This window comes from Rhizobium rhizogenes NBRC 13257, assembly GCF_000696095.1.
GTDB lineage: Bacteria > Pseudomonadota > Alphaproteobacteria > Rhizobiales > Rhizobiaceae > Rhizobium > Rhizobium rhizogenes.
The window spans coordinates 571,131-686,473 of the sequence record NZ_BAYX01000001.1 but is presented as its reverse complement, the minus strand read 5'-3'; the positions used below and the strand labels follow the sequence as shown (position 1 = coordinate 686,473).

Here is a 115,343-nt window from a genome sequence, read left to right as displayed (position 1 = left end):
GGCCTCATCCCAGCGGCAAACTCCGCCAGAAGACGGTTGCCTGTCGCGGGTGAAGATAACGCTGCGCCCACGACTTTCCAAGAGGCACCATCTCAGACGGTGAAGACCTCTTGCCGCAGCAGGTCCCATGACGGCTTGTCCACAGCAACCAACAACCCGCCATCAAGATGATGCGGGAGATAGGGCGAACCGTCGAAGCGCCTGACATAGGCGCCCGCTTCCTCGGAGATCAGCGCGCCAGCGAGGTGATCCCAGGGCATGAGCTTATTGTACATGAGATAGTGGACATGCCCGCCGGCAAAGGTGCGGTATTCATGGGCCGCACAGCGATAGTTGGTGATAAACCGCACCTTGGCGAGGTTGCCCAGGATTTCGGCACGTTTGCCCGGCGGCAGATAACCGGTGGAGGCCATGCCGACCATCTCCTCCAGGGCAACTGGCTTTGCTACGGAGAGGCGCTGCGCCTCGCCATCCGGCCGGCGCAGCCAGGCACCGCTGCCCTTTTCCGCCAGCACCCAATCATCGCCCATCGGGTCGAAGATGATGCCCGCTACGGTCTCGCCTTTCGAAACCACCGACGCCATAACGCCGAATGCTGGAATGCCGGCGGCGAAATTGAATGTGCCGTCGACCGGATCGACGATGATGGCCAGATCCGCAGCCTGCAGCTTGTCCAGCAGCGCCGGATCGGCGGCGACCGATTCCTCGCCGATAAACAGCGCCTCGGGCCACAACCGCTCCACCTCGACCTTAATCATCCGCTCGGCCTGTTCATCCGCTTCCGTCACCAGATCGGTCGCCTCGCTCTTGGCGCGGATATCGTTGCTGCCGAGCCTACGGAAGCGCGGCAGGATTTCCGCCTTTGCCGCCTGGCGCAGCAGATCGGCAAGGGTCGTCACGTCAACATGTGATGTCATGGTGCAGTCCTTTCCTGTCAGGCGCCGACGATCTCGCGGCGGATGATCCGCCAGCTTTCCTCATCCGGAGCCGAAATAATGCCACCCGTCGTCTCGCCGGGCCGGTAGGGCGTGCCGTCAAATTTCGCCGTGAAGCCACCGGCTTCCTGGTGCGCGAGCACGCCGGCCAGATGATCCCAGGGCATCAGTTTCGAATGGCCGATGAAATGGATCCTGCCGGAGGCAACCATCCAATATTCATAGGCCGAGCAGTTCAACGCAAACCCCATGCGTATCTTCGCCATATTGGCGCTGATGCGGGACCGGTCCGGCTCGTCCATATGGCCCCAGGAGATCAGGCCGGTCATATCGCTCAATGGAACGACCGGGGCGACTGCAAGCCGGCTTGCCTGCCCGTTACGCCGCCGCAAATAGGTGCCGGCACCTTTCACAGTGGTAACGGTATCGCCGAGCACAGAATCATGGATGATCCCGGCGATCGTCTCGCCCTTGGCGACGACGGCGAGGATCGTTCCGAAGACCGGCAGGCCGGAGGCGAAATTGAAGGTGCCGTCGACGGGATCGATGACAAAGGCAAGATCCGCATGGGCCAATGCCGGCACGACGGATCTGTCCGCCTCGTAGGCTTCCTCCCCGACCACGAGCGCACCGGGAAAGCGTGCTTTCAGTGCCGCCGTGATGCGCTTCTCCGTCAACAGATCGGCTTCCGTTACCAGATCGACGGCGGAGGTTTTTTCGGAAATATCGCCTGCTCCAAGATTGCGGAAGCGCGGCAGAATTTCAAGCGCCGCAGCCTCGGCCACGGTCGCCATCAGATAGTCGAAGTCTGGATCGGAGAGGGTCATCGATGATCTCTGCAGAAAGAGGATGGCTCCCCTTATGCCCGATTCGATGACAGCCTTGTGGCAAAACCAATTAAATCGAGTGCAGGCGACGACTTAGGGCTTTTGCGCCATCAGCGCCGCAAAATCGAAAAGCTTCGGATCGAGCAGATGCGACGGGTTCACATGCGCCAGAGCCCGCAGCATCGTATCCTTGCGGCCGGGCATGCGACGCTCGATATCACCAAGCATGTCTTTCATCGCATTGCGCTGCAGGCCGTCCTGCGAGCCACAGAGATCGCAGGGAATGACCGGAAACTGCATGGCGGCGGCGAATTTGGCAAGATCGTCCTCGGCGGCGTAGGCGAGCGGGCGCAATACCATCAGGTCGCCCTCATCATTGAGGAGCTTCGCCGGCATCGAGGCCAATCGGCCGCCGTGGAAGAAATTCATGAAGAAAGTCTCGAGAATGTCCTCGCGGTGATGGCCAAGTACCAGCGCGTCACACCCTTCTTCGCGGGCGATGCGATAGAGGTTGCCGCGACGCAAGCGCGAACAGAGCGAGCAATAGGTCGCACCCGCCGGCACCTTTTCCTTCACGATGGAATAGGTGTCGCGATATTCAATGCGGTGTTCGACGCCGATCTTTGTCAGATATTCGGGCAGGACATGCTTCGGGAAATTCGGCTGGCCCTGATCGAGATTGCAGGCGATCAGCTCCACCGGCAGCAAGCCGCGCCATTTGAGATCGAGCAGGATCGACAGCAGCCCATAGGAATCCTTGCCGCCGGACACACCGACCAGCCAGCGCTTCTGGCCCTTCAGCATCTGGAAATCGTCCAGCGCCTGGCGCACCTGACGCAGCAGGCGCTTGCGCAGCTTGTTGAAGGAGACCGAACGCGGTGCATCGGCGAACAGCGGATGGGCAGCATTGCCGCCTTCTTCCGCGTCTATATCAAGCTCGTCCGCCACTGTTGTTGCGATATTCATCTTATCATCCCTCAGGCCTTGCGACGCTGATAGCAGAAAGCGCAGTCAAAGACACGGCATCAATCGCCGAAGACCGACCATCCGGTCCGCGCGGCAAGCATCTCCAGCGCCACCGCGCCGAGTTGCGAATTGCCGACCTTATTCAGCCCCGGCGACCAGACCGCGATGGAGCCGATACCCGGCGCCACCGCCAAGATACCACCGCCAACGCCGCTCTTGCCGGGCAAGCCGACGTGATAGGCGAAATCCCCGGAACCGTCATAGTGGCCGCAGGTCAGCATCAGCGCATTGATACGCCGCGCCCGTTTCGGCGAAACGACGGAATGGCCGGTGATCGGATTGGTGCCGCGCGCCGCGAGATAAAGCCCAGCCTTGGCGAGCTGCTGGCAGCTCATCGACACGGCACATTGATGGAAATAGACGCCGAGCACATGTTCGACGGGATGGTCGATATTCCCGTAGGCGCGCATGAAATTGGCGAGCGCGAAATTACGGAATCCGGTCTGCGTCTCGGAGCGCGCCACCTTATCATCGATGGTGATCGACTCGTCATCGGCGACATAGCGCACAAAGCGCAAAAGCTCGCCGATCGCCTCGCGTGGCGCGTGGCCCGACAATACGACGTCGCTGACAGCGATCGCGCCGGCGTTGACGAAGGGATTGCGCGGAATCCCCTCTTCGCGCTCAAGCTGGACGATGGAGTTGAACGCGGTGCCGGAGGGCTCGCGGCCCACCCTGTTCCACAGGCTCTCACCCACCTTGCCGAGCGCCAGCGTCAGCATGAAAACCTTGGAAATGCTCTGGATGGAGAAAGGCACATCGGCATGGCCGACGCTATGGATATTACCATCCACCGTTGCGATCGCCATGCCGAACTGGTTCGGATCGACCTTGGCAAGCTCGGGAATATAGTCCGCAACTTTGCCCTCGCCGAGACGTGGCGAAAGCTCAGCATGGATGCTGTCGAGAACTGCCTGCAAATCCGCCATGATGATCTCCAGAAAGAAAAAAGCCGCCCGGAAGGAGCGGCTTTTCCATTCGTAAGAAAGATATCCGCTGATTAACGCGAATAGAATTCGACGACCAGCTGCGGTTCCATGACGACTGCGTACGGTACGTCAGCGAGGGTCGGAACGCGAGCGAAGGTCGCAACCATCTTGTTGTGGTCAACCTCGATGTAGTCCGGAACGTCACGCTCTGCGAGCGAAACCGATTCCAGAACGATCACGAGCTGCTTCGACTTTTCGCGAACTTCGATAACGTCGCCAGCCTTGCAGCGGTAGGAACCGATGTTGACGCGAACGCCGTTAACCGTGACGTGGCCATGGTTGACGAACTGACGGGCTGCGAAGACGGTCGGAACGAACTTGGCGCGGTAGACGATCGCGTCGAGGCGCGATTCGAGCAGGCCGATCAGGTTTTCCGAAGTGTCGCCCTTGCGGCGGTTGGCTTCGTCGAAGGTGGCGCGGAACTGCTTCTCGCGCAGATCGCCATAGTAGCCCTTCAGCTTCTGCTTGGCGCGCAGCTGCACACCGAAGTCCGAAAGCTTGCCCTTGCGGCGCTGGCCGTGCTGGCCCGGGCCGTATTCGCGACGGTTAACCGGGGACTTCGGACGACCCCAGATATTTTCGCCCATACGGCGGTCAATTTTATACTTGGACGATTCGCGCTTGCTCATCGCATTTCCTTTCAAAGTGTTTTAGCGGCTTGTTGCCAAACCGCGAAGGAAACACGCCCTCCTCTGAACTCCGTTTTCGAGCTCTGACAGGTTCCTCACGTTAGCGAACGGAGGAGCCACGGGACATGTCAGTGAAACACCGGACATTTCTGCCCGGCGTTGGGGCGGTCTGTAAGGGGTCGTCATGAAATTGTCAACAGCGGGAACGGCAATAACATGCCTATTCAGCGGCCGCCTGATCGCCACCATTGATATCAGGCGCATTGGCATCGCCCGGCGCGGTCTGGCTGCCGATATCCGGGAAGGCGACGATGCGTTTCCCTGAGAAATCCGTGTGAACAACAACACTGCCCTGCTCCTCAAAATAGCTGAGCAGCCGTCGGGCACGGCGGGCGGAATGGGTGCCGTAGGCCCGTGCGATGCGTGCGTCGGAAGGACAGGGCTCGCCGCAGATGGCCGCCTTGGCGAGCATCAGGAACACACCTTGCAGATCGTCTGTAACGCCAGAGGAGAGCGAAATGGCCGTGCCCCAGGCCTCGGTCGCCATGGTGGCCTCGTCGGCACCGGAGCGCACGATCGCCACACGGCGTCGGAATTCCGACAGGGTCATCGGCACGCCCGGCACCCGGCGCATACGCAGCCGTACGAGGAATTCCTGATAGAGCACTGAATCCGTTCGAAAACCCGAGGCTGGATCGTCGAGAATTTCAGAAAGCACGGCACCTACCCGCGCCTCGCGATCTTCCGTCGACAATTCCGGCTGGCTCACCCTCGGTTCGGCAGGCGCCGCGCTGGCGGCAGGCGTGGAACGGGAAAGTTCGGCCAGAATATCCGTCGTCGGACGCGGCGCGGGCGTGGTGCGGCGAACGACCGGCCTCGAAAATTCCTCCGGGTCCGGCGTGAAGATCAGATCCTCGACATCCTGCGGCGCATCCGGCAGCGGCATCAGCTTGGGGCTGGAGGAACGCGCCGAGGTTTCGACGTTACCGATGGTGATCGCCAGCGGCCGGCGCGACAAGGCCGGACCGAGCGCGACGAAATTGCCGCGCTTCAGGTCGCGGAACATTTCCGCTTGCCGGCGATCCATGCCGAGCAGATCGGCGGCACGCGCCATGTCGATATCGAGAAAGGTGCGGCCCATCAGGAAGTTCGAGGCTTCGGCAGCTACGTTCTTGGCAAGCTTCGCCAGGCGCTGCGTGGCAATAACGCCCGCGAGACCACGCTTACGGCCGCGGCACATCAAGTTGGTCATAGCGCCGAGCGACATCTTGCGCGCGTCTTCCGAGACATCGCCACCAACCGACGGCGCGAACATCTGCGCTTCGTCGACAACAACAAGCACCGGATACCAATATTCGCGCTCGGCATCGAACATGCCGTTGAGGAAGGCGGCGGCGGCGCGCATCTGCTGCTCGATATCAAGCCCCTCCAGCGTCAGGACGCAGGAAACACGATGCTGACGGATACGGTTGGCGATACCGGCAAGCTCAGCCTCGGTGCGCTCGCCATCGACCACCACATGGCCGAACTTGTCGGCCAGCGTGACGAAATCGCCCTCGGGATCGATGATGACCTGCTGCACCCACTGCGCGGATTGCTCCAGCAGACGCCGCAGCAGATGCGATTTTCCAGAGCCGGAATTGCCCTGTACGAGCAGACGGGTTGCCAGCAGTTCCTCGATATCGAGTTGGGCGCTGGTCCCGCCGGACGCCGTTCCCATGTCGATGCCGACCTGCAATGCAATACCCCTTTTGACAAGACTCAGATGTGGAAGCGCCCATCTTTCAGAAACGGGGCGCTTCCGTCTATCAAAGATTTCTGCGGCTTTCGCGAACGGATTTCAGAAACCCACAGGGGAATGCAATCCGGTCGCCCCTCTACCGGAAACGCAGGTTGGCGCGTGATAGCTGATCGACCGTCGTGCAGCCCATGAGCTTCATGCCGCGCTCGATCTCGGTGCGCAGCATGCCAAGTGCCCGTTCGACACCCGGCTGGCCTGCAGCCGCCAGCGGATAGAGATAGAACCGTCCGACGCCGACAGCTTTGGCGCCGAGCGACAGTGCCTTCAGCACATGCGTCCCGCGCTGAATGCCGCCATCCATCATCACGTCGATCCGGTCGCCAACCGCATCGACGATTTCGGCCAGTTGATCGAAGGCTGAGCGCGAGCCGTCCAGCTGCCGCCCGCCATGGTTGGAGAGCACGATGCCGGTGCATCCGATTTCAACGGCGCGCTTGGCATCCTCCACGGACATCACGCCCTTGAGGCAGAATTGCCCACCCCAATGCCGTACCATTTCGGCAACATCATCCCAATTCATCGACGGATCGAGCATTTCGGTGAAATATTTGCCGATCGACATCGCCCCGCCGCTCATGTCCACATGCTCGTCGAGCTGCGGCAGACGGAACTTCTCGTGGGTGACATAGTTCAAGCCCCATGCTGGCTTCATGGCGAATTGCGCCAGGCCAGCAAGGTTGAGCTTGAAGGGAATGGAGAAACCGGTGCGCAGGTCGCGCTCGCGGTTCCCCCCGGTGATGCTGTCGACAGTCAACATCATCACATTGACGCCGGCATCCTTCGCCCGCTGCATCATGGCGCGGTTAAGCCCACGATCCTTATGAAAGTAGAATTGGTAGACCTGCGGCCCCTGATGCTTCTTGCGTACCTCTTCAAGGCTGACCGTGCCGAGCGAGGAGACGCCGAACATGGTGCCCATGGAAGACGCCGCGGCCGCAACCGCGTTTTCGCCCTGATGGTGGAAGAGCCGCTGCAAGGCCGTCGGCGAGCAGTAGAACGGCGTTGCCAGTTTCTGCCCCATCACCGTGACGGACATATCCACGCTGCTGACGCCACGCAGGACATTGGGAACCAGATCGCAGTTTTCGAAGCTTGTCGTGTTCCGGCGAAGCGTCACTTCGTCGTCGGCAGCGCCATCGATGTAGTTGAAGATCGGACCTGGAAGACGGCTTTTCGCCAAGGCTCGGAAATCATGGAAATTATAGCAGTCAGTGAGGCGCATGATTTGCCTCGACGGTGAAACCGCAATGCTTTTCAAAAGGCATCAAATATCGTCCTCCCAATACCACCCTCACACTGCTCTATAAGCGATGCAGTCGTGCTTCCCACTTATAGAGCACGTCAGGCTCCTTCTCCTCATTGCCCGCCCCGTCCGACTCGTCAACAACCAAGAAGCCGTGTTTCTCGTAAAAACGGCGTGCTGCGACATTTCGCTGAAAAGTCCAGAGCGAAAGCGACGGATAGGCGGCTTTCGCGACCTCCAGCAATCTGGTGCCGATACCGCGACCCTGCGCCTCGGGCAGGACGTAGAGCTGATCGATCCAATCCTCGAGAAAGGCGATGACGCCGACGAGGCGACCACCCTCTTCCGCGCCCCATATCTGGCAATCCTTGAAGACGACCGCGCTCCAGAAGCCGACATCCTCTTCCGACGTGTGAAGCCCCGACAGCGTTGGAAGCCGGTCGTCGAAGGCGGCTCGATGGACCCCAGCCGCAGCCGGCATGTCAACGAGATCGAGTTTCCGCAATGAAATCGTGCCAGCCATATCGTTATGCCCTCAACCCAAAGCCCTGCATCAGCCGTCGTGTCGGAAAATCCGGCGTGCCGGAGGTGAAGACGGCGAAATCATAAGTGTCGGGATGAACGGCATCGGCCACCTGCGGCACCAGACTGCGGGCGCGGCGCGCGATCGCCTCGGCAGGATCGAGCCAATCGACCGGCCAGGGCGCAAGCCTGCGGAAGATATTGGCCATGAAGGGATAATGCGTGCAGGCAAGCACGACGATATCGGTCTTGCGGCCATCCATCTCGACAAAGCACTGGCCGACTTCGGCGAGCACCGCATCGTCGGAAACTGTGCCGCCGCGAATATAGGCCTCCGCTATGCGTGCCAGATTTTCCGAGCCGACGAGCCGGACATGGCATTGCGTCGCGAAGGACTGGATGAGATCGCGGGTATAGGCGCGCTTGACGGTGCCTGGCGTCGCCAGGACCGAGACCAGACCGGATCGTGTCCGCTCCGCCGCCGGCTTGATGGCCGGCACCGTGCCGACGAAGGTCATTTGCGGGAAAGCGGCGCGCAAATCGGCGCCGACAAGCGTGAAGGCGGTATTGCAGGCGATGATGCAGATTTCCGGATCGTAGTCCGCCAAAAGCTTGGCGAAGAGACCAACGATGCGCTCGCGCAGCGCCTGCTCTTCCCAGTCGCCATAGGGGAAACCGGCATCGTCGGCGACATAGATGAAACCGCGCTCCGGCATCAACACCCTCGCCTCGCGCAGCACCGTCAGGCCACCAATGCCCGAATCGAACATCAGGACCGGTTTCAGCTCATTCGCCGTTGCTGTCATCGCTTGTGGGTTCCTTCGGTGCAGCGGAGGATCTGGGATGTGAGCCGCTGCCGCGCGGAGATTTTCGCGTGAAGCGGTCGAGGGACGAGATCACGCCGCGCAAGACGCTGATTTCCTGTTCGGTAAACGCCCGGCGCGAGAGGACTGCGCGCAGATTGTCGATCATTTTGGGCTTTTTCCCGGCAGGATGGAAATAGTTGCGCGCATCCAACGCCTCTTCTAGCTGATCGAACAGACCGAAGAGCTGCTCCTTGGTCGAGGGCCGCTGCTCCGTCGCCTGGAACGGCACGGCGGCGACATCTTCCATGCCGGTCTTCATCCATTCATAGGACATCAGCAGCACGGCCTGAGCGATGTTCAGCGAGGCAAAAGCGGGATTGACGGGAAAGGTCACGATCTCGTCGGCCAGCGCAACTTCCTCGTTCGTCAGCCCCCAGCGTTCGCGACCGAAAAGGATGCCGGTACCCTCGCCTGCCTTGAATCTCGCCCGAAGCGTCTCGGCAGCAACCACCGGCGACCGCACCGGCTTGAAGCCGTCACGCTCGCGCGCCGTCGTCGCATAGACGAAATTGAGATCGGCGACCGCCTGCTCCAGCGTGTCGTAGACCTTGGTCGCTTCGATGATGTGATCGGCCTTGGAGGCGGTCGCCTGCGCCCGTTCGTTCGGCCAGCCGTCGCGCGGGTTGACGAGGCGAAGCTCGGCGAGGCCGAAATTCGCCATGGCGCGCGCCACCATACCGATATTCTCGCCCATCTGCGGCTCGACCAGAATGACGGCCGGCCCTTCGGCCAGAAGTTGACGCTCGCTATTCGTGCCTGCCATGACGCCTTTCCCTACGCGCGCACCTTATCGCGCAAATCATGGTCGCAATAACGAGACAGGCGGCAATCGGCAAGACTTTTGAGCCTCGGGCCGCTCAGTCCGAAACGGAGACTATTTCTGATCCGGCTGTTTCTGCTGCTGATCCGCCGACTGCTGCTGCTTGACGATATCCTGCATGACGGATTTCAGCGAATTGGACTGACCGCCCTCGTCGACGGTGATGATGTCGTCGATGACCGGCTTGCCTGCCTCCTGAATGACCTCGAAACGTACCGTGGTCACCGCCTGACTGTTGGCGTCAGAGCCCTGGCAAGCCAACGACTTGAAGGTCGCGACCACCTCCGTCGTATCACCCTTGGGGGCCTGCGCGGCGATATTCATATCCTGTAATGGACACGCATCCTGACCGCCGACAATGACATCATAGTCGAAGGGCGAAATACCGTCTTCGTCAACGGCTGGAAACTGCGCCGCCGCCTTGTATTTCGCAATGAGATCCTTGCTGTAGCGCTCATCCAGCTTGCTCTCGTCGAAAATATCCTGCCAGTCGCTGTCGCCGCCCGCCCAGTTGGAAACGGTAGCGTCCATCACTGCCTTGACCGGCGTCGTCACATCAGCCGCAGCAGCCGGGCCTGCACTGAGCGAGAGGGGAAGAAAAACAGCGAGAAGCGCGGCAGCGGCAATTTTCTGCATGATAAGAATCCGTAATGATCAGCGAAGCATGCGCGCGACATTAGCCGCATCCATCGCTTTGGCAATGGTCCGCCCCGGAAAAGCAAACCGCGCGATGAGGAGGATCTGATGAGCAAAAACGCCTCTTTGGCGCCTCTTTGGCTTTGCGTTCGGAACTTGCGATGCTATAGCGCTCGAGACTTCATATCACTCACGGGGACATCCGCTCCCATCAGCTTAAACGAGGCAGAAGCATGAAGAAGATCAAGGTCGCTAACCCCGTTGCCGATCTCGATGGCGACGAGATGACTCGCATCATCTGGCAGTTTATCAAAGACAAACTGATCCATCCCTACCTCGATATCGATATCGACTATTACGACCTCTCGGTCGAAAACCGCGATGCGACCAACGACCAGGTCACCGTCGACGCCGCCAACGCCATCAAGAAGCACGGCGTTGGCATCAAGTGCGCGACGATCACGCCGGATGAAGACCGCGTCAAGGAATTCAACCTCAAGCAGATGTGGAAGAGCCCGAACGGCACGATCCGCAACATTCTCGGCGGCGTCATCTTCCGCGAGCCGATCATCTGCAAGAACGTACCGCGCCTGGTTCCGGGCTGGACCAAGCCGATCGTCGTCGGCCGTCATGCCTTCGGCGACCAATACCGCGCGACCGACTTCAAGTTCCCCGGCAAGGGCAAGCTGACCATCAAGTTCGTCGGCGAAGACGGCGCGGTCATCGAGAAGGAAGTCTTCGACGCTCCGGGCGCCGGCGTGGCCATGGCCATGTACAACCTCGACGAATCGATCCGCGAATTCGCTCGTGCCTCGATGATGTACGGCCTGATGCGCAAGTGGCCGGTCTACCTCTCGACCAAGAACACCATCCTCAAGGCCTATGACGGCCGCTTCAAGGATATCTTCGAAGAGATCTACCAGAGCGAATTCAAGGCGAAGTTCGACGAAGTCGGCATCACCTACGAACACCGCCTGATCGACGACATGGTCGCTTCCGCGCTCAAGTGGTCCGGCGGCTACGTCTGGGCCTGCAAGAACTACGACGGCGACGTCCAGTCCGACACGGTCGCCCAGGGCTTCGGCTCGCTCGGCCTGATGACCTCGGTTCTCTTGACGCCGGATGGCAAGACGGTTGAAGCCGAAGCTGCTCACGGCACGGTTACCCGCCACTACCGTCAACACCAGAAGGGCCAGGAAACCTCGACGAACTCGATCGCCTCGATCTTCGCCTGGACCCGCGGCCTCGCACATCGCGCCAAGCTCGACGACAATGCCGAACTCGCCAAGTTCGCCGCGACCCTCGAAACCGTGTGCGTCGATACCGTCGAATCCGGCTACATGACCAAGGATCTGGCGCTGCTGATCGGTCCCGACCAGCCGTGGCTCTCCACCACTGCCTTCCTCGACAAGATCGACGAGAACCTGCAGAAGGCCATGGCTGCCTAAGCCTCGGCAACAGCAAAGCTTATGAAAACCCGGCCTCAGCGCCGGGTTTTCTTTTGCCGGAAAAACTTGCCGCCGCCCGCTACGGATGACAAGAATGGCAGAATAAAAGGGAGGAACGCATGACCGAGGAACTCGTTTTCTACACCAATCCGATGTCGCGCGGACGCATCGCCCGCTGGATGCTGGAGGAGATCGGTGTGCCCTATCGCACCGAATATCTCGATTTCGGCACGACGATGAAGGCCGCCGAGTATCTTTCAGTGAACCCCATGGGCAAGGTGCCGGCGATCAAGCACGGCGATACCGTCGTTACCGAAGGTGCTGCCATCTGCGCCTATCTGGCCGAAACCTTTCCGCAGGCGGGCCTCGCGCCCACCGCCGCTGAACGTGGCCGCTATTTCCGCTGGATGTTCTTCGCCGCCGGGCCGATGGAGATGGCCGTCACCAATCGTGCCCTCGGCTTCGAAATTCCGACCGAGCGCCTGCGCATGGCTGGCTGCGGCAGCCTGGACAATGTCTTCGACACGCTGGAGCAGGCGGTCACCGCTTCACCCTACATTGCAGGCGACCGTTTCACGGCCGCTGACGTCTATGTCGGCTCCCATGTCGGCTGGGGTCTCAATTTCGGCACGATCGAAAAGCGGCCGGCCTACATCGATTACTGGAACCGCGTGAGCGACCGCGATGCCTATCGCCGCGGCAACGAAATCGACAATGCGGCGATGCCGAAACAGGCGAATGGCTGAAAAGACAAAGCTCTACAGCCATTCTCTCAAGCGAGACTACGTGCCGCTATTGCAGCGGCATGTAGATCTCGGTCAATAATTCCGTCGGCTGCACGTCGCGCGGATTGTTGAGGTATTCCTCGAACATCACCGCGTCGCGCAGCTGACGACCGGAAGCGGGCAGCCATTCGGCGTAGAGCCACTGATAGGCCTTGTACATATCGGCATAGGGGCCTTTGTGCCGCAGCACGGCGTATTCGCCACCATCGACCGTCCGACGCTCCAGCGGAGCGTTGGCGGCGACCTCCTCGCTGGCATTGACGCAAGCATAGGAGCGCAGCTTCTCCGCCGGGACGACATCCGGATCATCGAGATAGACGCCAATCATCCGCATATCGGGCCTGGCAAGGCTACGGGCATAGAGCGTACCGAACAGGATTTCGAAAGCCTGGCCGATCTGCATGTAGGGACCGGTATGGGAAACCCCGATCAGCGAGAGCGAGGGAATGGTGCGAAGCGTGACGTCGAACATGAGCTTGATCCTTCCTTGGGTGCTGGGTTCGAAGATCGTGTGACTTCCCTCATTCCGATATCGCGCCGGCGGCATGCCGTAGACGGATTTGAAGATACGGTTGAACGATTGGAGGTTGGGATAGCCCGACCGCTTTGCAATGTCGTTGACGGCAAGATCGGTGTTGACGAGATCGCCGGCGGCGCGATGCAGCCGCAACCGTTTGACGGTGGCAGCCGCCGTCTCGCCATAGATCGCCCGATAGATCCTGTGCCAATGATAGCTGGACATGCAGGCAATCTCGGCAAGTCTCTCCATATCGAGCTCTTCGTCCAGATGCTCATGGATATAGGCAGAAACCCGCCGCAGACGGGTTTCATAAAGCGCCCATGCCGTTTCGTCGTTCATGTCAGCCCCCTTGCAAATCGATCGGCCCCAAGGAACCATATCTCGATTTGACAAATCCTGCTGAGTTTCGAGCATAGCAAAACGGCAGGAGTTATTCGCCCCCGCCGTTTATCAATAGTGAAATTAAATCCGTATCTTAGCCAGCGAGTGCCACAGCAACCGCTTCAACAGCCTCATCCGCCTTTGCACCATCCGGTCCACCGGCCTGGGCCATGTCGGGACGACCGCCACCACCCTTGCCGCCGAGGGCGGCAGAGGCGATGCGGACGAGATCGACGGCGCTGAAGCGGCCGATCAGATCGTCGGTGACGGCAACAACCGCGCTGGCCTTGCCGTCTTCGGAAACGCCGATCAGCGCGACGACGCCGGAGCCGAGGCTGGTCTTGCCCTCATCGGCAAGACCCTTCAGATCCTTCGGATCAACGCCGGAAATGGCCTTGCCGAGGAACTTGACGCCGTTGATGTCGCGGACTGCATCGGCCGAGCCGCCCTGGCCGCCGCCCATGGCGAGCTTGCGCTTGGCGTCCGCCAGTTCACGCTCCAGCTTGCGGCGCTCATCCATCAGCGCTTCGACACGCGAAACGACATCGGTCGGCTGCACCTTCAGCGCGGTGGCAAGCGCCTTCACGCGGTCATCCTGTTCGGCCAGGTAATCACGAGCGGATTCGCCGGTGACTGCCTCGATGCGGCGCACGCCGGCGCCGACTGCGCTATCGCCCAGGATGCGGATAAGGCCGATCTGACCGGTCGCGGAGGCATGCGTGCCGCCGCAAAGCTCGATGGAATAAGGCTTGCCGGCCTTCGCACCGCGCACGCCCTGCCCCATGGACACGACGCGCACTTCATCACCATACTTCTCGCCGAACAGCGCCATCGCACCTTCGGCAATGGCATCGTCGACGCTCATCAGGCGGGTCGTGACCGGTGAATTCTGCAGCACGATCTCGTTGGCCATATCTTCAACGATCTTCAGCTCCTCAGCCGACATCGGCTTCGGATGCGAAACGTCGAAGCGCAGGCGCTCAGGCGCGACCAGCGAGCCCTTCTGCGCCACATGGGTGCCCAGCACCTCGCGCAGCGCTTCATGCAACAGGTGAGTTGCCGAATGGTTGGCGCGCAGGCGCGAACGCCTATTGTGATCGACCGTCAGAACAACGGCGTCCCCGGTCTTGATCGTGCCGTCCGAAACCGTGGCGATATGCACGAACAGGCCCTCGCCCTTCTTCTGCGTATCGCTGACCGCAAGCTTGCCGGTATCGCTGGAAATCACGCCGGTATCACCCATCTGACCGCCGGATTCGCCATAAAACGGCGTCTGGTTGACGATGATCTGCACTTTGTCGCCGGCGGACGCGCTGTCGACGGCAACGCCGTCCTTGACGATCGCCTGGATGACGCCTTCGGCAACTTCCGTATCATAACCGAGGAACTCGGTGGCGCCGTGCTTTTCCTTGAGCTCGAACCAGATGGTTTCGGTCGCCTTGTCGCCCGAGCCGGTCCAGTGCGAACGTGCCTCGGCCTTCTGCCGCTCCATCGCATCGGTGAAGCTCGAAATATCGACGCCGATGCCGCGGGCGCGCAGCGCATCCTGCGTCAGGTCCAGCGGGAAGCCATAGGTGTCATAGAGCTTGAAAGCGGTTTCGCCATCGAGGCTGTCACCCTTGTGCAGCGTCGAAGTGGCATCGTTCAGCAGCGACAGACCGCGTTCCAGCGTCTTGCGGAAACGAGTCTCTTCGAGCTTCAGCGTTTCGGAGGTCAGCGCCTCAGCGCGCACCAGCTCGGGATAGGCGCGGCCCATTTGCTGCACCAGCGCCGGCAACAGCCTCCACATCAACGGTTCCTTGGCGCCCAGCAACTGCGCATGGCGCATGGCGCGGCGCATGATGCGGCGAAGCACGTAACCGCGACCTTCGTTCGACGGCAGCACGCCGTCGGCGATCAGGAAGGCGGAGGAACGCAGGTGGTCGGCGATGACGCGATGGCTGGCGCGATGCTCGCCCTCGGCCTTGACGCCGGTTGCCTCTTCCGAAGCCTCGATCAGCGCCCGGAACAGGTCGATGTCATAATTGTCATGCTTGCCCTGCAACACGGCGGCAACGCGCTCGAGACCCATGCCGGTGTCGATCGACGGACGCGGCAGGTCGACCCGCTCCTGCTTGGTGATCTGCTCGAACTGCATGAAAACGAGATTCCAGATCTCGATGAAACGGTCGCCATCCTCTTCCGGCGAGCCGGGAGGTCCGCCCCAGATATGATCGCCATGGTCGTAGAAGATTTCAGAGCACGGGCCGCACGGGCCGGTATCGCCCATCGCCCAGAAATTGTCGCTGGTGGGGATACGGATGATCTTGTCGTCCGAGAGACCGGCGATCTTCTTCCAGAGGTTAAAGGCGTCGTCGTCAGTGTGGTAGACCGTCACCAGCAGGCGCTTGGCGTCGAGGCCGAATTCCTTGGTGATCAGGTTCCAGGCGAGCTCGATGGCCCGCTCCTTGAAATAGTCGCCAAAGGAGAAATTGCCGAGCATTTCGAAGAAGGTGTGGTGACGGGCGGTATAGCCGACATTATCGAGGTCGTTATGCTTACCGCCGGCGCGCACGCATTTCTGCGCGGTCGACGCCGTCGTATAGGGACGCTGCTCCAGGCCAGTGAAGACATTCTTGAACTGCACCATGCCGGCATTGGTGAACATCAATGTCGGATCGTTGCGCGGCACGAGCGGGCTCGACGGCACGATCTCGTGACCGTTCTTCTTAAAATAGTCGAGGAAGGTCGACCGGATTTCATTCACACCGCTCATGTTTGGCCCTTCAGTATGCCTTCGGCAAGTCCTATCAAAGTCAGTGGCTTTTATCGTTCGCTCCCGGCCCTGTCCAGCCGCACAAACAAAACCGGCCGCACATCCCTTGGACAATACGGCCGGTTTTGAATTTTAGTCCTATATCAAAGCCTGGAACGGCTCCGGAAACCGCTATTCCGCGGCAGCTTCACCGTCATCGGCATCAGGCCCGCCATTCTGCAGGAAGCGGTCGGCGATCAGGCCGGCATTCTGGCGCAGCGACAGTTCGATCTCGCGGGCGAGATCCGGATTGTCGCGCAGGAAGAGCTTCGCATTTTCGCGGCCCTGGCCGAGGCGCTGGCTGTTATAGGAGAACCAGGCACCGGACTTTTCGACGATGCCGGCCTTGACGCCGAGATCAACCAGTTCGCCGGTCTTGGAAACGCCTTCGCCATACATGATGTCGAATTCCACCTGCTTGAAGGGAGGCGCCATCTTGTTCTTGACGACCTTGACGCGGGTCTGGTTGCCGACCACCTCTTCGCGCTCCTTGACGGCGCCGATGCGGCGGATGTCGAGGCGGACCGAGGCGTAGAATTTCAGCGCATTACCGCCGGTCGTCGTTTCCGGCGAACCGAACATAACGCCGATCTTCATGCGGATCTGGTTGATGAAGATCACCATGGTATTGGACTTCGAGATCGAAGCGGTGAGCTTGCGCAGCGCCTGGCTCATCAGGCGGGCCTGCAGACCCGGCAGGCTGTCGCCCATCTCGCCTTCGATTTCGGCGCGCGGCGTCAGCGCGGCAACGGAGTCGACGACGAGAACGTCGATGGCGCCGGAGCGCACCAGCGTGTCGGTGATTTCAAGCGCCTGTTCGCCGGTGTCAGGCTGCGAAATCAAAAGGTTCTGCAGGTCGACGCCGAGCTTGCGGGCATAGACCGGGTCGAGCGCGTGTTCGGCATCAACAAAGGCGCAGATGCCACCCTTCTTCTGTGCCTCAGCAATCGTCTGCAGTGCCAGTGTCGTCTTACCGGAGCTTTCCGGCCCGTAGATCTCGACAATGCGTCCCTTCGGCAAGCCGCCAATGCCGAGCGCGATATCGAGGCTCAGGGAGCCGGTGGAAACTGTTTCGATTTCGACCACGTTCTCGTTAGAGCCGAGCTTCATGATCGAGCCCTTGCCGAACGACCGCTCAATTTGAGAGAGTGCCGCTTCAAGTGCCTTGCTTTTATCCACCGATTTGTCCTCTACAAGCCGCAAAGAATTCTGAGACATTCGATCCACCTTTAGGTTATTGAAGCCGCTCAAGCAATGTCGCCGCTGATGAGAATTGTGTACTCTATTTGTTCTCATTTCGCAAGGCCACAACAAGCGATTGAAAGAAAAAGGTAAAATGAATTCCGTTCTACATTTGTTTTCTTCTTTCATCCCAAGCACTTACGTGCCCACGCCGACCATTTCCGGCATGTTATCAACCGCTTCGATTCGCCTTTTTGGCCGCTGAGGAGATCGATATGGCGAAGAAGATTCTCGTTTTGGGCGGCGCTCATATTGATCGGCGCGGCCGCATTTTCGGCGATACGGCGCCCGGTGCCAGCAACCCCGGCGCCTGGTTCGAGGAACCGGGCGGCGGCGGCTTCAACGCGGCGCGCAATCTCGCCCGCCTCGGCTTCAATGTACGGCTGATCTCGCCACGCGGCGGCGATCCCTCAGGCGAAATGGTGGCGGAAGCCGCGAACCATGCCGGTGTCGACGACAAGCCCTTCGTCTTCCTTGACCGCAAGACGCCGAGCTACACGGCGATCCTCGAGCGCGACGGCAATCTAGTAATCGCGCTCGCCGACATGGAACTCTACAAGCTGTTCGTGCCGCGCCGGCTGGCGATCCGCGCCATCCGCGACGCTTTCGAAGCCACCGACCTAATCCTCTGCGACGCCAACCTGCCGGCCGACACGCTGAGCTCGATTGCCACCCGCGCAGCCACCCTCGGCAAGCCATTGGCCGCGATCGCGATCTCGCCGGCCAAGGTCGTGCGCCTGAAGCCCTGCCTTGCCGGCATCGACCATCTTTTCCTCAACGAGGCGGAAGCCGCGGCGCTGACGGAAAGCCGCCCGGACGATCCGCGCGATTGGGTTGCCGAACTGCGCGCACTCGGCCTCAAAAGCGGTGTGATTACCCGTGGCAAGCGCGAATTGATCGCCTTCTCCGGCGACACCACCGTCAGCCTGCAACCGCCCGTCGTCGACAATGTCGCCGATGTTACCGGCGCCGGAGATTCGCTTGCCGCCGGCATTCTTTCCGCTTTGCTTGCCGGCCACAATCTTCCCGAGGCCGTGCGCCACGGGACCGCTGCGGCCGCAATCACTGTGCAATCCCCTTTCGCCACGGCGGAAAATTTGTCGCCCGCGCTTCTGAAGGCGATGTTGGCTCTTGTTCCACAAGCCGTAATTCTGTCATGAAGCGCATTGATTTCGCATTTCCTGTTTCAGCCGATTGGACTAGACCATGACCAAGCCCATTTCCCCCCTACTGCCGATCTCATATTCGAAGGAAGTTGCCGCCGCCAAGATGCGTGGCGCGCCGCTCGTGGCTTTGGAATCGACCATCATCACCCATGGCATGCCCTATCCCGGCAATATCGAGATGGCACAGAGCGTCGAGGCTATCATCCGCCAGGAAGGCGCCGTGCCGGCGACTATCGCCGTCATTCATGGCGTCCTGCATATCGGCCTGGAGCCGGAAGAGCTCGAAGCGCTCGCCAAGACCGAGGGCGCGATGAAGGTATCGCGCGCCGACCTCGCCTTCGCCATTGCCGAACGCCGCACGGGCGCAACAACGGTTGCCGCGACAATGATCGCCGCCGCCCGCGCTGGCATCAAGGTTTTCGCCACCGGCGGTATCGGCGGCGTACATCGCGGTGCTGAGGAAAGCTTCGATATCTCAGCCGACCTGGAAGAACTCGCCCGCACCGGCGTCATCGTCGTCTGCGCCGGCGCCAAGGCAATCCTCGACATTCCGAAGACGCTGGAAGTTCTGGAAACCCGTGGCGTCCCGGTCGTCACCTACGACAGCGCCGAATTCCCGGCCTTCTGGTCGCGCGCCTCCGGCCTGCCGAGCCCGCTGACGTTGAACAGCCCAGCGGCGATCGCCAATTTCCAGGCAACCCGCGAACAGCTCGGCATCGACGGCGGCATGCTGATCGCCAATCCGGTGCCGGAAGCAGCCGAGATCCCGCGCGAGGAAATGGAGATCTACATCGAGCGCGCGCTCGACAGCGCCGAACGCGACGAAATCGTCGGCAAGGCGGTCACTCCCTACCTGCTCAGCACCATCTTCGATCTCACCGACGGCCGCAGCCTGAAGACCAATATCGCGCTGGTCGAGAACAATGCACGCCTCGCCGCCGAAATCGCGGTTGCTCTGGCGGAATAAAAAAAACGGCACGAGGAACAGCGCCGCTCATCAGGTCAATATGAACAGACCGAGAGCGGCGCGCAGTTCAGCGACCGTCGCCTCGGTCCGCTCCCTTGCCTTCAGCGTTCCCTGCCGTAGCAAATCCAGGACATAAGCCGGATCGCCGGCATAACGGGCACGCCTCTCGCGGATCGGAGCAAGCAGCGCTTGCAGCACATCCTCAAGATGCCGCTTCACCGTCATGTCACCAAGACCGCCCTTTCGATAGCGCGCCTTCAACCCCTCGACCAAATCGCGATCCTCGGCGAACGCATCGAGATAGGTGAAGACGACGTTGCCTTCGACCTTGCCCGGATCGGCTGCGCGCAGATGATCCGGATCAGTGTACATCCGCAACACCGCCTCGCGAATATCGTCCGGTGAGGCAGAAAGCGGGATAGCGTTACCCTGCGATTTGCTCATCTTCGCCTTGCCATCGACACCCGGTAGACGACCCACCGCCGGGATCATCGCCTCGGCTTCGAAAAGAATCTCACGTCCGACCTGTCGGTTGAGGCGACGCACGATCTCATTGGTCTGCTCGATCAACGGCGCCTGATCTTCGCCGACGGGAACGATCGTCGCCTTGAAGGCTGTAATGTCGGCCGCCTGGGAGACCGGATAGCAAAGGAATCCTGCCGGGATATCACGCTCGAAGCCACGAAGCTGGATTTCCGTCTTGATTGTCGGATTGCGTTCAAGCCGCCCGACAGTCACGAAATTCAGATAGAGAAGCGTCAACTCGGCGAGCGCCGGCAAGGCAGACTGCAAGCAAATCGTGGTCTCGGCCGGATCGATTCCCACGGCGAGATAATCAAAGGCGACTTCCAGGACGTTGCGACGAACCCTGTCCGGATCATCGGCATTATCGGTTAGGGCCTGCGTGTCTGCGAGAAGCAGGTATTGCCGATGGCTGTGTTGAAGGGCCACGCGGTTTCGCAGAGAACCAGCATAGTGGCCGAGATGCAGTGGGCCGGTGGGTCGATCACCAGTCAGGATGACGGGACGACTGTCAATTGGTGGGGACATTTTGATGCTCCGTAAAGGAGCCGCCGCGATCGGGGAGAAACTTGGAAAAACGACCATACCTGCCGGATCACGGCGGCAAGGGTCGATTTCAAGAAATGACGACTGCCGCTCCTACAAGGAGCGCCACCACATCCGCAGATTGGAATTTGCGAGGTCGTTCATGCCCGCTAGATGCCATGGATCGGATAAAATTGGCAATGGGAATATCGAGATATGACGAGATTCCCGCGTCATCATCAGGACGCCGACCGCCTGCATGCTCTTATCTCCAAGAAGAGAAATCCTGCAAAAACAGAATTTTACGGCAACCTCTTTATTAGTGATCCAGCGTCTCTCGGACAACCACCGCAAGCTGCTTCAGCGAGAACGGCTTCGGCAGGAAGCCGAATTTGGCGTCGGCGGGCAGGTTGCGGGCGAAGGCGTCCTCCGCATAGCCGGAGACAAAGATGAACTTCATATCCGGGTATTTCTTGCGCAGCTCTCCAAGCAGCGTCGGCCCATCCATTTCCGGCATGACGACGTCGGACACGACGACATCCACCTGGCCGTCAAGTTCTTCCATGATCTCGAGCGCCTCGACGCCGGAGCCGGCCTCGTAGACCGTGTAGCCGCGTGTCTCGAGCATGCGCTTGCCGCCACGACGGACCGCCTCTTCGTCCTCGACGAGGAGTACGACAGCCGACTTGCCGGTGAGATCCGCCGGTTCTTCTGGCGGGACGACGGCAGCGACGCTCTGGTCCATCGCCGAGATATCGCGGCTCTCGGGCGACTGGCCTTCCGTCAGGGCCGGCATTTCGACGATGTGGCGCGGCAGGAAGATACGGAATGTCGTGCCTTTGCCGACTTCCGATTCCGGATGGATATAGCCGCCGGACTGCTTGATGATGCCATAGACCATGGCAAGGCCGAGACCTGTGCCCTTGCCCACTTCCTTCGTCGTGAAGAAAGGCTCGAAGATCTTGTCCATGATTTCGGGGGCAATACCGGTGCCGGTGTCGTTGACCTCGACCAGCACCATCTCCTCATGCGGCAGATAGGCATAATTGAAAGCAGCGACATCCATGACCGGCAGATTGCGGGTGCGCAGTGTCAGCGTGCCGCCACCCGGCATAGCGTCGCGGGCGTTGACGCAAAGATTAATCAGCACCTGTTCGAACTGCGACAGATCGGTCTTCACAGGCCAGAGATCGCGGCCATAGTCGACATCGAGCTTGACATGCGTGCCCGATAGCAACCGCTCCACCAGCATGCGCAGATCGCCGATCACGTCGGTCAGGTTGAGGATCGTCGGCCGCATCGTCTGCTTGCGCGAGAAGGCGAGCAACTGCCGCACCAGGACGGCGGCGCGATTGGCATTGCGCTTGATTTCCATCAGATCGGCGAAGCTGGCATCGGCCGGACGGGCCTGCAGCAGCAGATGGTCGGACGACAGCAGGATCGCGGTCAACACGTTGTTGAAATCATGCGCGATGCCGCCGGCAAGCGTGCCGACCGCATTCATCTTCTGCGTTTGCGCCATCTGCGTTTCCAGAGCCTTCTGCTCGGTCACTTCGACGGCATAGACGATGGCTGCCTCTTCCGGCGCCTCATCGGTCTGATCGATGACGGCGTTGATATAGAAGCGGAAATGCCGCGTGTCGTCCTTCGGATTGCGGGAATCGATCGGCGGGATATCGCCCTGCCGGTCCTTGGCGGCGGCCAGCGCATCTTCGAGCCGGGGCCGGTCGCTTTCGTTGACGATCGTTTCAAGCGCAGCACCGCGCTCGATATCGTCGCGCGACACGAGATCGGAGAAGAGCTTCAGGAACGGCGCATTCGTACGCAGGATACGCCCAGAACCGTCGACCGAGGCGATCGCCATCGGCGTATTGTTGAAGAAGCGGCTGAAACGCATCGCCGCGACAGAAGCCGACTGGTCGTTGTCGCCGCCATTCTGGCGCGTCAGAACGATGGTCCGGCTTTCGCCCGGCGCACCGTCGCGCATCGAGGTAACGCTGTGGACGATCTGCACCGGCAGACTCTGGCCGTTGGCGCGGCGCAGATCGAGATCGAGCGTCACCGTCTTCTTCAAGCCCGGCTCGGCCTGCACGGACTGGATCAGCGTCAGGCCCTCGCCCGCGACGAGATCGCCGACGCTCATCGAGCCCGGCGTGAATTTGGTGAGATCGAAGCCCAGCCATTCGGCAAGCGTCGCGTTCAAATAGAATATCTCGCCCTTGCGCCCGGCCGAGAAGAAACCCGCCGGCGCATGATCGAGATAATCGATAGCGTTCTGCAGCTCTTTGAAGAAGCGCTCCTGATCATCGCGTTCCGAGGTAATGTCGGTGATCTGCCAGATATGCAGCGCCTTGCCGCGTCCCTGCTCCGGCGGCAGAACGCGCGCCTTCAGGCGATACCAATGCGCGCCGTTGCCATTGCCTTCCGCAAGACCGAGCGGCTTCAGCAGCCGGAACTCCTCGGATCCTTCCTTGCCGTCACGCAGGCTATTGGCCAGGCGATAGAGCGCCTCGTTGGATTCGCGATTGCGCGACAGCAGCGTTTCCAGCGATTGCACTTCGGTGGCCTTGGCAGCACCTGTCAATCGACCGTAGGCGGCATTGGCGTAGACGATGCGGCCCTTTTCGTCCGTGATCAGCGTGCCGTCCGGATGGCTGTTCAGGAAGGAGCGCGCCAGGCTGTCGGACTGGGTCTGCGGCATCACCTCGACGAAGCCGATGATGGACGACACGAGAAAGAAAATGCCGACCATGGCAAGAATACCGAGCCCGCCAAGCACGGCCTCATTGTCGAGCTCGTCCTTGAAGACCACGAAAGCCGCCGCAGCGGCCACCAGCACCAGCGCCAGCAGAATGATGCGCAGCACAGTGCCCGAACGAACCCCGCGGTCCACCAGCGGTACGCTATACTCGTCGGACGGACGCTGCTTCGTCATGGACCCCTCGTCTCCGTCCTCCTCCTTGTCGCGTCGTGCACTTGACGGATCGCCGGAATCGGACCTTTCCGAATCATCTTTAGCAATTTGCCGCCTCAGCAAAAAGCTTTGCGGAGGCAGAAAGGCTTGTATTCACAAGGAAGAGCGCTGAACAGCGAACGATCTTATCTTGCCTCGAAGGTGGACCTGTCCATATGATTGCCTCATATCAGGACAAAGAGGAAGGCGCGCGGCCAGTCGTATACCACGGCAAGGCCGCGACATCGGGGTTAATTACGGAGTATCTCGACATGTGGGACGAAATCGCCGGGGCCTATGGCAGCCGCTTCCTTCTTGCAGCCGGTGGGGTGGGCATTGCCCTTCTCCTGCTGATCGGCATCCTTTGGATCCTGCGCAGCCGAGCGCCGTCGCCCTTCGTGCGGGGCGGAAAGAACCGCCAGCCGCGCCTGCAGGTTCTGGACGCCGCCGCCGTCGATGCCCGCCGTCGCCTCGTGCTGGTCCGGCGTGATGGCATCGAACACCTCATCATGATCGGCGGCCCGACCGATATCGTCATCGAATCCGGCATTTCCGACCCAAGCAAGGCCGCGGCACAGACGCCGATCCCGATCGAACTGCCAACCCTTGCTGAACGACGGCTGGAGCCGGCACCAGAACTCCCGCGCCTTGACCGCCAGCCGCCCGAGCCTGCGGAAGCCAAGATCGAAGCCTATCTGAAGGCCGAACCGGCCGTTGTCGTCGAGCCGGCAATCGAGCGCCCACAGCCTGTTACGGCCCAGCCGCCGCGCGTACAACAATCCACAGCGGCCGTGCTGAGCGAGACGGAGGCAGCCGAGATACTGGACGCGGCGCGTCACGTCGTCCTGCCGCAGGAGCCGCCCCGCCCCGCCCCGGCAGTTGCGGCGCCACAGGCGCGTGAACCCGGCAGCGATTTCCAGCGCGTGCTGGAAGCGGAAATGGCAAACAATCTCACCGCCGAGCGGATCATTCCGAACGTGCAGCCGCAGCAGCAAATACAACAGCAACCGGCAGCCGCCCCCGCTCAACGCCGCGACCCGGAACTCGCGCCGATCACCGGCTCTGACGCAGCACTTCAGAAAGAAGTCGCGCGCATTTTCGGCGAAATGAGCGTCAACCGCGATAAATAGATTCCGGGCATGATACGTCGGATCTATCGGCGGGAACACGACAATCATGAGACTATATCTGTCATCCTACCGGCTGGGCAGCCATAAAGACCGCGTGTTGGAGTTGCTGCAAGGCGGGCGACGGGCAGCGATCATTGAGAATGCGCTTGACTACATTCCCGACGAAGCGCGCAGAAAATACCAGGCCACCGTCTACGATCCGAAAGGAGAGTTTTCGAACTTGGGCATCGCGGCGGAATCTCTCGATCTGAAGCACTATTTCGGAGATCCTGATGGCCTCGAAACGACCTTGGACAAATTCGATCTCGTATGGGTTCTTGGCGGAAATTCTTTCCTACTGAGGCGCGCCATGAAGCAAAGCGGCTTTGATCACGTCATCGCCCGGCTGCTGCGTGACGACGCAATTGTCTATGGCGGGTTCAGCGCCGGAGCCGTCGTGATGGCACCGACGCTAAAGGGGATCGATCTCATGGATGATCCCGAACAGCTTGCCGCCGACTATGATCCCGAGATCGTCTGGGAAGGACTGGGGATTGTGGATTTCTCGATTGTCCCGCACTACCGATCAGATCATTCCGAGCGGGAAACGGCAGAGAACGCCGTCCGCTTTTTCGAGCAAAGCGCAATGCCGTTCCGGGCGATATCGGACGGTGAAGTGATCGTCGTCAAAGATGGAACAATTACTTTGCTTCCCATCTCGGCGCTCTCGTCACAAGTATCCGAGAACTGAGAATTCCAATCAATGCCCAGCTGAACGCAAAAAGGCACGACGGGGATTTCCGTCGTGCCTTTATTTTTTGCAGTCCGATTTTAGCCGGACGGTGACTATTCGTCTTTATAAACTTTTTCGCGGCGCTCGTGGCGTTCCTGTGCTTCGATCGACAGGGTAGCGATCGGACGAGCATCCAGGCGCTTCAGGCCGATCGGCTCACCGGTTTCCTCACAGTAACCGTAGGTGCCTTCATCGATGCGTTGCATAGCTGCATCGATTTTCGAGATCAGCTTGCGCTGACGGTCCCGAGCCCGGAGTTCGATGGCTCTGTCGGTTTCCGAAGAAGCCCTGTCGGCCAGATCTGGGTGGTTTGCGCTTTCTTCGGCCAAATGCTCGAGCGTTTCGCGCGCTTCTCTTAGGATATCATTCTTCCAGGCTACTAACTTTGCTCGAAAGTAGGCCCGCTGACGCGAATTCATGAACTCCTCGTTTTCCGAGGGCACATACTCGCTAAGATCGATCTTCTCACTCAACGCGATTCTCCTGAAGAACATCTCATATGGCGGGGTGTATATCCCAACCGATAGTATCGGTTCAAGCCAAATAGACGCTGTAAACTGATTTTTAATTTTGTCATAAAATTCGGCTAACAGTCTATTTTTTCATCATATTCTTGCAATATCGAAATTGTGCTGTTGCCGTAACCTTCGCGTGAGGGGTCGCTAAGTCCCCGTATCACCAATAGTTACGCAGTTGACGGCGCATGGGATGAAACGATACGTCAAGGGATAAATCCAGCATGGGAATTTCGCCATGACCAGCATCTCACCGCCGCCCTCCAGGATTTACCTGTTGCGTCATGCCCAGGCTCAGCACGCCGCCCCCGGCCAGCGGGATTTCGACCGACCGCTGAGCGATAACGGCTATGCAGCGGCCGAGATCGTTGCCGACAAGGCCGCCGACAAGGACTACAAGCCGGATCTCGTCATTTCCTCGACGGCGCTGCGCTGCCGCCAGACCGCCGACGCGGTCCGCCGCGCCATGACCCCGCCTCCCGAATTGCGTTTCGTCGACGCGCTCTATAATGCGACGCTGGACGTCTATCTGGAAATCATCTCCTCGCAGACGACCGAGGACTCCGTGATGCTGGTCGGCCACAACCCGGTCATCGAGCAGACGCTCGAAGCCCTGATCGGCCATGATGCGCTGGTCACCGCCCTGCCCGGCGGCTTTCCGACCGCCGGTCTCGCCGTAATCGACGCCACATCCTCCGGCTGGATCCTCACGGAATTCATCAGCGAATAGGACCAGTTGGAAAATATCAGGCCAGGCGATGATTTAGCGAGTTTTGATCTATAAAGCCCGCTCATCTTTTCGGCGCTTGCATTGCTTCCTATATTGACGACCACGCTGTCATTCAGGGATCCCGCCTTGCCGCCAAGCCTGACCTCCTTCACGGACGACGCCCGGATCGCCTTCGACAACCTCGTCGACCGCACAACCGGCCTCGTCAATCCGACCATTCGTCTTGGCGTCACCGGCCTGTCGCGCTCGGGCAAGACCGTCTTCATCTCCTCTCTCGTACACAATCTCCTGAACGGCGGACGACTGCCGCTGTTCGAGCCGGTGCAATCCGGCCGCGTCTCTGCCGTTCGCCTGGAACCGCAGCCGGACGACGCCGTGCCGCGCTTCCAGTATGAGGATCACATCCGCGCGCTGGTGAAGGAGCGTATCTGGCCGGATTCGACGCGGGCGATCTCGGAATTGCGCATCACGCTGGATTATCAGAGCGCCAGCGGCTGGAACCGGCTGTTCTCGCCCGGACGCCTTTCCATCGATATCGTCGATTATCCCGGCGAATGGCTGCTCGATCTGCCGCTGCTCGCCAAGGATTACCGCACCTTCAGCGAGGAAACGCTGGCGCTGGCGCAGACTGGCGTGCGCGCCGAACTCTCTCAAAAATGGCTGGCGCTGACGCAAGCGACCGAGATTGCCGCACCAGCGGATGAAATGACGGCGCGCGACCTCGCCACCGCCTTTGCCGACTATCTCAAGGCCTGCAAATCCGACGAGCGCTCGCTATCGACCTTGCCGCCCGGCCGCTTCCTGCTTCCCGGCGATCTCGACGGCTCGCCGGCGCTCACTTTCGCTCCGTTGATACCGGCGAGTGAAACGATCGCGCAGAAGGGCTCGCTCTGGGCAATGATGGAGCGACGCTACGAGGCCTATAAATCCGTCGTGGTCAAACCCTTCTTCCGCGAACATTTCGCCCGGCTGGACCGGCAGATCGTGCTTGTCGACGCGTTGCAGGCGATCAACCGCGGTCCGGAAGCAGTGCAGGATCTGGAGCGCGCATTAACCGATGTGCTTGCCTGTTTCCGTCCCGGCACCAATTCCTTGCTATCGTCCCTGCTCGGCCGCCGCATCGACCGTGTGCTGGTCGCCGCGACCAAGGCAGATCACCTCCATCACGAAAGCCATGACCGGCTGGAAGCCCTCACGCGCCGCCTGGTGGAACGGGCCATCGACCGCATCGGCATGGCCGGCGCCGGCATCGACGTCATGGCGATCGCCTCCGTTCGCGCCACGCGCGAAGCGACGGTGAAACGCGACGGCCATACCCTGCCAGTCATCGTCGGGACGCCCATGGATGGAGAAACGATCGGCGACGAGCGTTTCGACGGCAATCGCAAGACGGCGGTCTTTCCCGGCGACCTGCCGGAAAATCCGCAATGGCTGTTCGATGCGCTTGACCCCGGCGCGACAAATGTCCATCTGCCCGAGGTGAACGTGGTCCGCTTCCGTCCACCAGAACTGGACGAGACCGGCGGCGGCATCAAACTCTCCGTGCCGCATATCCGCCTCGACCGCGCCATGCAGTTCCTGTTCGGAGACCGCCTCGCATGACGAAGCCGACAGAAGACGATCCAAAGGGTATTTCCCGCCGTCCCGCTGCCTTTTCGCTGGAGCAGGAGGCGTCAAGGGAAGGTGCCCACACCAAAACGACAGCAGAGACGCCGCGCCGCAAGCCGCAGAGCTTCGACACTGAGATCGTTCTAACGCCGGATGAGGAAGACCCTTTCCTCAATCCCGCCCTGACAGCATCGGATGCAGAAGCCGCCATTGCCGCACCGCGCCGCCGCAGATTCTCCTTCGGCAAGGTCGCCCTCAGCGCCTTCGGCATTCTCGTGTCGCTCGCCTTTGGCCTGTGGACCGATGAATTGATTCGCAATCTGTTCAGCCGCGCCGACTGGCTGGGCTATACGGCATTGACTGTGCTCGCCATCGGCATCCTTGCGGTCCTTGCCATCGTCGTGCGTGAAACGGCCGGCATGATGCGGCTAGCGGCGGTGCAGACCATCAAGGCGGAAGCAGACGCCGCCGTTGTCGAGACGCGCCCGGCGCGCGCGAAAGCGCTGGTCCAGCGTCTCTGCACTCTCCTCGAAGCCAATCCGGCAACGGCAAAGGGTCGCGCCACGTTGAAAGCCGCCGAAGACGATATCATCGACGCGCCGCACCTCATCGACCTTGCCGAACGCGAACTGCTCGGCCCGCTCGACCGCAGCGCCCGCGTGCTCATTCTCGGCGCGTCAAAACGCGTCTCCGTCGTCACCGCCGTCAGCCCACGCGCGCTAGTGGATATTCTCTACGTCCTCTACGAATCAGCCAAATTGGTCCGCGCCATGGCGGAGCTTTATGGCGGCAGGCCCGGCGGGCTCGGCATGCTCAAGCTGATGCGAGATGTGCTCGCCCACCTCGCCGTAACCGGCTCCATCGCCGTTGGCGACAGCATCGTACAGCAGTTGATCGGCCATGGCCTGGCCTCGAAACTCTCGGCTCGACTGGGCGAAGGCGTCGTCAACGGCATGATGACAGCACGCATCGGCATCGCCGCCATGGATCTCTGCCGACCCCTGTCCTTCAAGGCATTGAAGCGGCCCGGGATCGGTGATTTCGTCGGTGATCTCGCCCCGAATATCACCGGCCGCTGAATGTCGTAGATGCCCGCAAAAGCGGCTTTCTCCTGCATAAGAAACCAAGCATTAACCATTCTAAGGCAAAAGTGGACATCAGTTTCAGGTTCCTCTTCGTTAGGGAATGTCCATGTTTTCGCGCCAGTTTCTTCTTGTTAGCGGCTTTGCCGCCGCGGCCCTTTCCTTAGGTGCCTGGGTACATTCAGCCGATGCTGGATCCCGTGATAAGGCCTTCTTCCAGTCCGTCGCCGGCTCCTGGCGCGGCCCGGGCGAAATCGTCGCCGGCAAATACAAGGGCACGAAGTTCACTTGCAATCTGACAGGTCAGGCGCTCGACAGCGGCACGACCGGCGTCAAGCTCGACGGCACCTGCCGCGTCGGCGTCTTCCAGCAGCCGATGTCGGCCGAAATCACCCAGAATGGCGGCAGCTATAATGGCAAGTTCCTGGACGGGGCGGCAGGCAAGGGCCTCGACATCACATCAGGCACGGTCAGCGACGGTACGGTTGTCCTCGGCCTCAACCGCCAGAAGCTGAACGGTGCCATGATCGCCCGCGTTACCGACAACAAGTCGATGAACGTCACGATCTCGGTCAAGGTCGGCGAACAGATGGTGCCGGTGATCGGCGTCACGCTACAGCGCGCCGATGTTGACCAGATGGCCGTGGGCTCGATCCAGTAAGATACTGGCCTATCGTTATTCATGAAAAAGCCGGCATTGATATGCCGGCTTTTTGTTTCCCAGTTCAGACCGAACGCCACCAGTCGCGGTTTTCATCGGCGATCTCGATCCCCTGCACGTCCACTGCGCCCAGCCAATCCTTCACCGCTCGTCCCTTGACCAAGAGGTCGGCGGCAAAATCCGCAAGCGGCATCAGCACAAAGCCCCGTTCTGTCATGCGCGGATGCGGGATCGTCAGCAGTGGTTCGACCTGCTCGATATCGCCATAGGTCAGAACATCGATGTCGATCGTGCGCGGCCCCCAGCGCTCCAGGCGCACCCGCTTCATCTCGCGCTCGATATTCAGGCAGACATCGAGCAGTGCTTCCGGCGGCAACGTCGTATCGATAGCGGCGCAGGAATTATAGAAGAAGGATTGATCGGTCTTACCCCATGGCGGCGTACGATAGACCCGCGACACCGCGGCAACACGGCAATCATCGCGCGCGTCCAGCGTCCGCAAGGCAAGCGCCATGGCCCGCACGGGATTGTCGAGGTTGCCGCCGAGGCCGAGAGTGGCGCGCGAAAAACCAGCTTCAGGCAAAGTGTTCAACGCTCACCTGCACATAATCAAGAACGCCCGGAACCGGCGCATTCGGCTTGCGCACGGTGATCTTCGCCCGACGGATGTTCGGAAACCGCCGACACAGTTCCTTGGCGACGTCGAGCGCCAGCGCCTCGATCAGATAGCGGCGGCGGCCGGTGACGATTTCCTCGATGACGCTGAAGGCGATGCCGTAATTGACGGTATCGCCGATCGAATCCCGATCCAGCGCATCGCCGCCATCGACATCAAGTTCGGCATCGACGAAGAAGCGCTGGCCGAGGAACTCCTCTTCATCATGCACGCCATGGCGGGCAAAGAAGGCACAGTTCTGAAGGGTGATGGTGTAGATCATATCGCTTATGGCGTCCTGCCGCCTAATTTCGCCCGTGTCCTAAGGATAGCATCCGCGACCGCCAGTGCATCCCTGTTAATTGCGACATTGTGTACCCGAAAAATCGCGGCGCCCTGCAAACGCAATATGGCGCTGGTCGCCGCCGTCCCCACATCACGATCGGACGCATCGCGCCCGGTGACGGCGCCGACAAAACGCTTGCGCGATGTGCCGGCCAGCAGGGGCAATTCGAAGCGCAGCAGCGCGGTGAAGCGCGCCATCAGCTCCAGATTCTCCTCGGTATCCTTGGCAAAACCGAAGCCGGGATCGAGTACGATATTCTGCTTGTCCACACCAGCCGCAGCGGCGATATCGAGTGATCGGCTCAAAAACAGCACCTGGTCGTCGATAACATCAGTAAGTTTCTGTCGGTCGCGGCCGGTGTGCATGATGCAGAGCCCCGCGCCCGTCTGCGCCGCCAATGCGGCGATCTCCGGCTCACGCTGCAGACCGAAGACGTCGTTGACGATATGGGCGCCGGCGCCAATCGCCAGCCGTGCCGTATCGGCGCGATAGGTGTCGATGGAGATCAGCGCATCCGTCTTGCCACGCAGCGCCTCGATGACCGGCAGTACCCGCCCCTGCTCTTCCGTGGCACTGACGGCGTCCGCGTTCGGCTTGGTCGACTCCCCACCGATATCGATGATATCAGCACCCTCCTCGACGCAGGCAAGCGCATGGGCGACCGCCGCATCGACAGCCTCATAGTGGCCGCCGTCGGAAAAGGAATCCGGCGTCACGTTGACGATCGCCATGATAACGCTGTGCTCGCCAAGGTCGAGCCTGCGCCCGTGTGCGACATGCCAACTATGGCTGCGAAGCTCCGTCACGAACCGTCCATCCCATTGAAAATGAAAAAACCTCGCGCCCGATATTGCGCTCGCAGTGGCTATGCCGCAAGCTTGATCGAAGTTCAACTGGTAGCAGCATGAATGCCGTTTGCATCCCGCCACATCCGCGTTCCGATCATCCTGTTGCTTCTGTGCGGCATTTGCGATGTGGCGAAAGCGGAGGTGATCGCCCGCAAATCCGTCTCCTATTTCGACATCAAGGGCAATAGCGCCGATACGCTCGACGCGGCGCTGAATGCGCGCGGGCCGGTTGCCATGGGCTCCAGCAGCCATCATCCAGGGGCCACAAAAATCCGCTTCGGCGGCAATGCGACCTATGAGCAAAGAGACGGGCGTTGCCATATCGCCGGCGTCAAGATCACGGTCGATACCGAAATCATCCTGCCGCGCTGGCGCGACCGCCGAAATGCAAGCCGGCAACTGTCAATGATCTGGGACACGCTCTCGGACGACATTCGACGCCACGAGGACCGGCATGTGGATATCGCACGCCAGCATGCACGCCGGATGGAACAAGGAATCCTCGCTCTACGGCCGGCCAGGGATTGCGATACGCTGCAGGACAGGGCAAACGACGTCACCGCCCGGGAAACCGAGCTTCATGACAAGGACCAGGCTCGATTCGACCGAATCGAAGCAATGAATTTCCAGAATCGCATGCAGCGACTGCTGACCTATCGCAGTCAGCGGCGTGGGGAATAAGAGCCGCCGAGGCGGTTTTCCACCAAAATCACGCTTTAATCACAGCCACCTGTGTGAAAACTGTCACTATTAGCTGTGAATCGTTCACCGGTTTTGCTCTTTGAACTTTACGAGAATCTAAAACAGGTTCTTCCTAGTAGTCACAGCGCTGATCCGATTCTGGCGGATCGAAATGAGAAAAAGAAAAAGCTTTTCGCATAGACCTGTCAGAGTTCTATTCTTGAATGCACATATCCAGGTGTTCTCCTGGCGCGTCCTGAAACCACAGGTGTTTCCTCCCTTGCCTGTTGGTGATGCGCCCGCCTTGCCTCGCTCGCTGCGACAAGCTGAGCGAGGCATCTTTTTGCCAACAGCATGGAAAGATCGCCTGTTTATCAGGCCTGACGTTCGGGAACGTGCACGACGAGACCGTCGAGCGCCTGCGTCATCTTGATCTGACAGGAAAGCCGCGAGCTCGGACGGACGTCGAAAGCGAAGTCCAGCATGTCTTCTTCCATCGGCGCCGGACCGCCGACCTTCTCCACCCAGTTATCATCGACATAGACATGACAGGTGGCACAAGCACAGGCGCCGCCGCATTCGGCATCAACGCCAGGAACGGAGTTGCGAACAGCATTCTCCATCACTGTAGAGCCATCGTCGGCATTGAGGTCAAAACGCGTGCCGTCGAAAGCGACGATGGTCAGTTTGGTCATGTGAATGAATTCCGGTATTCGTGTGTGAAGGATGATCCGGAATTTTTCTTCCACCAATTCCCGGAGGCAGTCAACATTAGCGCCGCCGAAACGGCGGAAACCGTTTGGCGGCGCAATGACGAGAATCCTTGGTTTCCGGCCGTCTCAGGTCAACGCGACAGCTTGAGAATGAAATTCTCAGCCTCGATGACGCTGGCGGTCACCGTCGCCATGCAGGAGGCGTCACCCGCCTTGTTCTCCAGTGCGCTGGCGGCATCGGCTACTTTAAAGGCGCCAACCGCACTGGCAGCTCCCTTAAGCTTGTGCGACGCGGCCCTTACACGCTTGCCGTCGCCGCTGCTGATTTCCTGCAGACAGGAGCGCGCCTGCCGGGCAAACATCTGGAGCACTTCCACTTCCAGTGCCTTGTCGCCCATCGTCTGCTTCGCCAGATGAACCAGGTCGATCGCCCGCTCCCGCGACGGCGCCGCGCCCCGCGAATTATCCGGGGCTTCGAACGCGATATTCAATGCTGCCATGTGCCAACTCTCCCGTCTTATATATCTATGACTTCTTAGGGATCTGCCGCATGCTTGCGGCCTGCTGATGGCCATCGAGTTAAATTTTGGCACATTCAGGGCGCAAATCTCGCGACATGGTTAATGCGCGTTAAACATGGCTGAATTATTAGACTTTCGCCCGGTTCCTCGGGTAAAAAATGTTAACAATAGCTTAATGTCGTGATGAGCCGGCAGTGGAATTAATTGTCACGCCTAGGGGAATGTGTCACTACGATACTGTTAAATTGGGTTTATGGCACACGCCTTTGCCCAAGGAGTGGATAGTGGTAATGTTTTCATACCATCCGTTTGATAAAGCGGGTATCCACCCTGAAATGTAATGGGAAATCCATCTCGACAGCAGTCGAAGACGGGTGACCTCGCGGGAGGCAGGGTTCGTCTTTTCCGGACGTGGCGGATTTTCCGGAAAAGACACGGCAGGCCCGATTGAGTTGTAACGAGGCGTAACCGTATGGCGAACAAAAAGTACATCGAGTCGATCGAGGACAAAGCCTTTCAGGCATTGGACGAAGCTTTACAGATCGATTTCAGTGAGGATAGCTTGGAGTCTCGCGGCGGATCAACGCCAGATGCCCCGGAGGCAATAGTGTCTGAGCCATCGAATCCGCCTGCAACACAGTCCCAGGAAGATACGGCCCGCAAGGCAGCCGCAGCGCGCAGCGCGACCGCAGCAGCGGCCCGCCCGGCCGAAGCGCCGAAAGGCCCGGTTTTTGCTCCGGCCAACGACGCCAACCGCGCCAGCCCGGCGAGCATCCTGAAAGCTCTCGACGGCGGTTCCCAAAGCAATGCCGTTCGCAACGCCACGATCGTTTCGCTGTTCTGGATCATCGGGGGCGCCGGGCTCGCTTTCCTGCTGTACGGCGATCAGATCCGCAACATCCGCACGATTGCCGATCTCGCCGCCCTTCCCGGCGTCATTGCCTGTATCATTGGCATCGTCGTTCCTGTCCTTCTTTTCTACGCCTTCGGCATGATGATTTCGCGCGCCCAGGATATGCGCAACGCCGCCCGCTCCATGGCTGAGGTGGCATTGCGCCTCGTCGAGCCCGAAACCGTCGCCTCCGAACGCATCATGACCGTCGGCCAGGCCGTGCGCCGCGAAGTCTCGGCCATGAACGAAGGCATCGAGCGGACGATTGCCCGCGCCACCGAGCTCGAGACGCTGGTTCACACTGAAGTCAACGCGCTGGAGCGCAGCTACGCCGATAACGAGCTGCGCGTGCGCGGCCTTGTGCATGAACTTGGCTCCGAACGCGACGCGATCGTCAACCACGCCGAACGCATTCGTTCGTCAATCGTTGGCGTGCATGAACAGATCCGCGAAGACCTGTCGCTGGCGACCGAGGAAATCGCCGTGCGCCTGTCGACCTCCGGCGAGGCTTTCGCCTCGATGATCGACACACGCGCCGCCACGCTGATGGAGACATCCGATGCCGCCGTGGAGGCACTTGGCACTCTGCTGTCCGCCAAGACCGACAGCCTGCTGCAGAACCTCAATGCCTCCGGTTTCGCACTGAGCCAGGAATTTGACTCGCGGCTTGAATCTCTGTCTTCGACCCTGGCCGAACGCGGCAAGGAACTCGTGGGACAGTTCGAGACCCGCGCATCGACGCTCGATGCCAATACCGAGAAGCTCAATACTGCGCTCAACGAACGTGCACGCCAGCTCAACGAAACGCTGGTCGCCCGCACCCGCGAAATCAGCGAGAGCCTGACCGGCAGCGAACGCTCGATCACCGGAACGCTGGATGCCGTCCTCTCTAAGCTGAACAGCAGCCTCGACGAAAAGGGCGCGAGCTTCCGCCAGAGCCTTCAGTCGACCGCCGACGATACCATCATGGATATCGATCTTCGCTCCGGCTTCTTCGAGGAGCGCTTCCAGTCGACGGTTGCGCATCTTTCGACCACCTTCGACGAACGCGTCTCCGAATTCACCTCCGCCTTTGACAAGCGCGCCGGCTCGCTGGACAGCAAGCTGTCGGAAAGCCTGGCACGGATCAACGAGACACTGGGCAGCGGCTCGGATGCCATTGACGGCATTCTGACCTCCAGCATCGAGCGCCTTGGCTCGTCGCTGAACGACCAGTCCTTCGCGCTGGCAACGACGTTTGCGACAGGACAGGAAGTTCTGGAAAGCGCGATCGGCGATAGGGCCGGCGCCTTCACGTCCGCAGTGCAGGGCGTGGCACGCGATGTCTCGACGGTCCTCAAGACCGGCACGGATGAGCTCACTTCGGCCTTTGCCGGCCGCTCCGCCGAACTGACCGACACGCTCGCGACCCATTCCAGCGAGTTCACCAAAACCGTGCAGACGGCCACCACCGACATCTCCTCTGCCCTCAACAAGGGCACGAGCGAGCTGACCAATACCTTCCTCGGCCGCGCCAACGAGATCAACAACACCCTGTCTGCCCGCACGAGCGAAATCACCCAGGCACTAGGCTCCGCGCATGAGCATGTCGACGCCGTCATGGCCGAGCGCAGCAGCGCGCTGTTCGGCGCCCTCTCCGACCACCAGACGCGCTTCGAGCAGTCTCTGGCAGACCGCTCGGCAGGCATCATCAACGCCGTCAGCGGCACGCATGAAAACCTGACATCGGCCCTCGATGAGCGCACGTCGAAGCTGACAAGTTCGCTTGCCGAAAGCCAAGTTCGTCTCGAAAACACGCTCGCAAGCCGCGCCGACACCTTTGCGAATACCGTCGCCGACACCCATAGCAAGCTCGCAGACACGCTGGACGACAAGGCCATGGCCCTTGCCATCGCGCTCTCTGATGGTCAGTCACGGATCGAAGACACGCTGAACAACCGTGCCGAGCTCCTGACGAGCACATTGGCCGACACGCACGCCAAGATCGCCGATACGCTTGACGATAAGGCAATGTCGCTGGCTATCGCACTCTCCGATGGCCAATCGCGCATTGAAGACACCTTGAACAGCCGCACCGAGAGCCTGACCAGCACGCTGGCCGACACTCACAGCAAGATTGCCGATACGCTTGACGACAAAGCCATGGCGCTTGCCATTGCGCTCTCTGAGAGCCAGGCACGGCTGGACGACACCGTCGCTGGCCATGCCGAAGCGGTTGCCAATACGCTGGATGGCAAGACCAAGGCGCTCGCCGCCGCATTGACCCACGGCCAGTCGCGCCTTGAGGAAACGCTGGCTCATCGCGCCGAAGCGATCACCAACGCCTTCTCAGGCAACCACAACGCCGTTGCCGACACGCTGGATCAGAAGGCCGTCGCCCTGGCTGCCTCGCTCGCCGATACGCAGGCGCGCCTGGAAAATTCGCTTTCCAGCCGTATGGATGCACTCGCCAATACGGTCGCCGGCACGCATGACAAGATCGTCGGCAGCCTCGACGACAAGACGCTGGCGCTTGCCATCGCACTGTCCGACAACCAGGCCCGGATCGAGGAAACGCTGGCAAACAGCGCGGAAGCAATCACCCAGTCGATCAACCACGGCCATGCCGCGCTGACCGACACGCTCGACGACAAGAGCATGGCATTCGCCATCTCGCTCGCCGAAAACCAAAGCCGCTTCGAAAGCACGCTGGAAGCCCGGGCCAATGCCCTGCTCGACAGCGTTTCCGGCGCGGAATCTCGTGTTGCCGGTGCCTTCGGCGACAAGGCCGACGCCATTCGCGCTGCCTACACCGAAAATCAGGAGCGCCTCGACCGTTCGCTCAGCGCTCATACCGACGCGCTCTCAGGTCTGCTCGGCAGCAGCAGCGACCGTCTCGAAACCGTCGTCGGCGGCTCTGCCGAACGGGTTGAAAAGGCGCTCGGCGCCGGCCTGTCACAGATGGATGAGAACCTTGCTTCCGCCTATGAGCGCATGCGCTCCACTTTGGACGATCGCAGCAACGCCATCAGCGTGACGCTCCGCGACGCCCATGCCCAGATCGACAATACCCTTATGGAACAGGCGACTGCGATCGGAACTTCGATCGCCACAAGCGCCAGCATGCTGGAAATGTCGCTCGAAGATCGCGAAGCTTCGCTGCGCCAGACCATCGATGCCAGCGCAAAGACGCTTGAAGAGCGGCTGCACAGCGGCGCCGGCGATATTGCCGGCCGCATCCAGCAGGCAGCCGGCGATATTGAGCGTTCGGCCGCGAGCTTCTCGACCAACCTCAACCAGTCGGTCGACGGCATGACCAGCCGTTTCGCCGAGACCGGCTCGCGCGTCGAAGCCAGCCTGTCCGCTCTCGAAAATCGTATCCATGAAGGCGTCGGCGGCGTTGCCGCCCAGGTCGATGCCGCCGGCAACCGTCTGTCCGACACGCTGGCAAGCGGCGCTGCGCGCATCGACAGCAGCGGCGGCGATGCAGCGACGCGCCTCACCTCCGCACTCGACGAGCGTCTGGCAACCTTGGCCGAAGCACTCGACAGCCGTACGACCCATCTGAACCAAGCACTCGAAAGCGGCAGTGCCCGCATCGAAGAACGCCTGTCGACCATGGACCGCGCGCTGAACGTCGGCCTCGAAGCCGTCAACCGCACCATCGAAGGCAAGGCCACCAACCTCGCCACGACGCTGCGCACCGCCGTCGCCGACGCTGCCCAGGGCATGGACAGCGAAGCCACACGCACGGCCGATCTGCTTGCCCGCACAGGCCAGCAATTCGCTGACGACCTCGGCAACCACAGCGATGCCTTCACCCGCGTTATGAGCGAGCGTTCGGAAGAAATCGTCGGCCGCGTCTCCGAAACGCATAATCGCCTGGCAAGCCAGGCCGCCGCCGTCGCTCAGACCTTCTCGGAAGCCGGCAACGCGATCGTCAACAAGGTTGCCGAAGCCGAAACCCTGGTCGGCAACCAGGTCAACGCCATCTCGCAGGCCCTGTCTTCCGCCGAACAGTCGCTGGAAGCCCGTGGCTCTGCCATCCGCAACACGCTTGCCGGCGGCAGCGAGCAGATCGCCTCCACCATGGCGCAGGTCGAGCGCGCGCTCGACGAACGCAGCAACGCGATCCGCTCCAACCTGGAAGAGCGCGCCAACGAGATCAATGCGACGCTTGCCGATGTCGACAAGGCTCTGGAAGCCCGCGGCACCTCGATCCGTACCTCGCTCGATGAGCGTACTCGCGAGCTCAACTCCATGCTTGCCGGCCGCTCCACCGAACTGTCGCGTCTGATCGACGAAAAGGCTCGCCCGATCGTAGACCGCTACGCCGCAACCGGCCAGGAAGCAGCAGCGCTGATCTCGCAGGCCGCCCAGGAAAGCACCGACCGCCTGCGTGCGGAAAATGCAGCCCTGATCGATGCCATCGCGTCGCGCACCAACGATACGCTGGCGGCAATCTCCGCCCGCACCGAACATGCCGCCAATACCGTCAGCTCGCTGGAGAACAACCTGCTTGCCAGCGTCAACGGCATCATCGAACGGCTGGCCGACAACAACTCGACCATCGTCGGCATGCTGAACAACGCTACGCAGGAGTTCGCTGCTGTCGACGATCGCCTCAGTGCCACCTCGGCGCAGTTCGCCGACTCCGCATCAAAGGCCGGAGAGATGGTCTCCGCTTCGACCCGTCTCCTCGAAGGCAAGGTCGACAAGCTCGCAGACGTCTCCGGCAAGACACTGTCACAGGTCGGCGGTATCATCGGTCGCTTCGACGAGCATTCCAAGGTGCTGACGCAGGCGTCCCAGCTTCTGGGTGCTGCGCAATCGAACCTGGTCTCGACGCTGGAAGAACGCGAAACCGCGCTGCAGAACCTATCCATCGGACTGGTGCAGCGCTCGGAAGAGATCGAAAACACCATGCGCGCCCTCGGCAGCATGGTGGAGACCGCCTTCGACCGCGCCGAGCAGCGCTCCAACCAGGTCACCGGCAATCTGCGCCAGGGCGTGCAGTCCTCCTTCGCCGATATCGGCCGCGTTCTTTCCGAAGCGGAAAAGCGCGCCGAAGAAGCAGCAGAGACCATGCGCGGCACGCTGCAGAAGGCCGGCGAAGAAGCTAACCAGTCCATCGAAAGCACATTCGCCAACGCCGAGCGCCGCTCGGGCGATCTGACGAACCGTCTTCGTGGTGGCCTCTCGGCTTCGATCGCCGATGTCGAACAGATGCTCTCCGAAGCCGGCAAGTCCTCGGACGGTGCCGCTCAGCAGCTACGCGAAACGCTGCGTGTTGCCGTCGACGACGCCGTCGGCCGCTTCTCCGGCGCGACCGATGAAATCCGCCGCTCGGCGGGCGACATTCGCCGGGAGCTCGACCTCACCCGCAGCGAACTGAAGCGCGGTGCCTTCGACCTGCCGGAAGAAGCCAAGGAAAGTGCGGCCGCCATGCGCCGCGCCGTGGCCGAGCAGATCAAGGCCCTGCAGGACATTTCGCAGATCGTCGGTCGCTCGACGCAGCACCTCGAAATCTCCGAACCGGCCGCCCGCGCGTTGACTGAAGCACCGCCAGCCCAGCGTCCGCGCCCGGCAGCACCGGCGCCCACAGCTGCTGCTCCTGCTCCCCGGCCCCAGCAACCCGCTCCACAGGCACCCGTCGCTCAGCAGCCTGCCCCGCAACAGCCGGCTCCGCAGCCACAACAGCCCTCGATCGAGGCTCTGGGCCTGCGCGGCACCATCTCCGCCGACCGTCCGGTTGCTCCGCAGCCGCGTCCGACGGAAGCCCCAGTTCCCGCCCGCCAGGAAACGGCTGGCGGCGGCTGGATCAGTGATCTCCTGCGCGGCGCATCGCGCGATGAGGCTGCCGATCTGCAGCCGGCGCGTCAGGCGACGCCCCGCACGCAGACGGAATCGGCGCCCGCAGCACGTAATCCGCGCCATGTGGTGGAATCGCTGAACTCGCTCTCGGTCGACATCGCCCGCGCCATTGACCATGACGCCTCGGTCGACCTGTGGCGCCGCTATCAGCGCGGCGAACGGGATGTCTTCACCCGTCGTCTCTACACGCTGAAGGGCCAGCAGACTTTTGACGAGATCAAGCGCAAGTACGACCGCGAACCGGAATTCCGCACCGCCGTCGATCGCTATATCGCCGACTTCGAAAAGCTTTTGGCAGACGTCGCCCGCACCGACCGCGACCGCACCGTCACCCAGTCCTACCTGACCTCCGACACCGGCAAGGTCTACACCATGCTGGCCCATGCGGCAGGTCGCCTGAACTGATTGGTCAAAGTGATAAGTGAAACAGAAAATCCCCGGTCATTGCGCCGGGGATTTTTGATTCAGGTCGGATACCCTTGCCGAAAACATAGACGGAGCAAAGCATGAGGCGTTCGGTAGCTATAGGCTTGATGCTTATCTGCGGGGCATAATTCCTTTGGAAGGCTCAGATGACGCGCGCTGCGTCGATATCGTTGGAGCCAACCCCATACAATTTAACCTATACTATGGTATGGGGCTGGGGGCTGGAGCAGCGGTTCAGCATAACGCCAATCGGAGCGCTGCTGTCCGGGCCATCCAGCGGTTGGATGGATATTTGGAAAGAGCCCTATAATTCCGGGCTCGCTCTCTACCGAACTTTGGACGGAAGAACCTACTATCTCGGTCTTTCGTATCAGCTGTTTTGGTTTCATGCCCCGTCAGAAGCCTTGGTGGCGACCTGCGACAAGCGCAACATTCCCGCCTATACCTCGCTTGGTGAGCAAATTTCAAAATTGACGGACTACAAAGCCATCGAGGCTTTGGATCCCGGAGCGCGACATCTTTTCCAATACGTCGAAACTGATCAGCGCGGGACAATTCCGAAAATGCCGCCCAACTCGAGATATTATGCCAACCTCCAATATCTGGGGAAGTTTGGATTGGTTGGAGCACAGGGTCGCGGTGATGAGGTCGGCTTCGCTCCAGCAGGCAAGGCACCCGAGCCCCGTCTTGGCCTAGACTTCTCCTGCGGATAGGCAAAGCAGCGGATCAACTTGGCAGACTTACACAAGAGAAAGCACCGCCTCCGCAAAAGCGCCCGGCGCCTCCTGCGGTAGATTATGCCCTACGCCAGCTATGATCCGGCGCTCATAAAACGCGGAGAAGTGCGCTGCATCACGGTCAACCGCTTGCGGCGGATCGACGCCGTCGTCGGCGCCCTGCAATACGATTGTCGGCACAGTGATATCGGGCTGTTTCGCCAGGCGCGCCTCAATTTCCGCGAAAGCCGGATCGCCGGCAATGCCGCCAAATCTGTGACGGTAGGAATGGATGACGACATCGACGAAATCGCGATTGTCGAAGGCGACGGCACTACGGTTAAAGGTCTCGTCGTCAAACGCCCATGTCGGAGACCATAGACGCCAGAGGAGGCGACAGAACTCACGGCGATTTGCGGCAAGTCCTGCCCTGCCGCGCTCCGAGTGGAAATAATATTGGTACCAGTAGCGAAACTCCTCCTCTGGAGAAAGCGGCGCTCCTGCCCTGGCGATGTTCTGGATATTATAGCCGGCACCGCAGCTTACCAGACCACGAACACGCTCCGGCCAGAGCGCAGCAACGATGCAAGCTGCCCTGCCGCCCCAATCATAGCCGCCGAGAATGGCGCTCTCAATCGAAAGCGCATCCATCAAGACCAGCAAATCCGCTCCAAGAGCCGCCTGCTCGCCGGAACGGGGCGTTTCCGCCAAAAGGAAGCGTGTCGGGCCGTAGCCTCGAAGAAACGGGATGATGCAACGCAGCCCCTTGCCCGCCAGTTGTCGTGCAACCTCATCATAGGCATGCACGTCGTAGGGAAAGCCATGGAGCAGCAGGACCGCAGAGCCGTCCTCCGGGCCGATCTCCTCATAGGCAACGTCGAGTACACCGGCAGCGATCTTCTTCATTGCCGCTCCTTTCATCGGGAATGGCCCGATCAAGACGACTCTTCACCATCAGACCATTGAAAACAAAGAAACCACCTGCGGCGGTCTGCTGCAAGTGGCTTTCGGCTTCGGCCTAATGCCGGCGCTACATGGAGCAAAATACGGCCCGACGGACCATCCTCCTGCACTTCCGATATCAGTCCGCGCTCAGCGTGCGTTGACCACCTTGGAGATCAAACCACTGGTCATGCCGACGAGCAGGAAGTTATTCTTGATGCGAACCCAGTGATAGCCGCGCGGCGGAGCTGAAAGGTGATGGCGGCGATAATCGACGTTGGCGGCACGATGGCGGTCGGATGCCGACAGGCGACGCCCCGTAACCCAGCCACCCTTGCGAACAACGACCTTCTTCTTGACCACGTCTTTCTTGAGGACAACAACCTGCTTGTTCGCCTGTGCTGCATTAGCCTCGGTGGCCATTGCCAGCGGCGCTGTCAGAACCGAGGCGGCGAGAAGGATGGAAAGGATTTTTCTCATTGGGACGTTTCCTCGATTCACGATCTGCAAAGGAAGCTTCTATCCCGCAAGAGATGAAGCGAAGCTGACGATTCCATTACATTTTTGTAATAAAAATTAGATGCTTGCCGGGATTTACTGATAAAATGAGTGCGACAACTCATCAACAGTTCGCATCCGAAAGAAATACCGACTTCCCTTGCAGATGATAATCGGTCAATGATCGGGAAAATCAAAGCTCGTCGTAATTGAACCAATCGAAATCGGCCGTCTTTGCCCGGCCCGACGTATCGAAGGCGAACATGCCGACGAAGGCGCCGGTGAAGGAGCCATGCTCGCCGCGCCCGCCCTCATCGGAGATGACGCCGGCATCGAGCACAGGGCCGATCGCCTGCCACGCCCCCATGCCTTCGGCCTGCCAGAAGAATTGTAGGTCGTTGTCGTAGACTTCCATGGCAAGCTGGATGCGCCCATCGGGAATGGCAACACCACCACCGATCGGGAAGGTCAGCCGGCCGTTCGGGTAATCGCCAGGGCAGGTCATGATGGTGATGCAGCGGCCGAGCTTTTCATGCAGGGTGACGGCGATCGCGTGCAGCTTGAAGCGATTGTAGTAATGCGTCAGGCCCGCGACCTGCTGATAGGTATCCGGCTGGAATTCGACGACGGTCTCGGCGCGGAAGCTATGGTGCTCCTGCCGGCGGGCGACGAGCGCCTGTTCAAACCACGATCCGATGCTTTCGCGCGCGAACAGGCGCAGATGACCTGATCGATCCGTCAGGCTGAAAATGCGCTCCGGCTGCGGCGTGCGCAGCCATTGGAAATCCGCCGGCAACTTGCCGCCGTCGAAATTATAGCCGCTGCGGCGGGGCTTCTCGATACGCTCGCCGCCGCTCAGGCCGGGCACCTCGACATCGGGAACAGTCGTGCCATTCTCGAGATAGAGCCAGCCGTCGTCCTTCCAGACGCATTTCTGCAGGCTGGTCTCGCGGCCAAGAGTGCAGCGGCGATGCGGCGGCAGCGGGCGGCCGGAGAGATGCGTATGGTAAAACTGCCCATCCGGTGTCTCGACATACTGGCCATGCCCTGCCCGCTGCAAGGCCGCGTCCGGACGATCCTTCGAGGTGATCAGATGCTTGTTCGGATGCAGCTCGTAGGGACCGTCTATATTGCGCGAGCGCGCCATGGTGACAGCGTGGTCATAGCCCGTGCCGCCCTCGGCGGTCGTCAGATAATACCAGCCACTGCGCTTGAAAAGATGCGGGCCTTCGACCAGGCCGAGCTCGGAACCGGCAAAAATATTCTTGATCGGGCCTTTCAGCGATTTCGTCGCCGCATCCCATTCCTGCAGCAGGATGCCGTCGAAAGCCGGCGTCTTCGGCGAGCCGCCATAGCTTTCCGTGCGCTGGTTCCATTGCATGTTGACGAACCATTTGCAGCCGTCGTCGTCATGAAAGAGCGAGGGGTCGAAGCCAGATGAATTGACATAGGAAGGCTCGGACCACTCGCCTTCGATCGTTGGCGACGTCACGATGTAGTTATGGGCATCCTTGAAATTGCCGTCGTAGCGCTTGACGTCGGTATAGACCAGCCAGAACAGGCCATCGGCATAGGAAAGGCATGGCGCCCAGATGCCGCAGCTATCGGGCTCGCCGCGCATATCGAGCTGCGAGGCCCGCTCCAGCGGCCGACGTACCAGCGTCCAGTTCACCAGGTCGCGCGAGTGATGGATCTGCACGCCCGGATACCATTCGAAGGTCGAGGTGGCGATGTAATAATCCTCGCCGACACGGCAGATGGACGGGTCGGGGTTGAAGCCCGGCAGGATCGGGTTGCGGATCATGGGACATCTCCTCCAGAGAACACATCACTATGCGCCGTTCGGACGGCAATAGGAAATCAAGACAAAGAAAAACGCCCGGAACCAGGTCCCGGGCGTTTTTGATTGATCAGTCGCGCTCGGCCGACTTGGCCCAGAGATTGATGTCCGCCTCGCGGGCGTAGACATCGATCTCCTTCAGCTCTTCCGCGGTGAATTCGAGATTGTCGAGCGCCTTGACGCAATCGACGATCTGCGACGAACGGCTGGCGCCGATCAGAGCGGAAGTGATGCGGCCGCCGCGCAGAACCCAGGCAATCGCCATCTGCGCCAGCGTCTGACCGCGCTTTTCGGCGATCTGATTGAGCTTCTGGATATTCTCGATGATCGACGGACGAATGAAGTCGCGCTTCAGGAAGTGGTTCTGGGCGGCGCGGCTGTCGCTGGGGATGCCACCGAGATATTTCGTCGTCAGCATGCCCTGGGCAAGCGGCGAGAAGACGATCGAGCCGATGCCCAGATCTTCCAGCGTATCCACGAGGCCGTCATCCTCGACCCAGCGGTTGAGCATGGAATAGCTCGGCTGGTGGATCAGGCAAGGCGTGCCGAGTTCCTTCAGAATTGCGGCGGCTTCGCGCGTGCGCTGCGAGTTATAGGAGGAGATACCGACATAAAGCGCCCTGCCCGAACGGACGATATGGTCGAGCGCCGCGCAGGTTTCTTCGAGCGGCGTATCCGGGTCGAAGCGATGGGAATAGAAGATATCGACATAGTCGAGGCCCATGCGCTTCAGGCTCTGGTCGCACGACGCGATCAGATACTTGCGGCTGCCCCATTCGCCATAGGGACCCGGCCACATGTCGTATCCGGCCTTGGACGAGATGATCAGCTCATCTCGCAGCCCGGCGAAGTCGGTGCGCAGGATCTCTCCGAAAGCGGTTTCGGCGCTGCCGGGAGGCGGGCCGTAATTGTTGGCGAGGTCGAAATGGGTGATGCCCAGATCGAAAGCGGTGCGGCACATGTCGACCTTGCGGTCATGCGGTGTGTCGCCACCGAAATTGTGCCAAAGCCCCAGCGAAACCGCCGGCAGTTTCAGGCCGGAACGGCCTGTTCTGTTGTATTTCATTTTCGCATAGCGGTCAGATGCCGGTTGCCAAGACATGATGCCAATTCCTTTGAGATGAAAAACGCGCGGGCTATCCACCCGCGCGCAAACTAGTTTTTCCTGCGCCTACTTCAAGAGCGCCTGAGCTTCTTCGATGCCAAGAGCTGCCGGCTGCGTGCAGGTCGTGGTCAGATCGATGAAGCGGTTTTCCGCACCCGATTTCAGGATCGAGGTCATCACGTCGACGCCGTGTAGCGTCCGGTCGAGCGAGCAACGCGCGTCGCGCCCGTCGATCAGCGATGCAGCAAGGTCGGCGAGACCGGCCGTGCGGTAGTTGGCGCGCGCGCCGCTCGGGCTTTCCTGGTTGGCGATGCCGAAAGGATGTGCCCAGTCGGCAAGCGGCTTGATGTCCTTGTCGCGGCCGCTGGCCTCGACCACGCCACCAAAGAAGTTCGGATCCGGCACGTAGAGCGAGCCCTCGGTGCCGTAGAGCTCCATATTGGCATGGCGATGCGACCAGACATCCCAGCTCGCCGTCAGCGTCACCGTGGCGCCGCTGACGAATTCCAGCAGCGCCTGGATCGTCGTCGGTGTCTTCACCGGGATGGTCTCCCCGTTGCGTGGCTGGCTGGTGATGGTACGGGTTTCAGACGCCATCGAGGTCATCGCGCCGACGCGCTTCACCGGACCAATGAGGTTGATGAGGTTGGCGACGTAATAAGGGCCGAGGTCGAGGATCGGACCGCCGCCTGGAAGGAAGAAGAAGTCCGGGTTCGGATGCCACATCTCCATGCCCGGGCTCATGACGTGGCAAGTGCCCGACGTCACGCGGCCGATGCCGCCGTCGTCGATGAACTTGCGGGCAAGCTGATGCGCGCCGCCAAGGAAGGTATCGGGAGCGCAGCCGACGGCAAGCCCCTTTTCCTTGGCGATGCGACGCAGTTCCTCACCCTGCTCCAGGGTCAGCACCAGAGGCTTTTCGGAATAGACGTGCTTTCCGGCCTCCAGGATACGCTTGGAGATCGGGAAATGCGCGTCCGGGATCGTCAGATTGACGATGACGTCGAGCTCGTCATTGGCGAGCAGTTCGTCCACCGTCTGCGCCTTGACCTGATATTCCTCGGCGCGCAGGCGCGCCGCATCCATGTTGATATCAGCGCAGGCGAGCACCTTCAGGCCCTTGAAGAGCGGAGAGAGCTTGAAGTAGGTCGTTGAGATATTGCCGCATCCGAGGATGCCGACGCCAAGTTCCTTAGCCATGGGATAGTGCCTCAGTAGGTCTTGAAGGATGCGATGGAGCGCGTGATCAGACGATCGATATCGCTCGGATTGTCATGCTCGATGACGTAGTGCTTGGCCTTGGTGCCGGCGAGCACCTTCAGCAGCTTCTGCCACGGAACGGTGCCATAGCCGAGGTCGGCCCAGCCGTCTTCGTCCTTGTTTTCACCGGCCGCCGCAATGTCCTTGACGTGCACCGACGTGATGCGGGAGCCGAGCTTCTCGATCCAGGCGAAGGGATCGCCGCCGCCACGGATGACCCAGGCGATATCGGCTTCCCAGGAAATGTCCGGAGCACCTTCGAAGATCTGTTCGATCGGCAGCGAGCCGTCAGCCTGCTTGACGAATTCGAAGTCGTGGTTATGCCAGCCGAATTCGAAACCGGCGTCCTTGTAGGGCTTGCTCATCTCCTGCAGCCGCTTGCCGAAAGCGAGCCAGCCGGCCGCATCGGTCGGACGCTGATCGGCGGCCAGATGCGGTGCATAGATCGAATCCATGCCGAGCGTCTTGGCGATCGTCAGCGACTTCTGCACCTGACCGTCGAGGAAGTCGGGGCTGAAATGACCGCTTGCCATTACCAGGCCGTTCTTGTCCAGCTCGGCGCGCAGGCTCTTGAGGCCGGTCTCGTCGAGATCGGCATAGATGCCGCCAAAGCCTTCGACTTCCGCATAGCCGGCCTTGCCGAGCTTTACGAATATGTCGGAATAGGGCTGAAAATTACGGGCGCTATAAATCTGAAATCCAAGTTTCGTCATCGTCATGCTCTCCATTGGCCTCACGGCCTTCTGTCATGGGCCAGCGGCCCTGAAATACCGCCGGATGGCGGCCGGATATCCTCAATCCACCGATTGGCTGGACTGGAGGTCGTAAATGCGGAAGTCAGGAACAACGCCGGCAAGCGGCTTTGTCGGCGTAAAGACGATACGGCGGCTTTCGCCGGCGGCGAGGTCGAAGGCGTTGTCGGAATAACGCCCCTCTGTCTCGCTCTCGATCATAACGAACAGCGCCAGTCCCCGAGCGGTGATAGTCAGCTCCACCGTGCCATTTTTCTCGATCTCTTTCCTCTGGACCGTCAGGCCCGCCGGCTGAAGCTCCAGCGCCTTGTAGGTGCCGTGGACATAATGCCCCTCGCCGCCCATGCCGTTCGATGCGGTGAAATGCCATGCCAGCAGGCAATCGGCTGGCACCTGCGAGGCATCGATGGACAATGCGGTAACAGCCGCATCCGGCGTGCAGACCGCATGGGCCGTCGTCAGCGGTACACGTTCGCCATCGAGCTTGAGCAGTGACACAGCGATATCGACGGTGACATCGACATTGGTGTCATTGACCAGTGACAAGCGGATAGTCTTGTTATCCTCGGACGGGATGGCTGCGACCGAGACAGGCTGGAAGAAGCGGCGCACCAGATAGTGCATTACCTTCCAGCGCCCGCCATAATCGAGGCTCGACCACGAGGCGACCGGCCAGGTATCGTTGAGCTGCCAATAGATGGTCCCCATGCAGTGCGGCTTCAGCGACCGCCAATATTCCACCGCCGTCTTGATGGCGAGGCCCTGCTGCACCTGGCTCAGATAGACGAAGTTCGGGAAATCCTTGGGGAAGCGGAAATAGCGGAACATCGTGCCGGCGATGCGCTCGTTACCGCCAGCATTCTTCTGGTGCAGCTCCATCACTGGAGACGCGATATTCATGTCCTTGGCGTCGGCATAGGTCTTGATGACCGGCAGCGACGTGTAGGACTGGAAGCCGAATTCCGAGCAGAAGCGCGGACGCACGGAACGATAATTGTCGAAGGACTTGTTCTCGTGCCAGACCGACCAGTAGTGCATGTCGCCGGAGCCGTCTGCATGCCAGGCATCGCCGAAGTTGAGATAGCCGGACGCCGGGCTCGACGGCCACCAGATCGCATCGGGCGCTGCCTTCTTCATCGCCTGCTCGATCGTCCGATTGAGGCGATCGTAGGAGACGAGATAGCGGTCGCGGTCGTTGCGGGATTGCTCGAACCAGGTGAGCGCACCCACCAGCTCATTGTCACCGCACCAGAGCGCGATCGACGGATGCGTCGCCAGCCGCCGGACCTGATAGCTAACTTCGTCCGCGACATTCTCAAGGAAGTCGCCGGTCGAGGGATAGAGATTGCAGGCGAACATGAAGTCCTGCCAGACCATCAGGCCGAGCCGGTCGCAGATGTCATAGAACCAGTCATGCTCGTAGAAACCACCACCCCAGACGCGGATGATGTTCATGTTGGCGGCCGCCGCCGACTGCAACAGGTCCTCGGTCAAGGCAGGGCTGGAGCGTGAAAATAGTGCATCGGCCGGGATCCAGTTGGCGCCGCGCGCAAAGATCTCGCGGCCGTTGACCTTCAGCGCGAAACGACTGCCCGCCTCGTCCTCATCGGTAATGAGCTCGACGGTGCGCAGGCCGATCTGGCGGGTTACGGTTTCCGAATTGGTCTCAACGGACAGTGTATAGAGCGCCTGCTCGCCACTGCCGGCCGGCCACCAGAGCTTCGGCTTGTCGATATGGAAGACATGGGTGATCGAGGTCTCGCCGGCATTGACGCCGATATCGAGCCGCAACCGCTCATCCTCCAGCGCGAAATAGACTTGGGCGACGCCGGTGCCTTTCGCAAACAGCGATGCCGTCACCTTGAGATCGACCGAACCGTCCGTATTGTGGAACTGCTGCGTGACGACATTTTCGATGCGGGCAGTCTCAAGCTTCTTCAAGGCGATGGTGCCATAGAGGCCGAGCGGCGCGACCGCAATGTTCCAGTCCCAGCCGAAATGGCATTGCGGCTTGCGCAGCATGTTGCCGTTCGGGATCGGCGAATTGGCCGTGCTGTAAGGAATATAGAACGGCTGCTTCGCCTGCAGTTCGGCGCCTGCCTTGACGCTGGAATGCAGCACGATGCGGATCGTGTTCTCACCGGCCCTCACGGCCTTGGAAACGTCGGGACGGTAGCGCTGGAAGCTGTTGTTGCCCTCAAGCACGAGCACGTCGTTGACATGGACGCTCGCCACCGTGTCGAGATAGTCGATATCCAGATACCAGTCGCCGTTGGCATCATCGAGATTGAAGCTGCGCGTGATCTGCCAGTCCTGATTGGCAACCCACTGCACCACCTCTTCATTCCGGCCGAAATAGGGATCGGGAATGAGGCTCGCCGCATGAAGCGCGGTATGGACGTCACCGGGGATCGGCATGGAGAGGGAATGATCACTGTCGGGGGACGTCAGACGCCACGAACCAGCCAGATCGAGATTGAAACCATCATTGAATGCGGACGACATCGGACTTCCTCGGACTGCTATGGACGGAGGCGGCCAAGCCGCCCCCGTTTTATGACTAGATTCTGAGTTCTGTTTGCGCGTCGAAAAGCGAGGCGACCGTCATGTCGAAGCCGAGCTTGACACGCGATCCCGGGCTGAAGCGACGCGCGCCGTTGATGCGTACCGACATGGTGTGGCCGGCATGATTGAGCCAGAGCAGGTTGTCGGCGCCCATCGGCTCTTCGATATCAACGGTCGCATCGTGCGTTTCCGCTCCGGACCCCAGATCCTCATTGACCTTGATATGCTCCGGTCGAGCCCCGAGAATGACCTTGCGGCCGGCCACCAGCGGCTCGGCGGCCTTGTAGCCGTCAAGCGAGAAAATCACGTCATTGGTGGCGAAGGCGATCTTGCCGTCGCGATTGACCAATTCACCGTGCAGAAAATTCATCGACGGAGAACCGATGAAGCCGGCGACGAACAGGTTGCGCGGCTCATTGTAGATCGTCGTGGGATCGTCGAGCTGCATGATGATGCCGTTCTTCATGATGGCAATGCGGTCGGCGAGCGTCAGGGCTTCGATCTGGTCGTGCGTGACGTAGATCATGGTGTTCTTCAGCGACTGATGCAGCCGCTTGATCTCGACGCGGAGCTCCGAGCGCAGCTTGGCGTCGAGGTTGGACAGCGGCTCGTCGAACAGGAACACGTCAACGTCGCGCACCAGAGCACGACCGATTGCGACACGCTGGCGCTGGCCGCCGGAAAGCTCGGCCGGCTTGCGCTTGAGCAAAGGCTGGATCTGCAGGATTTCGGCGGCGCGTGCGATGCGCTTGTCGATCTCCGCCTGCGGCACCTTGGCGACGTGCAATCCGAACGACAGGTTCTTTTCGACCGTCATCTGCGGATAGAGCGCGTAGGACTGGAACACCATGCCGATACCGCGGTCTTTCGGCTCCTCCCAGGTGACATTCTTGCCCTTGATGAAGATCTGCCCTTCGGTGATATCGAGCAGGCCGGCGATGCAATTGAGCAAGGTCGACTTGCCGCAGCCGGACGAGCCGAGCAACACGAGGAATTCGCCGTCCTGGATCTCAAGATTGAGATTCTTCAGGACGCTGACCGCGCCGAAATCGAGCGACAGTTCCTTGATTGAAACGCTACTAGTCATAAATCAACCCTTCACTGCGCCGGCGGCGATGCCACGGACGAAAAGCCGCCCGGAGACGAAATAGACGACCAGCGGAACAAGACCCGTCAGGATCGTTGCCGCCATGTTGACGTTGTATTCCTTCACGCCCTGGACGGAATTGACGATATTGTTGAGCTGCACGGTCATCGGATAATATTCCGGCCGGGTGAAGACGACGCCGAACAGGAAGTCGTTCCAGATACCGGTGATCTGCAGGATCATGGCGACGACGAAGATCGGCAGCGACATGGGCAGCATGATACGCAGGAAAATCTGCCAGAAGCCGGCGCCGTCGATACGCGCAGCCTTGAAAAGCTCCACGGGCAGCGATGCGAAGTAATTGCGGAACAGCAGCGTCAGGATCGGCATGCCGAAGATGCTGTGCACCAGGATAAGTCCGCTAAGCGTGCCGTAGATACCGATTTCGCGCAGCACGATGACGATCGGGTAGATCATCACCTGATAGGGAATGAACGCGCCGACGACGAGGATCGAGAAGAACAGATCCGCCCCCTTGAAGCGCCAGTTGGCAAGTGCGTAGCCGTTGACCGAAGCGATCGCGATCGAGAGGATCGTGGATGGCACTGTGATGCGAACCGAATTCCAGAAGCCGCGAGAAAGACCGTCGCAATTGAGACCGGTACAGGCCGTCGCCCAGGCTTTCACCCACGGCTCGAACGTGATCTCGAGCGGCGGCGAAAAGATGTTGCCCATGCGGATTTCGGGCATTCCCTTCAGCGAGGTGACGATCATCACATAGAGCGGCAACAGGTAGTAAACGGCGGCAACGAAGAGTGTGCCGTAAAGCATGATGTTGCGGCCGGAGAGCACCGGGCGAGGCTTGCGGCCATTCGGTCCCGAAAACGTCTTGCCGGTCAAGGTCGCGGCATCATTCGCGTTGTTGAGAGTAACAGGATCAGCCACGCTTGCGCCCTCCGCCGAATTCCAGATAGGCCCAGGGGATAATGATGATGGCGACGGTCACCAGCATCATGGTGGAGGCGGCAAATCCTTGACCGAGGTTCTGCGCCTGGAACATGTAGTCGTAGACATATTTCGCCGGGACTTCCGACGAGATGCCGGGTCCGCCGCTCGTTTGCGCGACGACGAGGTCGTAGACCTTGACGATGCCGCTGGCGATGATGACGAGTGTGGTGATGAAGACTGGACGCATCATCGGAATGACGATGAACAGATAGGTCCTCCACATGGGGATCCCATCCACGCGCGCCGCTTTCCAGATGTCCTCATCGATGCCGCGCAGACCGGCGAGCATCAGGCACATCACAAGACCCGTCCCCTGCCAGAGCGCTGCGATCAGCACGCCGTAGATGACGATGCTCGGCGTATAGAGTGGATCGAAGGTGAAATTCGTCCATCCGAGCGAACGCACCACCGACTGGATGCCGAATTCCGGATTGAGCAGCCACTGCCAGACCAGGCCGGTGACAATGAAAGAGAGGGCGAAAGGATAGAGGAAAATCGTGCGGAAGGTGTTTTCGAAGCGGATCTTCTGGTCCATCAATGCCGCCAGCACGAAGCCGATGACGAGACTGAAGATCATCGAAAGGATGCCGTAAACCGCCAAATTTTCAATGGACACGATCCATCGTGGCGCTGCCCACAATCGATGGTACTGGTCCAGCCCGACAAAACTGAGACGAGGCAGCAGCTTCGAATTGGTGAAGGAATAAACCACCGTCCAGATCGAGCCGCCAAGGAAGATGACGACAGCCGTCAGGATCATGGGAATGGATGCAATCTTCGAGTTCAGATTGCGCAGATATTGATTTGGCCGGCCGGCTTTCGCTTGACCCGTCATTGTAGCTCCTTCTGCATCGCGACTGCTTCGACGATCAGAACCGGATCTTGATCGCGGTTCCTGCGCTTCCCCTCACCCACTGTAACCGTCACATACATGCGGATCCGCCGGCCATGAGGGGTGCTGTGGCAAACCGGATCACGCTATGTGTCCCGGCCGTGATACCGGCCCGCTAGGCAAAGCCGGTATCACTACAGCGAGAAGATAGCGGTCAATCAGCCGCGGCGATGATGTCGACGAAGCGCTTCTGCGCCGCTTCCGGCGTCATCGCGGGATTTGCGAAGAACTCGGAGAACAAGTCCTCCTTCTGCTTCTGGGTATCGGCAGAAAGAAGCTGGTCCGTCCCCTCGATCACATTGCCCTTCTTTAGGATCTCAAGGCCCTTCTTCATGCAGTCGTTGGCGGCCGCGAGATCCACGTCACCACGAACGGGCAGCGAGCCCTTCTTCAGGTTGAAGGCGACCTGCGTCTTCGGATCGAGCAGCGTCTTGGCCAGCACTTCCTGAGCCTTGGATTTGGCATCGTCCTTCAGCAGTGGGAAATAGAATGCATCGCCACCTGTCGAAATGACTTCATTGACGCCGAGACCCGGAAGGCAGGTATAGTCCGTGCCAGCCTTCTGGCCTGCCAGCGCAAACTCGCCCTGCGCCCAGTCGCCCATGATCTGACCGCCGGCCTTGCCAGTGATGACCAGGTTCGTGGCCTGGTTCCAATCCTGAACATTGGAGCCCTTGGACAGCTTGCGGGCATCGTCGGCAGCCTTGAAGACCTTGGCGATTTCCGGTCCGGCCGCGACTTCCTTATCCTTGTCGCCGAACACCTTCTGGAAGGTATCCTTGCCGGCGATGGCGACCATCAACACGTCGAAGGCACCCGCGGCCTGCCATGGCTGACCACCCAAGGCGAGCGGAACGATGCCGGCCTTCTGCAGCGCCGGACCAGCGGCAACGAACTCACCCCAGTTCTTCGGAACCTCGACGCCGGCCTTCTTGAAGGCTGCGTTCGAGAGCCAGAGCCATTGCCAGGAATGGATATTGACGGGCGCGCAATAGATCTTGCCGTCGATCGTGCAGGAATCGAGCAGGCTGGCCGGACGAATGACATCCTTCCAGTGCTCCTTCGTGGCGACATCTGTCAGGTCACGCATAAGGCCGGCCTGCACAAGCTCCTCAGCCTGACGGCCGTGGTTGAATTGAGTGGCGCCCATCGGATCGCCGCCGGTGATGCGGCTGACCATGATCGGACGCGCGGTACCGCCGGAGCCGGCAATCGCACCATCCACCCAATGATTGCCGGTGGCGTCGAACGCCTTTGCAAACTCAGCCACCGCGGCAGCTTCGCCACCGGACGTCCACCAATGCGTTACCTCCAGATCGGTCGCGTTGGCCGCTCCCAGTGGCAACACGACCGACGCAGCAAGCGCAGTCGCCATCAAACGAATATTCATGAGTTTTCCTCCCTCACTGAAACGTTGCCGGAAAAACGTAGTCTAATCATTTTCAACGCGCAACCGCCTGTTCGCGAAATTTTACCGAAAGCCCGAATATACGATTTCAGATTACAGTTATGCTTGCAAAGAATGCGATGTGCCTGACGATTCACCAGCTGCCCGTATCAACCGCATTTTCCATTAGTTCATTGATTTTTTTCGATTAAAATTGCTGCACCGCCCCATAAATCTCGCATACCGCTTCGCAGATGCAAAATTTTTCATCCAAGGCTGTGGATTCAACCCCTGGATATCTTATTTGACATCAAGGCAGAAAAAGCGCTCGACTTTTCTACTGTATCGTTACAGATTTCTTCAATGAGGGAGGAGCGGCCGTATCACGCATGTGCTTGCGGCGCTGCCGCAGGCGATATAAGCGCATGGTCGCGGGAGAGGCGGCCGGGAGGCAGGCTTGGACGAGATGGATAATAAGAAAGCTTCAGGCGGCAATATTCAGCCCACGCCCGAGCGGCCGACGCTGAAGACAATCGCCTTCATGACCGGCCTTGGGATCACGACTATTTCGCGCGCCCTGAAGGACGCTCCGGATATCGGCGCTGAAACCAAGGAGCGCGTGCGTATGGTGGCCCGTCAACTGGGTTACCAGCCAAATCGCGCCGGCGTGCGCCTGAGAACCGGCAAGACCAACGTTATCGCACTGGTGCTCAGCATCGATGAGGAAATCATGGGCTTCACCAGCCACATGGTCTTCGGCATCTCCGAGGTTTTGGCCGGCACGCAATATCATCTCGTCATCACGCCGCATTCGCACAGCAAGGACCCGCTGGTGCCGGTGCGCTATATCCTCGACACCGGATCGGCCGATGGCGTCATCATATCGCGCACTGAGCCGGACGATCCGCGCGTGGAACTCATGCATCAGCGCGGCATGCCCTTTGCGACGCATGGGCGCACGAACATGGGAATCTCCCATCCTTTCCATGACTTCGACAACGAAGCTTTCGCGCGCGAAGCGGTGCGTGCGCTGGTCGCCAAGGGACGTCGCCGCATCGCGCTGCTGCAGCCGCCGGGCAAGCTCAATTATTATCTGCACACCCAGATCGGCTTTCAGACGGGCTTGCGCGAGTATCAGGCTCAGGAGGTTCCGCTGAGGGCCAGCACCGATACGACGCTCGCCGAGATCAAGGATACGGTCGAGGCGCTGATGCGCTCCCCGCATGCGCCCGACGGCATCGTCTGCTCCAGCAGCGCTGGCGCTATCGCAGTCAATGCCGGCATCGAGGCGGCGGGCTTCCGTCTTGGCCACGACATCGACATGGTCGCCAAACAATCGACCGACGTGCTGAGCTGGATCCGCCCGGAGATCATCGCGATCCACGAGGATTTCCGCCATGCCGGCCGCGAATTGGGCAAGGCTGTGATCGCCCGTATCGACGGCATCGAGCCGGAACTGCTGCAAAGCATCAGCTCCCCGATCTGGCCGAAAGGCTGACGGGCACGAAAAAACCCGCCGGACACTTATCCGGCGGGCTCTTTTATCTTCAAAATCAGCCGAAAATATCAGCCGTTCGCACCGCTGCCCCATGGGCCGTGGTGGATGTCCTTGCCATCGACACGATCGAAGCCATGGGCGCCGAAGAAGTCGCGCTGGGCCTGGATCAGGTTGGCGGTGCCGCGAGCCTGGCGATAGGCGTCGAAATAGGTCAGAGCGGAGGCCAGCGCCGGAACCGGAAGGCCGGAGGCCGTGGCGGCCGAAACGATGCGGCGTAGCGACGGGATCGATTCCTTGACCATCTCGGCAAAAGCCGGGGTGACGATCAGGTTGGCGGCATCCGGCGTCTTGGTGAAGGCGCTGGTGATCTCGTCGAGGAACTGCGAACGGATGATGCAACCCGCGCGCCAGATCTTGGCGATGACCGGCATCGGCAGCGACCAATTGAACTCCTTCGACGCTTCCGCCATGACGGCAAAGCCCTGCGCATAGGCGCCGATCTTGGCAGCGAACAATGCCAGTTCCAGATCCTTCAACAGGTCCGGACCGAAGGCGATCGGGAACTTGTAGTCCGGCGTGCCGAAGATCTTCTCGGCGGCTTCGCGCTGGCTCTTGATGGCCGACAGGCTGCGGGCGGCGACGGCGGCTTCGATGGCGGTCGCCGGAATACCCATGTTCTGCGCTTCGATGGCAGACCACTTGCCGGTGCCCTTCTGGCCGGCCTTGTCGAGGATGACGTCCGGCATGGCGCTGCCGGTGGCCGGATCCTTGGCGGCCAGAACCTTCTCGGTGATCTCGATCAGGTAGGAGTTGAGGCGACCCTTGTTCCAGTCACCGAAGATACCGCTGATTTCTGCAGCGCTCTTGCCGAGGCCATCACGCAGGATGCCGTAGATTTCGGCGATCATCTGCATGTCGGCATATTCGATGCCATTGTGGATCGTCTTGACGAAATGCCCTGCCCCGTCATTACCGAGCCAGGCAACGCACGGATCGTTGTTGTATGTGGCAGCAATCGAGGTCAGAACCTTCTCGACACGCTTGTAAGACTCCTCAGTGCCGCCGACCATGATCGATGGGCCGTGGCGTGCACCTTCCTCGCCACCGGAGACACCCATGCCGATAAAGGTCAGACCGGTATCCTTCAGGCGGTCGAAGCGGGCAATCGTGTCGCGGAAATTGGCGTTGCCGGCATCGATCATGATGTCGCCCTTGTCGAGATAGGGCTGCAGCGCCGCCATCTGCTGGTCGACCGGCTCGCCGGCCTTGATCATGATGATGATCGGCCGCGGCGGACGAATCGATTCGACGAATTCTTCGATCGTCTTGCAGGGAATGATCTTGTCCTTCAGCGCGCCCGCATTCGCATAGAATTCATCCGTCACCTGCGGTGTACGGTTGAACACCGCGATCTTATTGCCCTTTTCAGCAATGTTGAGCGCCAGGTTCGATCCCATCACAGCGAGACCGATCAGTCCGATTTCTGCCTTTTCCACGACAATCCTCCAATAATTCTCTTGCTGCGCCTCACATCCCATCGCATGCGCAGAGGACGCAGTGATATTTTGAAATGACGCCTAAGCCTTCCCCGAAACCGATACCGCCTTTCGGGAGTTATGCGTTGGGCGTGTTGTTGCACTCCGGGCGCAAAACGGCAAGCCTTCGCCAGCCTCGAATCGGCCCCATTGCAGAACCGGGCAAGAATGCTGCAGGATTTTTCAAAAGACCGGCTTCGGCAACCTGACCCGATGGTGCACCGAAGGCGGATATAGAGGAGGAAGCATCCATGTCGACCATGCCCGCCAAGATCGTTCATGTCTCCATCGACCGCTCCTGGCGGGAGGTCCATGGCTTTGCCGGCCGCCCGGAAAACATGCCGCTCTGGGCCTCAGGCCTTGCATCCGGACTGAAACTGGATGGTGAGGATTGGGTCGCCAAAGGCACTCTCGGCACCGTCCGTGTCCGCTTCTCACCCCGCAACGACTTCGGCGTCATCGACCATACGGTGACCCTCGACACTGGCTTGCAGGTCTATAATGCACTGAGAGTCGTGCCAAATGGCGACGGCTGCGAAGTCATGTTCACGCTGCTGAGATTGCCCGGAATGACGGACGAGCAGTTCGCGGCCGACGCAGCACATGTGCTGAAGGATCTCAACACATTGAAAGCGCTGATGGAGCGATAGCCGATGAGCATGTAAGGATGCTGACCTTACTGAGCCAACTTCTTTGTCATGTGGACGCAGAACATGCGTTGCCCGGAGCCGAGAACATGCTCCCCTCGGGATTCTGTTTGATAGCCCATCGCTTCGTAGAAGGGATGGGCGGTCAAGGATGAATCCAGCTGAAGGATGGTAAGCCCCTCCTGCTTTGCTGTGTGTTCAAGTTCGGCAATCAACGCCCTGCCGACGCCTCTACCCACTGCCCTGGGTGACACGTAGCAAGCCCTCAGCTCCTTACTCGCCAGAATGATCGCAGCAAATCCGACAACCTCGCCGTTGATCTCTGCAACAAAGCGAATTTCGTTTTCCGGGTTCTTATGGAAACGGGATATGGCATCGGCGCTAACAGTCATTGGCGCCCATTGCTCAATGATCTCAGGAGCATAGTCTTTCGCAGCCGTCACGCGTACGGCGGCGTGGTGCACCTCCAAGGCAGCCAAAGCATCGTCAGGCGTGATCGGTCTGACCAAAATGGGCATTTTTGTCGTCCGTTAATCGGATAGGCAAACCTCAAAGCGAGCGCAGGCTCCAGTCAACAATCTCGGCGGTGACGCCGGCAAAGGCCGTGTCGAGCCCCCGAATGAAATCGGGGTTGCTGCCGCCTGTGACCGGGACGACTTTGCGGAAGACGCTCTGCGACTTGATCGTGCCCGTGCGATCGTTGAGGATCTTCACCGAGATTTCGACAGCGGCGGACTTCTGGCCGCCAGCCGCATCAATCTCGAAGGAACGGATGTCGGTGACAATCTGATAGTCGATCGCCAGCCCCTGCCCCGGTACGCCGACGCCGCCAAGCTTGCCGGTATTCTCGAAGGCTTCGACCAGCTTCGATTGCACCATGCGGCTCAGCTTGTCGCTCCACTGCGCCTTGCCGAGATACTGGATTTCAGAGGGCGAGACGCGGATGACGATCAGGTTGCTGTCGAGCGCCTGCAATGCCGTTGGCGGCGGAATCAGGATTTGCTTGCCCTTCATCAACGGACCGCTCGCCTTGACCGAGGCCGAGAGGTCATAAGTATCGTTGGATGGCTTGGAACCGCAGCCGCTAAGCAGGGCCGCGAGCAGCGGCAGAACGATCGCTGCCTTCCTGTACACCTGATAACGCTCACTCGAAACGCAACCGACCATATTCCGCATATCCCTCACAGTCCAAAAACCGCTATCCATCAACGCCGCGCCCGGCCGTCATATTGCTTGACCGTATCGCCACCAAACAGCAGGCGCTGCGGATTGCGATCGAAGTTAGTGATCGTGCTGTTGAGATTGTCAACCGTGCCCCGCATGTCGTTGATGAGGGTCTGGACGTTGCTCAGACCGCTGCTCGAGAACTTCTGCAGATTGTCGGCGATCGGCCCGATTCGGGCGTTGAGATTGTCCGCCATCTTCTTGAAGGACGTGAGCGTATCCTTGGCTTCGGCAAACAGCGACTGCGTGTCGCCGGAGCCAAGCAGCGAGTCGACCTTGCTGAGAACGCCGTCGACCTTGCCGGACGCCGAATTCAGCTTCTCAGAAATCGACCGGGCATTGGCAATCGTCTGGTCGATATCCTGCTGGCGGGCGGCAACCGAATTGGCGACCTCGCGGATGGACGTGACGGCCGCGCGGGCGTCCTTGGTGACCTGCGTAATGTCGTCAACCGAACCTTTCAGCTTGGCGGGATCGATCTGCGCCACGATGGCGTCGACGCGGTCCAGCGTCTGCTGTGCCTTCTGGCCGAAGGCATTGTAGGTGTCGGCGGTCTGCTTGAAGGCAGCCACGGTCGCCTTCAGATCGGTCGTCGCATCCGCCACGTTGGCGGTGATCTTGTTGGCGTTGTTGACGACCTCATTGATCTTGTTGGCGTCGACCGCACGCACCAGTTTCTCGACGGCTTCCAGCGTCGAGTCGATACGAGTCGAGACATTCTTGAAGGTGTCGGAAAGCTGCCCCATGCTGGCGAGGAACTTGTCGATATTGTCGGAATTGTCCGACAATGCCTTGGAGAAGGTCTGTGCGTTGCGCACCGTATCCGTCAGCGGCGCACGGGAATCCGAGACGAATCCCTGGATATCGCCGATCGTGTCGTTTGCGCGGTTCAGTATCTTGTCGGCGGTATTGAGCAGGTTCGTGACGCTCGATTGATCGGCGAGCAGCACGGCGCGCTTGCCGGTATCAACCGAGCGCTTGAGGATGTTCTCGTCACCGTTGCGGCCGCCGGAAAGCTCGATATAGGCAGCGCCCGTCAGACCCTGGATCTCCAGAATCGCCTTGGTGGACGTATAGACCGGCGCGTCTGCCCGCACTTCGGTAAAGGCAAGCGAATAGTTCGGATCGTCGGCGTCAATCGAAAGCCCCTGCACGGAGCCGACCTGAATGCCGTTGAAGCGGACGGGCGAGCCGACGCTCAGGCCGTTTGCCGAGCCCGGAATGCGAACGACCAGTTCGACCATCGGGCCGCCCCGGCCATATTCGGCCATCCAATAAACGAACCCGAAAGCGGCCGCGATGACCAGCAATGTAAAGAACCCGACGATCGTATAGTTGGCTTTGGTTTCCATTGTTCCAATTACTTCTCGCGGCTGTGGGCGCCAGCGCCGTTGTCGTCGTTGCGGTCTCCAACCCTTCCCGTCGGCACGATCGAACGCGCGCGTTTACCACGGAAATAGGACTGCACCCAGGGGTCGTCGCAGGCGAGCATGTCCTCAACCGTTCCTTCCACCAATACCCGTTTCTGTCCGAGAACGGCAATACGATCGCAGACGGAAAACAGGCTGTCGAGGTCGTGAGTCACCATATAGACGGTCAGGCCGAGCGTGTCTCGCAGCTTGGCGATCAGCTCGTCGAATTCCGCGGCACCGATCGGGTCGAGGCCAGAGGTCGGCTCGTCCAGGAAAACAAGGTCGGGGTCGAGCGCCAGGGCTCGCGCCAGTGCCGCGCGCTTGATCATGCCGCCGGAAAGCTCTGACGGGTATTTGTCGGCCGCATCGGCGGCAAGGCCGACCATGCGGATCTTCAGATGCGCCAGCTCATCCATCAATGCTTTCGGCAGGTCGAGATATTCCCGCATCGGCACCTGGATGTTCTCCTTCACCGTCAGCGAGGAGAATAGCGCACCCTGCTGGAAGAGCACGCCGAGGCGCATGTCGAGCCTGTTGCGCTCCGGCTCAGAGAGCTTGTCATAGTCTTCGCCAAGGATCTCGATCTTGCCCGAGCGGCGCGGCAGCAACCGCAGCACCGTGCGCAGCAGCACCGACTTGCCAGCACCGGAAGCCCCGACGAAGCCCAGGATTTCACCGCGATAGATATTGAGGTTCAATTTATCGAGCACGACTTTCGATCCGAAAGCGACGGTGACATCCCGTGCCGACAGCACGATGTCCCTGCCATGCTCATCTTTTTCCAGGGAGATTTCCGAGTGAAGCGCGCTCATCGTTGATATCCCTCAGAAATCGATCGCGGCATAGAACATGGCGAACAGCCCGTCCATCAGGATCACCACGAAAATCGACTTCACCACCGAGGCAGTCACATGCTGCCCGAGCGATTCGGCGCTGCCGCCGACCTTCAATCCCTCGACCGCCGCGACAATGCCGATCACCAGCGCCATGAATGGCGCCTTGATCATGCCCGAGATGACAGTTGAAAGGCTGATCGCCTCATGCAGGCGCGCAATGAAGGTAGCGAAAGTGATACCGGAATAGGCCCAGGTTACCGTCGCCGCGCCGAAGAGTGAGGCAAAATTGGCAAGGATCGTCAGCAGCGGCAGCGCCACGGTCAACGCCACCAGCCGCGGGAAAATCAGGACCCCGATCGGATTCAGACCCATCACCTTCAGCGCATCGACCTCTTCGCGCATCTTCATCGAGCCGATTTCGGCGGTGATCGCGCTGCCCGAGCGCCCGGCGATCATGATGGCGGTCAGAAGAACACCAATCTCGCGCAATTGCAGGATGCCGACGAGATCGACAACGAAGACCTCGGCGCCGAAATAGCGCAGCTGAAATGCCCCCTGCTGCGCGATGATCGCGCCGATCAGATAGGACATCAACAGGATGATCGGGACGGCGCGCACGCCCATATGGTCGATCTGGTTGACGATCGAGGCCGGCGAAACGCCGCTGCCGCGCCCGAACTTCAGCTGCGCGCCGCGCACCGCCGAGCCGAGAATATACATGGCCGCAACAAGATTGCCCCAGACCTCGTAGACAGTTTCGCCGATCGGCGCGAAGATGCGCTCCGTCCAGGATTTCTTTTGCCGGGGTTCCGGCTTCTCGGCATCCGGGTCTTCGGTAAAGGCCGTCAGCAGCTCGTCGATATGCGAATTGGAGCCTTCGATGCTGACGCTGGCGCCATGCGCTTCCTGACTCTCCTTTAGGCGGCGGATCAGCAGCGCTCCGGCGGTATCGACATCGGAGAGATCGGAAAGATCGATCACCACCCGGCCGCCAGCGCTCCGCGTCGTCAGCTCATCGATGCGCCGCAACACGCCATGGACATTGGCGCTACGCCAGTTGCCTTCCAGCCGATAGCGATGCCCGTTGCCATCGGGCTCGTCGTCGATCCTCGGTGCATCGGCTTTCTGTACGGCTGCTTTCAAACTCATACATCTTTCAAGTCTTGCGGCACACTCGCCGACTCGGGAATCCCCCGCGCGACGCTAATCGTTAATACACCGAGTTCATAGGCGATTTCTATGCCGCGCAAGCGCCAAAGATATGGCACGGCATTTTGATATCTAAATGAAACCACTTTGCACGACTTATGAAGCCTCGCTCGCTCTTCCCCCGACCGAGGAACTCCGAGGTTGAAGACTACGCGCGAAAACCACCATGGCAAGACCGAAGGCCGCAACACCGGACATGATGTAGTAGCTGGAAAGACCGAGCCAAGCATAGAGATAGCCGGACGCCAGGGTCATAAGCCCGAGAAACATGCCGTTATAGAAGAAATAAGTGCCCTGAGCAGACGCCTCCTGCGTTTCCTGTACCGAAGCGACGATGCGCCGCTGGATGCCGGTATGCACGCAGGCAAAGGTGCAGGCATGGAAACATTGCAGCATGAAATAGCCGGCGAAACCGAGATTGATCGGGAATAGGATCCAGCGGACGACGCACACGGCCGAGCCGAAAAAGATCAGTGTCCAGGCGCTGAACCGCCGGCCGAGCATCCTCGACATGAAAAACACCATGACCTCCGCCGCCACCCCGATGCACCAGAGGACGGCGATCTGCGTGCCCGAAAAACCGAGCTCTCGCCAATAGATCGACGCGAACGTATACATCATGGCGTGGCTCGACTGCTGCACCGATACACCGATCATGGTGACCAGCAATTGCGGAGACCGCAGCGAGCTCCCGGTTGGCGCCTGCAAATCGATCGGTTGATGATGGCGCCGTCGCGTTGGCCCTATGCGCGGACAGAAGAAGGCCATCAGCGTTGTCAGGACGAAGCCCGCGACCATGGCGGGGAGAACCGTCGTACCGCCCCATTTGCCGATCATTTGACCGCCGATAAGGGTCGAGACGATGAAAGCGATCGATCCCCAGACGCGCATCGAGCCGTAATCGAAACCCCAACGCCGTACGCCGGAAACGGCAATCGATTCAACGATGGGCACATAAGGCGCATATGTCGCCCCCTGGATACCGTAGACCAAAAGCACCGGCCAGAAATCGCTCGTCCAGTAAAGCGCAATCGCCGTCAACAACGACAACGCACCCGACCAGAACAGCACAGTGGCGCGTTCCTGCACACGATCGGCAAGCATGCCGACAATAGGCACGACAAGAACCCGCACCACCATCGGCACGGCGAGGATCAGACCAATCTCGCGATCGCTGAAATTCAACCCGGCGAGCCAGACCGGAAAAAACGGCAAGGCAATCCCATTGACGATCAACGGAGCACAATAGGACAAGGCTGTGCGCAACCGAAAATACGGTGGCGCGGCCTCGCCCTGCAAAGATTTTGTCGCGGGAATCATGACAGACCTGAAGGGAACTGATCTGTTCCTAGCACCCTATCGTGAGTACGACTATGGCGAGAAATGGCCTTGCTGCAACGTTTCAGCTCAAAACGGCGAAAGCAGCGAGATCTCGGCGATCAATAATTGTGACGGATCGTTATCGAGGCGGAAGGAGACCGCCGCATCGACGGGCTCGACTGACATATTCTTCTGCCGGGTCGCCTCCAAAGGGCGCGGCAACGTCTACGGCAGAGATGCCAGAGCTTTCGACAAGCCAATCGGTGAGTGAATAGTGATCGTTGCCTGCCCTGCCTCAAGCCGGCGCGCGTGAATGAAGCCCCACGGGCCGCGAACCAAGAAAACCGCACACATTCCCGCTCTTCTTGCAGGCAGTATATCATTGTCTAGACGGTCGCCGACATAGGCAATTTCTGAAGGTCGACACCCGGCTATTTCGATAACTCTTGCGAAAAAGGCCGGGGACGGCTTCTCAACACCCCAGCGCGCCGAAGAGGCGATATAATCAGCCTCAACCCCACAGGCTTTCAAAGCGCCTTCTGCTTCCTCAGGCTGATTTCCCGCTATGCCGACGCGATAGCCTGCGCCTCTCAATTCGTGAAGCGCGGCTAGCGCATCAGGATAAAGGTCACGCGGTTCTATAGTGTAGCCTTGGCCGCTAGCTGCACGCGAAGCCTCTGCCTGCTTTAGATCGAAATCAGGCACGAAAGCATCGAACACCCGTCGGTGATGCTCTCCGCGCTCAATGACAGCACCAAACGCTGCACAGAATGAGAGGCGGGAAACCCCAAGCCAGTCGGCCCAGGAAAACCACTGACGCGTCTCGTCTACCAAGGTTTCACCGACATCGAAGAAAACGGCTTTGATCGGCACCTGTTGCCTCCCGAATTGCCCGTCGGCGACTATGCCCACGCTCGGCTCTATTTGAGGCATGGAATGGGCTGAAGCAACAATGACCGTTTGTTTGTTGCGGCAGCTACGCCGCTTGCGCCCCAAGCGCTTTCGGCAGCTCCTCGCCGGCAATGCCGATGAGCTGGGTTTCAGCAATCGACTGCCAGGTGATCAGCTCGAACGTGCCGTCGTCATGCTCGGCGATCGCTGTGCAGCTTTCCACCCAGTCGCCGGTGTTGATGTAGCGGATGCCATCGAAATCCTCTATGACGGCATGGTGGATGTGGCCGCAGATGACGCCGTCTGCATCACTGCGCTTCGCCTCTTCCACGACGACGCGCTGGAACTCGCCGATGAAATTGACGGCGTGCTTGACCTGAAGCTTCGCCCAGGCCGAGAAAGACCAGTAGGGCATATTCAGGCGGCGGCGAACCGCGGCAAGGCCGATATTGATCAGGATCGCCATGTCATAGGCCCAATCGCCGAGATAGGCGAGCAGACGGGCATTGCGGACGACGACGTCGAATTCGTCGCCATGCAGAACGAGATACTTCTTGCCGTCGGCGGTCTCGTGGATCGCGCGCTGGGCCACCTCGATGCCGCCGAAATGCGTGCCGGGGAAGTCGCGGAGGAACTCGTCGTGATTGCCGGGGATATAGACGATGCGCGTGCCCTTGCGCGCCTTGCGCAACAGCTTCTGCACGACGTCGTTGCAATCCTGCGGCCAGTACCAATTGCGCTTCAGCCGCCAGCCATCGATGATGTCGCCGACCAGATAGATGGTGTCGGCGTCGTGAAGTCGCAGAAAATCGAGAAGGAAGTCCGCCTTGGCCGCTTTAGAGCCGAGGTGCACGTCAGAAATGAACAGCGTTCGATATCGCCGGGTGTCCATGTTTTCATTCACGAACATTTGTCCGTGCCCTATCCTACGTTGGCTAATCCAAAATCAGACTCGTGTTTCAGGAAGATGACAAATGCTGTGCGGAGTGCTCCCGGTGGGAAATTGCCCGCGTTTTGCAGCTATGGCGAGCTCCAGCCGGTCGGTCATGAAACTCGCGGCCCTGAGCGGGACCATAGGTCCTTGCACCTCACAATGTCTGGTCCGCAATGCCGGGGTTTCCGCAAAAGAAAATTTATGCCTTTGCCGCGACAAAAAACCCTTCAGCAGCGTCAAATCCATACTGTGCACTCCCGGCGATTGATGTATGGAGGGGATTTGAGGCGCACGCGCGCAAGCAGGAATGGAGAAGCGGGATGGATACGCACGACACATCGAAGGCAGCCAAGAACATGGCGAGTGGCAATCTCGACGAACAGGCGCTCTTCTTTCATCGCTATCCCCGCCCCGGTAAGCTGGAAATCCAGGCGACCAAGCCGCTCGGCAACCAGCGCGACCTGGCGCTTGCCTATTCTCCCGGCGTCGCTGCACCCTGCCTTGCCATCCGCGACAATCCGGAAACGGCCTTCGACTACACCTCGCGTGGCAATCTCGTCGCAGTCATCTCCAACGGCACCGCGGTGCTTGGCCTTGGCAATATCGGCCCGCTGGCCTCCAAGCCGGTGATGGAAGGCAAGGCGGTCCTCTTCAAGAAATTCGCCGGTATCGATGTGTTCGATATCGAAATCGAAGCCCCAACTGTCGATGAGATGGTCGCTACGATTTCCGCACTCGAGCCCACATTCGGCGGCATCAACCTTGAAGACATCAAGGCGCCGGAATGCTTCGACGTCGAGCGTCGTCTGCGCGAGAAGATGGACATTCCGGTCTTCCACGACGACCAGCATGGCACCGCCATCATCGTCGCCGCCGCCATTCTCAACGGCTTGGAACTGGCCGGCAAGAAGATCGAGGACGTCAAGATCGTCGCCTCCGGCGCCGGTGCCGCGGCGCTTGCCTGCCTCAACCTTCTGGTCATTCTCGGTGCCAAGCGCGAAAACATCTGGGTCCACGACATCGAGGGCCTCGTCTATGAAGACCGCAACGTGCTGATGGACGAATGGAAATCGGTCTATGCCCAGAAGAGCGACAAGCGCGAGCTCGCCGAGTCGATCGGTGGCGCCGATGTCTTCCTCGGTCTGTCAGCCGCCGGCGTATTGAAGCCCGAGCTTCTGGAACAGATGGCGGAAAAGCCGCTGATCATGGCGCTGGCCAACCCGACGCCGGAAATCATGCCTGATCTCGCCCGCGCCGCCCGTCCCGACGCGATGATCTGCACCGGCCGTTCGGATTTCCCGAACCAGGTCAACAACGTTCTCTGCTTCCCCTATATCTTCCGCGGCGCGCTCGATTGCGGCGCCAAGACGATCAATGAGGAAATGAAGATGGCGGCGGTACGCGCCATCGCGTCGCTTGCCCGCGAAGAGCCTTCGGACGTGGCCGCCCGCGCCTATACGGGCGAGACGCCGGTCTTCGGGCCGGACTATCTGATCCCCTCGCCCTTCGACCCGCGCCTGATCCTGCGCATCGCACCAGCTGTCGCGAGAGCCGCTGCCGAAAGCGGCGTAGCACTGCGCCCGATCGCCGATTTCGACGCCTATATGGACGAGCTCAACCGCTTCGTCTTCCGCTCCGGCTTCGTCATGAAGCCGATTTTCGCCGCCGCCAAGATCGCCGAGCGCAAGCGCGTGGTCTTCTCCGAAGGCGAAGACGAGCGCGTTCTGCGCGCCGCCCAGGTCCTCCTGGAAGAAGGCACCGCCGTACCGATCCTGATCGGCCGCCCCAATGTCATCGAGACCCGCCTGAAGCGCTACGGCCTGAAGATCCGGCCGCATACCGATTTCGCCGTCATCAACCCGAATGACGATCCGCGCTTCCGGGAATATGTCGAGCTCTATTTCTCGCTCGTCGGCCGCAGCGGCGTCATTCCGGAAGCAGCCAGAACGATCGTTCGTACCAACACCACGGTCATTGGCGCCCTGGCGCTGAAGCGCGGCGATGCCGACGCATTGATCTGCGGTCTCGAAGGCCGTTACGAACGCCATCTGCGCATCGTCCGCCAGATCATCGGCAAGCGCCCGGATGTCGGCGACTTCTCCGCTCTCAGCCTGTTGATCTCACAGCGCGGCGCGACGTTCTACACCGACACCTATGTCACCTTTAACCCGAATGCAGCGGAGATCGCCCAGTCGGCGGTGCTGGCGGCCGAGGAAATCAAGCGCTTCGGCATCTCGCCGCGCGTCGCCCTCGTCTCGCATTCGAACTTCGGATCGCGGGAATCGGAAAGCGCCACCAAGATGCGCGACGCCCTAGCGCTCGTGCGCGAAGCGGCACCGGAGCTCGAAGTCGACGGCGAAATGCACGGCGACAGCGCCATTTCCGAAAGCCTGCGCCGCCACGTCATGCCGGACAGCACGCTTTCCGGCGAGGCGAACCTGCTCGTCTTCCCCAATCTGGATGCCGCCAACATCACCCTCGGCGTCGTCAAGACCATGACCGATGGCCTGCATGTAGGCCCGATCCTGCTCGGCACGGCGCTTCCGGCCCACATCCTGTCACCCTCCGTCACCTCGCGTGGCGTCGTCAACATGGCGGCTCTGGCCGTGGTTGAAGCATCGCAGCCGAATTGATCTGAGATTCACCGCGTGCGGCCGTCTCCAAAGGCGGCCGTCACGACACAGACGGCGGGTTATTAGCCGGATACATCATCACATTTAATGCTCCTATTTTCGTCGGTTGCTCCCCGTTTTGTGGCCTCACGCCGCCGAGAAGGCGCAAGCCAAGTTTGTTTTCCGATCTAACCGCAAAAAATCTTTCACAATCAGCATGTTTTGATGGGTACGTTGTTAAGCAACACGGTATATTCTCCGTGGAGATCAAACCGCTTTTCGAAGAGCACAACGTGAACCGCGGCAAAAAATTCTACTCCTCTCTCTTGCTATCCCTGCTGGCGGCGACGCCGGTCCTCGCCCAGGCGAATGCCATCTGCGACGAATTACACGTCCGATATGCCGACACGACGGAGTTTGTTGGCGCCAATGCGGAGACGCGTCAGCTTTCGCGATCCATCGTCCAGCAGAACATGGCAATACGGCGCCTGAAGAGCGACATGCGCAATCAAGGCTGTACGTCCGACAGCAGCTTGACCATCCTCGGCTCCGACAACGAGGCTGCCTGCGATGACATGCACGATGCGATGGAGCGGATGCGCGATGACCTTGCATCGCTGATGGACGAGCGTGAATTGAGCGTGTCCCGCATCGACGATGCAGGCTTGGAGAGGCGGCGATTGCTGGATGACATGCAGCGGAACGGTTGCAGCACTCCGATGTCGGCCACGCCGGACACCGTCATCGACACCCGCGTGAAACCCGAGGGTTATGCACCGCAGCAACAATCGCTGGTGCAGCCGGAAAGTTCGATCACGACGATAGAGACGCAAAAGCCCAAGACGGACGACGCCACTCTGCCGCAGCAGAAGACAGCGGTGATAGCCCCTCCGGAAATTACTCCGGTTCAGCCGAAACAACTGCAACCTGATCGACCCTACGATCCCGCGACCAACAAGGTGCGCCAGGTCGGCCCACAATTTCTTGCGACCGACCAGGGCACGCTCGACCTCAAGCATCCGAAAGAGGTTGGCCCGCAGCCGTCGCAATAGGCTGCCGCAACAACGCGATGACGGCCTCGTCGCCCATCTCTCTCGCGAGATCACGATAGGATCGGCCGGACGCATCTCTCACAGAACGATCAGCGCCACGCTCTAGCAGGAAGCGCACCGCATCAACGCGACGATTGAGAATGGCAAAGCCAAGCGGCGTCATCCAGTCACGATCCACACTTGCCTCCCCATGCGGACGAAACTCACCGAAGCGAATGTTCATCAGCTCCGGATGGGCACCCAGATGCACGGCCAGTTGGTCGATCTGGCCATAGGCAGCGGCCGCAAAGATATCGAGCGGCTGCGTTTTCAGGAACTCCACCATCTCTGCTCTGCCATTATATTCGGCCCAGCCGATCGGCGGCGCATAGTAGTAGCGATCGCGGATGGTGGTATCCGCACCATGCTCGATCAGCAGTTTCGCCATGTCGATATGACCATGTAGTGCGGCTTCGTGCAGCGGCGTACGGCTGGTCATGGCGTTGACGTCGAGGCCAAGCGCCAGCATGCGGCGGACGGGTACGAGCGCATTTTCACCGGCCGCTTCATGCATCATGGTAGGATGAGCGCGTCGCATCGCATCGGGAATATCGATATCACCTGAAACTCTTTGTATGTGCTCGACCCACATCGTTTGATCGGTAGATGCATCGCCAGTCGCTAGTTGAATATAGACCCAGTCTTCTTGCTTCAGACGAACGGCTATGGCTCCCTGCTGAACGAGATACAGCGCTAGATCCTTGTCATTTCCTAGCCGCGCCCATTCATAAGGCGTTCGGCCATTGACCGTCTTATTGACATCGGCTCCATGCTCGATCAGCAGCCTGACACGCTCGCCCATGCGCTTCTCGCAGGCCCAGGCGAGCTGATAGTCGAACACCGTCTGTGCATTCGCCACCAGCTTGCCATCCTCGCGCACCAGCCAGTTGTTGCTGTCTTTAGCGGAGAGCCCGTATTCCAGCAGCAGCTCAAGGCAGGAATTATCGGGCTCGAACATCCGGTTATAAAGTGCCTGGCTGTCGTTCGCCGCCGCACCCGCATCGAGCAGCAAACGCGCGAAAGCCTCACATTCCGGATGTTGCGGCTGTCCGACCTTGCCAGCCTCGCCCTCGCCGAAAACGCCGGTCAGCGCCGTAAAGCGATATTGGCCATGGTCAAGAAAGAAGGCATTGGGATCGGCGCCGCGCTCAATCAGAACCCTTGCAGCCGGCAGGCTGGATCTGCCGGGCACGCGGGCATAGGCGGCATAGAGCAGCGGCGGCCAGTCACAGGGACCGCCTTTGCGCTCGAGAAACTGCGGTTGGCGATCGAGCCAACGCGCCACGCCGTCTGCATCACCGAGAGCAGCAGCAATATGGATGCTATCGCCGGCAATGTCGGAATTGGCCTCCAGCAGTTGCAATGCCTCGTCGAAGCGCGCCGGATCGGCAGCAATATGGGAAAAATAGGACACCGTCGCCAGCGACAGGAATTTATTGGCAAGCTGATCCAGCGGGACCTGTCCGCGATTGGCGCTCTCCAGATGCGCCTTGAGTTTCGCCCAGCTCGAGAAGCCATGTTCGCGGGCAAGGACAAGCTGGATGTCCTGAAGCCCGATATCGGTGACATCGGCAAAGTAAGGCGTGACACGGCTTCGGGCCGATGCGTCACCCGACTGAGCGGCTTTCAGAAAAGCCTTGGCCTGCTTTTTGAGAGAATCGAGAGTGGCGTTACCCGCCAGAGAGCGCGTGGTCACAAAGACCTCCTTTCATTCACGTCCGGTATCCGCGCCCACAGACTGAAAAGAGGTGTGGCAGTCTTTAAGTTCTATGCATCAGGTGGGCCTTGCCCTTCCCGCGGATCGGATGCGCCCTGAGAACGTCCAAAGATTTATAACGGAGCGTGCGCCCTGTCCAGAGCGGTCACGCCGGCTCGTAGCGGACATAGGCGAATTCATCGCCATCGGGCGACCAGTTCGGCACATTGATACTTCCCTGCCCGCCGAAAAGCTCGAACAATGTCGTGAGGTTGCCACCATCCATGTCCATCAACCGCATGCGAACATTCAGATCGCGCGGATGATCGAAGACATCGGGATCATAGGAAATCAGCAGGACCTTGTCGTTCCTGGGCGATGGATGAGCGAACCAGTTGCCGTAATTGTCGCTTGTCACCTGCTGGAGACCTGTGCCGTCAGGATGAATGCGCCAGATCTGCATCAGGCCGGTGCGGCTGGAGTTAAAATAGATCCATTGCCCGTCGGCGGAATAGTCCGGCCCGTCATTACGGCCCTCGCCATGCGTCAGCCGCGTCTCCTCGCCGCCATCGACCGAAATCGTGTAGATATCGAAGACGTTGTTGCGGATACCGCAATAGGAGAAGCGTTTTCCATCAGGCGACCAGCCATGCCAGTAGGACGGCAGATTGGTCGTCACCTGCCGTGGTGTCCCGCCTTCGGCCGGCAGGACATAGATGCAGGACTTGCCATGCTGGGTCTTGTCGGAGATAGCAATCAGCGAGCCATCCGGTGAAATGCCGTGGTCGTTGTTGCAGAGCGTTGCAAAGCTGGTATCGACCTGAACGGGCTCGGCTTTGCCATCAAGGGCGAGCCGATAGAGCAATCCATCACCGTTCAATAGCAGATAGCGCCCGTCGGGCGAGAAATTCGGCGCTTCGATCAACGTCTCCGTCTGCCAGACGATTCGGTTTTCACCGGTGCGGATATTGTAGATTTCGACCGAACTGCGCATTGCTTCTCCACTCGCCGGATGGGCGTTACGATCAACGATCGCGGAACCGGTTGGTGATAGGATAGCGCCGATCGCGACCGAAATTCTTGGTGGTGATCCTCACGCCCGGCGCCGACTGGCGGCGCTTGTACTCGGCAAGATAAAGCAGATGCTCGATCCGATGGACCGTCGCGACATCATGCCCCCGCGCCACGATCTCGTCGACCGCCATTTCCTTTTCCACCAGGCACTCCAGAATGTCATCGAGCGCCGGATAGGGCGGCAGCGAATCCTGGTCGGTCTGGTTCGGCCTGAGTTCGGCCGACGGCGCCTTGTCGATGATGTTGTAAGGGATCACCTCGCCCGATGGGCCAAGCGCCCCCGGCGGCACATGAAGATTGCGCCAGCGCGACAGCGCATAGACCTGCATCTTGTAGAGATCCTTGATCGGGTTGAAGCCGCCGTTCATGTCACCATAGAGCGTGGCATAGCCGACCGACATTTCCGACTTGTTGCCGGTGGTGACAACCATCGAGCCGAACTTGTTGGAGATCGCCATCAGGATGGTCCCGCGCGCGCGGCTCTGCAGGTTTTCCTCGGTGATGCCGCTTTCGGTGCCTTCGAACAGATCCGCCAATGCCGAGGTAAAACCTGTCACGGGCTCCTCGATCGGCACGATATCGTAGCGGCAGCCGAGCGCCTTGGCGCAATCGGCCGCATCCTTCAGCGAATCCTCCGACGTATAGCGGTAAGGCAGCATGACGGTACGCACCCGCTCCTCGCCGAGCGCATCCACCGCAATCGCCGCACAGATGGCCGAATCGATGCCACCAGACAGGCCGAGCACGACCGATTTGAAGCCATTCTTGTTCACATAATCGCGGAAGCCCAACAGGCAGGCACGATAATCAGCCTCCTCGCCTTCCGGAATATGCGCCATCGGGCCTTCGCTGCAATGCCAGCCATCGCCGTTCTTCTTCCAGGTCGTCACCGCCAGTGCGGTTTCGAACTGACTCATCTGGAAAGCCAGAGACTTGTCGGCGTTGAAAGCAAAGCTCGCGCCGTCGAAAACATACTCGTCCTGGCCGCCGACCTGAGCTGCAAAGACGAGCGGCAAGCCCGACTCGATCACCTGACGGAGCACGACCTGATAACGAACATCGACCTTGCCGCGATAGTAAGGTGAACCGTTCGGAACCAGAAGAATTTCCGCGCCGCTTTCAGCCAGCGTTTCGCAGATGCCGAGATCGTTCCAGATCTCCTCGCAGATCGGGATACCGATCCGCACGCCCCGGAAATTGACCGGCCCGGCGATAGTCCCCTCGTCGAAGACACGTTTCTCGTCGAACTCGCCATAGTTTGGCAGGTCGACCTTGTCCCTGATGAAGATGACTTTGCCGCCGTCAATCACGGCAACAGAATTGTAGCGCCCGGTCTCGTCCTGGCGTGGAAAGCCGATGATGACCCCTGGTCCGCCATCGGCGGTATCGGCGGCGAGACTTTCCACAGCCTTCCAGCAGGCGCGGATGAAGGCCGGTTTCAGCACCAGATCTTCCGGCGGATAGCCGGAAATAAACAGCTCCGTAAACAAGACAAGCTGCGCGCCCTCGCGCGCCGCCTCGGCCCGGGCTTCGCGCGCCTTCACAAGGTTGCCGGAGACATCGCCGACCGTCGGATTGAGTTGCGCGACAGCGATGCGGATGGTCTGGGTGATGGGGCTTTGCTGTGTCATGCCATATATTTAACGACGGCGCCCCCGTTCCGCAACAACCTTTGGCGGCCTTCGCGTGCGAAAGATGGCGGCGCTCGCATGAGCGGTATTTTGTCACCGGAAAATACTAAGTCAGCCTTGCGGTTCATCCGGCATTCATGACAAAGGAGTGACACTTCTGTGAAACCTTAGTAACATACGGAGAGATCGGTGATCGCCCCGGTATCCAGTCCCGCATTGGCAGGCAAGCCCGCCATTCTTCAAAAGCTTGGCACGGCGAGACAGCAATCGGCGGTTCTGCGCCAGATTCTCAGCCTTTTGCTGACCTTCCTGTCCTCGCTGCTGATCGTCATCGCGGTCGAGTGGGTCGCGCGCGGCGAACTGACGGATGTCCCGGCCTATTTGTTTTCCGCCAATCAGCCTGCCTTCACCACCATCGGCATCGTCATGCTGCTAATGCTCGTGCTCGACGCGCTATTCGGCCGCGCGCATCAGTCGATATTGGTGGTCGCACCCCTGGTCCTCATCCCGGCCTTCCTCTCCAGCCAGAAACAGCATTATCTTTCCGATCCCCTCTATCCCTCGGATTTCCTGTTTGCGCGCCAGATCATGGAGCTCATGCCGGTGATGGTGCGCGAGCGGCCATGGACCGCCGTCGCGCTTGCTTTCGGCATCATCGCCCTGGTCGCCGCCCTCGCCCTTCTCTGGCGCTATGCCTGGCGGCATGCCGCGACGCTTTCGCGCAAGGCGAGGGTCATGCGGCTCTCCGTCTGCCTGCCTCTGGCAGCCCTCTTCGTCTCGCAGATGGACGCGACGCAATATTCGTTCATCCGCGAGAAATTACGCATCATCCCCATCGTCTGGGATCAGAAGGAAAATTACAGCTACAACGGCTTCATCATCGCCTTCTCGCTGAACCTGCCGATGGCAGATGTCAAAGTGCCGGCGGGTTATGGGCCGGATGCGATGGACGCCATTCCCGCCCGCAATTACGGTTATCTCTCCGGTCCGCGCCGAAAGCCCGACGTCATCATGCTGATGAGCGAATCCTTCTGGGATCCGACCCGGCTTTCCAACCTGACCTTCACGCCGGACCCGATGCCGACGATCCGCGCGGCGCAATCCGGCCAGGTCTTCTCGCCGGAATTCGGCGGCATGACCGCCAATGTCGAGTTCGAGGCCCTGACCGGCTTCTCCAACGCCTTCCTGCCCTATGGCAGCATTCCCTACCAGCAATATGTCCGCAAGCCGATGCCATCGCTTGCCACCTTCTTCCGGGGTCAAGGCTATGCAGCGCGCGCGCTCCATCCGTTCAGCGGCTGGTTCTGGAACCGCAACGAAGTCTACAAGGCCTTCGGCTTTGAGGAGTTCCACACCGAAGACACCATGCCGCCGATGGAAAAGCGCGGCATTTTCGCCTCCGACGACTCGCTGATGAAAGAAATCATGCACGAAGGCGACGAGATGGACCGGCCGTTCTTCTTCTTCGCCGTCACCCTGCAGGGCCATGGCCCCTACGAACCGAACCGCTATGCCGAAAACACCGTCGATATCAAGGGAGACCTGACGGATGCCGACCGCGATACGCTCGCGACCTATGCGCAAGGTGTTCACGAATCCGATCAAAGCCTGAAGATGCTGATGGACTGGGCCTCCAAGCGCGACCGCGAGACGATCATCGTTCTCTGGGGCGATCATCTGCCGCCGCTCGGCAGCGTCTATCCGAACACCGGCTACATGCCCGAACAGGTGGCATCTAGAAAAGCGCCGCTCGACATCATGAAGCGGGAGCACGAAACGCCGCTGGTCATCTGGTCGAGCAAGAAGGGCGTGCGCAAGGATGTCGGCACGATCAGCCCGTCGCAGCTGCCCTATCATATCCTCAAGACCGCTGGCTACGAGCATCCGTTCTACACCGGCTTTCTCGGCCGGGTGCAGAAGAAGTACAACATCATCGATCGCTATCAGCTCGCGACGCGCGACAACCAGACCTTTCCGGACTGGTCCCGCAACGAGCAGAACCTCGATCCCATGATGCGCGACTACCGCTATTTGCAGCATGACATGATGTTCGGACGGGAATACGGCCTCGACCGCTTCTTCCCGTCGCATGCCTGGCTGGTCAACCAGGGCAGCTAGGCTGCGACCCTTTTCACGTTGCATTTCCATCGGGCAGTCGAATACTTGGCACTCAAAGGCGATCGAGTCCTTGGAGTGTTCCCATGTATAATCTGCCCAATTTCGTTCATCAGCATTTCGACAAGACGGCCGAAGAGCTGGGCGAGGTCGAAAAGCGCGTGCTGAAGAAGGCACATGAACGCAAGATCGTTTCCACCGACATCAATGCTGCCTTCTCCGCCAAAGCCTCTTATGGCGAACGCCTCGCGGACGGCATCGCCCGCGTCGGCGGTTCCTGGTCCTTCATCATCTGTTTCCTGCTGTTCCTGGTCTTCTGGTGCATCGTCAACACCATCGTTCTTCTCACCCGCGCCTTCGACCCCTACCCCTTCATCTTCCTCAACCTCGTCCTCTCCATGATCGCCGCCATCCAGGCCCCGATCATCATGATGTCACAGAACCGCCAGACCGAGCGTGACCGCTTCGAGGCCGCCAAGGATTACGAGGTCAATCTCAAGGCCGAACTCGAAGTCCTGTCGTTGCACCAGAAGATCGACCTGCAGGTACTGACAGAACTCGTGGCGGTGCGGGAAGAAGTCGCGAAGTTGAGCAAGCTTGTGGCGGAGAAGAATGGGAACTGACAAGGAAGCCGTTGCCTCGTCCTCAAAAATTGACTTTCAGCGCATCCCCTGTATTTTGTAATACAGAAGGAGATAAAGTTGATGAAAAATCAAAGTGGACTTTCGGATCCTATTACTCTCCGAGTTCCCGTTGACATCCTGGCCGAGATCGAAGAGATCGCCGATGTCTGCGAGCGGACGCGTAGCTGGGTCTTTGTGCGGGCGCTCAAATCCTATCTGGCGGCCGAGGGTCGCGAGGTACTGGAAATTGCAAAGGCTCGCCGCGATATGGCAAACGGCGAAGCATATGATCTTGACGATGTCATCAGCGAAGCGGCGAAGGTCGTCAAAGGGGCCGCCGCCTGAAAAGAGTTCCCCTTTCGGCTGGCGCCAGAGCCTATATCAAGTCGGAAGCGCAATACCTGAAAGATAGAAGTCCTGCCGCGGCTCTCCGCTTCCTCGACGATCTGAACAGACTCAAGACAAATTTGCTTCTTTTTCCTCAGATGGGTTTTCGAAGCGACGAACTGCCAATCCCCGGGGTTTTGCGATTTACGATGGGAGATTATCTCATCGACTACGAAATTGCCGATGACCTGATAGAGATCAGAGCCATTCGCCACGATCACCAAAGACCTCCGGGTCTCCAGATCGACGATGATTTCGATTACGAAGATGGCGATCCCGAACGGCCCAAAACTTAACGGCGCCGTGCTTGATCAGTCTGACGGCCCCGCAGTCAGCAGCCCCGGCCGGCCCTGCCGATATTGCGGCAGCCCGTCGCCGATCTCGTAGAAATCACCCTTGTCGGCGCAATAGATGTGGTAGGCGAGTTTCAGCTCGCTCGGCTGATCGAACAGCCCGGCCATGATCGAGATATTGTCGGAACTGTCCGCCAACCAGAAAAGCGCCGAACCGCAGACGCGGCAGAAACCTCGGCGCGCGAAGGAGCTGGCGCGATACCAGGTGATCGCCTCTTCTCCTTCAATGATGATGTTGCCGCGAGGCACGTCGGTTGCGGCGTAATAAAGCCCGGTCTGCTTGCGGCATTGCGAACAATGGCAGGCAACAACCTCCCGTAATGCGCCGTGTGTCTTGAAACGTACGGCTCCGCAAAGGCAGGCGCCGGTGTGTTCGTCATTCATGCTGATCCCCTTCGTTTCCCCGCAATCTTGACGAGGACGCCACCAGCGTCAAACGCAAAGAAATGAAACAATCTTCAGCCGGATTGATTGCGAAAGCACAAAAGCAAACGGGCCGGTTTTGAGCCGGCCCGTGACAGTAACGATCTGATTATTCGGGATCAGCCGTGCGCGGCCAGACGCTTCTCGTCGCGGCCGCCCTTCATGCGTTCGGCGAGCAGAAAGGCCAGTTCCAGTGCCTGATCGGCATTGAGACGTGGGTCGCAATGCGTGTGATAGCGATCCTGCAAATCCTCGGCACCAACGGCACGGGCGCCGCCCGTGCATTCGGTCACGTCCTTGCCGGTCATCTCGATGTGGATGCCGCCCGGATGCGTGCCCTCGGCACGATGGATCTGGAAGAAGCTTTCGACTTCCGACAGGATACGCTCGAACGGCCGGGTCTTGTAGTTGTTGAGCGTGATCGTGTTGCCGTGCATCGGATCGCAAGACCAGACGACCTTGCGGCCTTCCTTCTCGACAGCGCGAATGAGGCGCGGCAGGTTGTCGGCGACCTTGTCGTGGCCGAAACGGCAGATCAGCGTCAGGCGACCGGCTTCGTTGGCAGGGTTCAGGATGTCGATCAGATTGAGCAGATCGTCCGCCTGCAGCGAAGGACCGCACTTCAAGCCGATCGGGTTCTTGATGCCGCGGAAATACTCGATATGCGCGTGATCGGCCTGGCGCGTACGGTCGCCGATCCAGAGCATATGGCCCGAGGTCGCATACCAGTCACCCGAGGTGGAGTCGACGCGCGTGAAGGCCTCTTCGTAGCCGAGCAGCAACGCTTCATGGCTGGTGAAGAAATCGGTCTCGCGCAGGCTCGGATTGTTCTCCGAGGAGATGCCGATCGCCTTCATAAAGTCCATGGTTTCGCTGATGCGATCGGCGAGCTTGCGGTAGCGCTCGCCCTGCGGGCTGTCCTTGACGAAACCGAGCATCCACTGGTGGACGTTTTCGAGGTTGGCATAGCCGCCCATCGCAAAGGCGCGCAGCAGATTGAGCGTCGCCGCCGACTGGCGGTAAGCCATCATCTGGCGTTCCGGATTGGGGATGCGCGCTTCTTCATTGAATTCGATGCCGTTGACGATATCGCCGCGATAGCTCGGCAGCGACACGCCGCCCTGGGTCTCGATGCCCGAGGAACGCGGCTTGGCGAACTGGCCGGCGATGCGGCCAACCTTAACCACCGGCAGCTGAGCACCAAACGTCAGAACGACGGCCATCTGCAGGAAAGCGCGGAAAAAGTCGCGGATCGTGTCGGCGCCATGCTCGGCAAAGCTTTCTGCGCAGTCGCCGCCCTGCAGCAGGAAGCCATTGCCTTCGGCAACATTGGCAAGGTGCGCTTTCAGACGGCGAGCCTCACCGGCAAAAACGAGCGGCGGATAGCTAGCAAGCTGCGCTTCCGTTGCCGCCAGCGCCGCCTGGTCCGGATATTCCGGCACCTGCTGGATCGGTTTTTGCCGCCAAGTGCTCGGTGTCCAATTCTGTGCCATCTCACTCACCTGTTTTCGCGCCTGGTCTCTTCGCCAAGTGCCCGTCGCCGTAAATTGTGCGCGCTTATAAACCTTTGCCGGCCACTTGCAAAGGCGAACCAACTATTCGGCAGGTCTTTTGTGCGCCAGGGAATTACTATCCCTATTGCTTACACGCGCTCGCCGTTGCGGATGCGGTAGCTTGGGGAATACATCGTCACCAATTCTTCGGCAGCCGTCGGATGAACGGCCATGGTACGATCGAAATCTTCCTTGGTGCAGCCGGCCTTCAAGGGAATGCCAAGCAGCTGCGCCATCTCGCCGGCATCGTGGCCGAGAATATGCGCGCCGATGACCTTGCGATCGGCGGCGTTGACGATCAGCTTCATGATCATTTTCTCGCTGCCGCCGGACAATGTTGCCTTCATCGGCCGGAACTGGGCACGATAGACCTCTATCTCGGGATAACGCTTGGCGGCATCTTCCTCGGTCAGGCCAACCGTACCGATCTCCGGCTGCGAGAAGACGGCGGTTGCGATCAACTCATGATCCGGGCGGGTCGGATTGTTCTTGTAGACGGTCTCGATGAAGCACATGGCTTCATGGATCGCCACGGGCGTCAGCTGTACCCGGTCAGTGACATCTCCAAGCGCATAGATGTTCGGCACCGATGTGCGTGAATATTCGTCGACGACGATGGCGCCTTGTTCATTCGTTGCCACACCGGCCGCTTCGAGCCCGAGATCTCTCGTATTCGGCGTGCGGCCAAGTGCCAACATCACCGTGTCGACAGTCAATGCCTTGTCGTTCTTCGTCCGGACGCTGAGACCCGCTTCCGTCTTCGTCACGCTCTCGATGATGTCGTGGCAAAGGATGCGGATGCCCTTGGCCTCCATGGCCTCATGCAGGCCCTTGCGCAGGTCCTGATCGAAGCGCGACAGGATCTCCGCGCCGCGATAGATCAGCGTCGTCTCGACACCAAGCCCATGGAAGATGTTGGCGAATTCCACTGCGATATAGCCGCCGCCGGCGATCAGGATCGATTTCGGCAGTTCGTCCAGATGGAAAGCCTCGTTGGAGGAAATGCAGAATTCATGGCCGGGCAAGGCCGTGTGCAGGTTCGGCGTCCCGCCGGTCGCAACAACGATCGTTTCCGCGGTGACGGTCTTGCCGGTCTTCAGGAGACGGATCGTATGGGCATCGACCAGCTCGGCGCGCGTATCGAAGATCTCGGCCTTGGCGTTGTCGAGCCCCTTGCGATAAAGCCCCTCAAGCCGCTCGATTTCCTTGTCCTTCGCCCCGATCAGCTTCTTCCAGTCGAAACTGCTCTCCCCGACCGTCCAGCCGAAGCCGGCGGCATCCTCGAAATGCTCGCTATATTGCGAGGCATAGACGAAGAGCTTCTTCGGCACGCAGCCGCGGATAACGCATGTGCCGCCGTAACGATATTCCTCAGCTATGCCGACCTTCTTGCCGAGCGACGCGGCGACGCGCGCACTGCGCACGCCCCCGGAACCGCCACCAATGACGAAAAGATCGAAATCAAAGGAAGACATCGGATACTCCTGCGGAAATAAGGGCGGCGCACGAAGCGCTCATGGGGGTCGGCACTGATATAGGATCTCGACCTACAAAAAGAAAAGCCCGGAACGTTATCCGGGCTTTTAAATTCCGAGAGCTCGAATTGCGCAACCCCAAAAATTCGGATGGGATCACGACAAAAGTCGAGCTTACTTCTTGGTTGCAGGGGCCGGGGCCGGCTGGGCGCCGGTCGTAGCGTCGGTTGGCACGGGAGCGATCGGCGCCTTTACCACCTTCTGCAGAGCGTCGCTGCTCTGGTTGGCGAGATCACGCGAGATGCCCTGCCCCCAGATGTCGGCCGCCTTGTAGAGTTCGCGCAAAGCAACCGGGTTGTCCTGCAGGAATTTCTTGCCGGTTGGCGAGGTGAAGAATGCAGCGATAGAGTTGAGCTCTTCGGTCGTAAATGCCTTCGAGTATGTTACGGCGGCTTCACGCTCCAGGTCAGCGCGGCGCGGCGCAAGCGCAAGTGCGGTAGCGTCGACGGACGAGTTGATGGCATCGCCGAAGTTCGGATTCGCCTGAATCATCGTGCTCTTCAGCTGTTCGGCGAGGTTCGGCAGGATGTTGTCGAACTGGTTCGTGACGCCGAGCGCGTTGATCGCGGCACGAGCGGCCTTGATCTGCTCTTCCGAGACTTCCTGTGCACTGACGGAGCCGAGCGCGATACCAGAAAGAACGATGGTTGCAGCGGCAAAACGGCCAAGACCCGCAATTTTGATCATGAGTTCAGTGCTCCTATGTATTGTTCGCCTGCAACGTGCGTGCGCCGGAGGGACCGGCAATAATCGCAAGTGTCGCCATGTTGATAAAGAGCCCGTGTTCGACAACACCGGGAATCGAATTTAGCGCAATCGACAGCGCCTCTGCATCAGGAATACGGCCAAAAGATGCGTCGATGATGAAATGCCCGCCGTCGGTCATGAAGTTGCCGTCTTCCGATTGGCGCAGGTTGAGCGCGCCGGAAAGGCCCAGGCGGGCGGCCGTCTTCTCGATCTGGATACGCGTGGAAACGAGGCCGAAAGGGTTCACCTCGATCGGCAGCGCAAAGGCGCCAAGCGTCTGAACAACCTTGCTTTCGTCGGCAATGACAATCATCCGCTGTGACGAGGCCGCGACGATCTTTTCGCGCAGCAGCGCGCCGCCGCCACCCTTGATCAGCCGCAGGGCGCCATCCACTTCGTCGGCACCATCGATGGTGAGATCGAGTTCGGGAAGTTCATCGAGCGACTTCAACGGCACGCCGAGGTCGACGCAGAGCCGGGCTGTCCGCTCGGAGGTCGGAACTCCCTCGATCACGAGGCCAGCCGCAACCTTCTCGGCGAGCAACCGAACAAATTCCTCGGCCGTGCTGCCCGTACCGACCCCGAGCCGCATACCGCTCTCGACATAGGCCAGAGCCGCCCTTGCGGCCTCGATCTTCATTTGGCGGGCGTCCATACGCCACCTGCTCCCGATTGTTACGTTGGGTGCTGTTTACACGGCTCTCCGGGCAAACGAAAGCCAAAATAACGGCCTCACATAGAAATCCCGGGCCATATTCGAAGCGGCTCGCGACGCCATTAGTTGCAATTGCCGGCCCGATCTTCTAACTCCGAACGACTTGCTTTTCTCTTCTGTTCCAAAGGCTGATTCCTTGTGAAATCTCCCCTTGTCGTATTCGATCTCGACGGCACCCTGCTCGACACCCATGCCGATCTCGTCGCCAGTCTCAATCACACGATCGACGCGCTCCATCTCGCGCCCGTCAGTTACGACGACCTGACTCATCTTGTCGGCAATGGCGCGCAGGTGATGATCGAACGTGCTTGCAAGCTGCGGGATTATACGCTTGCTCCAGAGGAGCTGCCGGCACTTCTTCAGCGCTTCATCACGCATTATAGCGAGACGATGCCGGGCCTGACCGAACCCTATCCCGGCCTGCTGGCTGCCATGGATGCACTGAAGGGCCAAGGCTACAAGCTGGCGGTCTGCACCAACAAGATGGAATCTCTCGCCCGCACGCTGCTCGAGAGGCTCAATCTCATCCATTATTTCGAAGCCATCACCGGAGGGGATACCTTCCCCGTTCGCAAGCCGAATGCCGATCATCTGATCGGCACCGTGGAGCGCGCCGGCGGCGACCTCAGCCGCACCGTCATGATCGGCGACAGCGTCAATGACATCCTCGTCGCCCGCAATGCCGGCGTCCCCTCGATCGCCGTGCCTTTCGGCTATTCCGACGTCAGCGTGGAGAGCCTCGGCCCAAGCCGCATCATCAGCCATTATGACGAACTGACGCCGGCGCTGGTGCAGGGGTTGCTTGCCGCCTGATCCAAAGCGGATTTTTTGAGCGGATAAGAAAAAGGCGGCCCAACGGACCGCCTTTTCTGTGTTCAAATATCAAACTGCAATCAGATCTGCGCCGTGCGGGACTTGGTGGTCGCGTCGAGCGCCTTTTGCGTTGCCGCGTCGCGATCGTAGACATCGTTGAAATACTGCACGACGCCGTCCTTGTTCGGCCAGGCGGTGAAGTAGGCGATATAGATCGGCACCTTCTGCGGCACGGCCACGGCCTTGTTCTGGCCGCCGGCAATCTGCTTTGCAATATCCGCAACTGTGGTGTTCAGCACGGCAGCAGCCATGGCGCGCGGATCGGCAAGGCGGACACAGCCATGGCTGAGGGCGCGCATATCCTTCTTGAAGAAGCTCTTCTGCGGTGTGTCATGCATGTAGATCGCATGCGAGTTGGGGAAGAGGATCTTCAGCTCGCCCAATGCATTGTCGCTGCTCGGCGGCTGGCGCACCGCGACGCTTTTGGTCGAGCCGTACCAGTCGACGCTGGACGAAGCGACAGCGCGGCCACCGACCTCGACCTGATAGCCCATGCGGTCGAGATAGTTCGGGTCGGCGCGTAGCTTCGGCAGCATCTCGTTGATGATGATCGACTGCGGAACGCCCCAGAACGGATTGAACTCGACCGTCTGGATCTGATCCTCGAAGAAGAAGGTCTGATGCTGCTTGCCGCCGACGACGACGCGCATCGACAGCTGTTCCTGATTGTTGTTGTGGTAGTAGACCATGAAGGCCGGCTGGTTGATCAGGACGTAGCGTGAGCCGAGTTCGTTCGGCAGCCAGCGCAACTGCTCCATGGCGATAACCAGCTTCTGGATCTTCGCGTCACTGTTTTCACCGACCATGGCGCGGACCGAAGACTGGCCGATGACGCCATCGGACGTCAGACCCTTCTCCTTCTGGAAGTCCTCGACCAGCGCCACGAGATCCGGGGTATAATCCGGCGTCCCCTGATAGGAGGCGAGCGTGGCGGCGTGAGCCGTCTTCAGCACATCGGAGCCGCGATGCTGGATCGCCTTGACGATGTTGGTCATTTCCGGCGAGCTGCCGCCCGGCTTCAGAATACCGGTCAGCGAAATGGAAATATTGCTGCCATTGGTGCTGTTTGCGCCCTTGAGCTTGGCAAGCTCAGCCTTCAGCTCCGTGAACTGCTGGTTCGAAGGGCTGCGACTGTTGAGATAGGCGGCGGCATCCGGGCTTGCGCGTAAGATGCCAAGCACCGGCATCAGATTGACGTCCTTGCGCTTGAAGTCGTGATAACCGGAGATCTTGTTCGGGTCGAGACGGCCGCGCACCGTGTCCTGAACGAACATCAGCACCTTGCTGGAGAGCGTCAGCTCGAACTGCATCAGGGCGCGGTCGCGCATTTCCTGATCGACGCTCGACTGTTCGAAATTCGGCGGCGTCACTGCATAATCGGCAGGATCGAGGCCAACGGAGGCAGCATCGGCAAGAACCGCCAGAGCAGCCTTTGCCTTGTCGTTGATGGCATTATCGGCAACCCAGACCAGCGGCTTGCTCTGGTCGGCATAATAGGACTCAACCGCCTTGGCGACGTCATTCGTGGCCATGACGCGAACTTCGGTCAGATGATGGCGCTGCGACGCGCTCGAATCCACGGCAACCGGAGCGGCCGAAGCATCTGCGACGGCGCCGGTCACCACCGGGTCCGCGAAACGATTGGACGCAATCAGCCGCAAGGCTTCGGGTTTGTAGGTATAATATTGCGGGGCATCAACCTTGGGCAACGGCCCTTTCGGCTGCGCCGACTTGGGAGCAACAATGCTCTCCTGCGCTGGATTGGCGGTGACCGGAGCGGAGACTTGCGTGCTCTGCTGACGTCCCTGGCCTCCACGAATGAAGTCCATAAGGGTCATCGCGTTCGCGGATGTCGCGCCGACGGCGGAGATGCAGCAGGAAAGCGCCAGGACGGATGCTGCGGCTTTGGTGACAAGTTTCATTCTCTAATCAGTCCCCGTGTCATGCTCTAGCCTCAAGACAGACGGTGCTGTTTTCAAATCGGCCACGATGTTCCTAACATCGTTTAACCATCAAAATGAAAACGACCAGCCCCGCCTTTTGTTCAACGCCTCAACTTCGTGTGAGAAAGCAAAGGCGCGCTTCGCGATTTAATTCACACAAAATTATGAAATTATTGGTTAATTTTTTATTGAATTTTCCTGCGGTTTTCATGCGTCTATAAGCACATCGCAAAGAATATCCGCCGAGCGTGTCAAAAAGAACACGCCCTACCCTGTGGGTTAAAAACATGATGAATTTCGTCATGAAATACGCGCACCAGCTGTTTTCTTGGGCGCCATTCGGACCTATATGGCAACTATCTTTTTCAACGGAAAAGCAGGATCTGAGATCATGACCTCCACCCGCACCGAAACCGACACGTTTGGCCCGATCGAAGTGGCAAGCGACCGCTATTGGGGCGCACAGGCACAGCGCTCGCTCGGCAACTTCAAGATCGGTTGGGAGAAGCAGCCATTGTCGATCGTCCGCGCGCTGGGCATCGTCAAGCAGGCGGCCGCCCGCGCCAATATGGAGCTCGGCCAACTGGATCCCGCTCTCGGTAAAGTGATCGCCGAAGCGGCACAGGAAGTCATCGACGGCAAGCTCAACGAGCATTTTCCGCTGGTCGTCTGGCAAACGGGCTCCGGCACGCAATCGAACATGAATGCCAATGAAGTGATCTCCAACCGCGCGATCGAAATGCTTGGCAGCGTCATGGGCTCCAAGAAGCCGGTGCATCCGAATGACCACGTCAATATGAGCCAGTCGTCGAACGACACCTATCCGACGGCAATGCATATCGCCTGCGCCGAGCAGATCGTCCATCACCTGCTGCCAAGCCTGCGACATCTGCATGCTGCTTTGGAAAAGAAGGTCGCCGACTTCGCCCATATCATCAAGATCGGCCGCACTCACACGCAGGACGCCACGCCGCTGACGCTGGGCCAGGAGTTTTCCGGCTATGCGGCCCAGGTCGCCTCGGCCATCAAGCGTATCGAACTGACGCTGCCGGGTCTCAGCGAACTCGCCCAGGGCGGCACGGCGGTCGGAACCGGCCTCAATGCGCCGATCGGCTTTGCCGAAAAGGTGGCCGACGAGATCGCCAAGATTACCGGCCTGCCCTTCGTCACCGCGCCGAACAAGTTCGAGGCGCTTGCTGCACATGACTCGATGGTCTTCAGCCATGGCGCCATCAACGCGGCGGCTGCCGCCCTCTTCAAGATCGCCAACGACATCCGCCTGCTCGGCTCCGGCCCGCGCGCCGGGCTCGGCGAGTTGTCGTTGCCGGAAAACGAGCCGGGTTCCTCGATCATGCCGGGTAAGGTCAACCCAACTCAGTGCGAAGCCCTGACGCAGGTCTGCATCCACATCTTCGGCAACAACGCCGCCCTCACCTTCGCCGACAGCCAGGGTCATTTCGAGCTCAACGTCTACAACCCGATGATGGCCTATAATTTCCTGCAATCGGTGCAACTGCTCGGCGACGCCGCCGTCTCCTTCACCGACAATTGCGTCGTCGGCATCGAGGCACGCGAGGACAATATCAAGGCGGGTCTCGACCGCTCGCTGATGCTGGTCACCGCGCTGGCCCCAAAGATCGGCTACGACAACGCCGCCAAGATCGCCAAGACGGCACATAAGAACGGCACGACCTTGAAGGAAGAGGCTTTGGCGAGCGGGCTTGTTTCCGCCGAAGATTACGATGCGATCGTTCGGCCGGAGACGATGATCGGGCCGAAGTAAGTTCTGGAACCAAGATCGAGCTTCCGGCAGGCAAGTCGGGAGCTCACATCGCTTGAAGATTGATTGTCCATCAACACAGCAATCTCCTGTTTTGAAATTCCATCGTAGTAACCAATCAATTGCATTTGGACCTTGCCGGATTTAGACCGTTTCCAAACGTCTCTTCCGCCACTTCAAGGCATTGAAAGGTCCACGCATGGCTGACGATCTCTTTCCCCTCGGTGCAGACGCCACTCCCTATCGCAAGATTTCCGGCGATTACGTCTCTGTCGATACGTTCAAGGGCCAGGATATCCTGACCATCGATCCCGAGGGCATCCGGCTGCTTGCCGAGACCGCTTTCGCCGATATCAACCATCTTCTGCGACCCGGCCACCTCAAGCAGCTCGCCTCCATTCTCGAAGACCCGGAGGCGACCGACAACGACCGCTTCGTTGCCTACGATCTGCTGAAGAACGCCAATATTGCCGCCGGCGGCGTGCTGCCCATGTGCCAGGACACAGGCACGGCGATCATCATGGGCAAGAAAGGCCGTCGCGTCTGGACCGAGGGCGGCGACAACGCGGCGCTGGCCAAGGGCGTGCTCGACGCCTACGAGAAGAAGAACCTGCGCTATTCGCAGCTCGCTCCCATCAAGATGTTCGAGGAAAAAAACACCAAGAACAACCTTCCGGCCCAGATCGATATTTACGAGGAGGGCACCGACGCCTACGAATTCCTCTTTGTCGCCAAGGGCGGCGGCTCGGCCAACAAGACCTTCCTCTATCAGGGCACGCCGTCCCTGCTCACCCATGACCGCATGTTGGATTTCCTGAAAGAGAAGATCCTGACGCTCGGCACGGCTGCTTGCCCCCCCTATCATCTGGCGATCGTCATCGGCGGCACGTCGGCCGAGATGAACCTCAAGACGGTCAAGCTCGCCTCGACGCGATACCTCGACTGTCTTCCCACGGAGGGCTCCGAAAGCGGGCATGCCTTCCGGGATATCGAAATGGAAAAGGAAATCCACAAGCTGACGCAGAGCCTCGGCGTCGGTGCGCAGTTCGGTGGCAAATATTTCTGCCATGACGTCCGCGTCATCCGCCTGCCCCGCCACGGCGCCTCCCTGCCGATCGGCCTTGGCGTCTCCTGTTCCGCCGACCGCCAAGCCAAGGGTAAGATCACCCGCGACGGCATCTTCATCGAGCAGCTCGAAACCGATCCGTCGAAATACATGCCCGAAATCGATGAGGCAAAGCTGTCCGAATCGATGGTCCGCATCGCCCTCAACCGGCCGATGGCCGATATCCTCGCGGAACTCTCGCGCCATCCAGTGAAGACCCGGCTGTCGCTGACCGGCACCATCATCGTCGCCCGCGATCTGGCACATGCGAAAATCCGCGAGCGCCTGGAAAAGGGCGAAGGCATGCCCGAATATCTGAAGAATCACCCGGTTTACTACGCCGGCCCGGCCAAGACCCCGGCAGGCTATGCTTCCGGCTCCTTCGGCCCGACGACGGCCGGCCGCATGGACAGCTATGTCGACCAGTTCCAGTCCTTCGGCGGCTCGATGGTCATGCTCGCCAAGGGCAACCGTTCACGCGCTGTGCGCGAGGCCTGCAAGACGCACAAGGGCTTCTATCTCGGCTCCATCGGCGGTCCGGCAGCGCGCCTCGCTCAGGACTGCATCAAAAAGGTCGAGGTGCTGGAATATCCGGAACTCGGCATGGAAGCAGTGTGGAAAATCGAAGTGGAAGACTTTCCCGCCTTCATCGTCATCGACGACAAGGGCAACGATTTCTTCCAGGAGCTCAATCTGGGCTGACCACTTTTACCGGAATAGAGCGAAGGAAGGCGCCATTTGGCGCCTTCTTGCTAAGTATATATCTATATGAAAGCAATTAATTCTGAATCTTAGATTGCAAATAAAATTTGATATTAATTGCCTTATTTCTTTTCAAAGATTCTTAGGCTAAGTAAAGTTAGTGCTTTCATGAATTGATATTATGGAGTTCGCCGATGAATACGGTGATTGCGCCCAAGGCGCAAGTTCCCGACGTGGCAGGACAGATTACCTATGCCATGCGGTCCATGGGTGTCGCACCCATCCCGCGGAATTATGAACTGTTCTACGAAGCCTATATCGGCTCCAATCCTGTCCTGACCCGCGAACTCGCCGCCCTCGGCAGCAACGCCACGCAAGAAGAGCTGGATGCGATCAGCGCGCGGCATTTCGCCCGCCATTCCGGTCGTATTTTCGATGAGGCTCATACCCGCATCATTACCGAATTGGATGGCGTGTTGCGCGCGCTTCAGCAAGAGCAGACCTCTCTGGAAAGCTACAACCGGCTGCTTGGCGAAACCTGCCAGCGCATCATGTCCAAGAATCACAACAGCGTCGACTTGCTGCGCGGTGCTATCGACATCCTGACCGAAGCGACCGGCGACACCATGGCGCATGGTGAGCGGACCGTCGAGAACGTCAACCAGCGCAGCCAGGAAATGGACCAGGTCCGCAAGGAGCTGGACGAATACAAGCGCATCGCTAACACCGATGCGCTGACACGCCTCTCCAATCGCCGCGCCTTCGACGACCGCCTGGCTGCCGTTTTCGACAACCAGATGGCCAGGCCCGTGACGGCGCTGGTGCTGGCGGACATCGATCATTTCAAGAAAATCAACGACAACTACGGTCATCCGGTCGGCGACAAGATCCTAGCAACCGTCGCCTCCGTTATTCGCGCCAACGTCCGCCGAGAGGCCTTCGTCGCGCGTACCGGCGGCGAGGAGTTTGCACTGATCCTCGAAGGCTATACGCCGGATGACGCGCTGGCGACCTGCGAACGCATCCGTCGCGCACTGGAGGCAACGCCGTTCAAGAATTCACGCACCAGGGTGAATTATGGCCCGATCACCATCTCACTGGGTGTCTGCATGGCCTCCGACGCCACGGATCCTGGCGAACTCTACGGCAAGGCGGATATCGCGCTCTATTCCGCCAAAAATGCCGGACGCAATTGCAGCTACGTCTATCAGAACGGCATGCAGAAAGACTTCGCGAAAAGTTGGCTTATCTACAAGACATAAAATCGAGGCCAACGGCCGCCGGCACCATTCCTCTGGAGACGCCAGCAGCTTTCATTACCACATGCTCTTGGCGGCGCGCACCGGCCATTCGCGGTCATAGGTTTCCTGGTCGAAATCGCCCTTCGCCGCCTTCAGCAACATGCCAGGCGTCGGCAGGTTCGCAGGATCGATGAACCTCTCAGTATTCCAGAGCTCCGCACGCATTACCGCCCGCGCGCACTGGAAGTAGACTTCATTGATGGTGATCACCACGACGCTGCGCGGATGCTTGCCATCCATCTCAAAGCTTCCCAGCAGGCTTTCCTCGATGGAAACGACCGCGCGGCCATTGAGCCGCATCGTCGTGTTCGAGCCCGGGATCAGGAACATCAGCGCAATACGGGGGTCGCGGACGATATTGGCAAGCGAATCGACGCGGTTGTTGCCGCGCCAGTCGGGAAGCAACAGCGTCTTGTCGTCCTCTACCCGCACGATGCCGCCGAGATCGCCGCGCGGCGAGCAATCCAGCCCTTCCGGACCGACCGTTGCCAGCGCCATGAACGGTGAGGCCTCGATCATCAAGCGATAAAGCGGCGTCAGAGCATTCGTCACCTTGGCGGTCGCGGCCTCGCCGGCACCGCCATAGAGTTCATTCAATTCTTCAACGGAAGTAATGATCTTCATGTTGCCTCACGTCTTTTCGAACCGGATCCGGTGGATTAGGCACAAGGCATGACGTGGCTATGACACGCGCCGCGCTCGATTCCGGGAAAACGATATCACCGTTTCACCGTCGGTTTCGAGCGCATTTTCGTCTCCGTTTGCAGTTTGCGCCTCCGCCAGGAATTCGCCGATCGCCTCCAGCACCGGAGCGGCGCCGACGATGCGGCGGTGGCCGAAACCGTTCGCCCAGAGCATGCGAACATCGCCGCCCACCTTCTCATAGGCGCGGGCATGGTCTGCACTGACCTCCTTGTCGTCCTCGGCATGAACGACCAGCATAGGCCTGCCGAGATCACGAACGCCACGCCCTGCATCATAGTCCTTCAATGGTCTGCCGGTGACCCGGCCAACCTCCGCCTCAAGCGCCATCTGGGTCTTCGGGTTGAGTTCCATCAGCCCGCCAAAATCGGTGAACAGCCAGCCCATCGCGCTCGGAGCACCGATCAGCACCAGCCGCTCCGGCAGAACCGGCTCAACACCCGGCAAGAAGCCTGCCGCCGCCAGCGCGACGGAAGCTCCGCCGAAGGAGTGACCGATGGTCGCATCAAAGGCGCCAAACCGCTCCGCCGCCGCGGCGATGGCGGAAACGGCAAGGCGCAGATTAAGGAACCGCCCCGGCGAACGACCATGGCCCGGCAAATCGAGCGCGATCACCTCGGCGCCTGTATCAGCGAGGAAAGCAGCCAGTTCCGACATGTATTCGCTGCTGGAACCCCACCCATGGACGACCAGATAACGCTCACGTCGGCCCTTGGCACCGCCGTTGAAGCGATAGGCCATTGCCCGCCCTCCGGGGAAGGACAGCATGATCGCCTCGGCGGAAGCAAGCCGTGCCCTGCCCTCGGCATGAGCGGCCTTGGCCTTGGCGCCTTGGGGCAGACGCGACGGTGTCAGGCAAAAGAGCTTGAAGGCAGCCCGACCGGCAAGCCTTGGCGAAACACGACTGAGGCTGGATAATCCCAGCCGGGTGACCTTGAGCGCAAAGGATGGCATAGTGGGAATCTCTAAATATGTTCAACTATGAACAATAAAGTACAATGATGAACAAAAATCAATCCCTCCCTTGGGATCATCCGCGTTTTCATAGCTGGATTGCCGTTGCCCGCGCCTGCCAGCTGATGCAGCAATCGCTCAGCCGGGCGCTCGGTCATCTCAACATCAAGACGCCGCATCTCGATATCCTCATCAATCTCTTTCGTTTCGAGGGCATTTCTCAGCAGGAACTGGCACGCAAGCTGCTGGTCGGGCGCTCGAACATGAGCATGCTTTTGCCGCAGATGGAAAAGCGCGGCCTGATTGAGCGGCGCGGCGATAAAAACGATAAACGTGTCCTGCGGCTTTATCTCACCAAAGAAGGTCGGCGGGTGACGGAAGAGGCCATCATCATCCAGAACGATCTTATAAGCCGCATGCTGTCAGACGCGCCCGTCGAGGAATGCGAACTGATGACAAGGCATATGGAACGCATTATCGGTCTGCTGCTGCAGGACGAGCGCGAGCCCTTGGAAGCCGTCGGCGATCAGTGATGGCCCGGCGGCCGGGCAAGCGGTACGGCGCGCGACAGCGAAGCATACTCCCAGATCGCCACGACAATCAGCACGGCCGTCGCAAGAATGCCGAGCTGATAGACCACGACCATCGGCAGCGTCAAAAGCAGCAATGCCAATCCGGCAAGGCCGGCGAGATGCGATAGCGGCGGCCGACCGGTCGTCGCGCCCTTGAACCAGAGATTGCCGACGAGGAACACCGCCGGGCCGCCGAGAATGGCGGCTGCGGTGTGAAGGTCGGCCTCATCGCGGGCATGCGAGAACAGGAATTCGTCGCCGACTACGCTGAGGATGATGCCGGCAAGAATGAGAATATGAGCATAAGTGAAGGCCTGCCGCGCCAGGCCGCCGGGCGTGTCGTCGTGCTCGATGCGATGGGCGGCGCGCTCATGGCCGAATTGGAAATAGATCCACCACATGACCACGGTACCGACGAAGGCAATGATGAACACGGCGATCATCAGCAGCGAAAGCGGCTCCTCCGCAAAGGTCTTGCCCGCAAGCAGCACTGCCTCACCCAGGCAGATGATGATGAACAGCGCGCAGCGCTCGGCGAGATGCGCGCCGGAGACATCCCAATCCTCGATGGTCGATTTGCCGAGACCGGGCACGCGGAAGCCCAAAGCGGGAGACGCATATTCGATCACGAGCGCCACAAGCCACAGCACCACCTGCGCCTCGCCTCCCAGGATCGCTCCGGCAATCCAGAAGATGCCCGACAGGATCAGCCAGCTCGAGATGCGCAGGAAATTGCGATAATTGCCGGGATTGACGCCCCTCAGGACATAGGCGGCAAACAGCGAACGACCCACCTGCATGAAGACATAGGCGCCGGCGAAAAAGATGGCCTTTTCGCCGAAGGCGTCCGGGATTGAGGCCGAGAGTACCAGGCCGGCAAACATCAACACCAGCAGCATGATGCGTACCGGCATGCGCTCGGGATCGAGCCAGTTCGTCACCCAGGCCGTAAACACCCATACCCACCAGACCGCAAAGACCAGCATGATGGCCTCAAGAGCGCCAAGCGGTGTGAAATGGCCGGCCAAGGCATGGGATAGCTGGGAAATCGAGAAGACGAAGACGAGATCGAAAAACAATTCGATGAAAGAGACCTTGCTTTCGCTCTTGCCGCCTTTGACGCGCAGCCAGCTTTCCCTGCCCCGACCGACCATGCCTGCCCCCGTTTTTTTAAAAAAAGCCTATGTTAGCGAGGCTTGCCGGCCACATCGCGACTCAAGCCCTTTTCCTTCAATTCGGCCTCGTAGGCCGCGAAAAGCTCAGGACCTTTCTCGCCGAGTTCTCGTAGATAGGTCCAGGTGAAAATGCCGGTATCGTGCATGTCGTCGAAGCCGATGCGTACGGCGTAGTTTCCGGTCGGCGTCATCGACATGATCCCGACATTGCGCTTGCTCGGCACCGTGATCTTCTGCCCCGGCCCATGCCCCTGCACCTCGGCCGATGGCGACAGCACACGTAACATTTCCGCCGACAGATCGAAGCTTGCACCGTCGTTGAAGCTCACCACCAGATGATGACGGTCCTTCGATACTCTCAATTCGGTTGGCCAGACGTCGCCCATCGATTTTCCCATGCGTTTCAATGTCTGTTTGGAGAAGTAGGCCGACGCTTCTTCACGCGCAAGTGCATTCGAAATGCATTTCCCTTGACGCAACAATCGCCTATGCACACATTAGCATGGTAACGGAGGTTTTCGTGAACAGCATTGTCGGTACGATAGGCAACGGATCGCCCCTGGTGGCGGATGCGTCACCGATGGTTGACCCCTTCGGTCGGGCAGTCACCTATCTGCGCGTCTCCGTAACCGACCGCTGCGATTTCCGCTGCACCTATTGCATGTCGGAAAATATGACCTTCCTGCCAAAGAAGGACCTGCTGACGCTGGAAGAGCTGAACCGGCTCTGTTCCGCCTTCATCGCCAAGGGCGTGCGCAAGATCAGGCTGACCGGCGGCGAGCCGCTGGTGCGCAAGAACATCATGTTTCTGGTACGCGAACTCGGCAAGCGCGTTCATACCGGCGAGCTCGAAGAATTGACGCTGACCACCAACGGGTCGCAGCTCTCCCGCCATGCCGACGAGCTTTACGATTGCGGCGTACGCCGCATCAATGTCTCGCTCGACACGCTCGACCCCGACAAGTTCCGCGCTATTACCCGTTGGGGCGATTTCGCCAAGGTGATGGAAGGCATCGACGCCGCGCAGAAGGCTGGTTTGAAAATCAAACTCAATGCCGTGGCGCTGAAGGACTTCAACGACGCCGAGATCCCCGAGATGCTGCGCTTCGCCCATGGTCGAGGCATGGATCTGACGGTCATCGAGACGATGCCGATGGGCGAGATCGAGGAAGACCGCACCGACCGGTATCTGCCCCTTTCCAAGCTGCGTGCCGACCTAGAGCAACAATTCACATTTGCCGATATCCCCTACAAGACTGGCGGCCCAGCCCGCTATGTCGAAGTCGCGGAAACCGGCGGCCGGCTCGGCTTCATCACGCCGATGACCCATAATTTCTGCGAGAGCTGCAACCGCGTGCGTCTCACCTGCACCGGCACGCTCTATATGTGCCTCGGCCAGAACGATGCCGCCGACCTGCGAACCGCCCTGCGGGCCACCGAAGACGACGGCCTCCTCTACGCCGCCATCGACGAAGCCATCACCCGCAAGCCGAAGGGCCACGATTTCATCATCGACCGCACCCACAACAGGCCCGCGGTCGCGCGCCATATGAGCGTCACCGGCGGCTGATTTGCAGCCGCAAGACTAAGGAATTCGCGGCAATTCAGGCCGCTTTCCGGCTGATGAACAGGCCGGTTTCCTTCTCGGTTTCCAGCGCACCGCCGCCTGCCCGAAAAGCCTCGGCAATTGCATCCCGAAATGCGGCAAGCTGCACCTCGTCGGCCCCTTCACCCGGCGGATAGGACGTGAGCGCCAAAAATACGTCTTCCGGCTCGGTTACCCGCAGGCGGGCCGGGTGCTGCGTCATGGTGACATTCCCGAACTGGGCTTGCATGAGCCGTTCTGCGGTATCGTAACCGAAAGCAGCCCCGGCCGGATCATAGGGAGGACTGCCGAACACGGTCGTCAGTTCATACATCTTGCGCATGTTGCCGGCCCCGTTGGTTGTCACCGCAAGGAAACCGCCCGGCTTGAGCACACGATACATCTCCGCGATGGCCAGCGACTGATCCCGTATATGGTAGAGCATATGCATCGCGATGACCGCATCGAAAGAACCGTCCTCGAAGGGCAATGCAGTCGCGTCGGCTTGCTGATCTGTAACGCGGCCGAACGCCAACGGCCGGCACCGTTCAACCGCCTCCTGCACCATGCCGGGGGAAAGATCGGAAAGAGTGAGGTCAAGGCTTTCCGGCAGATTGTCGACCGTAGCCGCCCAGAACCAGCCAGGACCGCAACCGACATCAAGAATGCGATCTCCAGCTTTAAGAGGAAACTGTCCCGCTACCCATGGAAACCAGCCGGTCTCGGCAATCGTATATTCGCGGTTGAGGCGGCCTCGCGCGGCAAGCTTTCGGCTGTCGCCATACTGCTTTTCGTTACCGGTGGTTATGGAGGACATGCGATGCCTCTGAAGTCAGTTTGACGAAAGTTCCGATCAGTTACCCGTTTTGCAACAACGGAATGTGCAGAATGCTTGAGGTCGATCTTCCAAGCAAGGAAAAGTGCGGCAACGGCCATGGTGCAAACGGGCTTGGCACCCACACCCTCCTTTTCGCTAGCTGGGGAAATCCCAACCACTCTCGCCAATTATGACGACCTTCTAAAGTAAATTATCAGGCGGCGCGATGCCGCTGAACGCCATTGTCATAGCTCTCGTGGGTCTCATCACCATCGCCCGTGCGGAAGCGGTCGATTTTCTCGGAAAGCGTGTCGACGCGCTGGCGCAGGCCGTGAATTTCGGCATTGTTCTCCTCGACCATCGCCGCATTCCTCTGCGTGATCAGTTCGACTTCGCCAACCGCCCGCGTGACTTCTTCGATGCCGGTCGATTGTTCGGCGGTCGCGGAGGAAATATCGGACACGAGCTTCTGGACACCGGTAACGTGCCTGATGATCTCCGACAGCGCCGAGCCGGTCTGCTCGACCAGATGCACGCCGCTGCGCACCTGTGCAGAGCTCGCGGAAATCAGCCCCTTGATCTCCTTTGCCGCGTTGGCGCAGCGCTGCGCCAATTCACGCACTTCCTGGGCGACGACGGCAAAGCCACGGCCGGCATCACCAGCGCGAGCCGCTTCGACGCCGGCGTTCAGCGCCAGCAAGTTGGTCTGGAACGCGATCTCGTCGATGACGCCGATGATGGTGGCGATCTTTTCCGACGAGCGATTGATCTCACTCATCGCGCCAACAGCCTTGGCGACGACTTCGCCGGACTGGCTGGCATAGGCCTGTGTCTCGTTCACCGAAAGCGCCGTCTGCTTGGCGCGCTCGGCAGTGGAGCGCACGACGTCGCTGAGGCGATGCAGCGCCCGCGAGCTTTGCTCCAACGCCGCCGCCTGCTGTTCCGTGCGGCGCGCCAGGTCGTCGGCCGACATGGCGAGATTGCCGGTGCCGCCCTTGATCTCCTCGGCGGTGTAGCGAACATCCGTCAAGGTCTCGCGCAGAGCTTCTATCGCATGATTGTAGGTAAAGGCCATTTCGACGAAATCAGCGGAGAGGTCTTCGCGCATGCTTTCCTCGAGATTGCCGTCGGCAAGCTTGGCAAGAACGTCGGCGAGCGCATTCAGCGCCTGCTTCTGCTCGGCCTCGATGCGGGCGCGGTCTGCGGCTCGGCGCTCAGCCTCTTCCGCCGACAGAGCGCGAGCACTCTCCGCTTCCCGCTCCAGCCGGACGTTTTCGACAGCAGCATCGCGGAAGACGGTGACCGAGCGCACCATGTCGCCGATCTCGTCACCGCGATTGCGGCCGTCGATCGCCACTTCCAGATCGCCGCTTGCAAGCCGCGTCATAATCTCGGTCACCCGCTTCAGCGGTCCGCGCAGCGTCTCCACCAGCATCAGGCCACCGACGATCGCCAGCAGCGTGCCGAGGATCATGGCGATAACCGAGACATTGGCCGAACGCTCGCTGTCTTCCTTGCCGATCTCCTGGGCTTGGGCGACGAAGCCACGCAGCGAGGTCATCGCATCAGCCAATATGCCGTTGGAGTCGACCCGCGTCGTCTTCCAATCGGCGGAAGTCTGCAGCAGATCGGCCGATCCTTTGGTCACGCCGTCGATCAGCGGCTGAATACGAGAGGCAAAGTCGCGCATGGTGGCGTTGGTCGGACCGAGTGCCGAAATCTTTGCGGCAACCTCCTGCAGATCCTTCAGATCGGTGATGACGGCATCGCGCGAGGCAGCGTCGCGGACATTCTCCATGCGTGACGCATGCAATGTCAGGCGATCGATGATGCCGAGCGCCGCGTCGACGCGATCCAGAAGCTCCTTCTGGCCGTCGATGATCTTGTCGAGACTGACGAAGCGATCGGCGGCGGTGTCGCTATTCTTGGCCGATTGCAGGGTCATGTCGCCCTCGATCTTCACGAAGCTCTGCAGGATCGGCCCCATGGCCTCGACCTTCTGGTCGGACGTGCCGCTCCCCTTCAGCAGGGCGTCGAGCTTGTTGGCTGCGTCGGCTGCGTTATTCACCAGTCCGGCACCGCGCTTGGAGACGAGGGCTTGCGAGATGGTCAGCTGCTTCAGAATAGCATCGGCATAGGTGCGCGCATCGGTGATTTCCTCATCGGCGTCGGCAGCCATCTGCACCTGGATGCGCAGGTTGCTCATCTTTTCGGACAGGCCCTTGTAGGCGGCCGCATCGTAGAGCAGCTCCTTGGCGAAGGTTTCCTTGTCGCTGAATTCCTTGCGGATGATGTCGATCTGCTTGGCGGCGGCCTTGCCGCCGGCTTCGATGCCCTGCACCGCCTTGCGGATCGCATCGACATCGCTGTCCTGCTTCTGCCTGATAGTCCAAAGGGCAGCCGTCTGGGCACGCATCTTGTCCGCCAAGGCGCCGACGGTGGAAATCTTGGCACGCTGGTCGTCACTGAGCAGGCCGCTCAGGCGCTGAACACCGGCCTCCTGCGCATCGATCTTGCCGGTGAGAGCCTGGCGCGTCTCATCGGACGGCGAGGTGGTGAATTCCTGCAGCGCCGCCTGCAAATTCTCGAAATCGCTGATGTTTTCGATCGTCGCCCGCGTCACGGTCATATGCCCGTTGAGAATATTGGCCGTGTGATAACCGACCATGCCGACACCGGCGATCAACACCACCAGCGGCACAACGAAAATCAGAACCTTGGTCACGATCCTGCGACTTTGCAGAAGACGATCAATGAAGAACATGCCACGCCCCAATCAAATTGGTTGGTATCCGGCGAAGGCGGGATCATCATTCCTGCTGCGCTGCGGTAGATGCTTCTGCGTCATGCAAAACCGAGTGGGAGCCTCGGGAAATAAGATTGAATAAGAATTAAGCGCACACGTAAAAGGTGGTGCAATCTACGAAAAATCCGAAATTCTGTCTCGTTTTGCGATTTCATCGAAGCCAGGCACGCGATCAACTGGAAGTTTCGCTGCAGCGCACAATCGAATTCCACCACCAACAGACTATGAGCGATTCCAATTTGACGAAAAGCACAGTAGGTCAAACTGATATATCCAGGGAATCGTTTCATGCCGCGGACCAAGAATACGCAGGGTGCCCTTTACATGGCCGCATCAATGGCAGGCTTTGCCTGTAGCGATGCCCTGTCCAAATCGGTCATCTCGGTGATGAATGCCGGCGAGATCATTTTTATCCGTGGGCTCTTCACCAGCATCATCGTCTATCTGCTCGCCCGGCACATGGGTGCCCTGCGCTCATGGAAAGTCATCCTGCAGCCGATGATCGCCCTGCGCATCGCCTGCGAGGCGATCGCGGCGGGAACCTACATCACCGCGCTTGGAATGATGCCCATCGCCAATGCCTCGGCCATTCAGCAGGCGGTGCCGCTTGCCGTCACGCTCGGCGCGGCGCTGTTTCTCAAAGAACCTATCGGCTGGCGGCGCTGCGCGGCAATCATCGTCGGTTTCGCCGGCGTACTGATCATCGTCCGCCCCGACCCCCAAGGATTTACAACGGCCGCCCTGCTTTCCATTGCCTGCATGTTTGTCACCGTCGCGCGCGATCTGGCCACGCGCTGCATCAATAAGGACGTACCGTCGCTGATGGTGACGGTGTGTACCGCAGTTTCAATTTCGATCTTCGGCGCTCTGTTGACAGCACCGCTCGGCGGCTGGCAGCCGGTCAGCCTCACCTCGTTCTCGCATATCCTGCTGGCATCGGTCCTGGTGCTGATCGGTTATCAGGCGACCATCCTGGCGATGCGAACCGGCGAGATCTCCTTTGTCGCGCCGTTTCGTTATGTCAGCCTGATCTGGTCGGCGTTGCTCGGCCTGCTCTTCTTCGGCGAGGTGCCGGATGTCTGGACCTTCATCGGCGCCGCCATTGTCATCGCGTCCGGCATCTATACATTCTATCGGGAGAGAAAGCGGCAAGCGGCCCAGCCTATCGCCCAGGAATCAGAGCCGCGTGTGCCCGCCTGAGGTCGCCAGCATGCCCGGCTTCATCGCAGATCCCGCCGAAGTCCCGCCCTTCCTGCTTGCCGGGGGTCGCTCCAGCCGAATGGGTGTGAACAAGGCATTCGTTTCGCTCGGTGGCGAAAAACTTCTGACGCGCATCGCGACACGGATCGGGCAGCGACAGACAATACCGGTTGCGCTCAACGCCGATGCCGACTGGCCGGATACGGAAGGACTGCCGCTGGTTCCCGACACTATTCCCGGCAAGCTTGGGCCCCTCGCCGGCGTGCTCACCGCCATGCGCTATACAGCGACACATCATCCCCACGCCTCCCATCTCGTCACCGTGCCGATCGACAGCCCGTTTTTCCCGATCGATCTAGTCGCACAGTTGGCGGAGCCCATCGAAGGCCGGAATGACATCGCGATCGCTACATCGCTCGGCCGTGATCATCCCGTCTTCGGTCTCTGGCCCGTCTCCATCGCCGACGATCTCGAATCGTGGCTTCTCGCGGATGAGAAACGGCGCGTCCGGGACTTCCTGGCGCGTCACCTCGTCCGGACGGTGGATTTTCCGACCATCGAAACGGCGATCGGCCCGCTCGACCCCTTCTTCAACATCAATAGGCCTGACGACCTGATCGACGCGGAAAAATGGCTCGCGGCACTGGAGAGGACCCCATGACAACCCCGCGCCCGAAAATCTTCGGCATCGCCGGCTGGAAAAATTCCGGCAAGACCGGCCTTGCGGTGCGCCTGGTCACCGAATTCACCCTTCGCGGCTACAAGATTTCGACCATCAAGCATGCCCATCATGATTTCGACATCGACAAGGTCGGCGCCGACAGCTTTCGCCATCGCGAGGCCGGAGCGCATGAAGTCACCATCGTTTCCGGCACGCGCTACGCCATCATGCACGAACTGCGCGGCGCTCCGGAGCCGAGCTTCGAAGAAATCCTCGCTCGGATCGCGCCCTGCGACCTCGTCCTGATCGAAGGCTACAAGCGCGAACCGATCCCGAAGATCGAGGCACGCCGGCTGGAGGCCGCGAAGAACGAACCTCTCGCACCGCAAGACCCGCATATCGTCGCCATCGCCGCTGATCATCCAGTCGAGAATGCCGGCGCACTGACCGTCTTTGATCTCGACGACACTCAGGCGATCGCCGATTTCATCACCGCGACGGTCGGGCTCGGCCAACCCTCCAAATGACAAAGGCCGCCGGTTTCCCGACGGCCTTTGCATCATGAGACAAGAAGATTTTACCGGTTGGAAGCGACCGGACGCACCAGCGCCGTGATACGGCGGATGGTGACGCGGCGGTTTTCCTGCTCCGGCCCCTGCGTGTTTACCTTCAGATATTGCTCGCCATATCCCTGAGTCACCAGGTTTTCCGGAGGAACACCGTAGACATCGCTCAGCACCTTGGCGACCGATTCCGCCCGCTGGTCGGAGAGGATCAGGTTGCTCTCCGCCGATCCGACGGCATCCGTATGACCTTCGATCAGGAAGGTCTCGGTCGGATCCTTCTTGATGATCTGGCCGATAGCATCGGCGACGCCGCGCAATGTGCTCGCCTGCGACATCGGGATTTCCGCGCTGCCGGTTGCGAAGGTGATCGTATCGAGATCGATACGGCGCACCTTGTCGCGGATACGAGCGGAATAGCGCACTTCATTGACCGAATAGATGCGCTCGACAGGCTCAACCGGCGGCTCACGCAGGAAGTCGTAATAGTCCGAATCGCGCTCGGTTCCGGTGTCGATGATGTACTGGCTCAGCGGAATGAGCAGACGCATCGGCGGCAGGCTGTCGCCCGGATCGCGGAAATAGTCGTCGTGATCCGGCTGCTGTTCAAGCTCCGGCGAATAGAACAGCACATATTCGCGGCCGTCCGCATCGACACGCGACCGCTGGATGATGTCTCCGTATCGGTTGCGCACGGTGATGATGCGATCGCCGTCCGGCTGGTCGATGGTCTCGCGATAGCGGTCCCGCGGAAGCTGCTCGTAGGTCGGACGCTCACCGCCGCGGACAAAGCGTTCGGTATCGTCATGGCGAACGACATAGTTGTTGTCGACATTCACGATGGTGCGGTTGTCCTGATTGATGATGGTCTGGACCGTCGTTCCGCCCGGCGCCGTAAAATTCGGCCGACCATCCATCCGGCGGCCCTGCTCGCTGGTCACGGCTTCCATCTTCACAGGTGGCTGTTGCTGACCGCCCGCCGCGCGCTGTGCCTCGGCATCGGAGGTCGGCGGCTTCGTGTAGGCGGCCGGCGGCGGCGTCCGGGCGTTCTGCCCCTGACCCGCTTGGCCCTGGCCTACCGGAGCTTGGCCTACCTGGCCCTGCTGCCCTGCTTGAGCACCACCCTGACCGCCGGGGTTCTGGCCGCCCTGGCGATGTCCGCGACGGGCCGCATCCTTGTCGCTATCCAGCACGGCGGCACCGTTCTGGACCGGCAGGATGACGGGCCCTTTGCTCTCGGCGGGATTTTCCGCGATCTTCTTGCGACGCTCGAGCTCCTGCGGCGAGACCGGTTGGCTGGCGGGAACCGCCGTCTCGGCGCCCGGCTGGGCAGCGCCGTTGGGCTGCGCTGTACCGTTCGCAGGCACCGGCGTGGCCGTGCCTTGCGCGGGAGCGCCGGTTTCATTGGCGGGCTGCGGCTGCTTGCCGGTTTGCGGAGCCGCTTGATTTGGCTGCTGGCTCTGCTGACCTTGCGGCTCGCCCTTCTGCGCCGGCTGCTGGGCATTGCCTGCAGGCTGTTGCTCGCCTTGCTGGCCTTGCTGTGGCTTACCGTGCGTCTTGTCACCGCCGGGCTTCTGTCCCTGCTGGTTACCGGGTGCTGCCTCCGTTGCCGGCTGAGCCTGGGTCTCAGGCTGGGTCTTGTGACCCTGCGGTTGTTGCCCGGCTGGCGCCGGTTGCTGGGCAGGTGCCGTCTGCTGTTCGGCCGGCTGCTGCGCCGGTGCCTTCTGTTGTGGCGCTGTCTCGGCAGGCTGAGCCTGAGGCTTCTGATGCGGTTTCTGCGCGGGCTGAGTTTCAGTCTCCGGCTGAGCCTGCTGGGCCTGAGGCTGCTGCGCGGCCGGTGCCGGCTGCTTGGCGGGTGCTGTCTGCTGTGCCGGCTCGGCTGGCTGGCCTTGCGGCTTCTGGTGCTGCTTTTGCTCGGGCTGGCCTTGCTGCTGCGTCTCAGGTGCGGCCTTCGGCTGCGGCTTTGCTTCCGGTTGAGCCGTTGGCTGCTGCTCAGCAGGTTGCTTATGCGGCTTCGGCGCCGGCTCGGCCGGCTCTTGCGCCTGCGGCTCTATGGCCTTTGGCTGCGGCTTGGCTTCAGGCTGAGCCTGCGGCTTCTGTGCCGGTGGCTTCTCTGCGGGCTGCTCCTGTTGCTGTTTCGGAGCCGCCTGTGGCTCGGCGGCCTTCGGCGGCGTCGCTTCCGGCTGATGCTTCTGCGGTTGCGGCGCCGCCTCGGGCTGCGCTTCCTTCGCCTTATGCTGAGGCTCGGCTCCGCCCTGCTGCGCGGGCGCTGCCTCGTGCTTCTGGCCCTGCGGCTCGCCCTGTTCGGCTTCACCCGGCTTCTTGTGCTTGCGCAGCTCTTCCTCGGACTGGCCGCCCTGAGGCTGCTCCTGGGCAACTTCGAAACTTGCCCCACCGTTGACGGCGACCGATCCGCCGGCGTCATTGCTCAGCGGCATAATGGCCTGGTCTCGCAGCGCGGCGGCAGCCACCGGCTCAAATGCAAGCGACAGCGAAAGCAGCGGGAATGCAGCGCTGGCAAATAGTCTGGATCGCTTTCCCATAGATGGGGTCTCCTCTTATCTTATCGTCATTATCCGCCGGGTTGCGGATGCAAGCCCGCAGAGGCGATGTCTCATGATCCCGGCCGATTTTCGTTCTTCGTAGGGTTGAATCGCGGCAAGGGGGCGTATTGTTCCGGCACTATTAGGAGGGCTGAATTAACCCTAGCTGAATACGCCAGACGGCTTTCATTCAGTTTGTGAAGCCATGCAAAGCACTTGGAAGACAGTGTGCGGTGCGAAAGCTCTTCGTAATTCCAGTTGCAATTTGCGGAAAAAAAGTACGATTATCTTACCAAGGCGGGTCCTTGGCCCGCTCCATTCTGGCCGGCCGCCAATGAAGAAAAAGAGCTGCCGGTCGCCAACAGAGAGGATCAAAATGCGCATCTCCACCCGTCTTTTCGCTGCTGCATCGCTTGCAGCGATGTCGCTTTTCGCAGGCGCCGCGCTCGCGGACGGCGATTCGATCGTCATCGGCACGGACGCCACCTACCCGCCGTACGAATCGCTCGATGCTTCGGGCAAGATCGTCGGCTTCGACATCGATATAGCCAATGCGCTTTGCGATCAGATGAAAATCAAGTGCACTTTCGTAAACCAGGATTTCGACGGCATCATCCCGGCGCTCCAGGCCAAGAAGTTCGACGCCATCGTCTCGTCCATGTCGATCACGCCGGAGCGTGAAAAGGCCATCGACTTCACCAACAAGTACTACAACACGCCGCCGGCCATCGCCGTGCCGAAGGATTCGACCATCGCCGACACGACCGATGAAGCCCTGAAGGGCAAGAGCATCGGCGCGCAGTCCTCGACCACGCACGCCAACTACGCCACGGCGCACCTGAAGGATGCTGAACTCAAGCTCTATCCGTCGCCGGACGAATACAAGCTCGACCTCTCGAACGGCCGTATCGATGCGGTCATCGACGATGTCGTCGTCCTCTCGGAATGGGTCAAGTCTGACGCTGGTAGCTGCTGCAAGCTCCTCGGCACGCTGAAGATCGATCCGGAAATCAACGGTATCGGCGCGGGCATCGGCCTTCGCAAGGGTGACACCGCGCTCAAGGACAAGTTCAACGCGGCCATTACCGCGATCCGCGCTGACGGCACCTACAAGAAAATCCAGGACAAGTATTTCGACTTCGACGTCTACGGCGACTGATCGCCTGTCGATTCCTTGGGAAAAGATGACGGCGGAAGCTTGCCCTTCCGCCGTTTTTGTTTGACAACGGCTAAAGAAGAGTAACACGGCACAAGCCGTGAGGGGAATTATGGTATGGGCGGATTGTTTTCCGCGCTCGGCTCTCTTTGGGCTTGGCTGAGTAATATTTTCGATCCGCTGTGCGGCCCGGTCGGGCTTTTCACCCTGTTCGGCCAGAACACCGTCATTGCATGCGGTGATACCGGTTGGGGCGACGAGATCGCCGGCGGCCTCAGGGTCACCATAACGGTGGCGGTCCTGACACTGCCCCTCGGCCTGATCGTCGGCTTCCTGGTCGCATTGGCGCAGCAATCCGAAGAAAGGTCGCTGCGGCTAGCCGCCGGGGTGTTCACCACCATTTTCCGCGGCCTGCCGGAGCTTCTGACCCTCTTCATCATCTACTACGGCATGCAGATCCTGCTGCAAACGGTGCTCGCATATGTCGGCTACGAGGGACCGGTCGAGATCAACGCCTTCGTTGCGGGTATGATCGCCCTTTCGATCGTCTTTTCAGCCTATTGCTCGGAAGTGCTGCTATCGGCCTTCAGGGCTATCCCCAAGGGTCAGTATGAGGCGGGCGACGCGCTCGGTTTCCATCGCGTCCGCACGATGCGTCTCATCATCCTGCCGCAGCTGATCCGCATTTCGCTCCCCAATCTCGGAAACCTCTGGATGAACCTGCTGAAGGACACATCCTATGTTTCGATCATCGGGCTCGCCGATATCGTTCGCCAGACGGGCCTAGCCGTGCGCTCGACGAAGGAGCCGTTCTTCTTCTATGCCGTTGCCTGCTCCCTCTATCTGGTACTCGCCATCATCTCCTCAGCTGGTTTGTCCTACCTCGATCGCTGGGCCAAGCGTGCGGAGTTTCGCCGATGAGCTATGCTGAAGCTTTGATCCCGGCGCAGCCGGCACCGCCGGAGACGATGAAGCGCATCTCCAAATCCCGCATTGTCGGCTATTTATTCCTGTTCATCTGGGCGCTGCTCGGCATCGCCTTGATCACGATGATGATCACCAACTGGGATAACGCAAAGTTCTTCAAGTTCGGCCCGCGTTTCCTGCACGGTCTCTGGATCACCGTCACCCTGGTGGGATATTCCTTCATTCTCGGCGCGATACTCTCGATTCCGCTCGCTCTCGCCCGAATGTCGAAGAGCAAGATCCTCAACAGCCTGACCTATGGCTACGTCTATCTCTTTCGCGGCACGCCTTTGCTGGCGCAGATTTTCATCGTCTATTACGGCTTTCCGCAGGCCCGCGGCTTCCTCGACTATATCGGTCTCTGGTGGTTCTTTCGCGATCCTTTCAATTGCGGTCTGTTTGCCATCACGCTGAACACCGCAGCCTATCAGGCGGAAATCGTGCGTGGCGCCATCCAGAGCGTCCATCGCGGCCAAAGCGAGGCGGCCGCATCGCTCGGCCTGCACAAGCTTGTGACCTTCTACAAGGTCATCATGCCGCAAGCCTTGATCGTGGCGCTGCGCCCTTACGGCAACGAGATCATCCTGCTGATCAAGAGCTCGGCGACCGTCTCGATCATCACCGTCTATGATCTGATGGGAGAGACGCGCTACGCCTTCTCGCAGACCTACGATTATCAAGCCTATCTCTGGGCGGCGATTTTCTATCTTTCGATCGTCGAAGTCATGCGCAATGGCTGGGCTCGCATGGAAGGCTATCTGACGCGGCATCTGAAGCGTTGATCCGATTGCGGTGGCATCCTCCGGTGCCACCCGCCCTTTTGGCAGCACTCATCCTGATGGGCTGCTATCACATTGATTTCTGTGAATAAATTTTCTTTCGTGACACTTTTATAAAGCATAGGTTTAGCTTGAAGTGCTTCCATTTATCCGTGACCATCTGTCACGGAAGGTAGTGGAAACAGAAAGAGAGACCTCATGCACGACGACATGCAAAAGCAGTTGCAAGGCTACGGGTTGACCACGGCGCAGATCCTTTATCGCCTGCCCGATCATCCTCAATTTCTACAGACCTATATTTGGCAGGACTACGATCTCGCTCCCAACTTTCCTGAGATGCGCGGCTTCCTGAAGTTCTGGCAGGAAAAGCTGGACGGACCGCTGCACTCGGTGCGCTATGTCCATCGCAAGCTGATCTCGGCGACGGAATGGCGCGCGCTGAAGGGAGAGTTCATCCTGCACTAACGCTGGCTGCCAAACCATTTGCAAAAGCCCCAAACTATTTGCAAAAGCCATTGAAGCGCCTTAAGGCCTGCCTGACAAACGGAAAGGCTGGTGTCCCATGGCTAAGAAGAAGATCGACGAAGACGCGCTGGCGGAAGCCTATAACCGCGCGCTCGCGTTGGAAAAGGCCGGCGACATCGATGCCGCCGTCAAGGCCTATCAGCAAGTGCTGACGATCGATCCCGACGACCATGGCGGCGCGGCTGTACGCATCGCCTCGATGGGCCGCGGCGAAACGCCGGTGAAGGCGCCCGACGCCTATGTCGAAACCCTGTTCAACCAGCATGCAGAAGTCTTCGAGGACGTACTTGTCGAGCAGCTCGGCTATCACGTTCCGGTTTTCGTGCGCCAGCGCCTGCAGGCCCTCGGTCTCGGCCCATTCAAGCGCATGCTCGATCTCGGCTGCGGCACAGGGCTGACCGGCGGCACGCTGCGCGATATCGTCGAGGACATCACCGGCATCGACATCTCCGAAAACATGGTCGAAGTCGCCCACGAAAAAGACCTCTACGAGACGCTGTTCGTCGCCGAAGTCGAGGACTTCCTTGACGATAACGACGAGGAACCTTTCGACCTGATCACCGCCACCGACGTCCTGCCCTATCTTGGTGCGCTGGAACCGCTGTTCTTCGGCGCCGCCGACAACATGACGCCGGGTGGTCTCTTCATCTTCTCCTCCGAGACCTTGTCGGACAGCGCGCTTGCTGGTCGCCCTTATATGGTCGGCCCGCATCAACGCTTCGCCCATGCCGAAAGCTACGTGCAGGAACGTCTCAAGGCGACCGGCTTCGAGCTGGTCGAGATCACCGATATCAATGTCCGCATGGAAGACGGCCAGCCGACGCCGGGCCATCTGATCATCGCGCGCCTCGTCGCGGAATAAGACGCTCTTCTCAGGACATCCGGAATAGTTATCCAATTGGATAACTATTTCTTGCCCGATCAGCACCGATCTGTTACTTAGCCATTCGGTTAAGTTTTAGTACGACGCCACGATGTGGGAAAGGTCTCCGCATGTCCCTTATTCTCTATCAGCATCCCCTTGCCTCCTTCTGTCACAAGGTCCTGATGGCACTCTACGAGAACGGTACGCCGTTCGAGAGCCGCATTATCGATCTCGGCAACGTGGATTCGCGCGCCTCCCTGCTCCGGCTGTGGCCGATCGGGAAATTCCCAGTCCTGCGCGACGAGGCACTCGACAGCACCGTTCCGGAAACCAGCATCATCATCGAATATCTCGACCGACACTATCCCGGCCCAACGCCCCTGCTGCCGCCCGATCCGACGGATGCGCTCTGCGTCCGCCTCTGGGATCGCTTCTTCGATCTTTATGTCCAGGAGCCGATGCAGGCGATCGTTACCGACAAGCGTCGTCCCGAAGGCGCACACGATCCTCAAAGCGTCGAGCAGGCGCAAACACTGTTGCGCACCGCCTATGGCATGATCGAGCAGCAACTGGGCGAAAAAACCTGGATCGCCGGAGACGCATTGACGATGGCCGATTGCGCCGCAGCCCCGGCGCTGTTCTACGCCGAAACGCTGGTGCCCTTCGGCGAACAGCATGTCCGGCTCAAACAATATTACCAGCGCCTGCTCGAGCGTCCGTCCTTCGCCCGCGTGCTCAAGGAGGCGATGCCCTATTTCCATTTCTATCCATATCATGAAAAGCTGCCGCCGCAGTTCCGGCCGGAACACCCGCATGCTTGAGGACCCCCTGGCACTTGACCGGATGTTCCAGGCCCTGTCGGATCAGAGCCGACGCGGCATGATCGACCGTCTCGGCAACGGTCCCGCCTCGGTGACGGAACTGGCACAGCCATTCGCCATGGCGCTGCCGACCGTGATGAAACACCTGCAGGTACTGGAAAGCAGCGGTCTGGTGCTGTCGGAAAAATCTGGCCGGGTGCGGACCTACCATCTGCGTAAGGAGGCGCTTGCATCGGTCGAGCACTGGATCACAGAGCGCAAGGCGGGATGGAACAGAAGCTTCGACCGGCTGGATCAGTTTCTGGCCGATACGTCCACGGAGACGATAACAGAATGACCGGAAGATCGACGGAACATACGACGCTTACCATAGAGCGGCATTTCAAGGCACCCCTACCGCGCGTCTTCGGCGCCTGGGCAGTGGCCGAGAACAAGCGCCAATGGTTTTCCTGCCATGGGGAATGGACACCGCTGGAATATCAACTCGATTTCCGCCCCGGCGGCAGCGAGAGCAACCGCATTGCATCGACGGACGGTGTGGTACACGCCTATCAGGCCCGCTATATCGACATCGTGCCTAACGAGCGCATCATCTATGCTTTCGACATGATGCTCGACGACAAGCGCATCTCCATGTCGCTCGCCACCGTCGCCTTCGCACCGGAATCAGCCGGTACGCGAATGCTCTTCACCGAACAGGTGGTTTTTCTCGACTGCTATGGCGACAACGGTTCGCGGCTGATGGGCACGGAAATGGGCTTCGACAATCTGCGCCTCTATGTCGAAGGCGACGAAACCCGGCCAAATTAGCCTGCCTTGGCATCCCCGAGAATAGCAGCCAGCAACTGTCCCTCGAGTTCGGCAAGCGCCGGATTGCCATGGCGGCGGGGGTGCGGATGGGGAACCGCGATATCGAGCACGATCCGCCCCTCGTCCAGCACGACGACGCGATCGGCCAGATGCACGGCCTCGCTGACGTCATGCGTCACGAGCACAGCAGTGAAGCCAAGTTCGCGCCAGACGCGGTTCAGCAGTTCCTGCATGCTGATGCGGGTGAGCGCGTCCAACGCGCCCAGAGGCTCATCCAGCGCCAGGACGCCGGGTTTGCTCACCAATGCGCGGGCAAGCGCCACGCGCTGCCGCTGACCGCCGGAAAGCCGCGACGGCCATTCGCCGGCCTTCTCCGCCAGCTGCACTTCGGAAAGCACCGCCGCGGTTTCGGAGCGTACCACTTGCTGCGGCAGCCCCTCGCCGAGACCGACGGCGACATTGTCGGCAACGGAGAGCCAGGGCAGCAATCGCGGCTCCTGAAAGACGATGCGGGCATTCGGTGCCGCGTCATTCGCGTCAGTGGTCTCGAAACGCAGATGGCCCGAAGTCGGCTCATCCAGCCCCATCAGGATGCGTAGCAGCGTGCTCTTGCCGCAACCGCTCTTGCCGATGACGGCGACGAACTGGCCGGCGGGAATATCGAGATCGATGCCACGCAGCACGCGATTATTGTCAAAGCTCTTTTCCAGGCCCTTGATGTGGATGGCGGCAGCACCTGTCTGCAACGGAGCGCTCCCGGAGGAGCCCTGATGAACGCGTTCCAATGCGATGGCGGTCATAGATGCTTCCTCACTCAATTCTGATAGGCCGGGTTCCAGCGCAAGGCCCTGCGCTCCAGCGCACGGGCAACGACATCGGCGAGCTTGCCGAGCACGGCGTAGATCACCAGCGTCAACACCACGACATCGGTCATGCCGAACTCGCGGGCATTGTTGGCCATGTAGCCGATGCCCGAGGATGCGGCGATCGATTCCGCCACGATCAGCGTCAACCACATGATACCGAGCGCAAAGCGTAAGCCGACGAGGATTGACGGCAGGGCGCCGGGGAAAATTACCTTCTTGAACAGCGTCCAGTTGCTCATGCCATAGACCCGGCCCATCTCGATGAGGCCACGATCGACATTGCGAACGCCGTGATAGGTGTTGAGATAGATCGGGAAGAGCACACCAAGGGCCGTCAGGAACAGCTTCGATTCCTCGCCGATCCCAAACCAGAGAATGACCAGCGGCACCATGGCCAGATGCGGAATGGTGCGTAGCATCTGCAACGTCGTATCCGTCAGCTTTTCCGACAGGCGCGACACGCCGTTGGCGATGCCGAGCAGGAAGCCGATCGAGCCGCCAACCAGCAGGCCGGCAAAGGCCCGACCGGCGCTGACGAGGATATTATGCGGCAGCTGCCCGGAGATCGTCGTCTGCCAGAAGGCAAGCACGACAGCGGCCGGCGACGGCATGATGCGCGTGGAGATCCAGCCAACCGACGAGCCAAGCTGCCAAGCCGCTATGACGACGGCCGGCAGCAGGAAAGGCAAAAACCGCTCCAGGGAGATGACCGGCCGCGCCTGCTTTGCCGGGCGAGCCCGGCTTTGCGCGGTGACGCGGACGAAGGACGTGTCGAATGTCGACATGAGAATCTCCCTGAATTGTTCGCGTTAAGAGCCGGAAACGACTTTCAGATTGCCGCCATGGCTACCGCCGGCGAAGATCTGCTTTGCACCGAATTCGTTGCGGAAGCCGGCACGTTGCTCTTCGCGGGAGAGTCCGATTTCGGGGAACAGCAGTTCCGCGACACGATAGGCCTCTTCCAAATGCGGATAGCCGGAGCCGATCACCGTTTCGATGCCGATATCCTGATATTCGCGGAGCCTTGCGGCCACCGTCTGCGGCGAACCGACGAGCGCCGTGCCGGCACCGGCGCGCACGAGACCAACGCCAGCCCAGAGGTTCGGCGAAACTTCGAGCTTGTCGCGACGACCGCCGTGAAGAGCTGCCATGCGCTTCTGGCCAACGGAGTCGGACTGGTTGACGAACTGTTCCTGCGCTTCGCGGATCGTCTCGTCATCGAGCTTGGAGATCAGCCGGTCGGCGGCGGCCCATGCTTCTTCATCCGTCTCGCGGACGATGAAATGCAGGCGGATGCCGAAGCTGACTTCGCGACCCTTCTTGGCGGCGGCAGCGCGCACCTTCTCGACCTTCTCGGCCACCTGTGCCGGCGGCTCGCCCCAGGTCAGATACTTGTCGACGCGGCCAACCGAGAAGTCGATGCCGGCGTCCGACGAGCCACCAAAATAAAGCGGCGGGCGCGGCGACTGCACCGGCGGCAGGCCAAGCCTTGCGTTGGTCGCCGTGATATACTTGCCCTTAAATGTCGAGGAGCCCTTCTCCATAAGCTCTTCCCAGACAGTGAAGAACTCGTCGGCATGGGCATAGCGCTCGTCATGTTCGAGATGAATGCCGTCACCCGCCAATTCGGCCGGGCTACCGCCGACAACGATATTGAGCAGCACGCGACCATTCGAAACGCGATCGAGCGTCGAGGCGAGACGGGCATAATAGGCGGGCGATGCCGTGCCGGGGCGGATGGCCACCAGGAACTTCAGCTTCTGAGTGTGCGCCGACAAAGCGGCAGCCGTGATGAACGACTCCTCACAGGAGACGCCCGTCGGCAGCAGCACGCCGGAAAAACCGAGCCTGTCGACCGCCTGGGCGATCTGCGTGAGATAGCCGATTTCCGGCCCGCGGTTGAGATCGGTCGAGCCCAGATAGGTACCGTCGCCGGAGGTCGGAATGAACCACAGGAAGTCGATGGGTTTGGCAGTCTTGGTCATAGTGTTTCCCTGTCTTCTGGGCGCGTGTCATCGGGAGCATGTCCCTCGGAGCTTCCAAGGGATAGTGGCATAGACTACCGATTATATCGACAATGCAGATTTTCTATTACTGGCCATCTCGCGGAATATTTTTCCGCGATACGAGCCGCGCCCGTCATCTTTCGAGCGCGGTCATATCAGTTGGGACGAGTAAGCCTTCGTCGCTCAGCTCGCTTTCGGCCGCCAGACGATATCGGTGATGGTGAGCTTCTTCGGAACGATCCCGAGGTCGTAAAACGCATCCGCCAGCCCCTGCTGATAGGCAATGGCTGCGTCGTTGATGGTCGAGACGGCACCAAGATTGAAATCAGGCCGCGTCAGTGTCACCCGCGTAATATTGGCCGGCACGCCGGTGATCTCCGAAAGGGCTGCAACAGTATCGTCAAGATTGGCCTGGGCCGCAGTGCCGACCTTGGCGAGCTCCTCGAGCACATCCACGATGACCTGCGGATTGTCCTTGGTGAAATCTGCATTTCCCAGGAAATAACTGTAGGAATCGAGCAGGCCTCGCGCCGTCGTCAGGATGCGGGTGTCCGGATCGGCCTCCGCAATAGCGAGATAGGGATCCCAGATCGACCAGGCGTCGATCGCGCCGGTCTTGAAAGCAGCGGAAGCATCCGGCGGCGCGAGATCAAGCGCCTGGACGTCGTCGACAGTCAGGCCACCCTTGCGCAGCGCCTTTACGGCGACATTGTGAGCGCTCGACCCGCGTTTGAAGGCCAGCTTCTTGCCCTTGAGGTCCGCAAGCGTCTGGATCGGCGAATCCTTGCGCACCAGGATGGCCGAACCTTCCGGGCTTCCCGAGTACTGACCCACATAGAGCAGATTGCCGTTGGCGGCCTGCGCGAACAGCGGAGGCACATCGCCTGTCGCGCCGAAATCGAGCGCACCGGCGCCCAGCGCTTCCAACAGCGGCGGACCGGATGTGAACTCGGACCATTCGACAGAAATGCCGCGACCGGCAAGCAGCTTTTCCAGCGAGCCCTTGCGTTTGGCCAGCGCCAGCACACCGTTCTTCTGCCAGCCTATGCGAAAGGTGGTTGCAGCGGCAGCACGCGCCGACCGTATGGAAGGCAGCGCCAGGGTGGCGGCCGTGGCGCCGAGAAGGCTGAGTGTCTGTCTGCGCGAGATCATGAAAAGTCCCTTTCCCACCGGACCGGGACGCGTCCCGTTGCCACCGGCATTGCTATTGATGCCCTAAGAATTGCAAATCCATGGATTATATCGACATCTGATATTGTGAATTTCCGCGGATGTAGCGAAATTCGATTTCGAAAAATGACGAATATAAGGAATTATCTTCCAAGACGAATGAGACCGAGACAAGTTCGCCGACAAATCGGTCTTCCGTCCCCCTCGCCTTTCCGCTAAGCCTTTTGTCAAAATTCGTAAGGGAGTTTCGCGAATGGCAAAGGTCGCTTTCATCGGCATGGGCGTCATGGGCTATCCCATGGCAGGGCATCTAAAGACCAAGGGTGGCCACGACGTCACCGTCTACAACCGCACCGTCGCCAAGGCGGAAGCCTGGGCCAAGCAGTATGACGGCAAGTATGCCTCCACCCCCGCCGCGGCTGCCGAAGGCGCCGATTTCGTCTTCACCTGCGTGGGCAATGACGACGACCTGCGCTCGGTAACGATCGGCAAGGACGGCGTGCTCTCGGGCATGAAGGCCGGTGCGATCCTGATCGACAACACGACGGCAAGCGCCGAAGTCGCCCGCGAACTCCATGCGGCGGCCAAGGAAAAAGGCGTTGAGTTCATCGATGCCCCCGTCTCTGGCGGCCAAGCCGGCGCGGAGAATGGCGTGCTGACCGTCATGTGCGGTGGTGACGAGGCCGTATTCGAAAAGGCAAGGCCCGTTATCGACGCCTATGCCCGCATGGTCGGCCTGATGGGCGCGGTCGGCGCGGGCCAGCTCACCAAGATGATCAACCAGATCTGCATCGCCGGCATCGTCCAGGGGCTTGCGGAAGGCATCCATTTCGGCAAGCAGGCCGGCCTCGACATTGAAAAGGTCGTGGACGTCATCTCCAAGGGCGCGGCCGGCTCCTGGCAGATGGAAAACCGCCACAAGACCATGAATGCCGACAAATACGACTTCGGCTT

Annotated in this window: 101 protein-coding genes (1 of these 101 only partly in view); 39 read left to right on the top strand and 62 right to left on the bottom strand. The window is 60.0% G+C overall.

What is annotated here, in order from left to right:
- Positions 1–92: 92 nt before the first annotated feature.
- The 11 genes from RRH01S_RS03285 to RRH01S_RS03235 all read right to left on the bottom strand — a co-directional run bounded on the left by RRH01S_RS03285 (position 93) and on the right by RRH01S_RS03235 (position 10,294).
- Positions 93–917 (bottom strand): inositol monophosphatase family protein, encoded by an 825-nt coding sequence (locus tag RRH01S_RS03285; RefSeq protein WP_042469928.1) that lies wholly within the window; start codon positions 915–917, stop codon positions 93–95.
- Between the two features lie 17 nt (positions 918–934).
- Complete coding sequence (locus RRH01S_RS03280; RefSeq protein ID WP_042469926.1) at positions 935–1,762, bottom strand: inositol monophosphatase family protein; 828 nt, start codon at positions 1,760–1,762, stop codon at positions 935–937.
- A 93-nt stretch (positions 1,763–1,855) separates the two neighbouring features.
- Positions 1,856–2,728 (bottom strand): tRNA 2-thiocytidine(32) synthetase TtcA, encoded by an 873-nt coding sequence (gene ttcA, locus RRH01S_RS03275; protein WP_042469924.1) that lies wholly within the window; start codon positions 2,726–2,728, stop codon positions 1,856–1,858.
- A gap of 59 nt (positions 2,729–2,787) precedes the next feature.
- On the bottom strand, positions 2,788–3,717 hold the full coding sequence (locus RRH01S_RS03270) for a glutaminase (protein WP_007696344.1): 930 nt from the start codon (positions 3,715–3,717) through the stop codon (positions 2,788–2,790).
- Between the two features lie 71 nt (positions 3,718–3,788).
- Positions 3,789–4,406, bottom strand: a complete 618-nt coding sequence (rpsD, locus tag RRH01S_RS03265) for a 30S ribosomal protein S4 (protein WP_007696347.1) — start codon at positions 4,404–4,406, stop codon at positions 3,789–3,791.
- Between the two features lie 220 nt (positions 4,407–4,626).
- Positions 4,627–6,144, bottom strand: a complete 1,518-nt coding sequence (locus tag RRH01S_RS03260) for a helicase HerA domain-containing protein (RefSeq protein ID WP_041722571.1) — start codon at positions 6,142–6,144, stop codon at positions 4,627–4,629.
- A gap of 139 nt (positions 6,145–6,283) precedes the next feature.
- Complete coding sequence (locus RRH01S_RS03255) at positions 6,284–7,429, bottom strand: alpha-hydroxy acid oxidase (protein WP_007696351.1); 1,146 nt, start codon at positions 7,427–7,429, stop codon at positions 6,284–6,286.
- 79 nt (positions 7,430–7,508) lie between these two features.
- Complete coding sequence (locus RRH01S_RS03250; protein WP_012651586.1) at positions 7,509–7,973, bottom strand: GNAT family N-acetyltransferase; 465 nt, start codon at positions 7,971–7,973, stop codon at positions 7,509–7,511.
- A gap of 4 nt (positions 7,974–7,977) precedes the next feature.
- Positions 7,978–8,778, bottom strand: coding sequence for a glutamate racemase (gene murI, locus RRH01S_RS03245; RefSeq protein WP_007696355.1), 801 nt, complete (start codon positions 8,776–8,778; stop codon positions 7,978–7,980).
- Positions 8,759–9,601: an RNA methyltransferase gene (locus tag RRH01S_RS03240; RefSeq protein ID WP_012651587.1), complete on the bottom strand. Its 843-nt coding sequence runs from the start codon at positions 9,599–9,601 to the stop codon at positions 8,759–8,761. Before RRH01S_RS03240 ends, murI begins: the two co-directional genes overlap by 20 nt.
- Before the next feature lie 111 nt (positions 9,602–9,712).
- A complete protein-coding gene (locus RRH01S_RS03235; RefSeq protein WP_037218522.1) occupies positions 9,713–10,294 on the bottom strand; it encodes a hypothetical protein in 582 nt (193 codons plus the stop codon).
- A 233-nt stretch (positions 10,295–10,527) separates the two neighbouring features.
- Between RRH01S_RS03235 and RRH01S_RS03230 the strand changes: the two genes are divergently transcribed.
- Positions 10,528–11,742, top strand: a complete 1,215-nt coding sequence (locus RRH01S_RS03230; protein WP_007696360.1) for an NADP-dependent isocitrate dehydrogenase — start codon at positions 10,528–10,530, stop codon at positions 11,740–11,742.
- A gap of 119 nt (positions 11,743–11,861) precedes the next feature.
- Positions 11,862–12,488, top strand: coding sequence for a glutathione S-transferase family protein (locus tag RRH01S_RS03225; RefSeq protein WP_012651590.1), 627 nt, complete (start codon positions 11,862–11,864; stop codon positions 12,486–12,488).
- Between the two features lie 46 nt (positions 12,489–12,534).
- Here the strand turns inward: RRH01S_RS03225 and RRH01S_RS03220 are convergent, their stop codons facing one another.
- The 3 genes from RRH01S_RS03220 to recA form a co-directional block, all read right to left on the bottom strand.
- The gene (locus RRH01S_RS03220; RefSeq protein WP_042469919.1) at positions 12,535–13,386 is read right to left on the bottom strand and encodes an AraC family transcriptional regulator; all 852 of its coding nucleotides are present in this window, start codon (positions 13,384–13,386) and stop codon (positions 12,535–12,537) included.
- A gap of 136 nt (positions 13,387–13,522) precedes the next feature.
- The gene (alaS, locus tag RRH01S_RS03215; RefSeq protein WP_012651592.1) at positions 13,523–16,183 is read right to left on the bottom strand and encodes an alanine--tRNA ligase; all 2,661 of its coding nucleotides are present in this window, start codon (positions 16,181–16,183) and stop codon (positions 13,523–13,525) included.
- A 171-nt stretch (positions 16,184–16,354) separates the two neighbouring features.
- Entirely contained in the window at positions 16,355–17,440 is a 1,086-nt protein-coding gene (gene recA / locus RRH01S_RS03210; RefSeq protein WP_012651593.1) for a recombinase RecA, read from the bottom strand.
- A 239-nt stretch (positions 17,441–17,679) separates the two neighbouring features.
- Here recA and RRH01S_RS03205 point away from each other — a divergent pair, with 239 nt between their 5' ends.
- Positions 17,680–18,624, top strand: coding sequence for a carbohydrate kinase family protein (locus RRH01S_RS03205; RefSeq protein WP_012651594.1), 945 nt, complete (start codon positions 17,680–17,682; stop codon positions 18,622–18,624).
- A 46-nt stretch (positions 18,625–18,670) separates the two neighbouring features.
- A complete protein-coding gene (locus RRH01S_RS03200; RefSeq protein ID WP_007696370.1) occupies positions 18,671–19,597 on the top strand; it encodes a pseudouridine-5'-phosphate glycosidase in 927 nt (308 codons plus the stop codon).
- Between the two features lie 30 nt (positions 19,598–19,627).
- Here the strand turns inward: RRH01S_RS03200 and trpS are convergent, their stop codons facing one another.
- Together trpS and cckA are read right to left on the bottom strand one after the other, a co-directional pair.
- Positions 19,628–20,647, bottom strand: a complete 1,020-nt coding sequence (trpS, locus tag RRH01S_RS03195) for a tryptophan--tRNA ligase (RefSeq protein ID WP_012651595.1) — start codon at positions 20,645–20,647, stop codon at positions 19,628–19,630.
- A 316-nt stretch (positions 20,648–20,963) separates the two neighbouring features.
- Entirely contained in the window at positions 20,964–23,579 is a 2,616-nt protein-coding gene (cckA, locus tag RRH01S_RS03190) for a cell cycle histidine kinase CckA (RefSeq protein WP_042469917.1), read from the bottom strand.
- 290 nt (positions 23,580–23,869) lie between these two features.
- Between cckA and RRH01S_RS03185 the strand changes: the two genes are divergently transcribed.
- A complete protein-coding gene (locus RRH01S_RS03185) occupies positions 23,870–24,727 on the top strand; it encodes a flagellar biosynthetic protein FliO (RefSeq protein WP_034518097.1) in 858 nt (285 codons plus the stop codon).
- Positions 24,728–24,773: 46 nt separating this feature from the next.
- Positions 24,774–25,457: a Type 1 glutamine amidotransferase-like domain-containing protein gene (locus RRH01S_RS03180; RefSeq protein ID WP_012651598.1), complete on the top strand. Its 684-nt coding sequence runs from the start codon at positions 24,774–24,776 to the stop codon at positions 25,455–25,457.
- Between the two features lie 95 nt (positions 25,458–25,552).
- Here the strand turns inward: RRH01S_RS03180 and dksA are convergent, their stop codons facing one another.
- Entirely contained in the window at positions 25,553–25,972 is a 420-nt protein-coding gene (gene dksA / locus RRH01S_RS03175) for an RNA polymerase-binding protein DksA (RefSeq protein ID WP_007696378.1), read from the bottom strand.
- A gap of 280 nt (positions 25,973–26,252) precedes the next feature.
- Here dksA and RRH01S_RS03170 point away from each other — a divergent pair, with 280 nt between their 5' ends.
- The 4 genes from RRH01S_RS03170 (at position 26,253) to RRH01S_RS03155 (ending at position 30,095) form a co-directional block, all read left to right on the top strand.
- Positions 26,253–26,744, top strand: a complete 492-nt coding sequence (locus RRH01S_RS03170) for a SixA phosphatase family protein (protein WP_012651600.1) — start codon at positions 26,253–26,255, stop codon at positions 26,742–26,744.
- A 126-nt stretch (positions 26,745–26,870) separates the two neighbouring features.
- Positions 26,871–28,346, top strand: a complete 1,476-nt coding sequence (locus RRH01S_RS03165) for a YcjX family GTP-binding protein (RefSeq protein WP_012651601.1) — start codon at positions 26,871–26,873, stop codon at positions 28,344–28,346.
- On the top strand, positions 28,343–29,431 hold the full coding sequence (locus tag RRH01S_RS03160) for a YcjF family protein (RefSeq protein ID WP_012651602.1): 1,089 nt from the start codon (positions 28,343–28,345) through the stop codon (positions 29,429–29,431). Before RRH01S_RS03165 ends, RRH01S_RS03160 begins: the two co-directional genes overlap by 4 nt.
- A 112-nt stretch (positions 29,432–29,543) precedes the next feature.
- Positions 29,544–30,095 (top strand): hypothetical protein, encoded by a 552-nt coding sequence (locus tag RRH01S_RS03155; RefSeq protein WP_012651603.1) that lies wholly within the window; start codon positions 29,544–29,546, stop codon positions 30,093–30,095.
- 64 nt (positions 30,096–30,159) lie between these two features.
- Here the strand turns inward: RRH01S_RS03155 and folK are convergent, their stop codons facing one another.
- Genes folK through folP form a run of 3 tightly spaced genes read right to left on the bottom strand, consistent with a single transcriptional unit; the run spans position 30,160 to position 31,902 of the window.
- A complete protein-coding gene (folK, locus tag RRH01S_RS03150; protein ID WP_012651604.1) occupies positions 30,160–30,678 on the bottom strand; it encodes a 2-amino-4-hydroxy-6-hydroxymethyldihydropteridine diphosphokinase in 519 nt (172 codons plus the stop codon).
- Positions 30,671–31,033: a dihydroneopterin aldolase gene (folB, locus tag RRH01S_RS03145; protein ID WP_007696397.1), complete on the bottom strand. Its 363-nt coding sequence runs from the start codon at positions 31,031–31,033 to the stop codon at positions 30,671–30,673. Before folB ends, folK begins: the two co-directional genes overlap by 8 nt.
- Before the next feature lie 5 nt (positions 31,034–31,038).
- Positions 31,039–31,902 (bottom strand): dihydropteroate synthase, encoded by an 864-nt coding sequence (gene folP, locus RRH01S_RS03140; protein WP_037218526.1) that lies wholly within the window; start codon positions 31,900–31,902, stop codon positions 31,039–31,041.
- A gap of 102 nt (positions 31,903–32,004) precedes the next feature.
- On the opposite strand from folP, the gene RRH01S_RS03135 reads away from it, so the two are divergent.
- Positions 32,005–32,625: a DUF922 domain-containing Zn-dependent protease gene (locus tag RRH01S_RS03135; protein WP_012651606.1), complete on the top strand. Its 621-nt coding sequence runs from the start codon at positions 32,005–32,007 to the stop codon at positions 32,623–32,625.
- Positions 32,626–32,999: 374 nt separating this feature from the next.
- On the opposite strand, the gene RRH01S_RS03130 is transcribed toward RRH01S_RS03135, so the two are convergent.
- Positions 33,000–33,320, bottom strand: coding sequence for a 2Fe-2S iron-sulfur cluster-binding protein (locus tag RRH01S_RS03130; protein ID WP_012651607.1), 321 nt, complete (start codon positions 33,318–33,320; stop codon positions 33,000–33,002).
- A 149-nt stretch (positions 33,321–33,469) separates the two neighbouring features.
- The gene (locus RRH01S_RS03125; RefSeq protein WP_007696404.1) at positions 33,470–33,838 is read right to left on the bottom strand and encodes an Hpt domain-containing protein; all 369 of its coding nucleotides are present in this window, start codon (positions 33,836–33,838) and stop codon (positions 33,470–33,472) included.
- Between the two features lie 493 nt (positions 33,839–34,331).
- Between RRH01S_RS03125 and RRH01S_RS03120 the strand changes: the two genes are divergently transcribed.
- Both RRH01S_RS03120 and RRH01S_RS03115 read left to right on the top strand, forming a co-directional pair.
- On the top strand, positions 34,332–41,009 hold the full coding sequence (locus tag RRH01S_RS03120) for an apolipoprotein A-IV repeat region-like domain-containing protein (RefSeq protein WP_012651608.1): 6,678 nt from the start codon (positions 34,332–34,334) through the stop codon (positions 41,007–41,009).
- Between the two features lie 167 nt (positions 41,010–41,176).
- Positions 41,177–41,743 (top strand): hypothetical protein, encoded by a 567-nt coding sequence (locus tag RRH01S_RS03115; RefSeq protein WP_037218529.1) that lies wholly within the window; start codon positions 41,177–41,179, stop codon positions 41,741–41,743.
- 27 nt (positions 41,744–41,770) lie between these two features.
- On the opposite strand, the gene RRH01S_RS03110 is transcribed toward RRH01S_RS03115, so the two are convergent.
- From RRH01S_RS03110 to RRH01S_RS03060, 11 genes are all read right to left on the bottom strand, one after another.
- Entirely contained in the window at positions 41,771–42,652 is an 882-nt protein-coding gene (locus RRH01S_RS03110; protein WP_042469914.1) for an alpha/beta fold hydrolase, read from the bottom strand.
- Between the two features lie 186 nt (positions 42,653–42,838).
- Positions 42,839–43,168: an RcnB family protein gene (locus RRH01S_RS03105; RefSeq protein ID WP_012651610.1), complete on the bottom strand. Its 330-nt coding sequence runs from the start codon at positions 43,166–43,168 to the stop codon at positions 42,839–42,841.
- Positions 43,169–43,379: 211 nt separating this feature from the next.
- Positions 43,380–44,990 (bottom strand): glycoside hydrolase family 43 protein, encoded by a 1,611-nt coding sequence (locus tag RRH01S_RS03100; RefSeq protein ID WP_012651611.1) that lies wholly within the window; start codon positions 44,988–44,990, stop codon positions 43,380–43,382.
- Positions 44,991–45,096: 106 nt separating this feature from the next.
- Entirely contained in the window at positions 45,097–46,128 is a 1,032-nt protein-coding gene (mgrA, locus tag RRH01S_RS03095) for an L-glyceraldehyde 3-phosphate reductase (RefSeq protein WP_012651612.1), read from the bottom strand.
- A gap of 69 nt (positions 46,129–46,197) precedes the next feature.
- Positions 46,198–47,331, bottom strand: coding sequence for a Gfo/Idh/MocA family protein (locus tag RRH01S_RS03090; RefSeq protein ID WP_034518076.1), 1,134 nt, complete (start codon positions 47,329–47,331; stop codon positions 46,198–46,200).
- A gap of 11 nt (positions 47,332–47,342) precedes the next feature.
- Complete coding sequence (locus tag RRH01S_RS03085) at positions 47,343–48,104, bottom strand: sugar phosphate isomerase/epimerase family protein (protein WP_012651614.1); 762 nt, start codon at positions 48,102–48,104, stop codon at positions 47,343–47,345.
- 81 nt (positions 48,105–48,185) lie between these two features.
- Positions 48,186–50,648 carry a beta-mannosidase gene (locus RRH01S_RS03080; RefSeq protein WP_042469912.1) on the bottom strand — a complete coding sequence of 821 codons (2,463 nt, stop codon included), beginning with the start codon at positions 50,646–50,648 and terminating at the stop codon, positions 48,186–48,188.
- A gap of 55 nt (positions 50,649–50,703) precedes the next feature.
- A complete protein-coding gene (locus tag RRH01S_RS03075; protein ID WP_012651616.1) occupies positions 50,704–51,795 on the bottom strand; it encodes an ABC transporter ATP-binding protein in 1,092 nt (363 codons plus the stop codon).
- Positions 51,796–51,798: 3 nt separating this feature from the next.
- Positions 51,799–52,740, bottom strand: coding sequence for a carbohydrate ABC transporter permease (locus tag RRH01S_RS03070; RefSeq protein WP_007696437.1), 942 nt, complete (start codon positions 52,738–52,740; stop codon positions 51,799–51,801).
- Complete coding sequence (locus RRH01S_RS03065; protein WP_007696439.1) at positions 52,733–53,638, bottom strand: carbohydrate ABC transporter permease; 906 nt, start codon at positions 53,636–53,638, stop codon at positions 52,733–52,735. The genes RRH01S_RS03070 and RRH01S_RS03065 overlap by 8 nt, the downstream gene beginning before the upstream one ends.
- 211 nt (positions 53,639–53,849) lie before the next feature.
- Positions 53,850–55,085, bottom strand: a complete 1,236-nt coding sequence (locus tag RRH01S_RS03060) for an ABC transporter substrate-binding protein (RefSeq protein WP_012651617.1) — start codon at positions 55,083–55,085, stop codon at positions 53,850–53,852.
- Positions 55,086–55,548: 463 nt separating this feature from the next.
- On the opposite strand from RRH01S_RS03060, the gene RRH01S_RS03055 reads away from it, so the two are divergent.
- The gene (locus RRH01S_RS03055) at positions 55,549–56,580 is read left to right on the top strand and encodes a LacI family transcriptional regulator (protein ID WP_012651618.1); all 1,032 of its coding nucleotides are present in this window, start codon (positions 55,549–55,551) and stop codon (positions 56,578–56,580) included.
- A gap of 68 nt (positions 56,581–56,648) precedes the next feature.
- Here RRH01S_RS03055 and gnd read toward each other — a convergent pair whose 3' ends face one another.
- A complete protein-coding gene (gnd, locus tag RRH01S_RS03050; protein WP_007696446.1) occupies positions 56,649–58,076 on the bottom strand; it encodes an NADP-dependent phosphogluconate dehydrogenase in 1,428 nt (475 codons plus the stop codon).
- A 290-nt stretch (positions 58,077–58,366) separates the two neighbouring features.
- Between gnd and RRH01S_RS03045 the strand changes: the two genes are divergently transcribed.
- Positions 58,367–58,765, top strand: coding sequence for a polyketide cyclase (locus tag RRH01S_RS03045; RefSeq protein WP_037218535.1), 399 nt, complete (start codon positions 58,367–58,369; stop codon positions 58,763–58,765).
- Between the two features lie 26 nt (positions 58,766–58,791).
- Here the strand turns inward: RRH01S_RS03045 and RRH01S_RS33110 are convergent, their stop codons facing one another.
- From RRH01S_RS33110 to RRH01S_RS03005, 8 genes are all read right to left on the bottom strand, one after another.
- Positions 58,792–59,280 (bottom strand): GNAT family N-acetyltransferase, encoded by a 489-nt coding sequence (locus tag RRH01S_RS33110; protein WP_012651621.1) that lies wholly within the window; start codon positions 59,278–59,280, stop codon positions 58,792–58,794.
- A 31-nt stretch (positions 59,281–59,311) separates the two neighbouring features.
- Positions 59,312–59,929, bottom strand: a complete 618-nt coding sequence (locus tag RRH01S_RS03035) for an ABC-type transport auxiliary lipoprotein family protein (RefSeq protein ID WP_037218536.1) — start codon at positions 59,927–59,929, stop codon at positions 59,312–59,314.
- Positions 59,930–59,967: 38 nt separating this feature from the next.
- Positions 59,968–61,338 carry an MlaD family protein gene (locus RRH01S_RS03030; protein ID WP_012651623.1) on the bottom strand — a complete coding sequence of 457 codons (1,371 nt, stop codon included), beginning with the start codon at positions 61,336–61,338 and terminating at the stop codon, positions 59,968–59,970.
- Between the two features lie 8 nt (positions 61,339–61,346).
- Positions 61,347–62,210 carry an ABC transporter ATP-binding protein gene (locus RRH01S_RS03025; protein WP_007696450.1) on the bottom strand — a complete coding sequence of 288 codons (864 nt, stop codon included), beginning with the start codon at positions 62,208–62,210 and terminating at the stop codon, positions 61,347–61,349.
- 12 nt (positions 62,211–62,222) lie between these two features.
- Complete coding sequence (locus RRH01S_RS03020) at positions 62,223–63,383, bottom strand: ABC transporter permease (protein ID WP_012651624.1); 1,161 nt, start codon at positions 63,381–63,383, stop codon at positions 62,223–62,225.
- 156 nt (positions 63,384–63,539) lie between these two features.
- Positions 63,540–64,763: an MFS transporter gene (locus RRH01S_RS03015; protein ID WP_007696452.1), complete on the bottom strand. Its 1,224-nt coding sequence runs from the start codon at positions 64,761–64,763 to the stop codon at positions 63,540–63,542.
- A 225-nt stretch (positions 64,764–64,988) separates the two neighbouring features.
- On the bottom strand, positions 64,989–65,636 hold the full coding sequence (locus tag RRH01S_RS03010) for an HAD family hydrolase (RefSeq protein WP_198929337.1): 648 nt from the start codon (positions 65,634–65,636) through the stop codon (positions 64,989–64,991).
- Positions 65,637–65,739: 103 nt separating this feature from the next.
- The gene (locus RRH01S_RS03005; protein WP_012651625.1) at positions 65,740–66,564 is read right to left on the bottom strand and encodes a UDP-2,3-diacylglucosamine diphosphatase; all 825 of its coding nucleotides are present in this window, start codon (positions 66,562–66,564) and stop codon (positions 65,740–65,742) included.
- 344 nt (positions 66,565–66,908) lie between these two features.
- Here RRH01S_RS03005 and RRH01S_RS03000 point away from each other — a divergent pair, with 344 nt between their 5' ends.
- Positions 66,909–69,221, top strand: a complete 2,313-nt coding sequence (locus RRH01S_RS03000) for an NADP-dependent malic enzyme (protein WP_007696454.1) — start codon at positions 66,909–66,911, stop codon at positions 69,219–69,221.
- 155 nt (positions 69,222–69,376) lie between these two features.
- Complete coding sequence (locus tag RRH01S_RS02995; protein WP_234711636.1) at positions 69,377–70,252, top strand: hypothetical protein; 876 nt, start codon at positions 69,377–69,379, stop codon at positions 70,250–70,252.
- Here RRH01S_RS02995 and RRH01S_RS02990 read toward each other — a convergent pair.
- The 3 genes from RRH01S_RS02990 to RRH01S_RS02980 form a co-directional block, all read right to left on the bottom strand.
- Positions 70,212–71,987, bottom strand: a complete 1,776-nt coding sequence (locus tag RRH01S_RS02990; protein ID WP_042469911.1) for an ankyrin repeat domain-containing protein — start codon at positions 71,985–71,987, stop codon at positions 70,212–70,214. The genes RRH01S_RS02995 and RRH01S_RS02990 overlap by 41 nt on opposite strands.
- Before the next feature lie 166 nt (positions 71,988–72,153).
- Entirely contained in the window at positions 72,154–72,981 is an 828-nt protein-coding gene (locus RRH01S_RS02985) for a TolB family protein (RefSeq protein WP_042469909.1), read from the bottom strand.
- A 31-nt stretch (positions 72,982–73,012) separates the two neighbouring features.
- Complete coding sequence (locus RRH01S_RS02980) at positions 73,013–74,692, bottom strand: NAD+ synthase (RefSeq protein ID WP_012651629.1); 1,680 nt, start codon at positions 74,690–74,692, stop codon at positions 73,013–73,015.
- A 189-nt stretch (positions 74,693–74,881) separates the two neighbouring features.
- On the opposite strand from RRH01S_RS02980, the gene RRH01S_RS02975 reads away from it, so the two are divergent.
- From RRH01S_RS02975 to RRH01S_RS02960, 4 genes are all read left to right on the top strand, one after another.
- Positions 74,882–76,810, top strand: coding sequence for an LTA synthase family protein (locus tag RRH01S_RS02975; RefSeq protein WP_012651630.1), 1,929 nt, complete (start codon positions 74,882–74,884; stop codon positions 76,808–76,810).
- 83 nt (positions 76,811–76,893) lie between these two features.
- Positions 76,894–77,430: a DUF1003 domain-containing protein gene (locus RRH01S_RS02970; protein WP_012651631.1), complete on the top strand. Its 537-nt coding sequence runs from the start codon at positions 76,894–76,896 to the stop codon at positions 77,428–77,430.
- A gap of 81 nt (positions 77,431–77,511) precedes the next feature.
- A complete protein-coding gene (locus RRH01S_RS02965; protein WP_012651632.1) occupies positions 77,512–77,775 on the top strand; it encodes a CopG family ribbon-helix-helix protein in 264 nt (87 codons plus the stop codon).
- Entirely contained in the window at positions 77,772–78,113 is a 342-nt protein-coding gene (locus tag RRH01S_RS02960; RefSeq protein WP_042469908.1) for a type II toxin-antitoxin system RelE/ParE family toxin, read from the top strand. The genes RRH01S_RS02965 and RRH01S_RS02960 overlap by 4 nt, the downstream gene beginning before the upstream one ends.
- Positions 78,114–78,128: 15 nt before the next feature.
- Here RRH01S_RS02960 and RRH01S_RS02955 read toward each other — a convergent pair whose 3' ends face one another.
- The 5 genes from RRH01S_RS02955 to rpiA all read right to left on the bottom strand — a co-directional run bounded on the left by RRH01S_RS02955 (position 78,129) and on the right by rpiA (position 83,083).
- Positions 78,129–78,554 (bottom strand): GFA family protein, encoded by a 426-nt coding sequence (locus tag RRH01S_RS02955; RefSeq protein ID WP_012651633.1) that lies wholly within the window; start codon positions 78,552–78,554, stop codon positions 78,129–78,131.
- A gap of 158 nt (positions 78,555–78,712) precedes the next feature.
- Positions 78,713–80,086, bottom strand: a complete 1,374-nt coding sequence (locus RRH01S_RS02950; RefSeq protein ID WP_012651634.1) for a class II 3-deoxy-7-phosphoheptulonate synthase — start codon at positions 80,084–80,086, stop codon at positions 78,713–78,715.
- A gap of 149 nt (positions 80,087–80,235) precedes the next feature.
- Complete coding sequence (gene gor / locus RRH01S_RS02945; protein ID WP_012651635.1) at positions 80,236–81,621, bottom strand: glutathione-disulfide reductase; 1,386 nt, start codon at positions 81,619–81,621, stop codon at positions 80,236–80,238.
- Positions 81,622–81,795: 174 nt separating this feature from the next.
- Complete coding sequence (locus tag RRH01S_RS02940; RefSeq protein WP_007696476.1) at positions 81,796–82,368, bottom strand: DUF2059 domain-containing protein; 573 nt, start codon at positions 82,366–82,368, stop codon at positions 81,796–81,798.
- 13 nt (positions 82,369–82,381) lie between these two features.
- The gene (gene rpiA, locus RRH01S_RS02935; RefSeq protein WP_012651636.1) at positions 82,382–83,083 is read right to left on the bottom strand and encodes a ribose-5-phosphate isomerase RpiA; all 702 of its coding nucleotides are present in this window, start codon (positions 83,081–83,083) and stop codon (positions 82,382–82,384) included.
- A gap of 198 nt (positions 83,084–83,281) precedes the next feature.
- Here rpiA and RRH01S_RS02930 point away from each other — a divergent pair, with 198 nt between their 5' ends.
- Complete coding sequence (locus RRH01S_RS02930) at positions 83,282–83,956, top strand: HAD family hydrolase (protein WP_042469906.1); 675 nt, start codon at positions 83,282–83,284, stop codon at positions 83,954–83,956.
- An 80-nt stretch (positions 83,957–84,036) separates the two neighbouring features.
- Here RRH01S_RS02930 and RRH01S_RS02925 read toward each other — a convergent pair whose 3' ends face one another.
- The gene (locus tag RRH01S_RS02925; protein WP_012651638.1) at positions 84,037–85,938 is read right to left on the bottom strand and encodes a L,D-transpeptidase family protein; all 1,902 of its coding nucleotides are present in this window, start codon (positions 85,936–85,938) and stop codon (positions 84,037–84,039) included.
- Positions 85,939–86,350: 412 nt separating this feature from the next.
- Between RRH01S_RS02925 and fumC the strand changes: the two genes are divergently transcribed.
- The 3 genes from fumC (at position 86,351) to RRH01S_RS02910 (ending at position 90,808) form a co-directional block, all read left to right on the top strand.
- Positions 86,351–87,742, top strand: a complete 1,392-nt coding sequence (fumC, locus tag RRH01S_RS02920) for a class II fumarate hydratase (protein ID WP_012651639.1) — start codon at positions 86,351–86,353, stop codon at positions 87,740–87,742.
- A gap of 196 nt (positions 87,743–87,938) precedes the next feature.
- Positions 87,939–89,546, top strand: coding sequence for a fumarate hydratase (locus tag RRH01S_RS02915; RefSeq protein WP_012651640.1), 1,608 nt, complete (start codon positions 87,939–87,941; stop codon positions 89,544–89,546).
- A 194-nt stretch (positions 89,547–89,740) separates the two neighbouring features.
- On the top strand, positions 89,741–90,808 hold the full coding sequence (locus tag RRH01S_RS02910; RefSeq protein WP_012651641.1) for a GGDEF domain-containing protein: 1,068 nt from the start codon (positions 89,741–89,743) through the stop codon (positions 90,806–90,808).
- Between the two features lie 54 nt (positions 90,809–90,862).
- Here RRH01S_RS02910 and RRH01S_RS02905 read toward each other — a convergent pair whose 3' ends face one another.
- Both RRH01S_RS02905 and RRH01S_RS02900 read right to left on the bottom strand, forming a co-directional pair.
- Positions 90,863–91,471, bottom strand: a complete 609-nt coding sequence (locus tag RRH01S_RS02905) for a pyridoxamine 5'-phosphate oxidase family protein (protein WP_012651642.1) — start codon at positions 91,469–91,471, stop codon at positions 90,863–90,865.
- Positions 91,472–91,528: 57 nt separating this feature from the next.
- Positions 91,529–92,503, bottom strand: a complete 975-nt coding sequence (locus RRH01S_RS02900) for an alpha/beta hydrolase (RefSeq protein ID WP_007696487.1) — start codon at positions 92,501–92,503, stop codon at positions 91,529–91,531.
- Between the two features lie 47 nt (positions 92,504–92,550).
- On the opposite strand from RRH01S_RS02900, the gene RRH01S_RS02895 reads away from it, so the two are divergent.
- Positions 92,551–93,036 (top strand): MarR family winged helix-turn-helix transcriptional regulator, encoded by a 486-nt coding sequence (locus tag RRH01S_RS02895; protein WP_034519342.1) that lies wholly within the window; start codon positions 92,551–92,553, stop codon positions 93,034–93,036.
- On the opposite strand, the gene RRH01S_RS02890 is transcribed toward RRH01S_RS02895, so the two are convergent.
- Together RRH01S_RS02890 and RRH01S_RS02885 are read right to left on the bottom strand one after the other, a co-directional pair.
- Positions 93,030–94,229, bottom strand: coding sequence for a low temperature requirement protein A (locus tag RRH01S_RS02890; RefSeq protein ID WP_042469904.1), 1,200 nt, complete (start codon positions 94,227–94,229; stop codon positions 93,030–93,032). The two genes, RRH01S_RS02895 and RRH01S_RS02890, sit on opposite strands and share 7 nt — an antisense overlap.
- Before the next feature lie 32 nt (positions 94,230–94,261).
- Positions 94,262–94,636 carry a gamma-butyrobetaine hydroxylase family protein gene (locus tag RRH01S_RS02885; protein ID WP_042469902.1) on the bottom strand — a complete coding sequence of 125 codons (375 nt, stop codon included), beginning with the start codon at positions 94,634–94,636 and terminating at the stop codon, positions 94,262–94,264.
- 134 nt (positions 94,637–94,770) lie between these two features.
- Between RRH01S_RS02885 and moaA the strand changes: the two genes are divergently transcribed.
- Positions 94,771–95,820, top strand: a complete 1,050-nt coding sequence (gene moaA / locus RRH01S_RS02880; protein WP_034519339.1) for a GTP 3',8-cyclase MoaA — start codon at positions 94,771–94,773, stop codon at positions 95,818–95,820.
- A 34-nt stretch (positions 95,821–95,854) separates the two neighbouring features.
- Here moaA and RRH01S_RS02875 read toward each other — a convergent pair whose 3' ends face one another.
- Both RRH01S_RS02875 and RRH01S_RS02870 read right to left on the bottom strand, forming a co-directional pair.
- Positions 95,855–96,652 (bottom strand): class I SAM-dependent methyltransferase, encoded by a 798-nt coding sequence (locus tag RRH01S_RS02875; protein WP_012651647.1) that lies wholly within the window; start codon positions 96,650–96,652, stop codon positions 95,855–95,857.
- Positions 96,653–96,866: 214 nt separating this feature from the next.
- Complete coding sequence (locus RRH01S_RS02870; RefSeq protein WP_012651648.1) at positions 96,867–99,416, bottom strand: methyl-accepting chemotaxis protein; 2,550 nt, start codon at positions 99,414–99,416, stop codon at positions 96,867–96,869.
- Between the two features lie 330 nt (positions 99,417–99,746).
- Here RRH01S_RS02870 and RRH01S_RS02865 point away from each other — a divergent pair, with 330 nt between their 5' ends.
- From RRH01S_RS02865 to mobB, 3 genes are read left to right on the top strand one after another with little or no spacing between them, the layout of a single operon-like run.
- Positions 99,747–100,658, top strand: coding sequence for a DMT family transporter (locus RRH01S_RS02865; protein WP_007696502.1), 912 nt, complete (start codon positions 99,747–99,749; stop codon positions 100,656–100,658).
- Positions 100,659–100,668: 10 nt separating this feature from the next.
- Positions 100,669–101,319: a molybdenum cofactor guanylyltransferase MobA gene (gene mobA, locus RRH01S_RS02860; RefSeq protein WP_012651649.1), complete on the top strand. Its 651-nt coding sequence runs from the start codon at positions 100,669–100,671 to the stop codon at positions 101,317–101,319.
- Positions 101,316–101,846, top strand: coding sequence for a molybdopterin-guanine dinucleotide biosynthesis protein B (gene mobB, locus RRH01S_RS02855; protein ID WP_012651650.1), 531 nt, complete (start codon positions 101,316–101,318; stop codon positions 101,844–101,846). The genes mobA and mobB overlap by 4 nt, the downstream gene beginning before the upstream one ends.
- Positions 101,847–101,896: 50 nt before the next feature.
- On the opposite strand, the gene RRH01S_RS02850 is transcribed toward mobB, so the two are convergent.
- A complete protein-coding gene (locus RRH01S_RS02850) occupies positions 101,897–104,425 on the bottom strand; it encodes an OmpA family protein (RefSeq protein WP_037218545.1) in 2,529 nt (842 codons plus the stop codon).
- A gap of 376 nt (positions 104,426–104,801) precedes the next feature.
- Here RRH01S_RS02850 and RRH01S_RS02845 point away from each other — a divergent pair, with 376 nt between their 5' ends.
- The 8 genes from RRH01S_RS02845 (at position 104,802) to RRH01S_RS02810 (ending at position 110,347) form a co-directional block, all read left to right on the top strand.
- Positions 104,802–105,584: an ABC transporter substrate-binding protein gene (locus RRH01S_RS02845; protein ID WP_012651652.1), complete on the top strand. Its 783-nt coding sequence runs from the start codon at positions 104,802–104,804 to the stop codon at positions 105,582–105,584.
- A gap of 114 nt (positions 105,585–105,698) precedes the next feature.
- Positions 105,699–106,502, top strand: coding sequence for an ABC transporter permease (locus tag RRH01S_RS02840; RefSeq protein ID WP_012651653.1), 804 nt, complete (start codon positions 105,699–105,701; stop codon positions 106,500–106,502).
- Positions 106,499–107,329 carry an ABC transporter permease gene (locus RRH01S_RS02835; RefSeq protein WP_007696513.1) on the top strand — a complete coding sequence of 277 codons (831 nt, stop codon included), beginning with the start codon at positions 106,499–106,501 and terminating at the stop codon, positions 107,327–107,329. Before RRH01S_RS02840 ends, RRH01S_RS02835 begins: the two co-directional genes overlap by 4 nt.
- Positions 107,330–107,524: 195 nt before the next feature.
- Entirely contained in the window at positions 107,525–107,791 is a 267-nt protein-coding gene (locus RRH01S_RS02830; protein WP_007696515.1) for an usg protein, read from the top strand.
- 97 nt (positions 107,792–107,888) lie between these two features.
- The gene (locus RRH01S_RS02825; protein WP_042469900.1) at positions 107,889–108,713 is read left to right on the top strand and encodes a class I SAM-dependent methyltransferase; all 825 of its coding nucleotides are present in this window, start codon (positions 107,889–107,891) and stop codon (positions 108,711–108,713) included.
- A gap of 131 nt (positions 108,714–108,844) precedes the next feature.
- A complete protein-coding gene (locus RRH01S_RS02820) occupies positions 108,845–109,537 on the top strand; it encodes a glutathione S-transferase family protein (protein ID WP_012651655.1) in 693 nt (230 codons plus the stop codon).
- Entirely contained in the window at positions 109,530–109,874 is a 345-nt protein-coding gene (locus RRH01S_RS02815; RefSeq protein ID WP_012651656.1) for an ArsR/SmtB family transcription factor, read from the top strand. The genes RRH01S_RS02820 and RRH01S_RS02815 overlap by 8 nt, the downstream gene beginning before the upstream one ends.
- The gene (locus RRH01S_RS02810) at positions 109,871–110,347 is read left to right on the top strand and encodes an SRPBCC family protein (protein WP_042469898.1); all 477 of its coding nucleotides are present in this window, start codon (positions 109,871–109,873) and stop codon (positions 110,345–110,347) included. Before RRH01S_RS02815 ends, RRH01S_RS02810 begins: the two co-directional genes overlap by 4 nt.
- Here the strand turns inward: RRH01S_RS02810 and RRH01S_RS02805 are convergent.
- The 4 genes from RRH01S_RS02805 to RRH01S_RS02790 form a co-directional block, all read right to left on the bottom strand.
- On the bottom strand, positions 110,344–111,147 hold the full coding sequence (locus tag RRH01S_RS02805) for an ABC transporter ATP-binding protein (protein ID WP_034518052.1): 804 nt from the start codon (positions 111,145–111,147) through the stop codon (positions 110,344–110,346). The two genes, RRH01S_RS02810 and RRH01S_RS02805, sit on opposite strands and share 4 nt — an antisense overlap.
- A 14-nt stretch (positions 111,148–111,161) precedes the next feature.
- A complete protein-coding gene (gene ssuC, locus RRH01S_RS02800; protein WP_012651659.1) occupies positions 111,162–111,998 on the bottom strand; it encodes an aliphatic sulfonate ABC transporter permease SsuC in 837 nt (278 codons plus the stop codon).
- A gap of 24 nt (positions 111,999–112,022) precedes the next feature.
- Complete coding sequence (ssuD, locus tag RRH01S_RS02795) at positions 112,023–113,198, bottom strand: FMNH2-dependent alkanesulfonate monooxygenase (RefSeq protein ID WP_007696532.1); 1,176 nt, start codon at positions 113,196–113,198, stop codon at positions 112,023–112,025.
- 204 nt (positions 113,199–113,402) lie between these two features.
- Positions 113,403–114,371 carry an aliphatic sulfonate ABC transporter substrate-binding protein gene (locus tag RRH01S_RS02790; RefSeq protein ID WP_012651660.1) on the bottom strand — a complete coding sequence of 323 codons (969 nt, stop codon included), beginning with the start codon at positions 114,369–114,371 and terminating at the stop codon, positions 113,403–113,405.
- A gap of 271 nt (positions 114,372–114,642) precedes the next feature.
- On the opposite strand from RRH01S_RS02790, the gene RRH01S_RS02785 reads away from it, so the two are divergent.
- Positions 114,643–115,343: the 5' portion of an NAD(P)-dependent oxidoreductase gene (locus tag RRH01S_RS02785; protein WP_012651661.1), read on the top strand. It continues 172 nt past the right edge of the window; only the first 701 of its 873 coding nucleotides appear in the window; it begins with the start codon at positions 114,643–114,645; the stop codon falls past the right edge of the window.

Excerpts from the sequence above, each read along its gene's own strand:
- RRH01S_RS03035 (WP_037218536.1), bottom strand. The coding sequence starts at position 59,929 with ATGGTCGGTTGCGTTTCGAGTGAGCGTTATCAGGTGTACAGGAAGGCA.
- RRH01S_RS03160 (WP_012651602.1), top strand. The coding sequence starts at position 28,343 with ATGACGAAGCCGACAGAAGACGATCCAAAGGGTATTTCCCGCCGTCCC.
- recA (WP_012651593.1), bottom strand. The coding sequence starts at position 17,440 with ATGTCTCAGAATTCTTTGCGGCTTGTAGAGGACAAATCGGTGGATAAA.
- RRH01S_RS03200 (WP_007696370.1), top strand. The coding sequence starts at position 18,671 with ATGACCAAGCCCATTTCCCCCCTACTGCCGATCTCATATTCGAAGGAA.
- RRH01S_RS02875 (WP_012651647.1), bottom strand. The coding sequence starts at position 96,652 with ATGTCCTCCATAACCACCGGTAACGAAAAGCAGTATGGCGACAGCCGA.
- mobB (WP_012651650.1), top strand. The coding sequence starts at position 101,316 with ATGACAACCCCGCGCCCGAAAATCTTCGGCATCGCCGGCTGGAAAAAT.
- RRH01S_RS02955 (WP_012651633.1), bottom strand. The coding sequence starts at position 78,554 with ATGAATGACGAACACACCGGCGCCTGCCTTTGCGGAGCCGTACGTTTC.
- RRH01S_RS03060 (WP_012651617.1), bottom strand. The coding sequence starts at position 55,085 with ATGAATATTCGTTTGATGGCGACTGCGCTTGCTGCGTCGGTCGTGTTG.
- RRH01S_RS02790 (WP_012651660.1), bottom strand. The coding sequence starts at position 114,371 with ATGATCTCGCGCAGACAGACACTCAGCCTTCTCGGCGCCACGGCCGCC.
- folB (WP_007696397.1), bottom strand. The coding sequence starts at position 31,033 with ATGATCTACACCATCACCCTTCAGAACTGTGCCTTCTTTGCCCGCCAT.
- RRH01S_RS02950 (WP_012651634.1), bottom strand. The coding sequence starts at position 80,086 with ATGGCACAGAATTGGACACCGAGCACTTGGCGGCAAAAACCGATCCAG.
- RRH01S_RS03005 (WP_012651625.1), bottom strand. The coding sequence starts at position 66,564 with ATGTTCGTGAATGAAAACATGGACACCCGGCGATATCGAACGCTGTTC.
- RRH01S_RS02900 (WP_007696487.1), bottom strand. The coding sequence starts at position 92,503 with ATGCCATCCTTTGCGCTCAAGGTCACCCGGCTGGGATTATCCAGCCTC.
- RRH01S_RS02965 (WP_012651632.1), top strand. The coding sequence starts at position 77,512 with ATGAAAAATCAAAGTGGACTTTCGGATCCTATTACTCTCCGAGTTCCC.
- cckA (WP_042469917.1), bottom strand. The coding sequence starts at position 23,579 with ATGACGAAGCAGCGTCCGTCCGACGAGTATAGCGTACCGCTGGTGGAC.
- trpS (WP_012651595.1), bottom strand. The coding sequence starts at position 20,647 with ATGTCCCCACCAATTGACAGTCGTCCCGTCATCCTGACTGGTGATCGA.
- RRH01S_RS03055 (WP_012651618.1), top strand. The coding sequence starts at position 55,549 with ATGGATAATAAGAAAGCTTCAGGCGGCAATATTCAGCCCACGCCCGAG.
- RRH01S_RS02885 (WP_042469902.1), bottom strand. The coding sequence starts at position 94,636 with ATGGGCGACGTCTGGCCAACCGAATTGAGAGTATCGAAGGACCGTCAT.
- RRH01S_RS03080 (WP_042469912.1), bottom strand. The coding sequence starts at position 50,648 with ATGTCGTCCGCATTCAATGATGGTTTCAATCTCGATCTGGCTGGTTCG.
- RRH01S_RS02845 (WP_012651652.1), top strand. The coding sequence starts at position 104,802 with ATGCGCATCTCCACCCGTCTTTTCGCTGCTGCATCGCTTGCAGCGATG.
- RRH01S_RS03065 (WP_007696439.1), bottom strand. The coding sequence starts at position 53,638 with ATGACGGGTCAAGCGAAAGCCGGCCGGCCAAATCAATATCTGCGCAAT.
- RRH01S_RS03205 (WP_012651594.1), top strand. The coding sequence starts at position 17,680 with ATGGCGAAGAAGATTCTCGTTTTGGGCGGCGCTCATATTGATCGGCGC.
- RRH01S_RS03130 (WP_012651607.1), bottom strand. The coding sequence starts at position 33,320 with ATGACCAAACTGACCATCGTCGCTTTCGACGGCACGCGTTTTGACCTC.
- RRH01S_RS03045 (WP_037218535.1), top strand. The coding sequence starts at position 58,367 with ATGTCGACCATGCCCGCCAAGATCGTTCATGTCTCCATCGACCGCTCC.
- RRH01S_RS33110 (WP_012651621.1), bottom strand. The coding sequence starts at position 59,280 with ATGCCCATTTTGGTCAGACCGATCACGCCTGACGATGCTTTGGCTGCC.
- RRH01S_RS02805 (WP_034518052.1), bottom strand. The coding sequence starts at position 111,147 with ATGACCGCCATCGCATTGGAACGCGTTCATCAGGGCTCCTCCGGGAGC.
- ssuD (WP_007696532.1), bottom strand. The coding sequence starts at position 113,198 with ATGACCAAGACTGCCAAACCCATCGACTTCCTGTGGTTCATTCCGACC.
- RRH01S_RS02940 (WP_007696476.1), bottom strand. The coding sequence starts at position 82,368 with ATGATCAAAATTGCGGGTCTTGGCCGTTTTGCCGCTGCAACCATCGTT.
- RRH01S_RS03135 (WP_012651606.1), top strand. The coding sequence starts at position 32,005 with ATGCCGTTTGCATCCCGCCACATCCGCGTTCCGATCATCCTGTTGCTT.
- alaS (WP_012651592.1), bottom strand. The coding sequence starts at position 16,183 with ATGAGCGGTGTGAATGAAATCCGGTCGACCTTCCTCGACTATTTTAAG.
- RRH01S_RS02850 (WP_037218545.1), bottom strand. The coding sequence starts at position 104,425 with ATGGGAAAGCGATCCAGACTATTTGCCAGCGCTGCATTCCCGCTGCTT.
- RRH01S_RS03180 (WP_012651598.1), top strand. The coding sequence starts at position 24,774 with ATGAGACTATATCTGTCATCCTACCGGCTGGGCAGCCATAAAGACCGC.
- RRH01S_RS03025 (WP_007696450.1), bottom strand. The coding sequence starts at position 62,210 with ATGAGCGCGCTTCACTCGGAAATCTCCCTGGAAAAAGATGAGCATGGC.
- RRH01S_RS03090 (WP_034518076.1), bottom strand. The coding sequence starts at position 47,331 with ATGGCTAAGGAACTTGGCGTCGGCATCCTCGGATGCGGCAATATCTCA.
- RRH01S_RS02865 (WP_007696502.1), top strand. The coding sequence starts at position 99,747 with ATGCCGCGGACCAAGAATACGCAGGGTGCCCTTTACATGGCCGCATCA.
- RRH01S_RS03250 (WP_012651586.1), bottom strand. The coding sequence starts at position 7,973 with ATGGCTGGCACGATTTCATTGCGGAAACTCGATCTCGTTGACATGCCG.
- ssuC (WP_012651659.1), bottom strand. The coding sequence starts at position 111,998 with ATGTCGACATTCGACACGTCCTTCGTCCGCGTCACCGCGCAAAGCCGG.
- RRH01S_RS03240 (WP_012651587.1), bottom strand. The coding sequence starts at position 9,601 with ATGGCAGGCACGAATAGCGAGCGTCAACTTCTGGCCGAAGGGCCGGCC.
- RRH01S_RS03100 (WP_012651611.1), bottom strand. The coding sequence starts at position 44,990 with ATGATCCGCAACCCGATCCTGCCGGGCTTCAACCCCGACCCGTCCATC.
- mobA (WP_012651649.1), top strand. The coding sequence starts at position 100,669 with ATGCCCGGCTTCATCGCAGATCCCGCCGAAGTCCCGCCCTTCCTGCTT.
- RRH01S_RS02985 (WP_042469909.1), bottom strand. The coding sequence starts at position 72,981 with ATGCGCAGTTCGGTCGAAATCTACAATATCCGCACCGGTGAAAACCGA.
- RRH01S_RS02980 (WP_012651629.1), bottom strand. The coding sequence starts at position 74,692 with ATGACACAGCAAAGCCCCATCACCCAGACCATCCGCATCGCTGTCGCG.
- RRH01S_RS03125 (WP_007696404.1), bottom strand. The coding sequence starts at position 33,838 with ATGGCAGCATTGAATATCGCGTTCGAAGCCCCGGATAATTCGCGGGGC.
- RRH01S_RS02970 (WP_012651631.1), top strand. The coding sequence starts at position 76,894 with ATGTATAATCTGCCCAATTTCGTTCATCAGCATTTCGACAAGACGGCC.
- RRH01S_RS03085 (WP_012651614.1), bottom strand. The coding sequence starts at position 48,104 with ATGACGAAACTTGGATTTCAGATTTATAGCGCCCGTAATTTTCAGCCC.
- rpiA (WP_012651636.1), bottom strand. The coding sequence starts at position 83,083 with ATGGACGCCCGCCAAATGAAGATCGAGGCCGCAAGGGCGGCTCTGGCC.
- RRH01S_RS03255 (WP_007696351.1), bottom strand. The coding sequence starts at position 7,429 with ATGCGCCTCACTGACTGCTATAATTTCCATGATTTCCGAGCCTTGGCG.
- RRH01S_RS03000 (WP_007696454.1), top strand. The coding sequence starts at position 66,909 with ATGGATACGCACGACACATCGAAGGCAGCCAAGAACATGGCGAGTGGC.
- RRH01S_RS02825 (WP_042469900.1), top strand. The coding sequence starts at position 107,889 with ATGGCTAAGAAGAAGATCGACGAAGACGCGCTGGCGGAAGCCTATAAC.
- RRH01S_RS02895 (WP_034519342.1), top strand. The coding sequence starts at position 92,551 with ATGAACAAAAATCAATCCCTCCCTTGGGATCATCCGCGTTTTCATAGC.
- RRH01S_RS03285 (WP_042469928.1), bottom strand. The coding sequence starts at position 917 with ATGACATCACATGTTGACGTGACGACCCTTGCCGATCTGCTGCGCCAG.
- RRH01S_RS02840 (WP_012651653.1), top strand. The coding sequence starts at position 105,699 with ATGGGCGGATTGTTTTCCGCGCTCGGCTCTCTTTGGGCTTGGCTGAGT.
- RRH01S_RS03220 (WP_042469919.1), bottom strand. The coding sequence starts at position 13,386 with ATGAACGACGAAACGGCATGGGCGCTTTATGAAACCCGTCTGCGGCGG.
- RRH01S_RS03170 (WP_012651600.1), top strand. The coding sequence starts at position 26,253 with ATGACCAGCATCTCACCGCCGCCCTCCAGGATTTACCTGTTGCGTCAT.
- RRH01S_RS02815 (WP_012651656.1), top strand. The coding sequence starts at position 109,530 with ATGCTTGAGGACCCCCTGGCACTTGACCGGATGTTCCAGGCCCTGTCG.
- RRH01S_RS02890 (WP_042469904.1), bottom strand. The coding sequence starts at position 94,229 with ATGGTCGGTCGGGGCAGGGAAAGCTGGCTGCGCGTCAAAGGCGGCAAG.
- RRH01S_RS03120 (WP_012651608.1), top strand. The coding sequence starts at position 34,332 with ATGGCGAACAAAAAGTACATCGAGTCGATCGAGGACAAAGCCTTTCAG.
- RRH01S_RS03230 (WP_007696360.1), top strand. The coding sequence starts at position 10,528 with ATGAAGAAGATCAAGGTCGCTAACCCCGTTGCCGATCTCGATGGCGAC.
- murI (WP_007696355.1), bottom strand. The coding sequence starts at position 8,778 with ATGACAGCAACGGCGAATGAGCTGAAACCGGTCCTGATGTTCGATTCG.
- RRH01S_RS03235 (WP_037218522.1), bottom strand. The coding sequence starts at position 10,294 with ATGCAGAAAATTGCCGCTGCCGCGCTTCTCGCTGTTTTTCTTCCCCTC.
- RRH01S_RS03075 (WP_012651616.1), bottom strand. The coding sequence starts at position 51,795 with ATGACTAGTAGCGTTTCAATCAAGGAACTGTCGCTCGATTTCGGCGCG.
- RRH01S_RS02925 (WP_012651638.1), bottom strand. The coding sequence starts at position 85,938 with ATGAAACTTGTCACCAAAGCCGCAGCATCCGTCCTGGCGCTTTCCTGC.
- gor (WP_012651635.1), bottom strand. The coding sequence starts at position 81,621 with ATGTCTTCCTTTGATTTCGATCTTTTCGTCATTGGTGGCGGTTCCGGG.
- RRH01S_RS03225 (WP_012651590.1), top strand. The coding sequence starts at position 11,862 with ATGACCGAGGAACTCGTTTTCTACACCAATCCGATGTCGCGCGGACGC.
- rpsD (WP_007696347.1), bottom strand. The coding sequence starts at position 4,406 with ATGAGCAAGCGCGAATCGTCCAAGTATAAAATTGACCGCCGTATGGGC.
- RRH01S_RS03015 (WP_007696452.1), bottom strand. The coding sequence starts at position 64,763 with ATGATTCCCGCGACAAAATCTTTGCAGGGCGAGGCCGCGCCACCGTAT.
- RRH01S_RS02905 (WP_012651642.1), bottom strand. The coding sequence starts at position 91,471 with ATGAAGATCATTACTTCCGTTGAAGAATTGAATGAACTCTATGGCGGT.
- RRH01S_RS03270 (WP_007696344.1), bottom strand. The coding sequence starts at position 3,717 with ATGGCGGATTTGCAGGCAGTTCTCGACAGCATCCATGCTGAGCTTTCG.
- RRH01S_RS02870 (WP_012651648.1), bottom strand. The coding sequence starts at position 99,416 with ATGTTCTTCATTGATCGTCTTCTGCAAAGTCGCAGGATCGTGACCAAG.
- RRH01S_RS03110 (WP_042469914.1), bottom strand. The coding sequence starts at position 42,652 with ATGAAGAAGATCGCTGCCGGTGTACTCGACGTTGCCTATGAGGAGATC.
- RRH01S_RS02820 (WP_012651655.1), top strand. The coding sequence starts at position 108,845 with ATGTCCCTTATTCTCTATCAGCATCCCCTTGCCTCCTTCTGTCACAAG.
- RRH01S_RS03280 (WP_042469926.1), bottom strand. The coding sequence starts at position 1,762 with ATGACCCTCTCCGATCCAGACTTCGACTATCTGATGGCGACCGTGGCC.
- mgrA (WP_012651612.1), bottom strand. The coding sequence starts at position 46,128 with ATGTCTTGGCAACCGGCATCTGACCGCTATGCGAAAATGAAATACAAC.
- RRH01S_RS02910 (WP_012651641.1), top strand. The coding sequence starts at position 89,741 with ATGAATACGGTGATTGCGCCCAAGGCGCAAGTTCCCGACGTGGCAGGA.
- RRH01S_RS02835 (WP_007696513.1), top strand. The coding sequence starts at position 106,499 with ATGAGCTATGCTGAAGCTTTGATCCCGGCGCAGCCGGCACCGCCGGAG.
- RRH01S_RS03105 (WP_012651610.1), bottom strand. The coding sequence starts at position 43,168 with ATGAGAAAAATCCTTTCCATCCTTCTCGCCGCCTCGGTTCTGACAGCG.
- RRH01S_RS02810 (WP_042469898.1), top strand. The coding sequence starts at position 109,871 with ATGACCGGAAGATCGACGGAACATACGACGCTTACCATAGAGCGGCAT.
- RRH01S_RS03115 (WP_037218529.1), top strand. The coding sequence starts at position 41,177 with ATGACGCGCGCTGCGTCGATATCGTTGGAGCCAACCCCATACAATTTA.
- RRH01S_RS03155 (WP_012651603.1), top strand. The coding sequence starts at position 29,544 with ATGTTTTCGCGCCAGTTTCTTCTTGTTAGCGGCTTTGCCGCCGCGGCC.
- ttcA (WP_042469924.1), bottom strand. The coding sequence starts at position 2,728 with ATGAATATCGCAACAACAGTGGCGGACGAGCTTGATATAGACGCGGAA.
- RRH01S_RS02915 (WP_012651640.1), top strand. The coding sequence starts at position 87,939 with ATGGCTGACGATCTCTTTCCCCTCGGTGCAGACGCCACTCCCTATCGC.
- RRH01S_RS03020 (WP_012651624.1), bottom strand. The coding sequence starts at position 63,383 with ATGAGTTTGAAAGCAGCCGTACAGAAAGCCGATGCACCGAGGATCGAC.
- RRH01S_RS02830 (WP_007696515.1), top strand. The coding sequence starts at position 107,525 with ATGCACGACGACATGCAAAAGCAGTTGCAAGGCTACGGGTTGACCACG.
- RRH01S_RS03185 (WP_034518097.1), top strand. The coding sequence starts at position 23,870 with ATGTGGGACGAAATCGCCGGGGCCTATGGCAGCCGCTTCCTTCTTGCA.
- RRH01S_RS03030 (WP_012651623.1), bottom strand. The coding sequence starts at position 61,338 with ATGGAAACCAAAGCCAACTATACGATCGTCGGGTTCTTTACATTGCTG.
- fumC (WP_012651639.1), top strand. The coding sequence starts at position 86,351 with ATGACCTCCACCCGCACCGAAACCGACACGTTTGGCCCGATCGAAGTG.